This window comes from Oleidesulfovibrio vietnamensis, assembly GCF_055388115.1.
The window spans coordinates 979609-1094951 of the sequence record NZ_AP042419.1 but is presented as its reverse complement, the minus strand read 5'-3'; the positions used below and the strand labels follow the sequence as shown (position 1 = coordinate 1094951).

Annotated in this window: 96 protein-coding genes, 1 tRNA gene, 1 pseudogene and 1 riboswitch (2 of these 99 only partly in view); of the genes and pseudogenes, 61 read left to right on the top strand and 37 right to left on the bottom strand. The window is 58.9% G+C overall.

Going from position 1 to position 115343, the window contains the following annotated elements:
• The 7 genes from tsaB to ACZ5D1_RS04605 all read left to right on the top strand — a co-directional run.
• Positions 1–742: the 3' portion of a tRNA (adenosine(37)-N6)-threonylcarbamoyltransferase complex dimerization subunit type 1 TsaB gene (tsaB, locus tag ACZ5D1_RS04635; protein ID WP_051363960.1), read on the top strand. It extends 104 nt beyond the left edge of the window; 742 of the gene's 846 nt are visible here — the last part of the coding sequence; its start codon lies off the left edge, out of view; the stop codon is at positions 740–742.
• A 266-nt stretch (positions 743–1008) separates the two neighbouring features.
• Entirely contained in the window at positions 1009–2736 is a 1728-nt protein-coding gene (gene fliD / locus ACZ5D1_RS04630) for a flagellar filament capping protein FliD (protein WP_464556066.1), read from the top strand.
• 21 nt (positions 2737–2757) lie between these two features.
• Positions 2758–3618, top strand: a complete 861-nt coding sequence (gene fliS / locus ACZ5D1_RS04625) for a flagellar export chaperone FliS (RefSeq protein ID WP_464556065.1) — start codon at positions 2758–2760, stop codon at positions 3616–3618.
• A gap of 213 nt (positions 3619–3831) precedes the next feature.
• On the top strand, positions 3832–5010 hold the full coding sequence (locus ACZ5D1_RS04620) for a glycosyltransferase family 4 protein (protein ID WP_464556064.1): 1179 nt from the start codon (positions 3832–3834) through the stop codon (positions 5008–5010).
• A complete protein-coding gene (locus ACZ5D1_RS04615) occupies positions 5003–6283 on the top strand; it encodes a glycosyltransferase (protein WP_464556062.1) in 1281 nt (426 codons plus the stop codon). Before ACZ5D1_RS04620 ends, ACZ5D1_RS04615 begins: the two co-directional genes overlap by 8 nt.
• Before the next feature lie 76 nt (positions 6284–6359).
• A complete protein-coding gene (locus ACZ5D1_RS04610; RefSeq protein ID WP_464556061.1) occupies positions 6360–7775 on the top strand; it encodes a YIP1 family protein in 1416 nt (471 codons plus the stop codon).
• Between the two features lie 21 nt (positions 7776–7796).
• Entirely contained in the window at positions 7797–8132 is a 336-nt protein-coding gene (locus tag ACZ5D1_RS04605; RefSeq protein ID WP_011367143.1) for a hypothetical protein, read from the top strand.
• A 282-nt stretch (positions 8133–8414) separates the two neighbouring features.
• Here the strand turns inward: ACZ5D1_RS04605 and ACZ5D1_RS04600 are convergent, their stop codons facing one another.
• From ACZ5D1_RS04600 to aprB, 6 genes are all read right to left on the bottom strand, one after another.
• Positions 8415–9155, bottom strand: coding sequence for a hypothetical protein (locus ACZ5D1_RS04600; protein WP_464556059.1), 741 nt, complete (start codon positions 9153–9155; stop codon positions 8415–8417).
• 71 nt (positions 9156–9226) lie between these two features.
• Positions 9227–10381, bottom strand: coding sequence for a quinone-interacting membrane-bound oxidoreductase complex subunit QmoC (gene qmoC / locus ACZ5D1_RS04595; RefSeq protein ID WP_011367141.1), 1155 nt, complete (start codon positions 10379–10381; stop codon positions 9227–9229).
• Between the two features lie 13 nt (positions 10382–10394).
• Positions 10395–12665, bottom strand: coding sequence for a hydrogenase iron-sulfur subunit (locus ACZ5D1_RS04590; protein ID WP_011367140.1), 2271 nt, complete (start codon positions 12663–12665; stop codon positions 10395–10397).
• 6 nt (positions 12666–12671) lie between these two features.
• The gene (locus tag ACZ5D1_RS04585) at positions 12672–13910 is read right to left on the bottom strand and encodes a CoB--CoM heterodisulfide reductase iron-sulfur subunit A family protein (RefSeq protein WP_464556058.1); all 1239 of its coding nucleotides are present in this window, start codon (positions 13908–13910) and stop codon (positions 12672–12674) included.
• 158 nt (positions 13911–14068) lie between these two features.
• The gene (gene aprA / locus ACZ5D1_RS04580) at positions 14069–16063 is read right to left on the bottom strand and encodes an adenylyl-sulfate reductase subunit alpha (protein ID WP_273194195.1); all 1995 of its coding nucleotides are present in this window, start codon (positions 16061–16063) and stop codon (positions 14069–14071) included.
• A 45-nt stretch (positions 16064–16108) separates the two neighbouring features.
• Complete coding sequence (gene aprB / locus ACZ5D1_RS04575) at positions 16109–16597, bottom strand: adenylyl-sulfate reductase subunit beta (RefSeq protein WP_011367137.1); 489 nt, start codon at positions 16595–16597, stop codon at positions 16109–16111.
• Between the two features lie 621 nt (positions 16598–17218).
• Here aprB and ACZ5D1_RS04570 point away from each other — a divergent pair.
• From ACZ5D1_RS04570 to ACZ5D1_RS04560, 3 genes are all read left to right on the top strand, one after another.
• Entirely contained in the window at positions 17219–18874 is a 1656-nt protein-coding gene (locus ACZ5D1_RS04570) for a 3-phosphoshikimate 1-carboxyvinyltransferase (RefSeq protein ID WP_027181888.1), read from the top strand.
• On the top strand, positions 18834–19094 hold the full coding sequence (locus ACZ5D1_RS04565; protein ID WP_011367135.1) for a hypothetical protein: 261 nt from the start codon (positions 18834–18836) through the stop codon (positions 19092–19094). The genes ACZ5D1_RS04570 and ACZ5D1_RS04565 overlap by 41 nt, the downstream gene beginning before the upstream one ends.
• Positions 19095–19166: 72 nt before the next feature.
• Positions 19167–19637: a pyridoxamine 5'-phosphate oxidase family protein gene (locus tag ACZ5D1_RS04560; protein WP_011367134.1), complete on the top strand. Its 471-nt coding sequence runs from the start codon at positions 19167–19169 to the stop codon at positions 19635–19637.
• A 127-nt stretch (positions 19638–19764) separates the two neighbouring features.
• Here ACZ5D1_RS04560 and ACZ5D1_RS04555 read toward each other — a convergent pair whose 3' ends face one another.
• The gene (locus ACZ5D1_RS04555) at positions 19765–20955 is read right to left on the bottom strand and encodes a pyridoxal phosphate-dependent aminotransferase (RefSeq protein ID WP_464556055.1); all 1191 of its coding nucleotides are present in this window, start codon (positions 20953–20955) and stop codon (positions 19765–19767) included.
• Positions 20956–21187: 232 nt separating this feature from the next.
• On the opposite strand from ACZ5D1_RS04555, the gene ACZ5D1_RS04550 reads away from it, so the two are divergent.
• From ACZ5D1_RS04550 to ACZ5D1_RS04440, 23 genes and pseudogenes are all read left to right on the top strand, one after another.
• Positions 21188–22942: a SulP family inorganic anion transporter gene (locus ACZ5D1_RS04550; protein WP_011367132.1), complete on the top strand. Its 1755-nt coding sequence runs from the start codon at positions 21188–21190 to the stop codon at positions 22940–22942.
• A 273-nt stretch (positions 22943–23215) separates the two neighbouring features.
• Complete coding sequence (gene ffh, locus ACZ5D1_RS04545) at positions 23216–24763, top strand: signal recognition particle protein (protein WP_464556053.1); 1548 nt, start codon at positions 23216–23218, stop codon at positions 24761–24763.
• Between the two features lie 82 nt (positions 24764–24845).
• Complete coding sequence (gene rpsP, locus ACZ5D1_RS04540) at positions 24846–25085, top strand: 30S ribosomal protein S16 (protein WP_011367130.1); 240 nt, start codon at positions 24846–24848, stop codon at positions 25083–25085.
• 90 nt (positions 25086–25175) lie between these two features.
• The gene (locus ACZ5D1_RS04535) at positions 25176–25409 is read left to right on the top strand and encodes a KH domain-containing protein (protein WP_011367129.1); all 234 of its coding nucleotides are present in this window, start codon (positions 25176–25178) and stop codon (positions 25407–25409) included.
• 32 nt (positions 25410–25441) lie between these two features.
• Positions 25442–25972, top strand: a complete 531-nt coding sequence (gene rimM / locus ACZ5D1_RS04530) for a ribosome maturation factor RimM (protein ID WP_011367128.1) — start codon at positions 25442–25444, stop codon at positions 25970–25972.
• A gap of 61 nt (positions 25973–26033) precedes the next feature.
• The gene (gene trmD / locus ACZ5D1_RS04525) at positions 26034–27311 is read left to right on the top strand and encodes a tRNA (guanosine(37)-N1)-methyltransferase TrmD (protein WP_464556050.1); all 1278 of its coding nucleotides are present in this window, start codon (positions 26034–26036) and stop codon (positions 27309–27311) included.
• Between the two features lie 87 nt (positions 27312–27398).
• Positions 27399–27746, top strand: a complete 348-nt coding sequence (gene rplS, locus ACZ5D1_RS04520) for a 50S ribosomal protein L19 (RefSeq protein WP_011367126.1) — start codon at positions 27399–27401, stop codon at positions 27744–27746.
• Between the two features lie 69 nt (positions 27747–27815).
• Complete coding sequence (locus ACZ5D1_RS04515) at positions 27816–28607, top strand: ribonuclease HII (RefSeq protein WP_464556048.1); 792 nt, start codon at positions 27816–27818, stop codon at positions 28605–28607.
• Positions 28601–28933 (top strand): annotated as a pseudogene (locus tag ACZ5D1_RS04510) (YraN family protein); the annotation flags it as partial. The gene ACZ5D1_RS04515 and the pseudogene ACZ5D1_RS04510, both read left to right, overlap by 7 nt.
• Before the next feature lie 217 nt (positions 28934–29150).
• Positions 29151–29984, top strand: a complete 834-nt coding sequence (gene rsmI, locus ACZ5D1_RS04505; RefSeq protein ID WP_464556046.1) for a 16S rRNA (cytidine(1402)-2'-O)-methyltransferase — start codon at positions 29151–29153, stop codon at positions 29982–29984.
• A 2-nt stretch (positions 29985–29986) separates the two neighbouring features.
• Positions 29987–30766, top strand: coding sequence for a PTS system mannose/fructose/sorbose family transporter subunit IID (locus tag ACZ5D1_RS04500; RefSeq protein WP_011367122.1), 780 nt, complete (start codon positions 29987–29989; stop codon positions 30764–30766).
• Positions 30767–30834: 68 nt separating this feature from the next.
• The gene (locus ACZ5D1_RS04495; RefSeq protein ID WP_011367121.1) at positions 30835–31134 is read left to right on the top strand and encodes an HPr family phosphocarrier protein; all 300 of its coding nucleotides are present in this window, start codon (positions 30835–30837) and stop codon (positions 31132–31134) included.
• On the top strand, positions 31135–32913 hold the full coding sequence (gene ptsP / locus ACZ5D1_RS04490) for a phosphoenolpyruvate--protein phosphotransferase (RefSeq protein WP_464556043.1): 1779 nt from the start codon (positions 31135–31137) through the stop codon (positions 32911–32913).
• Positions 32914–32940: 27 nt separating this feature from the next.
• Entirely contained in the window at positions 32941–33408 is a 468-nt protein-coding gene (gene smpB, locus ACZ5D1_RS04485) for an SsrA-binding protein SmpB (protein ID WP_011367119.1), read from the top strand.
• 112 nt (positions 33409–33520) lie between these two features.
• Positions 33521–34936, top strand: a complete 1416-nt coding sequence (locus tag ACZ5D1_RS04480; RefSeq protein WP_464556041.1) for an FAD-binding oxidoreductase — start codon at positions 33521–33523, stop codon at positions 34934–34936.
• 42 nt (positions 34937–34978) lie between these two features.
• Positions 34979–35728 carry a lipid-binding SYLF domain-containing protein gene (locus ACZ5D1_RS04475; protein WP_464556039.1) on the top strand — a complete coding sequence of 250 codons (750 nt, stop codon included), beginning with the start codon at positions 34979–34981 and terminating at the stop codon, positions 35726–35728.
• Positions 35728–36954: a (Fe-S)-binding protein gene (locus ACZ5D1_RS04470; RefSeq protein ID WP_464556037.1), complete on the top strand. Its 1227-nt coding sequence runs from the start codon at positions 35728–35730 to the stop codon at positions 36952–36954. Before ACZ5D1_RS04475 ends, ACZ5D1_RS04470 begins: the two co-directional genes overlap by 1 nt.
• A 602-nt stretch (positions 36955–37556) precedes the next feature.
• Complete coding sequence (locus tag ACZ5D1_RS04465; RefSeq protein WP_464556035.1) at positions 37557–37973, top strand: hypothetical protein; 417 nt, start codon at positions 37557–37559, stop codon at positions 37971–37973.
• 435 nt (positions 37974–38408) lie between these two features.
• Positions 38409–41003 (top strand): preprotein translocase subunit SecA, encoded by a 2595-nt coding sequence (secA, locus tag ACZ5D1_RS04460; protein ID WP_464556033.1) that lies wholly within the window; start codon positions 38409–38411, stop codon positions 41001–41003.
• Between the two features lie 301 nt (positions 41004–41304).
• Positions 41305–42483: a bifunctional glutamate N-acetyltransferase/amino-acid acetyltransferase ArgJ gene (gene argJ / locus ACZ5D1_RS04455; RefSeq protein WP_464556527.1), complete on the top strand. Its 1179-nt coding sequence runs from the start codon at positions 41305–41307 to the stop codon at positions 42481–42483.
• Positions 42484–42638: 155 nt separating this feature from the next.
• Positions 42639–42732 (top strand) — tRNA-Ser (locus tag ACZ5D1_RS04450).
• 631 nt (positions 42733–43363) lie between these two features.
• The gene (locus ACZ5D1_RS04445; protein WP_455697092.1) at positions 43364–45142 is read left to right on the top strand and encodes a pentapeptide repeat-containing protein; all 1779 of its coding nucleotides are present in this window, start codon (positions 43364–43366) and stop codon (positions 45140–45142) included.
• Between the two features lie 358 nt (positions 45143–45500).
• On the top strand, positions 45501–46136 hold the full coding sequence (locus tag ACZ5D1_RS04440) for a nitrite/sulfite reductase domain-containing protein (RefSeq protein WP_011367112.1): 636 nt from the start codon (positions 45501–45503) through the stop codon (positions 46134–46136).
• A 163-nt stretch (positions 46137–46299) separates the two neighbouring features.
• Here ACZ5D1_RS04440 and ACZ5D1_RS04435 read toward each other — a convergent pair whose 3' ends face one another.
• Together ACZ5D1_RS04435 and ACZ5D1_RS04430 are read right to left on the bottom strand one after the other, a co-directional pair.
• The gene (locus tag ACZ5D1_RS04435) at positions 46300–46782 is read right to left on the bottom strand and encodes a chemotaxis protein CheW (RefSeq protein ID WP_464556031.1); all 483 of its coding nucleotides are present in this window, start codon (positions 46780–46782) and stop codon (positions 46300–46302) included.
• Positions 46783–46802: 20 nt separating this feature from the next.
• A complete protein-coding gene (locus ACZ5D1_RS04430) occupies positions 46803–48875 on the bottom strand; it encodes a HAMP domain-containing methyl-accepting chemotaxis protein (protein ID WP_464556030.1) in 2073 nt (690 codons plus the stop codon).
• Positions 48876–49200: 325 nt separating this feature from the next.
• Here ACZ5D1_RS04430 and ACZ5D1_RS04425 point away from each other — a divergent pair, with 325 nt between their 5' ends.
• From ACZ5D1_RS04425 to ACZ5D1_RS04415, 3 genes are all read left to right on the top strand, one after another.
• Positions 49201–51327 (top strand): molybdopterin-dependent oxidoreductase, encoded by a 2127-nt coding sequence (locus ACZ5D1_RS04425; protein ID WP_273194145.1) that lies wholly within the window; start codon positions 49201–49203, stop codon positions 51325–51327.
• Positions 51324–51770, top strand: a complete 447-nt coding sequence (locus ACZ5D1_RS04420) for a 4Fe-4S dicluster domain-containing protein (protein ID WP_011367108.1) — start codon at positions 51324–51326, stop codon at positions 51768–51770. Before ACZ5D1_RS04425 ends, ACZ5D1_RS04420 begins: the two co-directional genes overlap by 4 nt.
• A 343-nt stretch (positions 51771–52113) precedes the next feature.
• Positions 52114–53634 carry an L-lactate permease gene (locus ACZ5D1_RS04415; protein WP_011367107.1) on the top strand — a complete coding sequence of 507 codons (1521 nt, stop codon included), beginning with the start codon at positions 52114–52116 and terminating at the stop codon, positions 53632–53634.
• A 92-nt stretch (positions 53635–53726) separates the two neighbouring features.
• On the opposite strand, the gene ACZ5D1_RS04410 is transcribed toward ACZ5D1_RS04415, so the two are convergent.
• The 3 genes from ACZ5D1_RS04410 to ACZ5D1_RS04400 all read right to left on the bottom strand — a co-directional run bounded on the left by ACZ5D1_RS04410 (position 53727) and on the right by ACZ5D1_RS04400 (position 57939).
• Positions 53727–54830, bottom strand: coding sequence for an EAL domain-containing protein (locus ACZ5D1_RS04410; RefSeq protein WP_027182118.1), 1104 nt, complete (start codon positions 54828–54830; stop codon positions 53727–53729).
• 76 nt (positions 54831–54906) lie between these two features.
• A complete protein-coding gene (locus tag ACZ5D1_RS04405) occupies positions 54907–55419 on the bottom strand; it encodes a hypothetical protein (RefSeq protein WP_464556028.1) in 513 nt (170 codons plus the stop codon).
• A 150-nt stretch (positions 55420–55569) separates the two neighbouring features.
• Entirely contained in the window at positions 55570–57939 is a 2370-nt protein-coding gene (locus ACZ5D1_RS04400) for an ATP-binding protein (RefSeq protein ID WP_464556027.1), read from the bottom strand.
• Positions 57940–58230: 291 nt separating this feature from the next.
• Between ACZ5D1_RS04400 and fsa the strand changes: the two genes are divergently transcribed.
• The gene (gene fsa, locus ACZ5D1_RS04395) at positions 58231–58878 is read left to right on the top strand and encodes a fructose-6-phosphate aldolase (RefSeq protein WP_027182116.1); all 648 of its coding nucleotides are present in this window, start codon (positions 58231–58233) and stop codon (positions 58876–58878) included.
• A gap of 77 nt (positions 58879–58955) precedes the next feature.
• On the opposite strand, the gene ACZ5D1_RS04390 is transcribed toward fsa, so the two are convergent.
• From ACZ5D1_RS04390 to ACZ5D1_RS04375, 4 genes are all read right to left on the bottom strand, one after another.
• Positions 58956–60215: a GGDEF domain-containing protein gene (locus ACZ5D1_RS04390; protein ID WP_051364001.1), complete on the bottom strand. Its 1260-nt coding sequence runs from the start codon at positions 60213–60215 to the stop codon at positions 58956–58958.
• 749 nt (positions 60216–60964) lie between these two features.
• A complete protein-coding gene (locus ACZ5D1_RS04385) occupies positions 60965–61435 on the bottom strand; it encodes a DUF4376 domain-containing protein (RefSeq protein ID WP_011367100.1) in 471 nt (156 codons plus the stop codon).
• A 1-nt stretch (position 61436) separates the two neighbouring features.
• Positions 61437–63764, bottom strand: a complete 2328-nt coding sequence (locus ACZ5D1_RS04380; protein WP_464556024.1) for a discoidin domain-containing protein — start codon at positions 63762–63764, stop codon at positions 61437–61439.
• Positions 63765–64139: 375 nt separating this feature from the next.
• Positions 64140–64553: a hypothetical protein gene (locus ACZ5D1_RS04375; protein ID WP_011367098.1), complete on the bottom strand. Its 414-nt coding sequence runs from the start codon at positions 64551–64553 to the stop codon at positions 64140–64142.
• Positions 64554–64966: 413 nt separating this feature from the next.
• On the opposite strand from ACZ5D1_RS04375, the gene ACZ5D1_RS04370 reads away from it, so the two are divergent.
• The 10 genes from ACZ5D1_RS04370 to ACZ5D1_RS04325 all read left to right on the top strand — a co-directional run bounded on the left by ACZ5D1_RS04370 (position 64967) and on the right by ACZ5D1_RS04325 (position 75385).
• Entirely contained in the window at positions 64967–65776 is an 810-nt protein-coding gene (locus ACZ5D1_RS04370) for a phosphate ABC transporter substrate-binding protein (RefSeq protein ID WP_011367097.1), read from the top strand.
• 107 nt (positions 65777–65883) lie between these two features.
• On the top strand, positions 65884–66780 hold the full coding sequence (gene pstC, locus ACZ5D1_RS04365) for a phosphate ABC transporter permease subunit PstC (protein ID WP_011367096.1): 897 nt from the start codon (positions 65884–65886) through the stop codon (positions 66778–66780).
• A gap of 132 nt (positions 66781–66912) precedes the next feature.
• Complete coding sequence (gene pstA, locus ACZ5D1_RS04360; protein ID WP_464556525.1) at positions 66913–67734, top strand: phosphate ABC transporter permease PstA; 822 nt, start codon at positions 66913–66915, stop codon at positions 67732–67734.
• 97 nt (positions 67735–67831) lie between these two features.
• Positions 67832–69022: a PhoH family protein gene (locus ACZ5D1_RS04355; protein ID WP_027181498.1), complete on the top strand. Its 1191-nt coding sequence runs from the start codon at positions 67832–67834 to the stop codon at positions 69020–69022.
• Positions 69023–69227: 205 nt separating this feature from the next.
• Entirely contained in the window at positions 69228–69521 is a 294-nt protein-coding gene (locus tag ACZ5D1_RS04350) for a late competence development ComFB family protein (RefSeq protein WP_011367093.1), read from the top strand.
• Between the two features lie 64 nt (positions 69522–69585).
• Complete coding sequence (locus ACZ5D1_RS04345) at positions 69586–70410, top strand: histidinol-phosphatase (RefSeq protein WP_011367092.1); 825 nt, start codon at positions 69586–69588, stop codon at positions 70408–70410.
• A 249-nt stretch (positions 70411–70659) separates the two neighbouring features.
• On the top strand, positions 70660–72204 hold the full coding sequence (locus tag ACZ5D1_RS04340; protein ID WP_464556021.1) for an ABC transporter ATP-binding protein: 1545 nt from the start codon (positions 70660–70662) through the stop codon (positions 72202–72204).
• The gene (locus tag ACZ5D1_RS04335; protein WP_455697286.1) at positions 72201–73004 is read left to right on the top strand and encodes a phosphoribosylanthranilate isomerase; all 804 of its coding nucleotides are present in this window, start codon (positions 72201–72203) and stop codon (positions 73002–73004) included. The genes ACZ5D1_RS04340 and ACZ5D1_RS04335 overlap by 4 nt, the downstream gene beginning before the upstream one ends.
• Positions 73005–73348: 344 nt before the next feature.
• Positions 73349–74368 carry a 4Fe-4S binding protein gene (locus ACZ5D1_RS04330; protein ID WP_455697285.1) on the top strand — a complete coding sequence of 340 codons (1020 nt, stop codon included), beginning with the start codon at positions 73349–73351 and terminating at the stop codon, positions 74366–74368.
• Positions 74369–74533: 165 nt separating this feature from the next.
• On the top strand, positions 74534–75385 hold the full coding sequence (locus tag ACZ5D1_RS04325; protein WP_011367088.1) for a zinc metalloprotease HtpX: 852 nt from the start codon (positions 74534–74536) through the stop codon (positions 75383–75385).
• A gap of 147 nt (positions 75386–75532) precedes the next feature.
• On the opposite strand, the gene ribB is transcribed toward ACZ5D1_RS04325, so the two are convergent.
• Entirely contained in the window at positions 75533–76192 is a 660-nt protein-coding gene (ribB, locus tag ACZ5D1_RS04320; protein WP_011367087.1) for a 3,4-dihydroxy-2-butanone-4-phosphate synthase, read from the bottom strand.
• 130 nt (positions 76193–76322) lie between these two features.
• Positions 76323–76486, bottom strand: a riboswitch (FMN riboswitch).
• 76 nt (positions 76487–76562) lie between these two features.
• Here ribB and ACZ5D1_RS04315 point away from each other — a divergent pair.
• On the top strand, positions 76563–77066 hold the full coding sequence (locus ACZ5D1_RS04315) for a PaaI family thioesterase (protein WP_234703601.1): 504 nt from the start codon (positions 76563–76565) through the stop codon (positions 77064–77066).
• 175 nt (positions 77067–77241) lie between these two features.
• On the opposite strand, the gene ACZ5D1_RS04310 is transcribed toward ACZ5D1_RS04315, so the two are convergent.
• The 16 genes from ACZ5D1_RS04310 to ACZ5D1_RS04235 all read right to left on the bottom strand — a co-directional run bounded on the left by ACZ5D1_RS04310 (position 77242) and on the right by ACZ5D1_RS04235 (position 95860).
• Positions 77242–78479 (bottom strand): IS3-like element ISDde2 family transposase gene (locus ACZ5D1_RS04310; RefSeq protein ID WP_455697283.1). Its coding sequence is split into 2 segments (ribosomal slippage): positions 77242–78125 and positions 78125–78479, totalling 1239 coding nucleotides; the frame shifts between segments, so codons are not numbered across the junction.
• Positions 78480–78734: 255 nt separating this feature from the next.
• Positions 78735–80042 (bottom strand): cell division protein FtsZ, encoded by a 1308-nt coding sequence (ftsZ, locus tag ACZ5D1_RS04305; RefSeq protein ID WP_464556018.1) that lies wholly within the window; start codon positions 80040–80042, stop codon positions 78735–78737.
• Between the two features lie 37 nt (positions 80043–80079).
• Positions 80080–81306, bottom strand: a complete 1227-nt coding sequence (ftsA, locus tag ACZ5D1_RS04300; protein WP_011367084.1) for a cell division protein FtsA — start codon at positions 81304–81306, stop codon at positions 80080–80082.
• A 26-nt stretch (positions 81307–81332) separates the two neighbouring features.
• Positions 81333–82010, bottom strand: a complete 678-nt coding sequence (locus ACZ5D1_RS04295; protein WP_464556522.1) for a cell division protein FtsQ/DivIB — start codon at positions 82008–82010, stop codon at positions 81333–81335.
• A gap of 149 nt (positions 82011–82159) precedes the next feature.
• Positions 82160–83059, bottom strand: a complete 900-nt coding sequence (gene murB, locus ACZ5D1_RS04290; protein ID WP_011367082.1) for a UDP-N-acetylmuramate dehydrogenase — start codon at positions 83057–83059, stop codon at positions 82160–82162.
• A gap of 5 nt (positions 83060–83064) precedes the next feature.
• Entirely contained in the window at positions 83065–84402 is a 1338-nt protein-coding gene (murC, locus tag ACZ5D1_RS04285; protein ID WP_034618703.1) for a UDP-N-acetylmuramate--L-alanine ligase, read from the bottom strand.
• A 31-nt stretch (positions 84403–84433) separates the two neighbouring features.
• Positions 84434–85555, bottom strand: a complete 1122-nt coding sequence (gene murG, locus ACZ5D1_RS04280) for an undecaprenyldiphospho-muramoylpentapeptide beta-N-acetylglucosaminyltransferase (protein ID WP_455697060.1) — start codon at positions 85553–85555, stop codon at positions 84434–84436.
• Entirely contained in the window at positions 85552–86670 is a 1119-nt protein-coding gene (gene ftsW, locus ACZ5D1_RS04275; RefSeq protein ID WP_273194099.1) for a putative lipid II flippase FtsW, read from the bottom strand. Before ftsW ends, murG begins: the two co-directional genes overlap by 4 nt.
• Entirely contained in the window at positions 86670–88013 is a 1344-nt protein-coding gene (murD, locus tag ACZ5D1_RS04270) for a UDP-N-acetylmuramoyl-L-alanine--D-glutamate ligase (RefSeq protein ID WP_464556016.1), read from the bottom strand. Before murD ends, ftsW begins: the two co-directional genes overlap by 1 nt.
• 14 nt (positions 88014–88027) lie before the next feature.
• Complete coding sequence (gene mraY / locus ACZ5D1_RS04265) at positions 88028–89104, bottom strand: phospho-N-acetylmuramoyl-pentapeptide-transferase (RefSeq protein WP_011367077.1); 1077 nt, start codon at positions 89102–89104, stop codon at positions 88028–88030.
• 6 nt (positions 89105–89110) lie between these two features.
• Positions 89111–90520, bottom strand: a complete 1410-nt coding sequence (locus ACZ5D1_RS04260; protein ID WP_464556015.1) for a UDP-N-acetylmuramoyl-tripeptide--D-alanyl-D-alanine ligase — start codon at positions 90518–90520, stop codon at positions 89111–89113.
• Positions 90517–91971: a UDP-N-acetylmuramoyl-L-alanyl-D-glutamate--2,6-diaminopimelate ligase gene (locus tag ACZ5D1_RS04255; protein WP_273194089.1), complete on the bottom strand. Its 1455-nt coding sequence runs from the start codon at positions 91969–91971 to the stop codon at positions 90517–90519. The genes ACZ5D1_RS04260 and ACZ5D1_RS04255 overlap by 4 nt, the downstream gene beginning before the upstream one ends.
• A 2-nt stretch (positions 91972–91973) precedes the next feature.
• The gene (locus ACZ5D1_RS04250; protein WP_464556013.1) at positions 91974–94001 is read right to left on the bottom strand and encodes a penicillin-binding transpeptidase domain-containing protein; all 2028 of its coding nucleotides are present in this window, start codon (positions 93999–94001) and stop codon (positions 91974–91976) included.
• Positions 94002–94121: 120 nt separating this feature from the next.
• Positions 94122–94397: a hypothetical protein gene (locus ACZ5D1_RS04245; RefSeq protein WP_011367073.1), complete on the bottom strand. Its 276-nt coding sequence runs from the start codon at positions 94395–94397 to the stop codon at positions 94122–94124.
• A 9-nt stretch (positions 94398–94406) separates the two neighbouring features.
• The gene (rsmH, locus tag ACZ5D1_RS04240; RefSeq protein ID WP_011367072.1) at positions 94407–95384 is read right to left on the bottom strand and encodes a 16S rRNA (cytosine(1402)-N(4))-methyltransferase RsmH; all 978 of its coding nucleotides are present in this window, start codon (positions 95382–95384) and stop codon (positions 94407–94409) included.
• Positions 95385–95410: 26 nt separating this feature from the next.
• Positions 95411–95860 carry a division/cell wall cluster transcriptional repressor MraZ gene (locus tag ACZ5D1_RS04235; RefSeq protein ID WP_011367071.1) on the bottom strand — a complete coding sequence of 150 codons (450 nt, stop codon included), beginning with the start codon at positions 95858–95860 and terminating at the stop codon, positions 95411–95413.
• A gap of 154 nt (positions 95861–96014) precedes the next feature.
• On the opposite strand from ACZ5D1_RS04235, the gene pyk reads away from it, so the two are divergent.
• Positions 96015–97427 carry a pyruvate kinase gene (pyk, locus tag ACZ5D1_RS04230; RefSeq protein ID WP_464556012.1) on the top strand — a complete coding sequence of 471 codons (1413 nt, stop codon included), beginning with the start codon at positions 96015–96017 and terminating at the stop codon, positions 97425–97427.
• A gap of 3 nt (positions 97428–97430) precedes the next feature.
• Entirely contained in the window at positions 97431–98459 is a 1029-nt protein-coding gene (locus tag ACZ5D1_RS04225) for an HD-GYP domain-containing protein (protein ID WP_011367069.1), read from the top strand.
• A 166-nt stretch (positions 98460–98625) separates the two neighbouring features.
• On the opposite strand, the gene ACZ5D1_RS04220 is transcribed toward ACZ5D1_RS04225, so the two are convergent.
• The gene (locus tag ACZ5D1_RS04220) at positions 98626–100119 is read right to left on the bottom strand and encodes a cobyric acid synthase (RefSeq protein ID WP_464556520.1); all 1494 of its coding nucleotides are present in this window, start codon (positions 100117–100119) and stop codon (positions 98626–98628) included.
• Between the two features lie 190 nt (positions 100120–100309).
• On the opposite strand from ACZ5D1_RS04220, the gene ACZ5D1_RS04215 reads away from it, so the two are divergent.
• From ACZ5D1_RS04215 to mnmA, 11 genes are all read left to right on the top strand, one after another.
• A complete protein-coding gene (locus tag ACZ5D1_RS04215; protein ID WP_464556011.1) occupies positions 100310–101002 on the top strand; it encodes a PilZ domain-containing protein in 693 nt (230 codons plus the stop codon).
• Positions 101003–101105: 103 nt separating this feature from the next.
• Positions 101106–103283 (top strand): AsmA family protein, encoded by a 2178-nt coding sequence (locus tag ACZ5D1_RS04210; protein WP_464556009.1) that lies wholly within the window; start codon positions 101106–101108, stop codon positions 103281–103283.
• 54 nt (positions 103284–103337) lie between these two features.
• Positions 103338–103829, top strand: coding sequence for a peroxiredoxin (locus ACZ5D1_RS04205; protein ID WP_464556007.1), 492 nt, complete (start codon positions 103338–103340; stop codon positions 103827–103829).
• 140 nt (positions 103830–103969) lie between these two features.
• Positions 103970–105034, top strand: a complete 1065-nt coding sequence (gene hrcA / locus ACZ5D1_RS04200; RefSeq protein WP_011367064.1) for a heat-inducible transcriptional repressor HrcA — start codon at positions 103970–103972, stop codon at positions 105032–105034.
• A 109-nt stretch (positions 105035–105143) separates the two neighbouring features.
• Positions 105144–105728, top strand: coding sequence for a nucleotide exchange factor GrpE (grpE, locus tag ACZ5D1_RS04195; RefSeq protein ID WP_464556006.1), 585 nt, complete (start codon positions 105144–105146; stop codon positions 105726–105728).
• A 308-nt stretch (positions 105729–106036) separates the two neighbouring features.
• Complete coding sequence (locus tag ACZ5D1_RS04190; protein ID WP_011367062.1) at positions 106037–106423, top strand: nuclear transport factor 2 family protein; 387 nt, start codon at positions 106037–106039, stop codon at positions 106421–106423.
• Between the two features lie 269 nt (positions 106424–106692).
• Positions 106693–108606, top strand: coding sequence for a molecular chaperone DnaK (gene dnaK, locus ACZ5D1_RS04185; protein ID WP_011367061.1), 1914 nt, complete (start codon positions 106693–106695; stop codon positions 108604–108606).
• Positions 108607–108693: 87 nt separating this feature from the next.
• A complete protein-coding gene (locus ACZ5D1_RS04180) occupies positions 108694–110775 on the top strand; it encodes an ABC transporter substrate-binding protein (RefSeq protein WP_011367060.1) in 2082 nt (693 codons plus the stop codon).
• Positions 110776–110847: 72 nt separating this feature from the next.
• Positions 110848–111132 carry an Asp-tRNA(Asn)/Glu-tRNA(Gln) amidotransferase subunit GatC gene (gene gatC, locus ACZ5D1_RS04175; protein ID WP_011367059.1) on the top strand — a complete coding sequence of 95 codons (285 nt, stop codon included), beginning with the start codon at positions 110848–110850 and terminating at the stop codon, positions 111130–111132.
• Between the two features lie 48 nt (positions 111133–111180).
• Complete coding sequence (gatA, locus tag ACZ5D1_RS04170; RefSeq protein WP_011367058.1) at positions 111181–112644, top strand: Asp-tRNA(Asn)/Glu-tRNA(Gln) amidotransferase subunit GatA; 1464 nt, start codon at positions 111181–111183, stop codon at positions 112642–112644.
• A 133-nt stretch (positions 112645–112777) separates the two neighbouring features.
• Positions 112778–113848 (top strand): tRNA 2-thiouridine(34) synthase MnmA, encoded by a 1071-nt coding sequence (gene mnmA, locus ACZ5D1_RS04165; protein ID WP_027181514.1) that lies wholly within the window; start codon positions 112778–112780, stop codon positions 113846–113848.
• 329 nt (positions 113849–114177) lie between these two features.
• Here mnmA and ACZ5D1_RS04160 read toward each other — a convergent pair whose 3' ends face one another.
• The 3 genes from ACZ5D1_RS04160 to ACZ5D1_RS04150 form a co-directional block, all read right to left on the bottom strand.
• Complete coding sequence (locus ACZ5D1_RS04160) at positions 114178–114573, bottom strand: response regulator (protein WP_011367056.1); 396 nt, start codon at positions 114571–114573, stop codon at positions 114178–114180.
• Positions 114574–114677: 104 nt separating this feature from the next.
• Positions 114678–114929 (bottom strand): phage regulatory CII family protein, encoded by a 252-nt coding sequence (locus ACZ5D1_RS04155; protein ID WP_011367055.1) that lies wholly within the window; start codon positions 114927–114929, stop codon positions 114678–114680.
• Between the two features lie 181 nt (positions 114930–115110).
• Positions 115111–115343 carry the 3' portion of a sigma-54-dependent transcriptional regulator gene (locus ACZ5D1_RS04150; protein ID WP_011367054.1) on the bottom strand. It continues 1240 nt past the right edge of the window, so 233 of the gene's 1473 nt are visible here — the last part of the coding sequence; its start codon lies off the right edge, out of view; its stop codon occupies positions 115111–115113.

The window sequence follows — 115343 nt, the reverse complement described above, 5'->3', positions numbered from 1 at the left end:
CGGCACACAGCAGGCCGGACTGTTGTTTTCTTTTGAAATGACCGTACCGCGGCAGGGAACGGAAATCCTTGCTCCGGCCATACAGGACGCCATGAAACGCATGCGGGTGTCCATGCAGCAGATCGGCCGCATTGCCGTTGTAAACGGTCCGGGCGGTTTTACCGGTCTGCGGCTTGCCCTTTCCACGGCGCTGGGCATGGCACGGGCGCTCAATGTACCCTGCGCGGGAGTATCCTACACGGCGGCGCTGGCAGCGGATGCGGCTGCGGTGCTGCACGCCGCGGACTGCGGCTCCCCCCTGCTGTGGGCCGTGCTGCACGCCCGGCGTGATCAGGTGATGGTACAGGGGTTCAGACCCGACAACACCGGCACAGCCGTCCCCCTGCATCCGGTCACCACCTTCGGTGTAGCCGACGCGTGCTCGCATATGGCCGCGGTCACACAATCCTGCGGCTGCAAGGCCTGCCTTTTCGGCAGCGGCGTGCAGCGTAACGCCGAAGCCATATGCCGGCACCTGACCGCGGCGGGTATCAGCCACTCGCTGCTTCCGGCACGGTTCAGCCATGTGCGGCCCGAGGCGCTGCTTGCCGCCACGGCAGACGCGGTATGGAGCCATGAGCCGGTCGAGCCGGAATACGTGAGGGGCTGCGACGCGGAGGAAAACCTGCCGCGCATGGCCGCTGCCCGCGGCATGCAGCCCGAAAAAGCCGTTGAAGCCCTGCACAGGCTCACGACATCCTGATGAACCGGCGTTGAAATACGCAGGCAATACTGAACTTCAGGCCGTCACAGCGTGGCGGCCTTTTCATTGCAGCCGGCAGTCGGCGGCACACGGCAGGTAAAGTTCTGCCGTGTGCCGCCGATAAGTGATACAGGGTGGCACGGACATGCCCCTGCAGCGTCCCTTGCGGAGTTATTTTGGCGCCGGAGGCCGGCTGCATGGCATTTTCCTTGCATTTGACCCTGCGGGCAACCCCGTTCAGGAAAAAAATGCCCGAGGTGTGAAATATGGCTACAGAACTGCTCTCAGGCGGCATCCGGTTTGACGGTATTTCTTCCGGCACCGATTTCAGCTCCATGATCGATCAGCTGAAAAAGGTGGAAAGCATCCAGAAAAACCGCATGGAACTGTGGAAAGGCGACTGGGAAAAGCGCCTCGAAGCGTTTCAGGATATCCGTACAGAAATAGGCAAACTGAAGACCATTGTTGACGGCATGGACACCATCAGCGAGTTCATGACCAAGACAGCGGCCTCTTCTGACGCCAGCATAGCCACAGCCAAAGCCAATACTCAGGCGCTTGAAGGGTCGTACAAGCTGGAGGTCGGCCAGCTGGCAACCAATGCCATTCTGACCTACCAGAACGGATTCAGCGACAAAAAAGCCTCCATCAACACCTCGGGGAGCACGCAGGAATTCGTATATTCTTACAAGGGCAAGCAGCATACCATCTCTGTTGCCAACGGCACCACGCTGGAAGGGCTGGTCAACATGATCAACAAAGACTCCCAGAATCCGGGAGTCAGAGCCTCGCTTATCAAAACGGGCGATCAGTACATGTTCCAGCTCAAAGGGATGGATCTGGGGGCGGGCAACACGCTCAGCATCGATTCTTCCACCTCGCTGACAGCCTTTGACCTTGACCCTGCGTTCTGGCACCAGCAGGCACCGCAAAACGCCCAGTACCGCATCAACAACTGGCCGGGCGGTTCGTGGCTGGAATCATCCAGCAACACACTGACCGAAGCCATAGAAGGGCTGACCATCAACCTGCGTGATACCGGCGTGACACAGGTTTCCGTGGACACCGACATTGATAAGATCATTGAAAACGTCCATGCATTTGTGGACGGCATGAATGCCGTACGCACCAAAATTAAAGACCTGACCAAGGTCAGCGACGCAAAAAAACGGGAAGACGCCACCAAGGCCACCAGCCAGTTTGATGCGGAAAAAGGCTCTGTTCTTACAGGCAACTACGGTGTGCAGCTGGTTTCATCACGCCTGAAGCAGATCACATCGAACCGCTCGCCGGGATTCGATTACCAGTACGAGGAAGACGGAAAGACAAAGGGTGATATTTACAGCTCGCTCGCTCAGATAGGCATACTGACCAACTCGGATGAAAGCTCGGTCAACAACGGCCTGCTGGAAGTGGACGACGTGAAGCTGCGTGAAGCGCTGGAAAAAACACCGGACGAAGTTGCCGCTCTGTTTGCCGCCAGCGGTGAAGGGCTTTCAGACAGTGCCGACTTTTCGTACGAATCGCACGTCAACGGCATCACCAAGCCCGGCAAATATGAAGTTGCATACGAAATCGACGCTTCCGGCAACATTATAAACGCCTCCATAGGTGGCTTTGCCGCCAAGGTGGAACAGGGCAGCCACCAGATAATCGCCTTGGAAGGCCCCGCAAAAGGTCTGGCCGTACGCGTGGATAACATGACGCAAGGTTCTTACAGCGACGCTGTGCGCCTGCGTCAGGGCAAAATGGGTGAAATTTCCGATACGCTGAAGGAAATGACCTCGACCGACGGCACGCTGAAAATTCTGGAACGCAACTACAAAGACATCATCTACGAAATTGAAGAAAAAATAGACCGCGAAGAGACGCGCCTGATGAAATGGGAGCAGAACATGCGCCTTAAATTCTCGCGTCTCGAAGCGACGCTGACCACATACGACCAGCAGACTCAGGCTCTCAGTTCGGCCATACAGCAGATGAACAAGAGCTAGACAGACATACAGGAGACGACCATGCAGAAGGCAGCCCATGCCTATTTCCAGACACAGGTGTCCACCACCTCTCAGGGGCAGCTTCTTCTTATGCTGTATGACGGAGCCATCAAGTTCCTCAATCAGGCAAAAGACAAGATTGCCCAGCGGGATTATGCTGCCAAGGGCATACTTATCTCCAAGGCTCTGGACGTCATAAACGAACTGGACGGCAGTCTGAATCCCGAACAGGGCCCCGAGCTGGCTGAAAATCTGCACAAGCTGTACTTTTACTGCTCCACCCGTCTGCTCAATGCCAACCTGAAGATGGACGTGACGCTGATTGACGAAGTCATCCGCATTCTGTCCGGACTGCGCAGTGCCTATGCGCAGATTATGGACACACCCGAGGCCATAGAAGCACAGAAACAGCTGGCCGCAAAACAGCGGGCAGATGCCGCCACCAAACAGCACCGCAACATGATGCCTCAGGCAGCCCCGTCCGGCGGTCCCGCACTTGGCAGCGGCGCTGCGGCCAGACGCTACGGCGCTCAGAACACGCCTGCTTCCGCACCGCAGCCTGCAGCGCAGGAAGCCGCAGCACCGGCTTTTCCCCCGGCAGGACCGGGCAGAATGGCGGGCTTCGGTTCCGCTGCCCGGCAAGGCTATGCCGCTCCTGCGCAGGCTCCCGCTGCAACGCACACTGCGCAGCAGCCCGCAGCTGCCCCCGGGCCGTCCGCACCGCAGCAGCCCGCAGCAACCACGGAGCAGTCCGCCCCCGCGCCTGAACAGCAAGCCGGACAAGAACAGCAAGCGGCAGCAGAACAGCCGCGTCCCGCAGGGTTCGGATTCAACGCCCGCAAATTCGGTGCAAACATGTACCGCAAGACAGCAGGTTCATAACGGCGGAAAAAGCCTGCCGTCTTACCATATCCCCCCCATACCGGAGCGGCTGACGCCTGCCATATTCCCCCCCAAGATGGCTGCGGTCCGGCCGCTCCGGCTTTATACAGCACCGGCGCCGACCTGAAACGGGCAACGGGCACCGCCCCGCGGTCTCTGTGCTCCTCAGGGTTTTTCTTTTCAATACTGCTGCTCTGCGCTAAGTTACCGCCTATGGGTCACTCACGCATTCCGGTTCTTCATGCCGTCAAATCACTGGGGCTGGGCGGCACCGAAAAGGTCATGCAGATTCTGGTGCAGACCCTTGCCTCCGTGCCCCGCCCCCCCGATGATGTGCAGTTTGCCCCCGCCGTATGGAGCCCGCGCGACGGAGAACGCGGCGAACAGCTGCGCGAAAGCGGCATTCCCGTTTTCATCGGCGACGATATTGCCGCTGCCGTGCGCAATCACCGGCCGGCCGTTATCCATGTGCACAGAGCAGGCTGGCCCGAACCCGAGCTTATGCGCCCCGTGCAGGCTCTGCGCCGCCGCACAGGCAGACGCCCCTGTGCGCTGCTGCCTGTGGTGGTCGAAACAAACGTATTCGGCAGACTGGACGATTCGCCCTCGGGACGCGATGTGGACTCGACCATTTTTGTCTCACATTTCTGCGCGGCGCGTTTCGAACATCTGCACGGCATTCCGGTACAACCGCCCCGGCGTGTGGTGCTTTACAACCCCGTGGATACTGATTTTCTGGCCGTCCGCACGCGTCCGCCGCACCAACGGGACTACAGCAGACCGGTTATCGGCCGCCTTGCCCGTGCCGACAAAGGCAAATGGTCGCAGCTGGCCCTCTCGTTTCTGCCGCATCTCGTGCAGGACTTTCCCGACCTGCAATACCGGATTGTGGGCGCGCTGGACGAAGCTGCGGAATATGTCCGCCGCCACGGGCTGGAAAACAATGTCATGTTCTGCCCGCCCCTGCGGGACGAAAGCAGTCTGGCCGAATTTCTTGACGGACTTTCCGTGCTGGCCCACGCCAACGATGCGGGCGAAAGTTTCGGCCTTGCCATTGCAGAGGCCATGGCCTGCGGGCTGCCTGTGGTCACGCACCCGTGCGACGGCTGGCGCGACAACGCGCAGACAGAACTTGTGGAACACAATATCACCGGTCTGGTGGCGCAGACGCCTCAGGAGTATGCTCAGGCGCTGGCCTTTCTGCTGCGCAATCCCGACGAAGCCAGACGCATGGGCATCGCAGCACAGCAGAAGGCGGTACGCTGCTTTGACAGGCTGCACATAACCAGCCGTCTGGCCGCGCTTTATTGTCACCTGCTGGGTATCGAACGGTCTGAAAACATGCCGGAAGCGCTGCAGCACAACCGGTGCGGAGCACACTGCCGTGACTGATTTTTCCGCCCTGCTGCGACAATACACGCTTGCCGTCCTGCCGTGGCAGCTGGGGCAGATACAGGCAGACACCGCTCGCCCTGCGGCCACGCAAATATCCTGCAGAAACAACGCAGACGGACAAAAAGCGGACGGACAGCAGGCAGACCCCATGCGCACAACGGAATCCATGCTGCGTGCAGCACAGCGCGTACCGCACCCTCATGTGCTGCTCATGGGACTGGGCGACGGCAGCGCCGCTGCCGCACTGGCCCGGCGTCTTCCCGCCGGACGCACCCTGACCGTGGTGGAAGCCTCTCCGGAAAAGCTCCGTGCCGCTTTCCCCGACAGCACCGGCACACCGGCAGACGCCGGTGCCGTATGGTGGATGCAGGGCAGGCACACCGTGCTGTGCGATACATCCCCCAAAGCCCTGGTGTATCTGCTGCTTGCCACCGGACGCACCGCCGCCCGTTCCACCATGATGCTTAATACAGCACTGCCCCCTGCCGAAAAAACATTTTACAGACAGATTCAGCGCCTGCTGCTTTCTGCCGGTGCCGTCACGGCCCCAGCCTCTCCGCCTTGCCCTCCGGCAGAAGCTGTAAGCTTCTGCGCCATCCTGCATCCGCAGGAACCCCGGCTGGAAGAATTTTTCGCTCAGCTGCCGCACTGGCTGGCCGAAGCCGTCATCGTATGGGACGCCGACCGCGTGCCCGCCGGTGTGCCACAGGCAGCCTGTACTGTACGCCATCTGGCACGACCGCTGGCAAATGATTTTTCCCGCCAGCGCAACGAGGCACTGCGTCATGCTACAGGCTCATGGGTGCTTTTTCTTGACGGTGACGAACGCTTTGACAGCAAACAGTGGCAGGCTTTGCCCGCTGTTGTTCATGCTGCCGCAGAACATGGTGCCGGAGGAGTACTGTTTCCCCGGGTGACCTTCTGGCCGGACAAGGATACCATGCTGGCGGGATTCGGCATGTGGCCCGACATGCAGCTGCGCCTTATGCGCCGCAGCGCAGGGCTGCACTTCCGCGGACGCGTGCATGAGGTGGCGCAGGGAACAGAAGGTAATCTGGCGTTAGCACCTGCCATAACCATCAGACATCTTTCACGACTGCACAAAGACGAAGCGGCCCTTGCCGCCAAACTTGCTGTTTTCGACAATGCCGCAGGGCGCAACGCCCACCGTCTCAACAAAGCCTACCCCACGCTTCCCGCACAATTTTTTTCTGCCGTGGAAGCCTGTTACAACACTGTCACGCTTATCCTGCTGGGCCCCGCCGGATAAATCAGAGTGTCTCACTTCTTGATTTGCCGCTCCACTCAACATAAACTTGGCTGATTACTTCCCCGAGGGTTAATTCATGCAGATACGTTGTCCCGAATGCCAGTTCACACGTCATGTCGACGAATCCAAAATTCCCGCTTCAGCGGCTCTTGCCACCTGCCCCAAGTGCAGACACAAATTCCGTTTCCGTGATTTTTCGCAGCAGGATGAATTTGTGCTGGAGCCCGATACCGAGACTGCAGGCCGGCATCAGGACCGACCGCCGCTACACGATTCAGGGCAGGCCATACCGCGCCCTGTGCACACCGCAGCCCCCGCTGCCAGCGGTGACATATGGGACGATATAGCCTCATTGGGTGATAAAAAACCGCAGAGCGGACACACGGGCGGCAACGACGAAGCTGCCGGAGAAATTACCGGCGCGCCAGACGACGATGCAGCATCAGCCGCCGACGGACAGAACGCCCCGCCCACCGCCACCGGCAGCGCCACCGCACAGGCGGACAACGCCTTTGCCGCTGTACGGAACACGCCCGATGCATCCGGACACGGCACACAGGGGCATACAACAGAAGCCGATGCCGGCAGCCCTGCCGAAGCCGCTCCGCAGCGTAAACAGTTTGATGATGTTATCGAAAGACATGCAAATGCCAGACGTGACCCGCTGGGTACGGTAAAAGCGGAAGAACACGCAGGGGATGACGATGACACTTCCCGTGCGCAACCCGACGACTTCTGGCAGACCACCCCCGCTGCAGACAACCCGGACCAGACCCGCTACAGTGACGACCCCGTCACCCGTCGGGTGGAGGCGGAAGAAGAGACTTACGCCATTCCCGACGACCTGCACGACAGACTCAACAGGCCGGAACCGCAAGATATTCCTTGGGAATGGCCGGACAGATTCGGGTTTGTGGGCGCTTTTATGGAAACCGCCAAGCGGGTCATATTTTCACCTGCCCGTTTTTTCGGCACCATGCGTCCCGGTCTGACCATCACAGCGCCCATCACTTTTTATCTGCTGACGGGTATGTTTGAAGAACTGGCAACGCGGGGCTGGGTTCTCGCCACTGCGCGCATGTACCGCGAAGCCATTGCCGCCAGCCCACTTGCTGATTTTTTCAATCAGATGGTCCAGTCCACAGGCAGCATTTCCATACTTCTGATGTCCGTAGTCTTTCTGGTGCTCAAGCTGATCATGCTGTCCGGTCTGTATCAGGTTTTTCTGCGGCTTGTGGGGGGCGATAAAGGCGGTTTTGTCACCACATTCCGCGTTGTGGCCTATGCCAACGCCGTCGGGCTGCTGGCACTGTTCCCGTTTTTCGGTCAGATTGTGGGGCCGCTGTGGTACTTTGCGCTCACACTTGCAGGCATCAAGCACGGACACAGAATAAGCTGGGGCAAGGCTATTTTCGCGGCACTGCCCGTTTACCTTCTTCTGCTCATTTTCATTGTTATGGTTTTACGCAACATGTTGTCGGCTCTGGTTTAACCGCCATCAGCGGGAGTAAGCATGTTCAGACGCATCAAGCGCTTTTTTTCTGAAATGCAGCAACGGCGGCGATATGCCGACCGTATCGCGCCGAACACCATAGGCAGGCTGGCGGCTGAACTACGCGGTCTGACCGAACTTGCAGTACGCACCGGCCCGCGCCATGCGGTACCGTACGAACGCATACAGCGCATTCAGGCCGAAATGGACCAGCTGCTCGATCTTGTGGGCAGGCCGGAATTCAACAGGCTTTCGGTCCAAAGACGCCTTGAGCTGCATGACAGTCTGCTGCAGTCCCGTGAACTGCTGATAGAAAGCGTTCAGACCACTCCCGCCCCTACTGACAGACTTCAGTAGCCAGATACCCCCGGACCGAGACTCACCAGAACGTCCGGCAGCGCTGCTGCCGGACGTTTTTCTGCCCGCTGAAAGGTACTGTGCGTTCCGCGGCATACCCCGCGGCGGAGTACCCCGCTCCCCCCACTCCCCCACGGAACCGCCTCTGCACACTGCGCCGGAAAAAACACCGCACACCTGAACGTATCCGGTAAGAACACCATAAGAAAGGCCCGACTGCATAAGCAGCCGGGCCAACCGTAGGGTGTTACAATCCGGTAAACCGGATTCTATCCTCACATACTAAAAGCCGAAGCCGTCGCCGTCGGAACCGGAAGCACCGAAACCGAAGTCCTCGGGAACATCGGAACCGGCAGACTCATCAAAGCCTGCGGCGGCTTCTTCTGCCACTTCGGCAGCTGCAACACCGGCAGCCGCACCCACGGGCAGCGCTTTAAGCGCATCTTTCACAGCGCGCGAGACAATGTCCTTAACGCTGGATTCAATCTCATTTTCATTGATGGCCACTTTACCGCTGAATCCGGCAAGTTCCTTCTTGGTCTTGGCGGCATCGGTCTGGGCGGTATCCAGCTTGCCCTTCAGGCTTTCCACTTCTTTGCCCAGCTTTTCGGCTTCGGCCTTAAAGGGGGTCAGTTCGGCAACCTGTGCCTTCAGTGCGGCTATTTCTGCGGCCTGAGCGGCATTGGCGGCAGCATCGGCGGCCATTTTATCAAGCACGGCCGATATGCCGGCCATTTCTGCGGCGGGTATGGCCTCAATGGATACGTTGTCACCCAGACGGGCAGCCTGCTTGGCAGCCCATTCTTCAAAAACATCAGTTTCTGCAAACTCACATTTCATGAAGTCGGGGTGCATGCTGTACAGCCAGCCTCTGGCAATGGGAGCCACAGCGCCTTCTTCCACTTCGGAAAGGTCGCGCTGGGAAAGGAACCCGAGCAGGTCGGAGATGTCGGCACCGCGCTTACCGGCGATAAGGCCGAGGATAGTCTCCATTTTAAATACTCTGCGAGCTTCGTCAGACATTTCTGCCTCCTATTTCAAGGAAAAGTTTTATCGTTCTTTATCGGGGCGCCCAAAGGCACGCCGTTACGTGACTAGCGACGGCCCATCATCCGCACGTAGGTAAGTGCGGCTGTACGGTACACCAGGTGGCCCAGCTTGGACCAGGGCAGGTATGCGAACAGCATCCACACAGACACAAGGTGCAGGTAGTAGACGAAGTAGGCCACGGGAGCGATATCAGCCAGACGGAACAGCTGTGCTCCGATACCGGTCAGCGTGACAAACCAGATCACATTGAGCAGATACCAGTCGTAGTAGTTCGATCTGGTCTTCTCAGGATCCTGCTGACGGCGGCGGTGTGTGAGAATAGCCAGCCCCACAACCAGCATAATGGCGCCGATGTTGGCCAGAATTTTCACAGGGAACAGCAGCGGCATGGGGGTATGCAGCGCAATGGCCGGAATAACCTTTCCGCCCCAGTGTCCTGCGGCCACAATGGCGGTGACGATCATCAGAATGATGAAGCTGTAGAATACAGCCATGTGTCCCACCTTGCGGTCGGAACGGTCGTCACCGCAGTCCTTGAACTTGGAATGGGTCAGAATCTCTTCTCTGAGCACGTCCACCAGATGCAGAATCCAGTGCTTGGTTTTGCCCAGCACCAGCGTTTTGCCTTCCGGTTTAAACGAAGCAATCAGATTTCTTGTGCCTTTCCAGAATATGCCCACCATACTGAAGAACGTAACAATAAAGATGGGGTCTATGGTGAAATCGCCGGGGAACAGCTTGCCGAAAACGATGGTGCCTTCGGGAATCACAGTACCGTTCACGCTGGCCATGATCATCCAGACCACTGCCCACAGCACGGCCGGAATGCCGAACAGAATAGGCAGATACTTGGGCGAGCTCATCCATTTACCGACAATGGAAGGCTTTGTGAGGCGCTGATAGGCCATGTTGCGCAAAGCCGCCAGCAGGTCACCGGGCTTTGCACCGCGGGGGCACAGGTCGGAGCAGGTGCCGCAGTTGTGACAAAGCCAGATATCCACATTGTTGAGCAGCTTGTCGCGCATACCCCACGATGCCCACACCATCTCCTTGCGGGGGTAGGGATTGCTGGCGGGGGAGATGGGGCACGCCACACTGCAGGTGGCGCACTGATAGCACTTTTTCAGCGACTCTCCACCGACAGCTTGCAACTCCTTCACAAACTGCAGATCTGGTTCGATACGTACAGGCTGAGCCATCTTCCATCTCCTCCTAGTAACCCTTGAACGGGTTGGGGCCCTTTTCAAGGATCATGTTCATGAACTCGTCGATCATGCCGGGCAGCTTGTCGTATTCGTCGATGGCGACTTCGTACTGCTCCACGCGTTCAGGTTCCACACCAAGACGGTTGAGCGTCTCGGCAATGTTTTCCTTGCGGCGGTTGCAGATTTCAGAGCCTTTGACAAAATGGCACTGGTAATCGTCACCGTACTTGCAGCCCAGCAGCATCACACCGTCGATACCCTTTGACATGGCGTCGGCAACCCAGATTGCGTTGACCGATCCAAGGCAGCGCACAGGAATGATACGCACGTAGGGACTCCAGTGATGCCCGCGAAGTGCGGCCATATCCAGCGCAGGATAGGCGTCGTTTTCGCAGGCCAGAATGAGAACGCGGGGACCGCCGGCGTTCATGTCGTCCGGAACTTCGATCTCGCGGATCATGGAACCGATCTGATCGATGTTGTAGTTGGCGAACGAAATGACACGCTCGGGGCAGGCGCCCATGCAGGTACCGCAGCGGCGGCACCGGCTGAAGTTGGGCTTCGGCGTTCCCTTTTCATCGTCGTCCAGCGCGCCGAACGGACATTCCTCGGTGCAGCGTTTGCACTGGGTGCAACGCACGAAGTTGAATATGGGGTACGACAGGTCGCCCGAACGGGGATGTACAGCCATGCCGCGGTTTGCCGATTCGATGCACTGGATGGCCTTCATGGTGGCCCCGATGGCATCTTCTTCGGCCGCGTCCAGCATCATGGGCTGACGGACGCAGCCTGCGGCGTACAACCCGGTACGACGGGTTTCGTAGGGGAAGCAGATGTAGTTGGAATCGGCATAGCCGTCAAAGAGATCAAGGTCGGGCAGATTCGGCCCCTGACGGTAATCGAACCATACCACCGGGTCTTTGGCGGTGGAAGGAACCATACCGGTGGGCAGTACAACCATGTCCACCCTGATTTCGACATCTTCACCCATCAGGGTGTTGGCAGCGCGCACCAGCAGGCCACCGTCTTCGGCCTGTGCGACACCGGTAATGTCGGCCTTGGACATCATGACGCCCAGCTTGTCCTGAGCGGCTTTGTAGAAGCGCTCGTGTATGCCCTGCACCACCATGGAGTCGTACAGGATAAAAGCCTGTCCGTCTTCGCTGGCATCGCACACATAGCCTGCCTGCTTCAGAGCCACAACGCTGCTGATGGCGTTGGTGTACGGCAGGTGGCGCAAGGACTCAAGGTCCTTGTGCTCGTAGGAGGTCTGCTCGTCGTCTTCGGCCTCGGGCTTGGCTGCGGCGGCCTCTGCGGGTTCTTCATCGCAGACAGACGTGTAAATATCACCGCCGTCCACAAGGCCGGTATTCAGGATGAAAGCTACTCTTCTGGCTTTCAGGGTGCCTTCCTTGGCCATTTTTTCAAACTCTGCAGCGGTGACCACACCTTCGAGAGTTCCATAGCCGAAGGGAGCCATGACACCGGCATCCATGGGCTGCCAGCCGGTGGCCATCACAATGGCACCTACCGGAATTTCCTGATTGCCGTCCTTGGTTTTTACAACCGCGGTAAACTGGCCCGGCTGCCCCGAAACCTTGCGCACCTTGGCAGAGGTAAGCACAGTGATGCGCTCATTGCCTTCAACGGCAGCTATTTTCTGCTCAATGCCCGTATCGTGCACATCGGTGTAGGGATACTTCAGCGGCACGGTCTTCAAAAGCCCCTTGGCACGTCCGCCAAGTTCGGCTTCCTTTTCCACCAGCACCACATCGTAACCGGAATTGGCAGCATTGACAGCCGCGGTAAGACCGGTCCATCCGCCACCCAGCACCATGATGGTGCGCACGCTTTCCACTTCGCCGCCGCCGGCTTCTTCCATTTTGGTCAGCTTGACCACACCCATGCGGACATAGTCGGCAGCCAGTTTGAAAAGATCTTCGTCGGCTTCGGCATCCTCGCCTGCTTCCACTTTTGCACCGTAGCCAAGAACGCCCTGCTCGCGCAGGTTAACGCGTTCCACGGTCACGCCTTCAAAGCGGTACAGGTCCCAGTCCACACGGGGCGACGAACCGATAATGAGTACACCGTCAAGTTCATTTTCAGCTATGTCCTGACGGATTTCCTGACGGGCGGTTTCCGCACCGAGCACAGGAAATACTTTTACAACAGGACACGAGCCGCCGAACTTGCCGGTCACCACATCGGAAAGCGCGTCAAGATCAAGCCCGGCGCCGATGTTGGACTTATCGAAATATACGCCTATTTTCTTGGCCATTGCTCGCTACCTCCCCTTCACCGTTTGAATCGCTTGCAGCGCGGCACTGGTGCCGGACTGGGCGGATCTCATGACATCGAGAGGCATTTTGGCACAGCCGGCAGCAAATATGCCCTTGTCCTCTCCGCCCACGATGAAGCCGTCCTCGTCAACAGGCACGTCAACGGGCAGCTTTTCGTCGGCAAGAGTGGGACGCATGCCGGTAGCCAGCACAACCATGTCGTACCGCACCTTTTTCTTTTCACCCTTCACGGCGTCTTCAACTTCCACAATCACATCGCCGGAAGCTGCATCTTCCTCCACGCCGGCCACCTTGCCTTTGACAAGGCTGATCTTTTCATCGGCGCGGACCTTGCGCATGAACTTGTCATAGCGTCCGGGGGTGCGCAGGTCGATGTAATAGACGGTGACTTCAGCGTCGGGGTACTGTTCGCGCACATAGGTGGCCTGCTTGAGCGAAGCCATGCAGCAGATGTAGGAACAGTAGTTGAGGTGATTCTGATCACGCGAGCCCGCACACTGGACAAACGCCACCTTTTTGGGAGCCTTGCCGTCAGAAGGACGACGGATGGCACCGCCGGTGGGTCCGCCCGATGCGGCAAGACGCTCAAGCTGCATGTTGCTCACGCAGTTTGCTATCTGCCCGGCACCCAGATTGGTAAGACGGGTCACATCGTACGGCTTCCAGCCCGTTGCCAGCACGATGGAGCCGACTTCCAGCTCTATCTCACGCGCCGCTTCATTCATGTCCACGGCAACGGAACGGCCCACTTTCAGCTCATCCGCCTTGGTGAGAGCTTCTTTGTCGAGCACGTATCTGTTGGGGAAAGCGAAAGGAACGCTGAGGTACAGAGGTTTGCGCTTTGTCAGACCGAAATCGAACTCGCTGGTTGATTCTCCTTCCAGAGAGGAGGCCAGAAGGCCGAGGTCGGCGCTGTAAGGTGCGGTGTGGCGCGGCTTGATGGCAACCTTTACGGTGTAGTTGCCGGCTTCACCTTTGACCGCCTGCACGGTGGCCTGAGTGAAGAACTTGATTTTAGGGTTGTTGCGGATACGCTGGTACTGGATTTCCAGTCCGCAGGACGGCGGGCAGAGCTTGGGAAAATATTTACTGAGCTGCATGACCCGTCCGCCAAGAAATGGGGTTTTCTCGACGATGAACACTTCATAGCCGACTTCGGCAGCTTCGAGAGCGGCCGTAAGTCCGCTGAACCCGCCTCCGACGACAAGTATGGAGTTCGACATTGGAGCAATCCTCCCTACGGTTTTTAGGGCCTTTTTCATCAAAACGGCCTAAGCCCAGACAATAAGCGGCGCTTACTGCCCCGGCTCAGACCGTCTGGGGTGGGGGGTAAAAAAGGGGCGGTTGCGGCAGCAACCGCCCCTGTAGCTAGCGCGCCCGCTTATGCAGGAACGATCTGGTAGTAAGGCTTCTTGAACACCTTGGTGGTGCCGGCCTTAACGTCGTATCTGGAGTTAACGAAGCACTTCCACTTGGAGTCGTCCAGACCCATGAAGTCTGCACGGTAGTAGAAGCCGGGGTAACGGCTTTCTTCGCGGAAGGCGATGTGCTGCATGTGCAGACGAACGGTCCACAGGCGGTGGTAGTTTTCCCAGCAGCGGAGCAGCTCGTGCAGGTCACGGGCAGCCAGCTTGAGGGAGTCTTCTTCCAGCATGTCCAGCAGGTGGAAGCCGGTGTCCAGAGCAGCCTGGGAGGTGGTGTAGTAGGTGCCTACGCCGCCGCCGTATTCGTCGGTGCACTTCACAAGACGCATCATGAAGTTCTTGGGAGTGATGTACTCGGGGTTCACCACGGGGTCGGTGGAAGCGTCTTTGCCAGCCAGGTAGTTGTAGTAGGGGCGGTAGATCAGTTTGGCCAGATCTTCACCCTTTTCAGCGATGGCGGGCTTGTAATCCTTGTGGTCGATGCACCAGCGGACCATCTGCTTACCGCAGATACGGCCTTCGGCGTGCGAACCGGAGGAGAACTTGTGACCGGAAGCGCCTACGCCGTCAGCGCAGGTCCACAGGCCTTCAACGGTGGTCATACGGTTGTAGACCTTGCCGTTCTTGGCGCGGACTTTGTAGTCTTCGGGCACCCATTCTTCGTCGGGACCGGAAGTCCAGATACCGCAGCAGCCGGAGTGCGAACCAAGCAGGTAAGGCTCGGTGGGCATGATTTCAGAACCGACTTCTTCGGGCTGAATGTTCATGCAGGCCCAGAGGTTAGCCTGACCAACGCACATGTCGAGGAAGTCTTCCCAAGCTTCGGACTCGAGGTGCTTCTGCTGTGCGGGGGTCATGGTTTCAAAGGTGGTCTGCAGTGCAGTCTTGGTGTCCATGTAGATGGGACCGCGACCTTCACGCATTTCACGCAGCATCATGTGGTTACGCAGGCAGGTGGGGATAACGTGTCCCTTGGCGTAGCCGCGATCTTCGTAAGGCTTCAGCATGGCACGGTTGGTCACGCAGTAGTCTTCGCCACGGAAGTTGGTGGCTTTAGCCTTGAAGAGCAGGAACCATGCGCCAACCGGGCCGTAACCGTCTTTGAAACGGGCGGGAACGAAGCGGTTTTCCATCATGGTCATTTCAGCGCCGACCTGAGCACACATGGTGTAGGTGGAACCGGCGTTCCATACGGGGTACCATGCACGGCCCATGCCTTCACCGGTGGAGCGGGGCTTGTACACGTTAACAGCACCGCCGCAGGCAACCAGCATGGCGTTGGCGCGGAAGATGTGCACCACGTTTTCACGCAGGCTGAAGCCTACAGCACCGGCAATGCGGTTTTCTTCATTGGCGTCGAGCAGCAGCTTAACGATGAAGATACGCTCCATGATGCGGTCTTCGCCCAGAGCGTTTTTAGCAGCTTCAGCAACGATGTTCTTGTAGGATTCACCGTTGATCATCATCTGCCAGCGGCCGGAGCGGACAGGAGCGTCGCCGTTGCGCAGGGACTTGCCTGCTGCCTTGGCTGCTGCACCGTCAAGGTTGTGACCGTTTTCATCTTTGATCCAGCAGGGCAGGCCCCACTCTTCAAACAGATGAACGGAGTCGTCAACGTGACGGCCGAGGTCGAAAATAAGGTCTTCGCGGACCAGACCCATAAGGTCGGTACGGACCATGCGGACGTAGTCGTCTGCGCTGTTGTCACCAAGGTAGGTGTTGATAGCGGACAGACCCTGAGCAACTGCACCGGAACGTTCCAGAGCTGCTTTGTCAATAAGCAGGATTTTCAGTTCGGGAGCATATTTGTCAGCCCAGCGCACGGCTTCGAATGCGGTGCCGCAGGCACCCATACCGCCGCCGACGAGAAGGATGTCAACGTCGTGTTCTTTGATGGTGGGCTCGGCAATGGCCACGCCCTTAACCTGTTCCTTAACGGGAATCATCGGCATGATATTTTCTCCTTAATGGGAAAAAACGTGAGTTCCAATCCGGACCTAAACAGCGGAAGCCTTGAATTCGACAGCCTTGTCGGCTTCGGCAACATCGAACTTCTGACCGAGAGCGGTTTCGGGGGCACCCAGCTCGGTTTCGGTGAAGAGCAGTTCGTTTTCGAGATCGCCGGGTTCGGGCTTACCTTCGAAGGGCTTGATGGAGCCTTCGGGGGTGGTGCGGATCGGGAACTTGAAGCGCTTCACGTTGCCGTTACGGAACTTGACAGTCCACATAATGGAGTCAGCGGAACGCATGGGGATGCTGGTGCCGCCCATGGGGGCGAAGTCAGCATAAGGACGGGCGGTGATGGCACCCTGCGGGCAAATCTTCACGCAGGAGTAGCACTCCCAGCAAGCCTCGGGTTCCTGGTTGTAAGCCTTCATTTCTTCAGGGTCCAGGATCATGAGGTCGTTGGGGCAGATGTACATGCAAGCGGTCTTTTCACCACCCTTGCATCCATCACACTTGGACGGATCAACATAAGTCGGCATACCTATTCCTCCAACACAAACGGAATTAAGGGTTTAACCTGTTTGGCCTTTATCTCCGAAAACGGATCCATCTGGATTCGATGGAGGCGCGAAAAGCAGGAGTCCGTCCCGCCTTCCGGGCCAGCACCGTGCCTAACGGAGACTTTTACGAGTTCGTTGGCCCGTGCGCTTGTGAGATATTTAACAAAGCTCACCTTACACTGTCAACAGACTTGTTCTTTTTTTTCACAACCCCGTCTCATTCCGGCTTCCCGAGCGGAAAAATCCACTTTCTGGGCTGTTCCTGAGCGCCCTGCGGTCAGGTTTTGAAACCGGTCCACTGCCATTTACCTTTAATAGACAAAGGATTCAACCCTGCCCGGCACTTTGCCAGCCCTTTTTATGCATTTTTTCACGTAGTCACCGGCTAACTGTCGCTTTTTCTTCACCCCGCATCTGCAGGCCCGCCGGACCCCCTTTCCGCCGCACACTTTGTGAACAGTTGCACATAATGTCGCGGTACCGGCATCTCCGGCCACATTCTATATTCCTCATATGACCATTTCATGGCAGAATAAGCTTGCCCCCCGAAGCGATTCACGCTAGGGGGAACGCCACATATTACCTACCGGAAGGCTTACGATGCATAATGACTCTCCCCGCCCGAGACTGCGGCGCTCTCTTGTTGAAGAAATCGCCGATCTTGATCAGGAACTGCTCGACCTACTGGCCCGTCGCAGCAGGCTTGTGGCCAAGACCCGCCGCCCCAAAAAGGAAGGCTCGGGCACTGACGAAGTAAACAACGAAAAGAAAATACGTCTTGCATGGGAACGGACAACAACCCGTTTTTCCGGCGATCAGCGCATGCTGCGCCAGCTCTTTTCGCTGCTGCAGGAACTCGACCTGACCTACAAAAAGGAAGAGGAAACCCGCACCGATTTCAACCTCGCGCCGCAGCAGAAACCTGTGGCCGTTAATATCGCCGGTCCCGGCTGCAGCCGTCAGGCCCGCATATGGACAGCCCTGTGCGCAGCCGCAGGAGCCGCCGCCCGTATTTCCAATGTGGTGGTCAACGACCGGGTGATCGATCTGGTAAAGGCGCTCAACCAGTCCGGAGCACGACTTTCGTGGGAAGCGGACACTGTCATCAGCAAAGAAGGCCCCGGGCTTGACTTTGCCGACAAGGTCATTTTCGCCGGAGACGACACGTTCAACGCCTACCTGCTGGCTTTCATGGCTCTGCCGCATACGGGCATGGTCAAATTTACCGGCGGACACCAGCTCAAACTGGCCGATCTGACCCCCATGCGTCATTTCCTGCCCTCTCTGGGGGCACGTGTCGCGCACATGGTACCCAAATCAAACGGCCTGCCCCTGCGGCTGGAAAGCGCGGGCATGCTGCCCGACAGCATCACCGTACCGGCTGAACTGCCCGAAGAAGGGCTGACCGCGCTGCTGCTGGCCGCCCCCTCGTGGGGAATCAATGTGCGCATCAATCTGGGTGCTTCGCCGCATGCTCAGGCCGTGCTGCAGGAAGTGCTGCCCGCCCTGAAAGCCTGCGGAGCCGACATACAGCACACCGGTGACGAGCTTTCCGTGCTGCCCGGGCTGCCATCCGTGCCCGAAAATCTGCGGCTGGACATCGACCCTCTGCTGGCAGCATACATTCTGGCCCTGCCCGCTTTCGCGCAGGGACGTGTACAGCTGCAGGGCCGCTGGAACAGCGCCGTGCCCGGCACTGCCGATGCCACCGCTCTGCTGCGTGCCGCCGGACTTTCCGCACAGCAGCAGGATTCCGGCGTCAGCTGCGCCCCCGCAGGCCAATGCGACCTGCAGCAGATGGCAGCGCACAACGGTCTTGCGGGCGTTCCGCAGGCCCTCCGCCCGCTGGCCCTTGCAGTGGCAGCCCACTGCGCCGCCACCGGCGGTTCGTGCACGCTGCCCGGCCTCGGCAATGCCCTGCAGAACGACATTGTATTCCGCGAAGGTGCGGACGGCTTCATCACCCGTCTGGGGCTGGACGTGCAGGAAGACACCCTTGTCAGACCTGACGGCAAACCCCAGATGCCCGCACCGTGGACCTGTCCTGACGCATGGTGGGCCATGGCCTATGCGCTTGCCGCTTTCAAACGGCCTTATTCCGCCGGACTGCGCCTGACAAACCCCGGAGTGGTGACCGACCTGATGCCTTCTTTCTGGCTGCTGTACAACGGCCTGCCCGACCCTGACATGAAGCGCAAACTCAAGGAGCCGACCGATGGAGACAAACCCGCCCGCAGACGTATCATTACCGGATAACATTCCGGATGTTGAGGCCCTCGTGGCCCGTTATGACCGCGAGCTGCAATCGGCGGATGCCGAAATAGCCCGCCTGCGTTCCGCCGAAGACCTGAAAAAGGGTATATTCTTCGCGTCGGAGATACACGCAGCCGTGCAGATGAAAAACAGCCTGACGGTCCAGCGGCAGTTCGCCGTCAACAGACTCAACCGACTGCGGATGGAGACAGCTCCATTCTGAACCGCAACCGACCTGCAAGGCGGCATTCTCCGGAATGCCGCTTTTTTTCCAGACCACCAGCCGGAGACAGCCATGCACAGGCACAACCGTGAAACAACAAGCCCCGAAACCATCGAAGCCATCCTTTCGCGCGCCACATGGTGCACAGTATCCATGGTGACGCCGCAGGGCACGCCGTATGCCGTCCCGCTCAATTACGGCCATCAGGGCACCACGCTGTATGCGCACTGCGCACTGCGGGGAACCAAACTTGACATTCTGCGGCATAACCCGCGTGTATGGGTGACGGTGGTGAGCAACGCCGTTTTTTACGACGGCGGGCCGGATGCCGGCGCCTGCAAGGCCGGAACGTTTTTTTCCAGCCTTATGGCCTCCGGTACGGCGCAGATAATCACGGCAGAAGATGAACGGCTGCACGCCATGCAATGCCTGCTGCAACAGTTCGGCATAGCTGACCGCCCTCTGGGCGATGCCATGCGTGTAACCACGCTGATACGCATAGACCTAGGCGACATAACGACCAAGGAACGCCCCGCGCCCTGAAGTCTGCTTGCGCCGCACGGGTACCGGCCGCAAAAAAAGCGCCGCCTCCCGTGAGACGGCGCCGTTATTGCCTGTACCGGCATACAGCGCAGACCGGCGCGCACTGCGGGCACGCACCGGCGGACGGCTACGCGAAATGAGCCATGGCCCGCGCAAACCCGCTGGCACTGCGGCGGATGACTTCCTCATCCACGCAGAATGTCAGCCTGAAATAACCGGGGCCGCCGAACCCTGATCCGGGTACCGCGAGCACCTTTTCCTCCATCAGCACACGGCAGAACTCCACATCGTCGCCACCCGGCGCCTTGGGGAAAAAGTAAAACGCGCCCTTGGGCATGGAGAACTGGTATCCGGCGCCTGAAAGCACCTCGGCCATGGCATCGCGGCGCTGCGCGTACACGCCCACGTCAACCTGCGACCCCAGCGCATGCGCCATGACGTGCTGGCCGATAACCGGCGGATTCACAAAACCGAGAATGCGGTTTGTCAGCGTCAGCGCGGCCATCAGCTCCGCGCGGTTCTCCATGAGAGGCGAAAGGCAGATGTACCCCAAACGCTCGCCGGCCAGAGACAGGTTTTTGGAAAAACTGTTCACTACCACACTGAAAGGATACAGCGGCAGTACGCTGGGCACCTTTACACCGTCAAACGACAGAAAACGGTAAGGTTCGTCCGCGATGAGATAGACGGGACGGCCGTTTTCGCGGCTCTTGCGCTCAAGAAGTGCCGCAAGGGCTTCCAGTTCTTCACGGCTGTAGACAACCCCGGTGGGATTGTTGGGCGAATTGATGATCAGCGCCCGTGTTTTCGGAGTTATGCGGGCTTCCACGGCCTCAATGTCCAGCTCAAAGGTTTCCGGACGGCTCATGGCCGTTTTAAACACACCCTGATGGTTGGACACATAAAAACCGTACTCCACAAAATAAGGAGCCACCGCCAGCACTTCGTCGCCCGGTTCCAGCACAGCGCGGAAAAACGCATTGAGCGCCCCCGCGGCTCCGCAGGAAAGCAGCAGATCGCCTGCGTCAACGGGCATACCCTGTTCTGCGGATACCTGCCCGGCAAGAGCTTCACGGGCCCACTGAAAACCGCCGTTGGGCATATAGCCGAAAGCAAAAGGCTTTCCGGCATTTTCAGCCATGGTACGCAAAGCATCGCCCACCGCAGGCGGCGCGGGCAGGTCGGGGTTGCCCAGACTGAAATCACACACAGCCTGCTCGCCGTATTGTTTTTTAAGAGCGATTCCAGCCTCGAACATCTTGCGGATCCACGATGATTTTTCCAGATATCCTGCAATTTCTGCGGAAATAAGCGACATGTCCACCTCGTGCTGTCGTAATGCTTTGGCCGTTCGCCGACGGCTGTTATTTTCGGGTCGGTCCGTTTCCGATAGGCAATACCGCAGCCGTTGTCCAGCACGCGCAGCACCGCGCACGTCAGGCAGACTGATTTATGTACAATTCTTGAACAGACCGCCACTACACGCTATAGTGAAAAATGCGGCCGCGCGCACCGTGGCCGGACATCATACATCACGGAGTCATGTACACATGAAAACGGGCATCGCAGCCTTTTTCCCTTTTATGCACTGGCTGCCGGGAGTAACGGCCCGCACCCTGCGCGCAGACCTTCTGGCAGGTCTCACGGGAGCCATCATCGTTCTGCCGCAGGGAGTGGCGTTTGCCACGCTGGCGGGACTGCCGCCTGAATACGGCATATACACCGCCGTTGTCCCGGCCATCATAGCGGCGCTGTTCGGCTCTTCCATGCATCTTGTATCAGGCCCCACCACGGCCATCTCGCTGGTTATTTTTTCCAATGTCAGCACGCTGGCCCCTGCGGGCACACCGGACTACATATGCCTTGTGCTCAGTCTCACGCTGATGGCCGGCCTCATCCAGCTGGCGCTGGGGCTGGCGCGGCTGGGTTCCGTGGTCAACTTTGTCTCCCATTCCGTGCTGACGGGCTTCACCACCGGTGCGGCCATTCTCATCGCCTCAAGCCAGCTGGGCGGATTTGCCGGTCTGTCCGTGCCGCGCAGCGGTTTTCTGCCGCGCGACATGGCAACGTTCGTCTCCATGCTGCCGCAGGCCAGCTGGCATGCCGTGGCCATAGCCGCAGTCACGTTTGTCACGGCGCTTTTGGTCCGCCGCGTGGATAAACGCCTGCCCGCCATGCTTATAGCCATGGCGGCAGGAGGGCTGCTGTGTCTTGTCATTGACGGCGCAGCCAACGGAGTACGCATGGTGGGAGCCCTGCACGCCGGACTGCCGCCCTTCTCCGTGCCGGTATTCGATCCGGAACGGCTGGGCATACTTATGCCCGGAGCGCTGGCGGTGGCCATGCTGGGGCTTGCCGAGGCCGTATCCATTGCCAGATCCGTGGGGGCTCTTTCGCACCAGCGCATAGACAACAACCGCGAATTCATCGGTCAGGGGCTGTCGAACATGGTGGGTTGCTTCTTTTCGGCCTACGCGTCGTCCGGTTCGTTCACCCGCACGGGTGTCAATTACGCCACCGGCGCCCGCACGCCGCTTTCCGCCATTTTTGCGGCGGTTCTGCTGGTGGGCATGGTTTCCGTCATGGGCGGGCTGGCCGCGTATCTGCCGCTTCCGGCCATGGCCGGTGTCATCATGCTGGTGGCGTGGAACCTCATAGACATAGAGCACATCCGGCGCATCATGAGCGCGGGCAGCGGCGAGCCTCTGGTCTTTGCCGTCACGCTGCTTTCCACACTCACCGTAAAGCTGGAATTTGCTCTCATCGCCGGAGTAGCCCTTTCGCTGCTCATCTATCTGCACCGTACCATGCACCCGCACTTCATGCCCATGGCACCCGTGCTCATAGACGGCATGCGCCACATAATCAGACAGGAAAACCGCAACCTGCCCGAATGCCCGCAGCTTAAAATACTGCGGCTGGACGGCTCGCTGTTTTTCGGCGCAGCCGAACATGTGGCCGAAGAGCTGGAAAATATCGTGGCCGCCAATCCGGGCCAGAACCATATCCTGATCGTTGCCAGCGGCATCAACTTTATTGATTACTCCGGCTGCGAAACCATCTTTGAAGAACGCAAACTGCTGCAGGCCGCAGGCGTGCGCCTGTACATGTGCTCTGCCAACCCCGGCGTGCGCGCGGCCATGGAACGGCTGCAATGCGGTCCCATAATTCCCATATATGAAGACAAGGCGGAAGCCATTGCCACCATCACCCCCCAGCTGGACATGAACCGCTGCGCCGTATGCCGTCTGCGGGTGTTCCACGAATGCGCCGGACTGCCCGGCCCGGAAATGACCGCGGAGTAACCCTGTTGCCCGGACAGGGCCGGACACAGTTCGCGCCCCGTATAAGACGCAGAATGTCTGCCGGCAGCCGTACGGCACAGCCCGCACCGGCCGGTACCGCATTAAAAGACCGGCAGCCACGCAGGCAGACCGCCCTTGCGTTACAGGGGTAGTTTCCGCTACACACACGCATCTGCCGACACGGGGCGCGGCGGCCAGCGGCAACTCTGCCCTTGACTTCCTGCGCGAAGTCACTTAACGAATCGCCTCTTACGTTGTTAACTTGGGGTTACCATGTTCGATACGCTTTCCGACCGGTTGTCGTCGGTATTCAAGAAGTTCAGCGGCCAGAAACGGTTAACTGAAGAAAACGTGCAGGAAGGCCTGCGCGAAGTCCGACTTGCGCTGCTGGAGGCCGACGTCAATTTCAAGGTCGTCAAGCAGTTCATCGACCGTGTGCGCGATAAATGCCTTGGTCAGGACGTGCTCAAGGGCCTGAATCCCGCGCAGCAGGTTATCAAAATCGTCAATGACGAAATGATTGAACTGCTGGGCGGCGAAACCACGGGTCTCGACCTGCGCGGCCAGCAGCCTTATGTCATCATGATGGTGGGTCTGCAGGGGTCTGGTAAAACCACCTCCACCGGCAAACTGGCCAACCATCTGCGTAAAAGCAAAATGCGGCCGTACCTTGCACCGGCCGACGTCTACCGCCCGGCGGCCATCGACCAGCTGAAAACACTGGCGGCGCAGCTTGACCTGCCCGTGTATGATTCCACGGTGCAGATGAACCCCGTGGACATTGCCAGAAATGCGGTGGCCGCAGCCAGAGAACAGCAGTGCAACGTTGTCATTCTTGACACCGCCGGCCGGCTGCACATTGACGAAACGCTCATGCAGGAGCTTGTGGCCATTAAAGAGGCCGTGGCTCCGCAGGAAATTCTGTTCGTGGCCGACGCCATGACGGGTCAGGACGCCGTGACGGTGGCAGATGCGTTCAACAACGCGCTGGACATCACCGGCGTGGTGCTGACCAAAATGGACGGCGATGCCCGCGGCGGCGCGGCCCTGTCCATCAAGACTGTCACCGGAAAATCGGTGAAATTCGTCGGCATGGGCGAAAAGCTCTCCGACCTTGAAGTGTTCCACCCTGACAGAATTGCCAGCCGCATTCTGGGCATGGGTGACGTACTGACGCTGATAGAAAAGGCGCAGACCACCATCAAGGAAGAAGAAGCTGAAGAACTGGGCCGCAAAATGCAGCGGGCCGAGTTCGACTTTGAAGATTTCCGGACTCAGATGCGCCGCATGCGCAAACTGGGTTCACTCGAAAGTATCATGAAGCTGATTCCCGGCATGGGTGCCCTGCGCGAAAAGCTGGGCGACATGCAGGTTCCTGAAAAGGAAATGGTCCGCATAGAGGCCATCATCAACTCCATGACGCCGCAGGAAAGGCGCCAGCCCATCCTGATGAACACCAGCCGCAAGGAACGTATAGCCAGAGGTGCCGGCACCACCGTGAAAGAGGTGGATAAACTGCTGAGCAACTTTGAAGGCATGCGGCAGATGATGAAGCAGGTCATGGGCGGCGGAAAAAAGAAAAAAGGCAAAATGCCCCAGCTGCCCGGCATGGGCGGCAAAGGCATGCCCGATCCTTCGGCCATGAGCGGTATGGGCGGACTGCCCGGTATGGGCGGCTTTCCCGGTATGCCCGGTATGCCCGGCATGCCCGGCATGGACGGCATGCAGCCTTCCGGTCCCAGCAAATCGGACCAGAAGAAAAAACGCGACCAGCGTAAAAAAGACAAACAGAAAAAGAAACAGGGCAAGAAAAAAAGGTAAGATTGCGGCCAGCACAGGGGTGTCCCCTTGCGATTTCCCGCAAATACCATATTATGCCATAAAATAATGGGAGAGTGTCATTATGGCCGTTAAACTCAGACTGACCCGTATGGGCAACAAGAAACGCGCTTTCTACCGCATCATTGCTATCAACAGCGAGGCCCGTCGCGAAGGCCGTCCTCTGGATTACATCGGTTACTACAACCCCATGGTGGACCCCGCCGAAGTCAAGATCGACACCGAAAAGGTGCAGAAGTGGCTCGAACGCGGCGCCGAACCCACCGACACGGTACGCGCTCTGCTGAAAAAGAACGCACAGTAGTACTGATCCGGCGTGGCGCCGGATACCGGTCTATGCGGCAGCGCCTCTTTCACGCTGTAAATCCTGTGGAAGCACTAGTGGAGGTGAGCCATGTTGAAGGAACTCGTCGAGTACATCGCCAGATCGCTTGTGGACAAACCCGATGAAGTGGTTGTCACCGAAGTGGAAGGGGAACAGACATCTGTTCTTGAACTGAAGGTGGCAAAGGAAGACCTCGGCAAGGTTATTGGAAAGCAGGGGCGTACAGCCCGTGCCATCCGCACTATCCTTGGCGCAGCCTCCACAAAGGTCAGAAAGCGTTCTGTTCTGGAAATTCTGGAATAACGCCGGCTGAATGAAGGAAGCCTGAAGCGTAGATGGACAAATACGTTCAGATTGGCTTGATCACCAAGCCCCATGGACTTCGGGGGGAAGTCTGCGTCGTTTCTTACGCGGACTCCCCTTTTCTCATGCAGGAACGCATCTTTCTGCAGGCGGGCAAAGGCCCCTGCGTGCCTTACCGGGTCAGAAGCAGCCGCCGGCACTCCGGCACCGAACTTCTGCTGCTGGAAGGCATAGACGACAGAAATGCAGCGGAAAAACTGCGCCAGCACAAGGTGCTTATACCGCATGCAGAGCTGCCGGAACTGGAAGATGACGAAGTCTACATTGAGGACATTCTCGGCTTTACCGTGGTGCTGGATGAAGACGGCAGCACCCTGGGTACCCTGACGGCGTTTTCTGCCCCCACCCCCGAACAGGAAGTGTGGGAGATAACAACCCCCGACGGCAAGGAAGTGCTGTTTCCTGCCGCCGAGGAATTTGTGGCAGAAATAGACGTGGACTCCGAGACCATACGCATCACCCCGCCGCCCGGCCTGCTGGAGATTTATCTTTCCGGCAGCTGATGCCGTGCGGCGCTGTCTGCGGACAGCCGGGCCGACGCGGCATCACAAAGGCAAAAAAGGCATGCGTTTCAACATCGTCACTCTGTTTCCGGAGTATTTCGATTCCCCGCTGGCGTGCGGCCTTATGGGCAAGGCACGAGAATCCGGTCTGGTGGAAGTCGGCTTTGTAAACCCGCGCGACCACACCACCGACAGGCACCGCACAGTGGACGACCGTCCGTATGGCGGCGGCCCCGGCATGGTGATGATGCCCGGCCCGCTGGCCGCGGCACTGCGCAGCATTCCCCGCCCCGGCAGAATACTGCTTATGGCGCCCAAGGGTCGTCCTTTCACGCAGGAACTGGCCCGCGAACTGGCAACCGGTGACAATCTGACAATTATCTGCGGCCGGTATGAAGGCATAGACGCCCGTCTGGAATCGGTATTTCCCATCGAGCCGGTATCCATGGGCGATTTTGTGCTCAACGGGGGCGAAACTGCCGCCATGGCCGTTATGGAAGCCACCGGCAGACTGGTGCCCGGATACATGGGGCATGAAGAATCAGGCGAAGAAGAAAGCTTTTCCTCCGGCCTGCTGGAATATCCGCACTATACGCGGCCCGAAATTTTTGAAGGGCACGAAGTGCCGGAGATTCTGCGCTCCGGTGACCACGGGCGCATTGCCGCATGGCGGCGCGAGCAGGCCCTGAAAACAACTTTGCTCAACAGACCAGAAATTTTGCGCGATGCGCAAATAGATTATAACGATTTAAAAATACTACGAAAAACAGACAGAGAAAGACCGGGAAGAAATCTGTACTGCGCGCTGGTACATTATCCCGTCGTAAACAAAGAAAATAAATCTGTCGCCGTTTCTTTGACAAACCTCGATATTCACGATATAGGCCGCTGTTCGTGCACGTTTGGTCTGGGTGGTTACTACATCACCACTCCCATTGAAGACCAGCGTCGACTGCTTGACGGTCTGCTCCGGCACTGGACGGACGGACCCGGCGTAAGCGCCAACCCCGACAGGGGCACGGCACTGCGTCTTGTCCGGGGTGTTTCCACGATAGAGGAAGCCATCGGAGATATCGAGCAGCGCACAGGGCAACGGCCGACGGTCATCGCCACCAGCGCCCGCGGCGCAGGCGATACCGGATTCGAATCGGTCCGCCGCATGCTGCGTGAAAAACCAGTGCTGCTTCTGTTCGGCACAGCTCACGGGCTGGCTCCGGATGTGCTGGAACGCTGCGACGGCATACTGCGGCCGATACGGTCACTTGATGGGTACAACCATCTATCGGTGCGTACAGCAGCCGCGATTATTGTGGACAGGGTGCTGGGCGACGCCCTGTAGGGGCTGACCACGGCAGTGCCGAAATGTTTCAAACCAGGACGCAAACTCCCTATTGCGGATAAATCAGGTTCCAAGGGGGACACGAATATGAATATCATTAAAAAGATCGAACTCGAACAGATGCGCTTGGACATCCCCAAGTTCAAATCCGGCGACAGCGTGAAAGTACACATGCGTATTGTCGAAGGTGAAAAGGAGCGTATCCAGGTGTTTCATGGCAACGTGATCCGCATCAGCCGCGGCACCACCAATGCCACTTTCACCGTTCGCAAGATTTCCAACGGCGTGGGCGTGGAACGTGTGTTCCCCATGCATTCCCCGTTCATCGACCGTATCGAAGTTGTGCAGCAGGGCCGCGTTCGCCGCAGCCGCCTGTACTACCTGCGCAACCTCAAGGGCAAAGCCGCCCGTATCAAGCCGCTCAAGACCTGGTAGTCATACGAAGCCGGAAAGGGGGCTGCTCTCGCACGCCCCCTTTTTTTTCGTGATCATCCGGGCACAGCCATGGCCGCACGCACAAAAAACGGTCTCACGGCCTCTGCTTCCGGCATGCAGTCTCTGCTGCCGCATACTCTGCCTCACGCTGACCCCGCCGGTCCGCGCGATTGTCTGTACCCTGCCTTTTTTACCGGCATAGACGAAGCCGGTCGCGGCTGTCTGGCCGGACCGGTGGTTGCTGCCGCTGTAATTCTGCCGCCCGCCGGTGCCCCTGCAGCGACGCACATTGCCGCTGCCCTTTCCGGCCTTACCGACTCTAAAAAGCTTTCGGAAAAACGCCGCCTGACACTGGAACCGGCCATAAAGTCGTGCGCGGTGCGCTGGGGCGTGGGCGTTGTGTGGCCTCAGGTCATAGACCGCATCAACATTCTTCAGGCCACTTACCGCGCCATGAGTCTGGCGGTACGTCACCTGCGCGGCGGCGGCGCGGCAGCCAGCATGCCTGCCGGTCTTCCGCCTGTTTTTCTTGCCGTCGACGGCGACAAAACCATTCCCGGACAGGTGCTGCAGACCGTCACCGGCCTCAGTGTGCCGCAGGAAGCCATAGTGGGCGGAGACGGCTGTGTCATGGCCATATCCGCCGCTTCGGTGCTGGCAAAAACATTTCGCGACAGACTGATGACGGCGCTGGACAAACGTTACTCCGGATATGGTTTCGCCACGCACAAAGGATACGGTACAGCGGCTCACATCGAGGCTATCCGCAGGCTAGGCCCCTGCCGCATGCACCGCCTGTCTTTTGCCAAAGTGAAACCGGCGGCCGCCCCGCATGCCGCCGACCAGAACACGCTATGGTAGCCCGCCGCGCCGCCGGCAGCTGTCCCGCGCACATTGCCGCTGGCCGTCTGGGTGAAGAAGCGGCCTGCGCCTATCTTGCCGCATCGGGCATGCGCATTTTGGCCCGCAACTGGCGCGCCGGACATCTGGAACTGGATATCATCGCACAGGACAACGGCACCATTGTGTTCGCCGAAGTGAAAACCCGTGCCGCTCGGGGGCTGGAGTCGCCTTACGAAGCCCTTACTCCGGCCAAACGCAGCAGGCTTGTCAGGGCTGCCGGTATGTGGCTGTCCAGCAACGATATGTGGGACCGCCCTTGCCGCTTTGACCTTGTTTGTGTAACCACAGAAGCACGCGCACCTGAGCCGGAGCAGATGTCGCTGCAGGCGGCCCGTGCCGCAGGAACCGCTCAGGCCCGCCGCGCCGCAGGTTCCGGACTGCCGGGCATACTGGGCAAAGCTGCATCGCGCCTGTTCGGCGCCGGTTCGCCGCAGCGTTCCCACCGTGCGGGCGGTGCACCGGATTCTCCGGAACAACTTTTACGCGTGGAGCATATTCCCCATGCCTTTGACCTCTCCGAGTCTCTGGGTGGTGGCGACGCCGCTTGGCAACCTTGGTGACTTTTCGCCCCGCGCACGCGAAGTGCTGGCAGCTGCCGACATGGTGCTGGCCGAAGACACCCGCAGAACGGCAGGACTGCTGCGCAACGCCGGTATAGAAGCCCGCCTTGTCAGCTGCCATGATCATAACGAGGAACAGCGCATTCCGGAAATGCTTGAAGCCATGCGCGCCGGCAGCACGCTGGCGCTGGTATCCGACGCAGGCACCCCGCTGTTCTCCGACCCCGGTTACAGGCTGGTAAGAGCAGCCCGCAAGGCAGGATTAACCGTCTCTGCCGTGCCCGGTCCCAGCGCTCCGCTCTGTGCGCTGGCTGCCAGCGGCATTGCGCCGCAGCCGTTCACCTTTCTGGGTTTTGCTCCGCGCAAACAGTCCGAGCAGCTCGCGTTCTTTGAACAGTTTGCCCGCACCCCGTCGACGCTCATTTTCTTTGAACGCAAAAACAGACTGCGGACCACGCTGGAAACGGCTTACAACGCACTGGGTCCGAGGGAACTTTGCGTGGCAAGAGAATTGACCAAGGCCCATGAGGAGTTTATTCTCTGTCGTCTTGAAGAATTTCAGACCGTTCCGGACGATCTGCTGGGCGAAATAACAGTAATTGTCGGACCGCCCGAAAAAGAGCAGGCTCTCGACACGCAGGCTCTGCGTGCGCTTATCGAAGATGAGATGCGTCTGGGAGGCAAACCGCGTGAAGTCGCCCGCAGAACAGCGGACCGGGCTCCGGGCTGGAGCGTGAAAGAAATTTACGAAATCATGAAGGATTTACGGACCTGACCATGGCACTGGACGCACGAACCCTGCTACGCTGTTTTCTGCGCACCTACACAGTGGGGGCCGCATTCAACACGCGCGGCATGCAGAATATCGGGTTGGTGCATGCCATGGAACCGGGCCTTGCGGCCATATACCCCGATCCGGTAAAACGGCGCGAGGCCCGCAAAAAATATATCCGGCACTACAATACCCATCCTTTCTGGACACCGCTGCTGGTGGGTACGTTTCTTTCACTGGAAGCGGGCATAGCCGCGCAGACCTTCCCGCCGCAGATTCTGCGCAACCTGAAGGATACCACGGCCTATACCCTGTCAGCCATCGGCGACTCCGTTTTCGGCGGCACCATGCTGGTATCGTGGTCGCTGGCCACATGCAGTCTGCTGGTGGCGGGTTACCAGTCGGCGGCGTTTGCTCTGGGGCTTTTTCTGTTCACGGCGCTGCAGGCGTTCAAGCTGTTCACCTTCATCGCCGGACTGCGCGAAGGGCTTAAAGTGCTCAACCGGCTGCGCAACTGGAACCTGATAAACTGGGGTGAAAGGCTGAAGTCGGGTAATGCTGTGCTGGCGGCGGTGCTGCTGTGGCAGCTGTTTCCCGCGCATGACCGCCCCGCCCTGTGGGCTGCGGCATGCGCCGCGCTGGGACTGTTCGCCGCGCTGGTGGGCCGTCTGCACATGTCGCGCATGCTGCTGCTGTTTATTTTTACGGCTGTTATACTGGCACTGCCGTTCGCCACGGCGTATGTTCCCGTGGAGTGGCATCTTTTCTGGCAGCCCGCTGACTGACGCATACAACAAACGTTCCGGCACGGCCGGAAAACATATACGCATACAATGCTGGAGGAACCTCTCCCGTGCAGGAAGAGATTCGTGAAATAGAAGACGGACTGTGCCTCACTGTCCGCGTCGCCAATGATCAGGGGCTGCATGCACGCCCCGCCGCCAGACTGGTAAAGGAAGCTTCCCGCTTTACATCGCGCATAGTACTGGCATCAGGCGACGCGGAGGTGGACGCCAAATCCATTCTTGATATCCTGTCGCTGGCTGCGGCCAAAGGGACTGCGCTGGAGCTGCGAGCCAGCGGACCCGATGCGCGCGAAGCTCTGCGGCATCTTGCCGCAACATTTGCCAACCGCTTCCGCGAGGACACGTAATTGGCCCGTCTCATTCTTCACGGTATTCCGGTTTCCGCCGGCATATCCATAGGCAAAGCCTTTTTTGCATGGCGCGACAACATCAGCACGTTGCCGCGCGGCATTGTGACGCCCGGTGCGGCACAAAGCGAAGTGGAAAGGCTTGAATCCGCCGTGGAAGCCGTGCAGAACGAGCTCACACAGGCACGCAACAGGGTGCCCGCCGAACTCAAAGACCATGCGGCCATCATTGATTCGCACCTGCTCATTGCCGCCGACCCCAAGCTTATAAAAGACGCCGCCAGACGCATTCAGGAGCAGAACATCACTGCCGAATGGGCTCTGGAACAGGCCGTCGAAGCCATCGCTCTGGCGTTCAGCAGCATCGAGGATGACTATATCCGCGAGCGGGTGCAGGACGTGCGTGTGGTGGCCGACCGCATCAGCAAACGGCTCATGGGTGCTTCCGGCTGTCTCAAGCGCCCGCTGCAGGAGCGCATGGTGCTTATGGCGCACGATCTTGCCCCCGCGGATACCATGGAACTGCCGCTGGACAAAATCATGTCGTTTGCCACAAGCGAAGGCGGCAAAACGAGCCACACGGGCATTCTGGCCCGCAGCATGCTCATTCCCGCCGTGGTCGGCGTCAGTAATCTGGAAGAACACGTCAATGACGGAGATCTGGTCATCGTTGATGCACTGCGCGGCTTCATCATCGTCGATCCCAATGAAGACGAGCTGGCAGACTATACCGAACTCAAGTTCCAGTTTGAAGCCTACCAGAAAGCCCTGCACAAGGAATGCCGCCTGCCTGCGGAAACCGTGGACGGCTACCGCGTGGAAGTGGTCGCCAACATTGAGATGACCGAGGAAGTGGCACAGGTGCTGGACAGCGGCGGCGAAGGCGTGGGCCTGTACCGCACCGAATACGCATACCTCAGCCGCCCCGCGCTGCCCACGGAAGACCAGCTGTACGAAGAATACTCCGAGCTGGCGTCCATAATGGCACCGGGCAAGGTTATTTTCCGCACGCTGGATGTGGGCGCGGACAAAATGCTCACCGAGCAGACCCTCATGCGTGAACCCGATCCGGCACTGGGGCTGAGGGCCATTCGCTACTGCCTGCGCAATATCGATGTTTTCAAAACACAGCTGAGGGCCATTCTGCGGGCCAGTGTGCACGGCAACGTGGCGCTGATGTTTCCCATGATTTCGGGCCTGCAGGAGCTGCGGCAGGCCAAGGTGCTGCTCAACGAAGTGCGCATGGAACTGGACCGCGCGCGCCAGCCGTATAATCCCAACATGCCCGTGGGCATTATGATAGAGCTGCCCTCGGCCGTTCTCATAGCCGATTCACTGGCGCAGGAAGTGGATTTTTTCAGCATCGGCACCAACGACCTTATTCAGTACTCGCTGGGCATAGACAGGGGCAACAAGCATGTCTCGTACCTGTACCAGCCGCTGCATCCGGCCATTGTACGGTCCATCAAGTTTGTGGTAGACGCGGCTCACAGAGAAGGCATCGAGGTTTCCGTATGCGGCGAAGTGGCGGCAGACCCCTACTGCATACCCATTCTGCTGGGCATGCAGATTGACGCCATTTCCATCGCCCCGCAGTCTATCCCCGGCATCAAGCGCATTATCCGCCGCACCAACATGGAAGAGTGCAAGACATTGCTCAACGAAGTGCTGCGCACCGCCACTGTGGCCCGCATCAACCGCGTGGTCAAAGACACAATATTCAAACAGTTTCCGGAAGAGCTCACCTTCTATTCGTCACTTATCGATCATGACGACTAACGGAAATTGCAGATACCGGAACACACTATGACGAAAAAAAAATCATCGGGCGGCGCTCTCATTGCCCAGAATAAAAAAGCGCGCCATCTTTACGAGCTGCTCGAATTTTTCGAGGCAGGCATTGCGCTGGCAGGCACGGAAGTTAAAAGCCTTCGTGCCGGACAGGTTTCGTTCACTGACAGTTATGTCACCATTCACAACAACGAGGCGTGGATAGTGGGCATGCACATAGCGCCCTACGCCAATGCGGGCTATGTGCAGCATGACCCCGACCGTGACCGCAAACTGCTGCTGCACGCGCGCGAAATAGACACGCTGCGCGCCCGTGTGGAACAAAAAGGCCTGACAGTGGTACCCGTGAAGCTGTATTTTAAAAATTCACGCGTAAAGCTGGAAATTGCCGTGGGACGCGGCAAAAAGCTGCACGACAAACGTCAGGACATCAAACAGCGTGACGTGGAACGCGAAACCCGCAGAGAAATCATGCGTCATTGATACCGCAGGAAACACCGCGCGTCAGGTGCGGTGTTTCCTTTTTTCCGCGCCGGTGCAGCCACCGGCGTAACCTCTTGCCGCCCCATGCCAGCCTGCGCGCCGGACCATCCAGATGACACGCACCACGCACCAGCACCAACGTTTTCTCAGCGACCTTTTTCCCCAAGGCGACTGCCTGTTCCGCCCCGAGGAACTGCTTGTTTTCGGCATGGACGCCAGCAGGCTGGATGCCCGCCCCATGGCGGTTGTCAGACCGCGTGAAGCGCGACAGATAGCCGAACTGCTGCAATATGCACAGACAGAACGCATTCCCGTGTATCCGAGAGCACGCGCCACAAACGTGGTGGGCGCCTGTGTTCCCGCCGACCCGCGCCGCACCGGTACGCAGGAACCACAGGGCATTGTGGTGTCCACCCTGCTTATGGACAGCATCATCGATATCTCGCCTGACGACTTTGTAGCCGTGGTGCAGCCCGGCGTCATCACCCGCGACCTTCAGCAGAATGTGGAACGGCAGGGGCTGTTTTATCCGCCGGATCCCGCCAGTCTGAACATTTCCACCATCGGGGGCAACGTCGCCACCTGTGCGGGCGGCATGCGCGCCCTCAAGTACGGCGTAACCCGCGAATATGTACTGGGCATGGAAGCAGCCCTGCCGGGCGGACGCATGCTGCGCACAGGCGGGCGGTGTCATAAAAACGTAGTGGGCCTCGACCTGGTGCGCCTGATGACCGGCAGCGAAGGGACGCTGGGTATCATGACCGAAATAACCCTGAAGCTGCTGCCCCTGCCCGAGGCCACTGCGTCGCTGCTGGCCGGTTTTTCCGGCATGGAACAGGCGGTACAGGCTATACGCAATGTGTTCCGCGCCGGCATGCTGCCCGCCGCGCTGGAATTCATGGGGCCGGAAACGCTGGACTGTCTGGCTTTGCGGCGCACGCCCCCATGGCCCGGCAATGTCCGTGCCGCCCTGCTTTTCCGGCTGGACGGCACCAGCGGAGCTTTGAAAGCGGAACGCCGCAGACTGGAATCAATCCTGCAGTCCGACGCGGATTGCACACCCGTCTGGCAGGCCGCAGGCAGCGGCCCGCAGGAAGAAGAACCCCTGTGGGAAATACGCCGCGGCATCAATCCCGCATCGTACCTTGCGGCGCCGGACAAAATCAGCGACGATGTGACCGTGCCCCGGGGCATGCTGCTGCCCGCCCTCACAGACATTGCGGCCACAGGCAGAAAGCACGGCCTGACCATACTTACATTCGGTCATGTGGGTGACGGCAACATCCATGTGAACATCATGCACGACAAATCCCTGCCCGGCGTGCGGGAAAAAGCAGTGGCAGCCAAAAAAGAAATTATGAATACCGTGCTTTCCATGGGCGGCACCCTGTCCGGCGAACACGGCGTGGGGCTTACAAAGGCCCCGTACATCGACAACCAGCTGTCCCCTGTGGAACGGCAACTGATGGCGGGCATAAAGGCATCCTTTGATCCCGAAGGCATCATGAATCCCGGCAAAGCCTACTGACCCCCGCGGGCAGACAGGCACCGGCACCACTCTGGAGCAGCCATGACAGCCGTATGGAGCATTTTGCGCCGCAGCATTATACCGCTTGCCTTCACCGCAGCCCTGTGCGCGGTGCTGACGGGCTGCATTACGTCTTCCGGCACGCTGCCGCTAAAGGCAGACGGCACCTACGAGCAGGAAATCGTGGACGACGCCGTCAGCACGCTGCACCTTTTTCTGGGGCCGGATGCGCCCGGTTCGGTCCAGCTGTATCTGGAAAAAGCCAGAGGGCTGCTCATTATTCCCTCGCTGGTCAACGGCGGGTTTATACTGGGTGTACGCGGCGGCACCGGCCTGCTTTTTGCCAAGGGCCCTGCAGGAGACTGGAGCCCGCCTGTATTCATGAATATCACCGGCGCCAGCTGGGGGTTTCAGGCAGGTGCGCAACAGGCGGCCATCATCATGGCATTTATGACCGACAAAGCCCTGCAGGGAGCGCTGCACGACAACGGTTCCGCGGGTCTGCAGGTTGCCGTGGCCGCAGGCCCCACCGGTACGGGTGACGAATACTCCACCCTCACACGCTTTCAACGCGATGAAGTTTTTTATGCCGCCATGAACAAGGGGTTCTATTTCGGCGGCACCGTGCAGGTTGCCTCGCTGGCACCCCGCGGCCCCATGAACAGTGCCTATTACGGACCACGCGCCACGCCGGAAGACATTCTCTTTGCCCGCTCGGCGGACAATCCCGGCGTCCGGCGGCTGGTCACCGAACTGAACAACGCCACATACGGTCTGGATACCCCACAGTAATGTCACACCCCCATCCCGCCCGGGACTGCATCCTCTGCGGACGCTGTCTTGATGTCTGTCCCGTTTTTCTTGCTTCCGGCAAGGAAGAGCTTTCGCCCAAAGCCAAACATCAGCTTATGGCCGCGCTGCGCAGCAACCCGCAACTGCTCGAAGCCCTGCCGGCGCGTCTGCTGGCAGACAAATGCGTTTCGTGCGGCCGCTGCGAAAAAGCCTGTCCTCAGGGCCTTTCCGTGCCCGCGGCACTGGGCGCCCTGCGTGCCGAACATGCAGGATGGCCACAGTGGCTGTGGCAACGCTGGATAAACGGCGGTAACATTCTGTGGCCGGCCATGGCCACGCTGGGACGCATGGCCCCCCGACTGCCGGCCCCGGCGGCCGCACGCCCGTTGATGGAAAAACTGGCGGCCATGCACGACACCCCGCCGCAACCCTGGTTCCGCATGACGGCTCCCGCGGCCGGAACACAGCCACCCCTGCGGCCGGTCATGCTGTTTTCCGGCTGTACCGCGCGGCGTATACGTCCGCGCTGGAGCAGCAAAGCAACCGCCCTGCTGGAACTGGCCGGTATACGTCCGCAGCCGGAGACCGCTTTCACCTGCTGCGGTGCCACACTGGAACACGCCGGCCTGCCCGATGCCGCGCGGCAGGCCCGTCATGCCAATATAACGGCTTGGCACAACGCGGGCAGGCCGCTGCTTGTCACATTTTGCGCCACCTGTGCCCACGGTCTGCACGGGTATGCCCGGCATGAAGAGCTGTGGCACGAAACACCGCCGGATTCAGCCGCCCTATGGACACAGTCCGTGGTGCCGCTGTCCGTTTTTCTGCAAAAATTTCCGGTGCAGGTGCTGGATACCGCTCCGGAATGGTTCCGTTATCACCAGCCATGCCACGCCCCCGCACAGCACGACCCCGATGCGGCCCTGCTGTACGCCATGGCCGCGCAAACGCCTGCCGCAGCAGCGCACGGCAGACGCATACGTCCGGCGGGCATGACCACACGCCAGTGCTGCGGTATGGGCGGAGTAATGCAGCTTGCCGCCCCTTCGCTGTGCGGCATGGTCAATGCAGCCTGCTGGCAGGCGCTGGACAGCCTGTGCCCCGCGCAGGACAACGCCTGCCCTCCGCCGGTGGTAACGGGATGCTCCGGCTGTACCCTGCAGCTGAGCGGTACCGCGCCGGAACATGTCGCCGTACATCACTGGCTTGATGTCCTGACGGTCTGAAAGCCTGCGGTCCGCTTGCCGCAGCACCGCACCGGCAGACCCTGAAAACGTGACGGCGAAGTCCGGAGATAGTTCCGCAACCGCCTGCCCGCCCGCTGCCGCACGTCAGCGGCATCCGGTCAGGCGGTGTGACTCTGCCTGTGTACGCGCACCGTGGCGGCCGGCTGCCCGAATTGTTTTGCAGAAGAGGGCACAGATACATTGACCGGACCATCCTGAAACGCTTCAGATAACTGCCCCGCCCGGAGATTTTTCTGTTTTCCGTTCCGGCCTGTTTTCCGGTGTTCAAACCATACGGGGGACCTTCCGGCGCTGCATGTCCCCCTCCCGTACGCTGTTGTGCACTTTTTTTTCATGTATCCCGCATGTACCCGTCCGTTCAGCAATTACAGCCCCATGGCGTTGCAGTCGTTTTTCAAGATTACATCTTGTTGTGTAAATACAGGATATCAGACGTAACGCAAAAGACATACTGCGTTGCTTGACACACTACAGCAAAAGACTACTGTGTAATAAGATGGCACTTCAGCCCCCAGAAGGCCTTCGACCATATCCGGAACAAGGAGCACACCGACATCAGGTACAACCGGAAGGAGCCCCCCATGAAAAAACAACCTGTTCCCCCCGTTTCGCCCCCCGCTGTATCCGGCGACGATGCTGCTGTCGTCGTCAGTCTGCTGCACCCCGAAAACACCGCACCGCAGCCCGCCAGCCCCTGCACAGGGCAGTTGCCGGTCATTACGCCTGTCATCACGCCTGCCGAAGCCGCCGGCGCAGGCGTTGCAGCACGCCGCCGCGACCGGTTTACCCTCATCCACCCCGCGCGCAGTTCGCGCCAGCAGGCCGTCGTAAACAGCGTCTACGGCGAAGGTCCGGACGTTCCGGATTACGACGATGACACCCGTGCCGAGCTTGCAACGGTTTTCGCACCGCACAATGCGACACACAAACAGAGAAAATCAGCTCCGTTCCGCCTGTCGCGCAACCGCGGCACAGCACCCCGCCAGTCCGACAGTTAAGCCGCTGCAACGCACTTTACAGCCCGCCGCGCGCCCGCAGGCTGCGGCTGCCTGCTGCAGACACAAAGGCAGCCCGCAGCACGTCCGGCGCAGCCTTCTGCCTTCACTGGGCCATAACGGTGCATGTCACGCACAAATGCGCGGCATACGGCCCCGCCGCAATATGTCAGCAAGAGCAGTACCGGAGCTTGACGCGGAACGTTGCGTTCTTATCCTGTTTCAATTACCAATTTCTGGTTCGGCAAAAGTCCGCCCGCTGTCCCCTGTCACATTCCTGCCAGATGCGCCCATGCCGGGTGCCCCAAGCAGGTACCGGCGGAACGCGGCTTTGCCATTGTCCGGCAGCCGGCTGCCGCTGTGCTGTGTGCCCGTCACACAGACGTAACCAAAAGCGTGCACCATGCGCCGAATACATACATCCGCCCGGGAGACAGAATGCTCGGTTCCATTGTCAAAAAAGTCTTCGGTTCCAAAAACGACCGTTATCTCAAATCGCTGAACCACTACCTGAAAGAAATCAACGCGCTGGAAGAAAACATCGCCACCATGCCGGACGAGGCCATATCCGCCCGTATGGCCGAGCTGCGCGCCGAAGTGCAGCAGGGCACGTCACTTGACAGCATTCTGCCCGAGGTGTTTGCCATGGTGCGCGAAGCAGGCAAACGCGTGCTGGGAATGCGCCATTACGACGTGCAGATGGTCGGCGGCATAGCCCTGCATTCCGGCAAAATAGCCGAAATGCGTACCGGTGAAGGTAAAACCCTTGTGGCCACGCTGCCCGCGGCTCTCAATGCGCTGACCGGCAAAGGTGTGCACCTGATCACCGTAAACGACTATCTGGCCCGCCGTGACGCCGAGTGGATGGGTAAAATCTACAATTTTCTCGGGCTCAGCGTGGGAGTCATAGTTCACGGGCTTAACGATGAAGAACGCCGGGCGGCTTATGCCTCGGACATCACCTACGGCACAAACAACGAGTTTGGCTTCGATTACCTGCGCGACAACATGAAGTTCTACAAAGAACAGCTTGTCCAGCGCCCCCATCATTTCGCCATTGTCGACGAAGTTGACTCCATTCTTATTGACGAAGCCCGTACGCCGCTGATCATTTCCGGCCCGTCCGATGAATCCACGGGGCTGTACCGCCGCGTCAACGACATCATTCCGCGCCTGAAACGCGATACACACTACACCGTGGACGAAAAGGCCCGCGCCGCGGCCCTGACCGACGAAGGCGTGCAGGAAGCCGAAAAACTGCTCGGGCTGGACAACCTGTACGACCCGCAGAACATTTCCTTCCAGCACCACATTCTGCAGGCGCTCAAGGCACACAGCATATTCACGCGCGATGTGGACTACATCGTAAAAGACGATCAGGTCGTCATTGTTGACGAATTCACCGGTCGACTGATGCCCGGACGCCGCTTTTCAGACGGACTGCATCAGGCGCTGGAGGCCAAGGAAGGCGTAAAGGTGGAAGCCGAAAACCAGACGCTGGCATCCATCACCTTCCAGAACTACTTCCGCATGTATGAAAAACTGTCGGGCATGACAGGCACGGCAGACACCGAAGCTGTGGAATTCCAGCAGATATATGATCTGGAAGTGGTCAATATTCCCACCAACAAACCCATGATACGTAAAGACCAGCCCGATTCCATATACAGAACGCGGCCTGAAAAATTCAACGCCATCGTGGAAGAAATAGCCAGACTGCACCACAAGGGACAACCTGTGCTGGTGGGCACCATATCCATTGAAACATCCGAGCTTATCGCCGGCATGCTGAAGAAAAAAGGCGTGCCGCACAATGTGCTGAACGCCAAACAACACGAAAAAGAAGCAGAAATCGTGGCAGAAGCAGGTCAGGCGGGCAAAGTGACCATTGCCACCAACATGGCGGGCCGCGGTACCGACATAGTGCTGGGTGAAGGTGTGCCCCAGCTGGGCGGTCTGTACATTCTGGGTACGGAACGTCACGAATCACGGCGCATAGACAACCAGCTGCGCGGCCGTTCCGGCCGTCAGGGCGACCCCGGCGAAACACGCTTTTTCCTTTCGCTGGAAGATGACCTGCTGCGTCTTTTCGGCTCTGACCGCATAGCCGGGCTTATGGAAAGACTGGGCATGCAGGAAGGCGAACCCATCGAAAACAAAATGGTTTCGCGCGCCATAGAAAACGCCCAGAAACGTGTCGAAGGACACAACTTTGAAATACGCAAGACCCTGCTCGATTATGACAACGTCATGAACCAGCAGCGCGAGGTCATATACAGCCTGCGCCGCGATACCATGATGGAAGACGATCTTGAACCTTCGGTCCATGAGTTTCTCGACGATATCATCGAGGACATCTACGCACCGCTGGAGCAGACCAAAGGCAAAGCCCTCGACGAAGAGACCCATGCGGCCATCGCCGCCCGGCTTGAAGAAACCTTTTTCCTTTCACGCGTGTACCCCGAATTCGCACTCAAGGGTTCGGAACAGCAGGAAAAGCTTCCGGAATTGCCTTCCGCGGCAGATGTGAAGAAAGCGGTGGAAAGCATGCTGGAAAAACTCAAACGCGATGCAGGGCCGGTCTACGGCGACATCCTGCGCTATTTCCTGCTTGAAGAGCTGGACCGCAACTGGAAAGAACACCTGCTGAACATGGACCACCTGCGCGACGGCATCGGCCTGCGCGGGTACGGTCAGCGCGACCCCAAGCAGGAGTATAAGCGCGAAGGCTTTTCACTTTTCCAGAACATGCTCTGGAGCATCAAGGAAAGCGTTTTCCGTGCGCTCACCCGCCTGCGGCTGCAGCGGGTGGAAGAAGCCGCCGATCCGGCAGAACAGCCCGAAGCCGCGGGTCTGCAGGAAGCAAAAGCCACAGAACTGCGCCACAAAGAACAACCCGCCGAGCTGTCATATTCCGGCGGTGATGAGGACGACGCAAAAACCCCTTCGCGGCGCAACGCCCCGAAAGTCGGCCGTAATGATCCGTGCCCGTGCGGCAGCGGCAAAAAATATAAAAAATGCTGCGGGGCCTGATCGCCCGACAAACACGGCGGCAGACACACTGCCGACACATTCTGCCGGTATGCAGACACAACCGGCGCTCAGCGGTGCCGGCGGCCGGTACAGCCAGCCGCGGTACATGCCTGACAAACGGACCACACAGGGCGGGAGAAATTCTCCCGCCTTTTTTTACGGCGCGGTGCACTGCACAGCCTGCGGCCGCTTGCGCAGCACCGGCTTATGGGGCAATGTACCGGTCTATTATATCATCTCCAGTGCCACGGCAGACGGCGGTGCAGCCACCTGTGCCTGCGGCACATCAGCAAAGGCCGGAATAATGACCGATATCAAAGGATTTTCATTTGCCGCGGTTCCTGCGGGTTTCAAAGCCCCCGACAGGCTCGACCTGGCCCTTATTGTCAGCGACCGCCCCGCATGTGCGGCCGGGGTTTTCACAACCAACCTCTTCAAGGCAGCTCCGGTGATTGTGGCTATGGAAGCGGCTGCCGGCGGGCAGGCCCGCGCCATTGTCATCAACTCCGGGCAGGCAAACGCATGCACCGGTGCAGAAGGTCTTGCCAACTGCCGCAGGACGCTGGAAATGATTTCCGCCGCAACCGGCATTAAGGCGTCTGAAATCCTGCCCGCCTCCACGGGAGTGATCGGACAGCAGCTGAAAATGGACCTGTGGCAGCAGGCTGTGCCGCAACTGGCGGCCGGACTCGGTTCCTGCGGGCTGGATGATTTTGCGCGCGCCATAATGACCACGGACAGCTTTCCCAAAACAGCCACAGCCAGTCTTTCTCTGCAGGGCGGGCAGGTGCATCTGGCCGGCGTATGCAAGGGTGCGGGCATGATATGCCCCAACATGGCCACCATGCTTGCCGTCCTGCTGTGCGATGCGCAGGTACCTGTCCATGTCTGGCAGCAGATGTTCCGCGATGCTGTGGCACAGTCATTCAACCGTGTTACCGTGGACGGCGACACATCCACCAACGATACGGTGTTCGGGCTGGCCAACGGGGCTTCCGGCGTGGAAGTACTGCCCGAAGAACTGCCCCTGCTGCAGCAGGCTGTCACTGCGCTCATGGGTGATCTGGCGTATATGCTGGTGCAGGACGGCGAAGGTGCCACCAAAGTACTGCGTATTGCCGTTACCGGCGCTGCAGATGACACAGATGCCGAAAAAGCGGCGCGCACGGTGGGACATTCGCAGCTGGTAAAAACCGCCTTCTACGGCAAAGACGCCAACTGGGGCCGCATCGTGGCAGCGCTGGGCCGCTCCGGAGCGGCATTCGATCCCGCACAGGTAAGCGTAAGCATATGCGGCGTGACCATATTCGCAGACGGTGCCCCCACCCCTGTGGACGCAGACGCTCTGCTGAAAGAACCGCTGGAACGTACCGACATAAGCGTGGACATCGTCCTCGGTCAGGGCAAAGGGACCTATACCCTGCTGGCTTCTGACCTTTCTCACGAATATGTCAGCATCAATGCCGACTATCGTTCGTGACAGTGCGGCGCCCCGTTGCGCGATGGACCGGCTGCTTCAGGATTTTTTCTAAAAAAAGTACCCGTTCGCTTGACATGCCAGCCGCCATTGGGTAGACACAGGCCCTCGCGCATTCAGGTTATTCCAGAACGCGCCTACGAAGTATCGAAAGCTCCGGTGAGGTGTCCGAGTTGGCCGAAGGAGCTCGCCTGCTAAGCGAGTATACGGTGTAGAGCCGTATCGAGAGTTCAAATCTCTCCCTCACCGCCATATTCAAGGGTTCAGAAGAAATTCTGAACCCTTCTTTTTTGCGCTCCAGAATGTTTGTTGAATGATTTTGGGAGTGATTTTTTTGAAAACATCCTCCAGATCACTCCAGTAACAACCTGTGCAAAAGGCCATGTTCTGCCTGAATCCGCCATTGCCCCGTCTAAAGCCCGCCTGATTAGAAATGATACGTTTCTGAAGTACGTTTTTTTATGCTCAACTACTGGCTGCGCAGTAAAAAAAACGGAATGTTCCCCGCACTACGCCTAGTTCGCCACCACGTTCCTAAGCGGTAAGGCTCGTTGCATTCTTTGCAATATTTTGCAAAAGCTTGCACAGAGTGCAAAAGCCCTTACTCTGCTTTAACCCGCACCATGCCTTATCTCCGGCTCTGTTTGCATGCCCTTCTCTATTGCACAAAAATAATCCAAAAAGCGGCAAGGCGGGGGAAGGAGAATTCACTTTTTTCCGGCAGCGTTTTTTTCGGGTGGGTGTGCCGGTGGCGTGGCAGGCTTTACGTGCCCTGCATGACCGTGTGGAGCAAAACGACCTGAAAATGTAAGGAACAAGGCAAGTTGCCCCATGCTGAGCCATTCTATATAGTCCTGCAAAAGATGCTTCGCCGGAGGTGGGTATGGGCTGCTGCAAGTGTGAAATGTATAAGTGGGATGATCCGCAGGATGCTATTGTTTGCGATATGGAACGCAGGGAATATTGCCTGTTCCACGCCCCTGCGGAGTTGAAAAAGCGGCGACATGAAGAACTTATGAACGCGGCATGGGAGCGGATTAACTGCGTTACGGAATACAATGTAGGCTTACCTGAGGCGGAGCATAAGGTTTGCGAGCTTTCAGGCTCCATTTTTGCTGACGATGCTTATTTTACAGGATTATACTTCAGAGGAGCGACTTATTTCAGGCATGCCATCTTCGAGGGGGAGGCCTATTTCAGGCATACCATCTTCGAGGGGGTAGCTGATTTCGCGTATGCCACCTTCGGGGAGGAGGCTAATTTCAGTGATGTCCCCTTCAAAGGGAAGACTGATTTCAGTTCAGCAACTTTCAAGAGGGAGGCTAATTTCAGTTCTACTTCCTTCGGGGGGGTGGTTTCTTTTAAGTATGCCACCTTCGAGGCGCGGGCTGATTTCGCGGAAGCCATCCTCACGGGGGACGCTTATCTCACTAAGGCCATCTTTGAGGGGGACGCTTATTTCAGTTTTGCCACCTTCAGGGCGGTGACTTCTTTCAGGTATGCCACCTTCGGAGAGACGGTCGATTTCAGCAATGTAACCTTCGGGGGGATGACTAATTTCTGGTATACCATCTTCAGGGAGGAGGCTTATTTCTCCGAAGCCCGCTTCGGCGGCGCGGACAAAAAAGCTACAACTATTTTTTCCCATGCGATCTTAGGTGCTAGCGGTCGACTGCACTTTACCCCCCGCGCTATAACCGGTCCTTTTATTGCCGACAAAACAGACTTTAACGGCAGAGTCCGTTTTGATGATACCCACTTCAAGGATAAAGTCTCATTTGGTGAATCAAACTTGGGTCAAGTGTCCTTTAATTTATGCAAATTTGACCAACAACCTATATTCGACCGAACGGATCTTCGTAAGGCAGAGCTCATAGGCGCGCCTGTTGAAGACTTTCGGTTTATGGCATGCAAGTGGCCAGAGTCTAAAGGGCGGAAAATTACATATGATGCGCGTAAGATTAATGGTAACGGGTTTATAACCATCGATAATGTCGAAAAAATTGCCCCCTTCCCGACACAAGGGGGATCAAAGAAGCCTAATATCCCACCTCTGAAGCACCTTGAAGACCTTTATCGCCGCCTTAAGAAAGTAGCCCGTGCAGAGATGGATGAGCCGCTGGCTTCTGATTTTCATTATGCGGAAAAAGAGATGATGCGGCTGCATGGGTTTGAAGCCTTTCTCGGCAGGAATGGTTCAGGCCATGGCCTATCTCTTACCGCTCGCTTTCAGGGACTTGGCAGGTATATTACCCTTTCGCTTTACAGGCTGATTAGCGGATATGGTGAAGCACCGTTACGGGCGTTATGGACACTGTGTATGTTGCTTTTTACTCCGTACATGCTGCTGGAACCGACGAACAACATGGTTGCCCTGTGGTTTGTAGGGATTGCATTTTTATTTTCGCAAGCGTGGTATATCGCCCCACTTCTGCTTGCTCTTGTGCTTCAGCATATGAGTCAAGGTGTGCTGGGCCTACACGAGCTGCCAGTTGAAATTGGGCGAACGGCGCTTGATAAATGGATTAACTTTTTGCCACTAACAAAGCTTGATTCTTCAATTCCAGCAGTGCCGCGCATACTCATGCTTGCATGGCAGGTTGCCATCACCCTGCAGGCTGCTTTGTTTGGCTTTGCCCTGCGGAACAGGTTCAGGCGGTAGCATACCGGCTCACATGTTGTTTTAAAAAACGCAGAGGAAATTCCGACTTCATAGATTCATGATTCCGGGCAGGCTGCTACCCGCTACATGAAGGACACGCGTCAATTGTACACGTTGCCCCGGAGTCACGCCCCGCAGCCGTTGCCTGAAGACAGCTACATGCTGTCCCTGTCCGCACCGGTACAGACGGCACCGGCACAGCCGCCGGTTTGCTGCGCAGCATTACCGCCGCAGCGCGCTGTTCCGCTGCAAAAAACATCCGGCCTCTTGTTACCGCGACGGGTTTAGGGCACATTGCGCGGGCGGCATGCAGATGCCGCTATTTTTGTTACCTCATCACATGCCAAGGAGACTCAGCATGTCCGATATGCCTAAAGGCACCATTCTGCAGCGCGACAAGGAAACCTACGCCATACGTGTTACCCCGCCTTCGGGTGTGGTTACGCCGCAGGAACTGGAAGCCGTGGCCGCCGTGGCCCGCAAATATGACGTACCCATGCTTAAAATAACCTCCGGCCAGCGTTTTGCGCTCATCGGCCTGAAGGAAAAAGACCTGCACGCTGCCTGCAGCGAATTGCCCTTCCGCGTGGCTGGGCATTACGTTCAGGCCTGCCCCGGCAACCAGTGGTGCCAGCTCGCACGGCAGAACGCTCTGGAAATGGCAGGTGTCATTGAAGAAAAATTCCGCACCTTCGACGGCCCTGCCAAAATCAAAATGGGCGTTTCCGGCTGCGGTACCTGCTGTGCCGAAAGCTATGTGCGCGACATCGGACTTGTGGGCACATCCAAAGGCTGGAATATTCTGGTGGGCGGTAACTCCGGCGGCAGGGCGCGTATAGCCGACGTGCTTGCCAAAGACCTTCCGGACGATGAAGCCGTCGGCCTGCTGGAACGCTTTCTGGAATATTACAAAACCAACGGTAAAACAAAGCAGCGGGTGGCCCGCTTTGTCGAGGCGCGCGGCATAGAATCGATCCGCGAAGCGCTGCTGTAGCCGATACCCGCTGTGCACAGCGCACAGGCAGCGGCCATGCACCCGTGCCGTCAGTGCCGCAAGTAATAAAACGCGGCTGCACTACCCATGCAGCCGCGTTTTTGTTCTTCGCACGGCAGAATGCGTTACCGCCGGTTTCCGCCTGTTCTCTCCGCCGTCCGGATCATTCCGGTGCGGCTTCCTTCATACCGCCCGCCGCGCTCAGCTCTTCAAGCGTAAACAGCGAGTTCACATCCAGTACGGTAACGTACACATCTTCCACACGCGCCATACCGGCAATATACCGGCTGTCCACGGCAGTGCCGATGGACGGAGGCGGCGTCATGGCCTGCTGGTCAAGTTCAAGCACTTCCTGCACGGAATCAGCCAGCACCCCGAGCGAAAGCACCTCATTTGCGGCTCTTACCTCCGCAATGATGACGCAGGTATTGGTATCCAGCACTGTACGGCTCATGCCCAGCTTCAGGCGCAGATCCACCACCGGCACAGCCATGCCCCGCACGTTGATCACCCCGCGCAGAAATTCGGGCACACGGGGGACAGGTGTTATCCGTTTGTCGTCCAGTATCTCGCGCACAGTATCCACACCCAGCGCATAGGCATCGCTGCCCAGCCGGAACGACAGATATTGATTGGTCTCATTCATGGCCGGCTCCGGTCAGGCAGTTAGAAACGCTCAAAATCCTCGTCCGAAGGATCGTTTTCAATATTCAGCTGAATTCCGCCGGAATTTTTCTTTTCCGGTGCCTTGTCACGCATGCCCCGGTCGTCGGAAGGCAACGCGCGCGAAGCAGGCAGAGCGGCTCCGCGATGGCTTTTGCCCGCACGCACTGTGGCCATGCGGGGAGAAGACCCGTGACCGCTTGTATCAACGCGGAAGAAGCCCATGGTGCTCATCAGCTGCTCGGCCTGACTGGACAGTTCTTCAGACGTGGAAGCCATTTCTTCGGCTGCCGCGGCGTTCTGCTGCACAACCTGGTCAAGCTGCTGCACGCCCTTGTTGATCTGCTCCGCACCTGCGTTCTGTTCGCTGGTGGCGGCGGCTATTTCCTGTACAAGGCTGGCAGTGTTCTGAATGTCGGGCACAATCTGACGCAGCATTTCACCCGCGCGTTCAGCTATTTCCACACTGCTGGACGACAGCTCGCTGATTTCTCCTGCCGCGGCGCCGCTTCGTTCGGCCAGTTTGCGCACTTCTGCCGCCACTACGGCAAAGCCCTTGCCGTGCTCTCCGGCACGGGCCGCCTCGATGGCTGCGTTAAGCGCCAGCAGATTGGTCTGCCTGGCTATTTCTTCAATGATGGATATTTTTTCGGCTATCTGTTTCATGGCGGTCACGGTCTGTTCCACCGCCTGTCCGCCGCTCTGTGCATCCTTTGCCGCCCGCAGGGCAATTTCCTCTGTCTGCTTGGCATTACTGGCGCTCTGCCTGATGTTGGAGGCCATTTCTTCCACGCTGGCCGAAATTTCCTCGACACTGGCGGCCTGCTCCGTGGCACCCTGTGATGTGGCCTGAGCAGAGGCGGAAAGTTCCTCACTGCCGGAAGCCACATTTTCAGACGCACTCTGCACCTCGGCCACAATGCCCCGCAGCTTGGTGACCATGTCGTTAAGCGCGGCGGCCAGCTGGCCGATTTCATCACGCTGGTCTATATCCAGCAGTTTTGTAAAATCGCCCTGTGCCATGGAATTGGCAAAGCCGACTCCCTTGACAATGGGGCCGGTGATGGCACGGGTAAGAAAGACCGAAACCAGAATGCCCAGCAGCAGGGCAATGCCCAGACCGGACACCATCACGGTGGAAGCCGTATTCATATTGGACATGGCCACATCGGCGATATTCTGCGTTTGCTCCATACCGGCCCGTGCTATTTCGTTGCACAAAACCAGAAACTCGTCCGACAGACGCCCCCTGTCCGCGGTGGCTTCCCGCAGTTTCTGCCAGTTTGCCAGCAGATTCTGTATGGACGCGGCGTACTGCTGTCCCGCTGTTTCAATGGCCGCCAGCTGACGGAGATTTTCCTGACTGCGGCTTGTCCGCTTCAGGTCGCGCAGCGGCTCGTCTATTCTGCCGACGGACTTGGCTGCATCTTCAAGAAGACTGAGCTCCCGCAGAGCCTGAGCCCTGAAATTGAGAATACGGGCATTATTTCCCATATCGACAACATCATTGGCCCATTTAAGTTTGAGACTGCGCTCCACAAGGCTTGCTGCCGGCAGTCCCTGACGTATTTCCTGCTCTATTTTCTGCTGCTGCGAATCAATATACGCGGTGCAATTGGTGATGAAAAGCGCGGCTGCCTGATCCATAACCGCCCTGCTCGATGCAATTTCACCGATAAGGTTTTCCGTATCCTGTGCCCGCCGGTCGTACTGGTTCAGCACGCCTTCCGCTTTTTCAACACTTTGCGCCAGCATTACAAGATCAGGATACTTCTGCGCATGCTCCTTGGCCTGATTCAAAAACTTTCTGGCTTCTGCCAGTTCCTTCAGCGCCTCCTGACGGTAGCTCTGCTGTTCACTCAGCGAGTACCCCAGCATCATACGCATGGCTGTGGCTGCGCTGTTCTGCAGACTGTTCGCCATGCGCACTTCCGGCACGTATTCATATGCCAGCCGCTCTGAATCTGCCGCGGTTCTGGTCATATTAAAAACGGCAAGACCGCCGAGCGTACAGGCTATCAGAATCAACAACCCGAAACCGATACCTATTTTCATGGCCAGCTTTAAATTTTTCATGCGAACCCCTCATGTTCTCCTGCAAATGTTACCGGACACACCGGCACACGCCGCCGCGCATGGCCCGTGACGCACTCTTTGTGCTACTCAGTATGCGTTAAGAAAACAGCATGCCCAATTATATAGACAGAAAACCGCATGCGCGGCCCTTATAATAATGCGGACACAGACAGGCAGACACCGGCGGCTGTTTTTTCCGGCGGCGCCCGATATTGTGCTTTTTTGCACAATCAGGCTGCGGCTTTTCAATTTTGCCCGTATGGCGTATTTTACCTGATTGACCGGCATCAGGTACGGCAGGTTCTCAACCGTTGCGGAGGGACGAATGGCAGAAGACAAGACCGTTTTCAGCGTCTGCGGCATGTGCAGTGTGCGCTGCCCCATCATGGTGGAGACTCGCGGCGGCAACGCCGCATGGATACAGGGCAACCCTTATTCAGCACTCAAAGGGGCGCTCTGTGCCCGCGGGGCTGCTGGCATGGCGCTGGAATACGATTCCGAGCGTCCGGTCACGCCCCTTATCAGAACAGGAGAACGGGGCGAAGGAAAGTGGCGTGAAGCCACTTGGGACGAGGCACTGGACTATGTGGCCGCCAGACTGAAAAACATCATGGCGGAACACGGCGGCAGAAGCGTTCTGTGGAGCGACCGCGGCGGTCCCTTTGCCGACCTGCATCAGGCGTTTGTGCGCGGACTCGGCTCGCCCAATTACTGTAACCACGACGCCTCGTGCGCCCGCAACGTGCAGCACGCCGCCCAGTCCGTCATGGGCATGGGGCGCAAGCAGGTTGCCTACGACCTGCGTAACGCACGCCACATTGTGCTGCAGACCCGCAATATTCTCGAAGCCATCAACGTGGCCGAATGCAACGGTGTCATGGACGCGCTGGACAACGGCTGCAAGCTGAGCGTCATCGATATACGCGCCTCTGTCAGCGCCAGCAAAGCCGACAACTTTTTCATGGTGCGTCCGGGCACCGACTACGCCTTCAATCTGGCTGTGATCAATCAGCTGATCACCCGCGGGCTGTACGACAAGGAGTACGTGGCCCGCCATTTTCATGACTTTGACGAACTGGCGGCGTTCACCGCGCCCTGTACGGCAGCATGGGCGCAGGAACAGACAGGTGTACCCGCGGAACGCATCGAGGCGCTGGCCGCGCAGCTGGCAGAAGCAGCCCCTTCGGTCATCTGGCACCCCGGCTGGATGGTGGCCCGCTACGATGATTCATTCTATGTATGCCGCACGGCCTACATCATCAACGCGCTGCTCGGCTCCATAGGTGCCAGGGGCGGTCTGCCGCTGGTCAACACGCCCAAAGACGTGGGCCGCAAAGGACTGAACAAGCTGGCGGCACTGATGCCGAAACCCGAAGAAAAACGCGCCGACGGCGTTGGCTGGCGGCACCCGCAGTTCGATGCGGGCCCGGGGCTGGTCAATCTGGCGTACGACGCCATCGCCACAGCCGACCCCTATGCGGTCAAAGCCTACATATGCTACCGCCACGACCCGCTTATGGCCATGCCCGACCCCGAAGCGCTCAAGCGCAAATGGGAAGGGCTTGACCTGCTTGTCAGTGTCACCTTCAGCTGGTCGGACACGGCATGGCACTCCGATGTGGTACTGCCCCTTTCGCCCTACCTTTCACGCGAAAGCATCATAGCGGGCAAGGCCGGACTCAAGCCGCAGTTTTTTGTGCGCAAACGGGCCATGCAGCCCACTGCAGACACCCGTGCAGACTGGGAAATTCTGTGCGGGCTGGCATCGCGCCTTACCGACGTGTGCCCCGCCATGAAGCATCTGGCATTCACCCGTATAGAAGACATCTGGGACTATCAGCTGCGCGACACGGGGGTAAGCATAGGCGATTTTGACGCCAAAGGATTTGTCGAACTGGCCGATACCCCCCTGTACCGCACACCCGAATCCTTTCCCACCGCCAGCGGCAAACTGGAGATGGTAAGCGCCAAATGGGCGAAAGCCGACATTCACACCCTGAAACCCTACACAGCTCCGGCTGCGCCTCCGCAGGGGGCCTTCCGCATAGCCTTCGGCAGAGTGGGAGTGCACACGCAGGGGCACACCGTAAACAACCCGCTGCTGCATGAGCAGATGCCCGAAAATGTGGCATGGATACACACGTCACGTGCGGAACAACTGGGCATATGCACCGGAGACATGATAGAAGTGGCGCCTGCCGGCGCTCCCCGCAATCCCGCCGGACGCATGAAGGCCTTTGTGACAGACTGCGTGCACCCCGAAGCACTGTTCATGGTGCACGGCTTCGGCCACAGGCTGCCTGTGGAATCGCGCGCCCGGGGATGCGGCGTGGCCGACCACGAACTGATGCCCGGCGGACTGGAGCGCTATGATACATCCGGCGGCGGTCTTTCACTTCAGGAGCACTTCGTGGTTATCAGCAAGGCAGAGCAGGACGGGGGAGCAGCATGAGCAGATACAGACTGAAACTGAACAAAAAACGTTGCATCCACTGCAAGGCATGTGAAGTGCATTGCAAAGCGAAAAACAACACTCCGGCAGGCATCAAGCTGGGCGTGCACACATCTTCCGAACCGGTGATGGTGGACGGCGTACCCCGCATGAAAGCTGCCTATCAGTGCTGCTACCACTGCGAAACGCCCGAATGCGTGGACGTATGCCCCACCGGCGCCATGATACGGCGCGAATCTGACGGTATAGTATATGTTGATCAGGAAACTTGCATCGGATGCGAAGCCTGCATCGATGCCTGCCCATGGCATATTCCCGTCTTCAACGCCGCCACAGCCACTGTGCTCAAATGTGACTTCTGCATGGACCGCGTTGACGAGGGCAAGCTGCCCGCCTGTGTCACCGCCTGCACCACGCACGCACTGAGTTTCACCCGCAAATAGCCGGCAAGGGGTACTGCGCGGGCGCCCTGCCCGCGCAGTACCCCTTGCCATGCCAGCCATCTGCCCTTTGCCCGCCTTCTCTTTTCCGCGCTGTTACTGGCGGTACAGGACAAAATCCTGTCCTTTTTCCGCAGACATTCTTTCCGCACCACATCGCTGCAACGCACGCATGCAGCGCCGCACAATACTGTAGCAAAGCCTTAAAATACAACGTGCTCTTGACGCAAACCGATACAGGGAGTAATCCCCTTGAGATTGTTTGACTAACCAAACAAAACACCACGCAAGGAGAGCGGGTAACCCGCCGTTATTGATTCACTTCAACTTTCCGGAAAGGAAGACCATGGAAGCAGTACAACTTTTCGCGGCATTCGCGCCGATTCTCTGGCTCATCTTTTCTCTCGTCATTTTAAAGCTGCCTGCTTACAAGACCTGCAGCGCCACGCTGGTGCTCACTCTGGCGCTGGCAATTTTCGGATGGTGGGAGATGCCGGTCACCGACGCGCTGGCTGCGGCTCTGGAGGGGGCTGCGCTGGCACTGTGGCCCATCATGATTGTCATCATTGCAGCAGTGTTCACGTACAATCTTGCCCGTAAAACAGGCAGCATGGATATCATCACCCGCATGCTGTCCGGCATAACCACCGACAAACGTCTGCTGGTGCTTATTGTGGCATGGGGATTCGGGGGATTTCTGGAAGGTGTGGCAGGATACGGCACGGCGGTTGCCATTCCGGCCAGCATTCTGGCAGCCATGGGCTTTCAGCCCATGTTCGCGGCCATTATCTGTCTGGTGGCCAACACCGTGCCCACGGCGTTCGGCGCCATCGGCATTCCCATCATCACCATGGCCGGTGTCACGGGGCTGCCTGTCGAAACCATCAGCTACTACACCGCACTGCAGCTGTCCGTCTTCATCATTCTCATTACATTTCTGCTGGTCATCCTCACCGCCGGTTTCAAGGGACTGCGCGGGGTAGTAGGCGCCACGTTTGTATCGGGTGTGGCTTTTGCCCTGCCCCAGCTGTATACGGCCAAATACATGGGTGCCGAGCTGCCCTGCCTCATCGGCAGCATATGCAGCATGCTGGCCACCATAATCTGGGCCCGTATTTTCCACCGCGACACCGCAGCACCCGAAACAGAACCACTGCCTGCCAGCGTGAAAATAAAGGCATGGCTGCCCTACATGCTGGTATTCGGCTTCATCATTCTGTGCAGCAACCTGTTCCCGCTTATCAAAGACACGCTGGGACTGGTAAAGACCACCGTCACCATTTACGGCGACAATGAATTCACCTTTAAATGGCTGGCCACACCCGGCACGCTCATCATTCTGGCCACATACATCGGCGGCCGCATTCAGGGTGAAAGTCTGCGCTCCATCACAGGCGTGCTCGCTTCCACGGCAGGCAAACTCACTTACTCCGCCGTCACCGTGGTCAGCATCGTGGCGCTGGCAAAGGTCATGGCCTACAGCGGCATGATCAACACCATAGCCGTGGCCGTGGCAGACACCACCGCATCATACTTCCCGCTCATTTCGCCCCTGCTGGGCGCGCTGGGCACCTTTGTGACCGGCAGCGACACTTCGTCCAACGTGCTTTTCGGCCAGCTGCAGATGGAAGTGGCAGGCCGCATCAGCATTGATCAGGCATGGATAGTCGCCGCATCGGCAGCCGGTGCCACCGCGGGCAAGATGATCTCGCCCCAGTCCATTGCCGTGGCCACCGCTGCCACCGGCCTTGTAGGCTCGGAAGGACGCATAATGAACCGCACTCTGGCCGTATGCGCGGCCTATGTCCTGATTCTGGGCACACTGGTGTACGCCACCATTCCGTACATCAAGTACTTTGCCGTGTAGCACAGGCAGACAAACCGCCCCGCGGGGCTGCATATAAAAAAAGCGGGAAGGCTGACAGCCTTCCCGCTTTACTATTGTCCGCAGTGCCGCAGTTACGGGCAGCAGGGAACCTTGACCGCATCCGGCGGGGCAGCAGGGCGGGCAAAAAGAAAGCCCTGCACATAATCGGCACCGTGGGCCGCCAGCCAGCGCCACTCGCCTTCGGTCTCCACACCCTCTGCAATGGTCTTTATGCCCAGCCCGCGGGCCATGGCAAGCAGGTTGCCGGTTATGACGGCTTTATACTCTTCACGGTGCACATCATGCACAAGCCCCATGTCCAGCTTTACATAGTCAGGCTTCAGCCGCGCCAGCAGGTTAAGCGACGAAAAACCTGCCCCCAGATCGTCAAGGGCCACTTTAAATCCATGGTCGCGGTAATAGCGCAGAATATTAAGCAGGTGATTGACGTCCTGCACTTCATCGCTTTCCACAACCTCAAAAACCACCATGTCCGGCTGCAGTCCCGCCTTGCTGATGGCATTCATGGTTGTCTGCAGGCAGTAGACAGGGTTGTATATGGTTGCGGGATTGAAGTTGATGAAAAGCGGTCTGTCCAGCCCGTATCTGCCCATGCCGTCTATGGCTGCCAGCCGGCACGCTCTGTCCAGATTAAAAAGCAGATCCGCGGACTTGGCCACCCCGAACATTCTGGCAGGACCTATAATCGCGCCGTCTTCATCTATGCCGCGCGCCAGACACTCGTAAGCATGCACATCTGCAGGAGATGCGGCGTTCACAATGGGCTGGAAATGCGTCTCCAGACGGCCGTTGTCGAGCATATCTATGAGCCATTCACCCTGCAGCCGCGCCACTATCGTTTCGAGCGGACGCATGCGCGCCACATGCCGTACGGTCAGTTCTTCACCGTGCGCCAGCAGCAGGCTGCGGGTGTCCTTCTGCTCAAGAGACCCGATATGTTCCAGATACTCTTCGCAAAAAACCTCCAACGACATTCTGTCAAACGGAATGGCGAAAATGTCCTGATACACCTCTGTGTAGGGCATTGCCTTCTGCTGCAGATAGCGGCGCAGCGCTTCGCACGACGGAATAATGGGCGGGCAGATATACAGTACGCCGGAGTCGGGTATGCGTTCCGGAGTTCCTTCACAGCGGGGACACCGGCCATGAACCGGTGCAGAAAACAGCTGATTCATCCTGCAGGCAACCTCGCTTGATCAAAAGACATGCACACCTTTCAGACACCGGACAACCCGCAGGCATACAGGCGCGTCAGACGCGCCGTGCCGCACTTTGCAGGCTGCCGCGGGCCACAAAAAGAAGCGCCAGCAAAAAAGCATTCACAAGAGGGGCGGAACGGGTGATGAAGGCGAGCGCAAATGCCCCCAGCGAATAGAGCAGCATGTATCTGTCCCACGGTTCCCACGTTCCGCGTTCCAGATGCAGCAATGCCGCAGGTCGGGTAAGATAGGTGACACCGGCGGTAAGCAGAATCATGATAAAAAAACCGGCGCCGCGCAGGTCGCCCAAAAGGCCGGGCAGACCGGGGGTGCCGCAGTAAAGGCCCAGTCCGGCAAGGGCAATGGCCAGATTGACCCCCAGCAGTATTCTGTCCAGCAGCACGCGCCGCCACAGCAGCACACCGGTGCACAGCAGGGCCGCAACAGCTCCGGCGGCATACGGAATCATCCAGCCGTCAGGCCCGCTGCTGCCCTCCCACCGCCATGCCAGCGCAAAAACCTGTACAGGCAGCAGTTCCAGCAAAATTCTGAGCCATTTGTCCATCCGACTTTTCTCCTGTATCCCCGCACAAAAATCATCAGGCCGCACAGCCTGCGCACCGCGCAGATCACGGAGCGCAGCGGTCCGCCGCGACGGGCCAAGTAAACAGTATTGTCGCCCTTTCCGTCAAGAAAAGGCTGACAGAATAACCGTCTAGCCCGCACCGAGCAACGCCCTGCGGCTCAGTTCATCCATAAGAGGAAAATCAGGAGCGTCATCCGCCCCGGCGGGCTGCCCCGAAACAGGCAAGGCCACCAGAAAGACGGAGCCTTCGTAAGGTGTCGAGTGCACCTCTATCCTGCCGCCGTGGTTACGCGTGATGATGAAATACGACACCGAAAGCCCCAGACCGGTACCTCTGCCTGCGGGCTTGGTGGTGAAAAAAGGCTCGAACACTCTTCTGCGCACCTCGCCGGACATGCCCGGCCCGTTGTCCCGTATGGCGACCAGCAGCCAGCGGCCGGAACGGCGCGCGCAGATGACAAGGGTGGGCACCCTGCCTGCCACGGGGTGTTCGCTCATGGCTTCGGCACCATTACGGATGATATTGAAAAAAACCTGCTCAATCTCTGTGCGCACACATGGTACGGCGGGCAGGTCCGCTTCAATATCCTTTACTATGCGTATATTCCTGAAGTCATATTTTTTGCTCAGGTCGTAATCGCTGGACCCCAGCATCAGCACCTTTTCCAGCAGCACGGCAATGTCGCAGGTGCTGCGTCCGGCATCGTTGCGTCTGGTGAAATCCAGCATGTTGCGTACTATCTCGGCCGCACGCAGTCCTGCCTCGCGGATATGCTCGAGCGAGCGCATAATGCTGCGCCGCTCCATGTACGTCTGCACATTTTCCAGATTCACCCCGCAGGCTGCTGCTTCGCGTGCGTTGGCTTCCAGTGACGGGTCAAGGCGACGCTGCATGTTCTGCACACTCTGCAGCACAATACCCAGAGGGTTGTTTATCTCGTGCGCCATACCTGCTGCCAGTCCGCCCACAGACATCATTTTTTCCGTTTCAACCAGCAGTTCCTGTGTACGCACCCGCTCCGATATGTCCTGCACATTCACCACTCTGTAAGTAACGCCGCCCGAACTGCCGCGTACGACGGAAATATCAACCCACGCCGGAAAACTGCTGCCGTCCTTACGCAGGTGCACGCTTTCCTGTTCTGCGCGGCCGTCTGCCAGCGCACGCGCACGCTGGCTTTTCAGTGCGGCCCATTCCCGCTGCGACAGCTCCAGCACCGACATGCCCTGCATCTCTTCCACGGTATACCCGTGCATCTCGGCATATCTGGGGTTCACAAGAGTCAGCCTGTCATCATCGCCCACCCCCAGCGCTATGCCCCACCCCGCATGGCGGAACACCACACCCCACAGGCGCAGTTCCTCTTCACTGTCGCGCAGACGGCGCCTGCTCGTATGCAGCATGAGTATGACCAGTGCCTGCAGCAGCACCACCAGCACAGCGATGATAATGCCCCAGCGGTTACGCTCCCATACCGTACTGCTGCGATACCGTATTTCACTGCCTTCAGGCAGGCGCGACAGCCGCACGCCGAATTTTTCCAGCTGTCTGAAATCAAAAATATATCTGTTAGCCGCATCACCGCGCACCACCGGCACCACGGCAGCGGATTCGCCCCGCATCACCCGCAGCCCCAGCATGCCGGCTAACCGTCCCTGTTCGTGATGGCTGACCACACGTCCCCCCAGCACGCCCTCTCCTATGCCGTGCTCCCACAGATGCAGCAGCGGAACACGCAGGTGGGCAGCTATAAAATCCAGCGACGACTCAAATGTTCTGCGTTCGCCTGCGGCATCGACATACGCCGAAAGCAGCAGTGCAGCGCTGGTCGGCGGCACCTTTTCCAGTGCCGCGCCAAAGGCATCCCAGCTCATATCCTGCAGAGAAATCACCGAAAAGCTGAGTTCCGGAAAGTCCCGTTCCGCAGCCAGAACGGTTTTCAGGTCACCCTGTCCGCTGGGAGTGCCGTCCACCAGCACAGCAACGCCGGTCATCTGAGGAAGAAGCTGCCGCACCAGTGCAAGGGTCTGCGTCACGGATACAGATTCCACCACGCCGGTAAACAGTTCATCCTGCCGCAGCGAGACAGCCAGCCCCACATTGTTGATGCCCATAAAAATGCACGGAGTAAGGGGGAAAAGCTCTCTGCCGTGCTCAAGCATGAACTGCAGCGCGTTATCATCGGCACAGAACACGATATCATACGGCGGCAGTACCGCCAGCTTGCGCTTCAGCATGTCTTTGAACTGGGGCGAAACCTTTTCGGGAGCAAACCGCTTGGAATCCATAAATTCCACATCCAGCAGCACTCCGGCGGCATCAAGCTGAGAACGCAGGCCCGCTATCTGGTCAAAAAAAGTCGGGAATCCCGGGTGATAAGATGAAACAAGCAGCGCCCGTGCCGGAGCGCCCCCCACGGCAGCGGCCGCAACGGCAGGAGCAGCCACGGCACCGGCCGCGTACAGAGCAATCAGCCAGACGGCGCACACGGCCCGCACGCAAACGGTCCGGAGCCTGCATGCATGGCCCGGCATGCCGCACGAAAAGCACTTCCGGCGGCTGCGGACGGGGTATCTGTCGGCGCTGTACATCGGAACCTCCGGTACGTTATGGCCAGTATATCCGTCCGGCAGGCCGGCTGTTATTATTATCCGCACCGGCACGCAAAGTCACATACCACCTCTGACCATGCAGACATACGGGGCGCGGCGTGCTACGCTGGCAGTAACATAAGACACAACAGCTGCCCCTTTCACCATGCGGTGCGCAGCGTATCCAAGGAGACGTATATGGAATTTTTTCTCGATACCGCCGATCTGGACGAAATACGTCTGGCCGGAAAGCAGGGACTTATTGACGGAGTAACCACCAACCCCACTCTGCTTTCACGGCAGGGCGGCGACTGGAAAAAACGCATGCAGCAGATCTGCGACGAGGTCGACGGCCCTGTCAGTCTGGAGGTAATCAGTCCGGATGCTGAAGGCATGCTGCGCGAAGCGGAAGAACTGGTGCGTTACGGCGATAATGTGGTCATCAAGGTGCCCATGACCGCAGAAGGCCTTATCGCCACCCGCACTCTGACCGGCAAAGGCATAAAAACCAATGTGACGCTGGTTTTTTCGGCCATGCAGGCACTTCTGGCCGCCAAAGCCGGAGCAACCTATGTCAGCCCTTTTCTGGGCAGGCTGGACGGCATAGGGCATGAAGGTATGGAGATTGTCAGCCAGATACGCACCATTTTTGACAACTACGGCTACGAAACAAAAATACTGGCCGCCAGCATACGCCACGCCCAGCACGTGCTGGACAGCGCACTGGTGGGGGCGGATGTGGTCACAGTGCCCTACACGGTGCTCAGACAGCTTATGCATCACCCGCTCACAGATTCCGGCCTTGATGCATTTCTTGCCGACTGGAACAAGCTTACGCAGTCGTAGTCTGACAGTGCGGCATTAAAAAAGCCCCCGCACGGCAGCATACGCCGTGCGGGGGAGACATACGGCACTTGCGGACATCAGGCCCCGAGCACCACAACGTTGTTTTTTCCATGCCGTTTGGCCTGCCGCAGGGCATTGTCCGCCACTTCTGCATAGCCCATGGCCATATCGGAAGGCGCGGTAAAATGCGCCACACCTATGCTGACGGTGCACCGGATGGTGCGTCCCTGAAATGTGAACGGCATCTCGCCCACCTGTGCGCACAGCCTCTCCGCCACAGAACGGGCGGCATCCGCACTGGCATCGGGCAGAAACAGCATAAGCTCCTCGCCGCCGTACCGGCCCGCAGTATCCTGTTTGCGGGCGGTCTGACGCAAGATATGGCTGACTCCCAGCAGCACCTCATCACCGAAAAGATGCCCGTGCCTGCTGTTGATCTCCTTGAAGTCATCAATATCTATCATCAGCAGCGCCCCCTGCGCGCCGACCTGACGCATCATAAGAATGCGCTGATCCACCACACGGAAAAAAGACACTCTGTTAAGCAGTCCTGTCAGGCTGTCATGCTCCGCCAGACGCTTCAGTTTCATATTTCTGCTCAGAATTCCCAACGAATACCGGGCATAGATTGCCACAGCCTGCCGCCCGGCAAGCAGAAAAGGCACTCCCAGCAGCATGAAGCCGAGCGACGCCAGCAAAGCGAACTGCTGCCGCTGGCGGATTTCCTCGTGCACCTCTTGCAGCTGGATATCGGCACAGGCAAGGTACCGCCGTCCCGAAGGAGATGTCATAGGCACCGCAACAGAGCGGAAGCGGCCCCATTCGTCGGCATACGAAACATACTGCGCCGTGTTGGTCTGCAGGGCTTTCATAAACGCCGGAGGCGGATTTTCGTACGGGTAGAAAAACCACGAACGGCGTTCCTGCGCTTCTTCCACTGTCACAGTGGGCGACGAAAAACAGAACCCGTCGCGGAACTGGACAAGCGTGTAGACGTATATCATCCCTGCTTCCGCGGCATACCTGTTAAAGCGCTCGCGGTTCTTCAGCTCTTCATCAATCCCCACAGAACCTGGGGCTATGGCCCGGTCATGAAAATCTGAGGCAAGCATGCCCGGCAACGCCACGGCCGCCACCCGCAGACGGGCATCAAGGTCGGCAAGAGCTTCTTTTTCCGCTTCGGCACCGGCCCAATAAACAAAAAGAAGCACAAATCCGGCATACAATATTACGGGCAGCCAGAAGATGCGTATGAACGACGGCGGAGGCGGCTGCTCAACAGGCAGCCCTGCCAGCCCTTCGTGCTCTTGTACAAGGTCTTGATTATTGTCAGTCACAGTTTACATTCCCCAAGGGTAACCGCGGTATCTGACCGGCAGCATGTCAGACAATACATCAGCAGCATGCCGGGCGCACACAAAGCCGCATCAGGGTGCCGCGGTACCGAACCGGCCATACGGGCCCTGAAACACATGGATAACCCGCGGTGCGCAAAGGCGGCGCATATATGCACCACCGCATCGCAGGCAAAAAACCGTACTGCAGATTTTACACAACGCAAGGCCGAAATGCCATCATAAAAGCTGTCTATGCTTGTATAAAAAACGGCGCCCCCATCATGCGACCCCGCACCTGCACTTGCATGCGGCAGCACTCTGAGGCATAGCGGAACCGGTGGCAACGCTGCGCCGCGCCCTGCACAGCCACACAGTAAAGACAGCACACCGGCAGAAAAACAACGGAGCAACAGCCATGAAAGCCGCACAACACACTCTTTTTTTATTATCCCTGATACTGACAGCCGTGCTGGCTGCCGGCTGCGCGCATAATCCTGACAGAGCAGATCAGCAAACGGTAAAAGTCAGCGGACAGGTGGACGTAAGCACGGAATACAGAGACAACTGAACCGCAGGGCGTAATGCCCCGCGGTTCAGGATCAGCTTTTCCGGCTGCTGCCGCCTGCCATAACCGGCCGGGCAGGCGTATGCCGCAATGCCTGTGCACGGGCTCCCCGTATCACCGCCGGTGTCTTCGCCGGTATCTTCTGCCGGCAAAAAAGCCCGTCACAGCCACGCACGCAGGCAGGTCAGCAGTCTGCCGCAGTCTGCCCTTCATCCGGTACAGATGCCAGCGCGGCCTCCTGCTGCCGCTGCCATTCGTAGGCTGCGGCTATATGCGCCTGCGCCGCCGCGTGCACCCTGTCAAACAACGTATTATCCAGCATCACCCAGTTGCCCGCGCTGGCCTTCCAGTGCACGGTGCAGTCCGGTGCCGCCGCAAAGCGTGCGGCCATTTCCGCATAGGCCAGCCGTGCGGCGTAGTCGCTGTCCCACAGCACGCCGTCCAGCATAAAGCCGCTGTCTCTGCGGCGGTTCTTTTCGGCGCTTACAGCCTGCAGCAGGGCGTCCCGGGACAGTACCCACCTGCCGGAATCCGCAGCCACATACCCGTCGGCAGGACGCGGCCCCTCCATAAGAACAAGTTCCGGATGCTTTGCCGCCTGCAGCGGATTCATAATGTGCTGCAGGCTTTCGCCCGCCTTGGCATATACCGGCATATCAATACCCCCTGTGTACAATTGCGCGGATTCGCGCGGGTCCGGGCACACCCGCGCTGAAATCACCGCCGATGGAAGCAGGCTGCGAGGCAAGGCCCGCACCGCCCGTAAACACCCGCACCCCGTCATCGCGCACCGATGCCGAAACACCGATACCGGCAGAGGTGAAAATCCATCCGGCCTTTCCCCAGAAGCCTTCGGCATGCAGCTGCGGCTCCGCCGTCATGCCGCACGCATACGGGAACGGCAGGTTTTCAATAACTGCGGAGTTTTTCGCCACAGGTTCCCCCGCATTCACAGGTATGACGGTTACGGTTCCGGCCCCGTAACTGTGCACCGTGCGCACAGTACCGCCGTTTTTTTCAACCCGCCCCAGATAGACGCGCCGTACAGGGGCGCCGGTGCAGTCGTGCATCACACCGGCCGCCGTATCAAAAAAATCTCCGGCAAAAAGCGGTACAAACATGGCCAGTCCCACCAGCCCCGCCGGATCGGCGGATGCGGTCACTTCAATCTCAATCGACGCCGCTGTTACCGGCGCATCCAGCATGAACACCGATTTTCCGGCAATCCCCTGCCCCGGAAACACAAACCCGCTCACGGCCTGTGCTGTCGTGTCGGGCGTATCAGCCCCGCCGTATTTCACCTTCCATGCTTTCGGCATCCAGCTGTTTGTTCCGCCGGAACGTGGAACCAGCATGTAGCCCACAACGGTACGCGGCGCGGTAAATACCATCCGCAGCCAGCCTGTGCCGTCATTCCGGCCGCTTCCCCAGAAATCATTCGAGTCAGCAACCGTTCTGTTAAACGCCTTCCACGCCGCGTACAGCGGGTCACTTTCACTGTCGGCGCTCACGGTGCCCCACCCTGCCAGCGTATACCCGCTGAACGCCGGAATAACATCCGCTCCGCCGCGTGATGTGCCTGTTTCCGGCGGAATGTCCGTATGGCCGAACCCCGCAAACGTACCGTCCGCCGCCATATCGGCATAAATATGGCACACCCCGTCCGCCGCGGAGGTCAGATCAACAACCTCATACGCCGGAAGCACTACGGAAGAGCGCACACACCCGCCGTCCGCATACGCAACCTGAAGCCCCGCAGGAACGGCCACCGCCCCTTCCGGCACATCTTCATAATGAATGCGCAGCTCGCTCAGGTGAATGTTTGCCCCCGTCAGATCAGACATGGCCACCCTGAGAGCAGTCAGATGCACCGGCGCATCAAAATCAAACCGCTTCAGCTGTCCTTTGGTCCATACCCCCGTGGTAAAGCTTTTCACTTCCGCGCCGTCGGCATACGCCGTAAGGGTGTGCGGGGCATCCCGCTCGTCCGTGGCATCACTGTGATTGCGCGAACGGATGGAAAAACCGCGTACTTTTCTGACCAGCGGATGCCGGTATTCAACCCATGCGGTATTACCTGCAGACGCGTAGATGCCCGTACTGCCGTCGGTTGAAGGGCTGCCGTTCACCAGATTGCCCGCGGAATATGCGCTGCTGTACTCGGAAGAGGCCGAAACAACTCCGGCGGGCGACCAGCGTCCGCCATGGGTGCAGATGCACCCCGGCAGCAGCGCAAGCACCGGCGCGTCACAGTCCGCGGCTGTCCAGCCTTCCGGACGCAGCCCGCGCAGCGCCTGTATGATGGATTGCGGGGCGTGCGCCTGCGACACGGCAGGCAGCATGCTGTTGACGGGTATGTCGTTGTCACCGCAGCCCACGCGTCTGCCCAGAATCCAGCGGCCGTCCTCCGTCACCGTCAGCAGCTTTCCGCCACTTCCGGCGGCAGGATCCGGCAGGCTGATACGCCGCGCAGCCTCGTGCGCCTGCGCCTGCGCCGCCACAGCCTCATCGCGGGCCTGTTCCGCAGCATTGCGTCCCGCCGCGCACACCGCAGCGGCTTCGTCTATGGCGGCCAGCAGCGCCTCAGGGTTGGCGGACTCGCCCATGCCCACCTGCACACAGCGCCCCAGTGTTTCGCGCACCTGCTGATTCAGCAGGGTCAGCTTGTCAAAGGCCCGTTCCAGCAGCTCGGCATCCAGCACCCCCGTATTGCGCAGATCCATGTCCTGTGTCGGCGCTATGTCCAGAAACACCGTGAGCTTCTGCCCCTGCTTCACAGAGCACCGGCAGGTGCCTCCGTCCGCCCCGCGCACGGCTTCCACACTGTATTCGCGCCCGTACTCCAGCCGCCGCTTTCGGCCTGTCTCATCCGCAAGCATGGCCCCCACCTCGTCCGGTGCAAAAAACACGAACGGAACAGGCCAGCAGTCCTGTACCCCGTCGCCTGCATATGTGCAGACAATAGGCCCTGTCGAAACAGTCATACGTCCTCCCTTGAGCTGTTAGCTGTTTCCCGAGGGAGCTGTAATATCACACTGACCCGAACAGACGTTGCGCCCGCCGGACCGTATACGCCAAGCTGCGCACGCCAGATTGCGCACGGCAAAAGAGCATACCGTGCAGGCAGGCACCTGCATGCGGGCGGGCAGCCGCCGCAATGGTAACGAATCGGCGTGAATATTCAGCAGGACGGAACGTTCAGTGTCCGTGGTTCGGCAGCCGGACACCGGCGCAGAAAAAAATCAGAAGAAATAAGGCAAAAGGCTGCGGGCACGCGCTGCAGACACCGCACGCAGCGGGTTGTGCCCGCCATCTGCGCGCGGCATGACGCCGCCTGCACCGGAGCAGCAGACAGGCCGTCACGCTCTGACATTTATCATGGAAGAATGAGCCTGAGGAAAACCCGAAACCCGCCGGTATGTGCGCACTCCCACATTGCGTGTGTAATTGGGAGCGGCAAAGGCCGATTCCAGCGCGGGCTGTTCCGCCGCACGGGACGGCGGCGCAGTGCGCAGCGCTTCGTACAGTTCCGCGTCCTGCGCCTGCAGCGATTCGGCAAAGTTGAATCCCCGCAGTCTGTTCAGACGGTCTCCCGCCTCACGCGCCACAGATGCATGGTCAAGCGTCTCTTCCGTCTCCAGCCGTATGCCCAGCTTGCCCAGCCGCAGACCCACGGCTTTTCTGCTGTGCACCACATCACTGCCCGCGCGGGAAATCTCGCCGGAGCGGGCAGCCTGTGCATAGGCTGAAAAAGCGGAAGAGGTGATTTTCATAGCAGTTCCTGAACAGTCTGCATTACCGGACACAGCGTGCATACATGCACTGCAGAGCATACGTTGCGCGGCCGCCGTTGACAACATGCAAGCGGCCCGCAGACCGCCTGCAGCACAAAATTATCATCCCGCACCGACGCCAAGGCACTATACTGACCCCGTGCGCAGCAACTGCCCCCTGTAACCGTGCTGTGACCTGCCGGAGCCTTCCGGAACAAAAATACAAAAACATAACATATTGAAATATCGGAGACAAACCACAGAATCCCGGACGAATACCGCCCGTAACAAACATGCTGCCCGCATGACACAGCACCGTAACAAAGGACACCTAGGTTACCCACACGCCGGACGGATACAGGTACGGCGCATACAACAACAAACAAGTCATCAACCACATCGGAGGAAAACCCATGCGTATGAAACATCTTGCCATCGTCGCCGCCCTGGTGCTCGGCCTCACTTCTTCCGCTTTTGCCGGACAGAAGATCAAAATCGCCGGTTCCACAACCATTCTGCCCATCATGCAGCGTGTGGTTGAAGCATACATGAAAGCCAACCCCGATGTGGAAATCGCAGTTTCCGGCGGCGGTTCTTCCAACGGCATCAAAGCGCTGCTGGACGGCACCACCGACATCGCCATGGCATCGCGCACCATGAAAGACAAAGAAATCAAAATGGCCGCCGAAAAAGGCATGAACCCCAAGCAGGTTGTCATCGCCCTTGATGCCGTGATTCCCATTGTCAACAAAAGCAACCCCGTCAACGACCTGACCATTGACCAGCTGCAGGCCATCTATGCCGGCAAGGTCACCAACTGGAAAGAAGTCGGCGGCAAAGACGAAGGCATTGTGGTGGTTTCGCGCGACACGTCTTCCGGCACCTACGAGACCTGGAGCCACTTTGTAATGGGTAAAACCCGCGTGTTCCCCGGTGCGCTTCTGCAGGCATCTTCCGGCGCAGTGCTGCAGGCCGTGGCCAAAAACCCCCGCGCCATCAGCTACGACGGCATCGGCTACGTTGACAACTCGGTCAAGCCGCTGACCGTGAACGGTGTGGAAGGCAACGCAACCACCGCCAAGGACAAAAGCTTCCCCGTCGCCCGCACCCTGCAGGTATATGTAGACGGCAGCGTTTCCGGTGCGGCCAAGGGCCTTATCGACTTCATCCTGTCGCCCGAAGGCCAGAACATTGTGGAAGAAGCCGGCTTCATCAAGCTGTAACATTCTTCCTCTACACTCCGTCCCTGAAGAACAACGCGGCCAGGCCCCTGCCGGATACGGCACGGGGCCTGCCGTGCAACCAAGCCCAAGGCGGACAGACAACCGACATGATCACACTCTCTCGCCGTAAAAAAGACACCATCATTGCCGGAGCGTTTCAGACCAGCGCCGGTCTGTGCATCATTGTACTTTTTCTGATTATGATTTTTCTCTTTGTGGAAGGACTGCCCCTGCTCAACGTGGTACCCCCGCTTGATTTTCTTTTCGGTACGGCATGGTACCCCACAGACGACCCCGCCGACTTCGGCATTCTGCCCATGATTGCCGGCTCGCTGGCCGTTACGGGGCTGTCATCCGTCATTGCCATACCGCTGGGGCTCATGACGGCCGTATATCTTTCTGAAATCGCATCGCCCCGCATGCGCAGCGTGGTCAAGCCGCTGGTGGAAATGCTTCAGGCTCTGCCCTCCGTGGTCATCGGCTTTTTCGGCATGGTTGTGGTGGCGCCTTTTCTGCAGCAGACATTCGGGCTGGCCACGGGACTCAACCTGACAAACGCGGCCATCATGCTGGCATTCATGGCTGTTCCCACCATTACCAGCATTTCCGAAGACGCCATTTATTCCGTACCCAACGAACTGCGCGAAGCTTCGCTGGCGCTGGGCGCCACACGCTGGCAGACCATCTCGCGCGTGGTGCTGCCTGCTTCGCTGCCGGGCATAAGCACGGCTGTCATTCTGGGTATGTCGCGCTCCATCGGCGAAACCATGGTGGTGTTGATGGTGGCCGGCGGTGCGGCTATGATTCCGGGCAGTCTGTTTGACCCCGTGCGGCCCATGCCTGCTTCCATCGCGGCAGAAATGGCCGAAGCACCCTTTAAAAGCGATCATTACCACGCCCTTTTCGCCACGGGCATGGTGCTTTTCATCTTTACGCTCATGTTCAACATACTGGCCGCATGGATCGCCGAAAAAAAGAAACAGGTCGGCGTTTCGACCCTGTAGAGCAATGCAATGACCCACGCACCGACTCATCCAAACGCCAACGTCTTCAGGGGGAACACAGTGCAGCACGCCGCAAGCACACTGGTTCAGGACCAGAAATTTCTGCAGCGCCGCAAGCCTTTTCAGACTTTCATGTTCATGCTGTTCAGGGCCTCAGTGGTGCTCAACGCCCTTGCGCTGGCCGTCATATGCGGCTTTGTGCTCTTTTACGGTCTGCCCGCGGTCAACTGGGAATTTCTGACAGCCCACCCGCGCGACGCAATGACAGCCGGCGGCATATTTCCCTGCATACTCGGCACCATTGCCCTGAGCTACGGTTCCATGCTCATTGCTTTGCCGTGGGGGGTGTGCACCGCCATATACCTGCATGAATACGCCAGACCAGGCCCCTTTGTGCATGCCATGCGTCTGGCCATCAACAATCTGGCCGGTGTGCCCTCTGTGGTTTTCGGCCTGTTCGGGCTGGCGTTCTTTGTGACGCTCATGCAGATGGGTGTCAGCCTGCTTGCCGGTATGTTCACGCTGGCAGCGCTTATCCTGCCGCTTATCATCGGCGCATCCGAAGAAGCCCTGCGCTCTGTTTCACAGACATACCGCGAAGCCTCGCTGGCGCTGGGAGCCACCAAATGGCAGACTCTGGCCAAGGTGGTGCTGCCCGCGGCCACGCCGGGCATTCTGACCGGCGCCATTCTGGGCATAGGCAGAGCCGCCGGAGAAACAGCGGCCATCATGTTCACCGCAGCCATGTTTTTCAGCCCCAAGCTGCCCGGCTCTGTCTTTGACAGCGTAATGGCGCTGCCCTACCACATATATGTACTGGTCACCGCAGGCATAGACATAGAAAAAACCCGTCCGCTGCAGTACGGCACTGCGCTGGTGCTCATAGTGCTGGTGCTGGGCATGAATCTGCTTGCCATCATCATACGTGCCAGATTGCAGCGAAAGCTGCGCTAGACAGCACGCACACCGCTTTATCAGGGCGGCGGCACCCGCCGCCGCCCTTTTTCATCAACAGGAACCGGCCGCAACAGCCGACCCGCAAGGGGGAATGATGGGCAGCAAAAACTTTGTGCTGGATACCAACGTTCTTATTGAAAGTCCGGAAAGCATTCTGAGCCTGCGCAACGGAGAAGAAAACAACATATTCATCCCCTACCATGTACTGCTGGAACTCAACTCGCTGAAAACAAACCCCAGACTGCGGCACATAGTGGCCCGCGTGGTGGACGTGCTGCTGGAACACCGCGACATAATCAAATTCATCCGCAATGACTCAAGCGTGTCTCCCTTTACCGAAGAGGTGGTGGACAATTTTATTCTGCGTGAAGTGCACGATGCAGACATTGAAGACCCCATTCTGGTCACCAACGACAGAATACTGCAGCTTCAGGCAGGCATGGGTGGCATACGCTGTGAAGAATACCGAGATTCCCGCCCGTTCCAGTCTGAATCACAGCAGTTCACCGGTTTTACCGCCGAAGGGGAACCGCCGGTGCCCAACGCCTTCCGCTGGGAAGAAGGCCGACCGGTCTTCAACGGGCCGGACGGCGACGAGGTGATAAGCTACATGCAGGACGTATGGCAGGTGCGTCCCCGCAGCGTATACCAGAATTTGGCGCTGATGCTTATGCTGCACGACAGAATAGACCTTGTTTCCGTGCAGTCCGAGGCAGGATACGGCAAAACATATCTGGCGCTGGCATCGGCGCTGCATCTGGTATTGCAGCATCACCGCTACAACAAGATATATGTGGTCAAACCCACCATAGAGCTGGGCGCCAAAATGGGCTTTCTGCCCGGTGACATCCGTGAAAAAATGGAGCCGTACATCAGATACATCGGCGACCTGCTGCTCAAGCTGCACGGCGTACGCCCCGCCAACAGGCTGTTTCTCAATGCGGGCGAAGCCCCCCTGCGCTTTGACCCCAAGCGGTTTGAGATACTGCCGCTGGCCTATATCCGCGGTATGAACATAGAAAACGCAGTGGTCATCATAGATGAAACCCAGAATCTTTCGCGGTCTGAAGTACGCGCCCTGCTGACCCGTATGGGCGAAAACGTCAAATGCCTGTGCCTCGGGGACACGAGACAGGTGGACAACCCGTACCTGAACGAATCAAACAACGGGCTCAACTGGATTGTGCGTAAATTCAAGGGATACTCCAACTACGCTCACATGGTGCTGAAAGGAGAGCGCTCGCGCGGGCCCATCACCGACATGGTCATAAAATCCAAGCTGTAACACCTGCCCGTGCTGCGGCGCAGCTGACCTTCCGGCCCCGCATGGTGCGCACACCGTGCGGGGTATAATTTTCTCCTTCGGGCGCACTTTGCCCTGTCCGCGGCTTGCCCCTTTGAATATGTGACTGCTATACTGACCTTTCCGGCGTTTTGTGATATTGCGCCGGAAAAGCAATGCACTGCGCCAAACCTGCACAGGAGACGCCATGAGCAAGCAGTTACACGAAAAGTATCGTCTGGGGGACGCGGATTTTTACCATATCCGTAACCGCAACGAAGCCCGCGTGCTGCGCATGATGGAAAAAGTGCTCACCGAACCGCCGGGCATGACCCCCAGCGCCGCCGACCTGCACGACATCTACGCACTGGCCCTCAATTCTTTGCCTGCACGGTATGCCCAGCAGGGCAGCATCGTGCTGCGCGACCCGGTACGGGATGAAGATGTTCTGGAAGCCGTACGCAAAGCCATTGCCACTGTAGTACACAACCCCAAACAATAGCCGCGCCCGCGCAGTCCGCGCCTGTGCCCTCTGCGTCCGACGCGGCCCAAAACCGGATGCCGCCATGATCAAAACCGATACTCACCTGCACACGCTGCACTCGCACGGCAAGGCGGGCGTGACAGAAATGTTTCATGCCGCCCGTAAAAAGGGCATAGACATCATCGGATTTTCCGAACATTCGCCCCGGCCGGAAACACACAGCTACCCCAGCGATTACCAGCCGAAGCTCATAGAAGGTTTTCCCACCTATGTGGCGGACGTAAAACGGCTGCGCGAAGAATTTAAAAATGAAGCCACGGTGCTTTTCGGTCTTGAAATGGACTGGATGGAAGGCAGCGAGACATTCATAGCAGACACCCTGAAAGCCCATGACTTTGACTATGTCATAGGCGGCATTCATTTTCTGGATACATGGGGCTTTGATTACCGCAAAGAAGACTGGCAGGTGCTGAGCGAGGCGCAGCAGGTGTCGCTGTACAACCGTTTTTTTGCCACCATGCAGGCCATGGCGCAGACGGGCCTTTTCAACATAGTGGCCCACCCCGACATCATCAAAATTTTCAGCATTGACCTGTTCCGCGAATGGGCGGCAGGAGACGAAGCCCGACAGATGTTCCGGCAGGCGCTTACCGCTGTCCACGAGGCCGGCATGGCCATCGAAGTATCTTCTGCCGGTCTGCGCAAACCCTGCGCCGAAATTTATCCATGCCCGCAGTTTATGGAACTGGCAGCCGAAATGGGCATCCCCGTTGCCTTCGGGTCCGACGCACACAGCGAAGCCTCGGTGGGGTACGCCTTTGACCGGCTGGAACAGTACGCGCGGGACTTCGGCTATAACGACAGCGTCTACTTTGTAAAACGGCGCATGCACTCGCGGCCGTTCTGACCCTGACGCGCGGCTGCCGTCTGCGCTGCATATGGCCGCCATACTCGGGGCAGGGTGCGTTTCCGTGCGCCCCTGCCCTGCTCCATGCGGCACGGGCACATGCCCCTGCGCAGTCGCGGCCGGACCCGCAGACAAAAGACAGGGCTGAGCGGTACCCCGGCCCTGCAAAAGCATATCACGGCCTCGCACTGCGGCAGTCTGCTTCCTCCCTGCTCCGGCAGCCTTTTTTCAACGTTTTCTCCATACACCATGACCCAGAACACACCGCTTTTTTCAATGGAATCCGTCAGTGTCCGGCACAACAGCGTTCCGGCACTGGATGCAGTCAGCTGGACGCTGCACCGCGGTGCGCACTGCGCCGTGCTGGGCGGCAACGGCGCCGGCAAATCGACTCTGTTACGGCTTGCCGCCGGAGCAATACGCCCCGACCAGCACGACGGCGGCACCATATTATGGTTTCCCCGCGGCTCGGCAGAAGATTCGCCCATTGCCGTACGCACACACTGCGGTCTTGTTTCGGCAGAGCAGCAGGAGCACTACCTGCGCCGCTCATGGCGCATAACAGGCGAAGAAATCGTGCTTTCCGGCTATTTCGGCACGGACATGCTGTACCGTCCAGCCGGTACGGCACAGCGCCATGCGGCCGCCCGACTGGCAAAAGCGCTGGACGCGGAGCATCTGATGCCGGTTATGCTCGAAGCCATGTCGCAGGGACAGTTGCGCAAAATCCTTCTGGCGCGTGCCATGGTCCATTCGCCGCAGCTGCTTCTGCTGGATGAAGTATGCGAAGGTCTGGATGCAGCTGCCCGCCGCGAAATGCTGGCAGCCATCGACCGTGCGGCTGCTCTGGGTACCACCGTGCTTATGAGCGGGCACAGAGCCGGGCAGTTTCCGGACTGTATCCGGCAGGCCGTGCTGCTCCGTCAGGGCAGGCTGGTATTTACCGGCGGACTGCATCAGGCGCTGCACCTGATGCGCACCACGCACCAGCCCTTGCCGGCCGGTGCATCAGACACCGCGGCCGGACAGTGCAGCTGCTGCACGCCGCCCCCCGCATGTGCGGGGGCAGCGCCGGTGGTGGAAATAGAACACGCCGATGTGTATCTGGGACGCTCGCCGGTGCTGCATGACATAACATGGAGCATATTACCGGGGCAGAACTGGGTGGTCCGCGGCCCGAACGGAGCAGGAAAATCAACCCTGCTCCGGCTGCTGTACGGCGATCAGAGACAGGCCTGGGGCGGCATAGTGCGCTGGTTCGGCATGGCCGGACCGGTGCCGCTTGAAGAAGTGCGCCGCAACGTGGCGCTGGTCTCCGACAGAGTGCAGGCGCTTTACGGTCATGACGGCTACCACTCCACCCGGCTTGAGCTGAACGGCGAGGAACTGGTGCACACCGGTTTTTACGATTCCACGGGACTGTGGGGAAAGACACCCGACGCGCAACAGCACGCCGCAGCCCTGCGCTGGATGGACCGGCTGGGCATTGCGGCGCTGGCCGGAACTGACATCCGCCGCATGTCCTACGGCACGTTACGGCGTTTTATGCTGGCCCGCGCTCTCGTACGCGATCCGCAGCTGCTCATCCTTGACGAACCGCTTTCCGGCCTTGATGAATCCGCCCGCCGCATCATGCTGACCACGCTGTCCGCACTTATGCGGTCGGGCAGGCAGCTGGTGCTGGTGACCCACCATCAGGAAGACATCCCGCCGGAAACAACCCATGAACTGCACCTGAATGCCGGACGCATAACATACTGCGGACCGGTTTGCCCCGCAGGAGACACCCTGTGACCACCGTAATCCTGCCGCGCAGGGGGCGCCCTTTTTGCGGCCTTGTTCAGGCCGCCGGAGTACATGATGCCCGAGAAGCTCTAGTCATTGCGCAAAGCGGCATACGCTGCATCGGACTGCCGCTGCGTCTGCCCGTGCATACCGAAGACATCACCGAGCATGACGCCGCCGCGCTGTGCCGCATGCTGCAGACACTGCCCCCGTCCGCCGCAGGACCGGTCTGCCCTGTATGCATAACATATCTGGACACGGCACAGGATATCCGCGAGCTGTGCCGCATGCTGGGCACCGCCCACGTCCAGCTGCACGGCGGCATACCCGTGCACCAGCTGGCCGCGCTGCGCGCCATGATGCCCGGACTGTACATCATCAAAAGTCTGGTTGTCAGACAGACAGAGACCGGAAAGGACAATCTGGAAGAACTGACCGGTATCATCGACGCGACAGCGCAGCTGGTCGACGCCTACATAACCGACACCCATGATCCGGCAAGCGGCGCGGACGGCGCCACCGGCAAAACGCATGACTGGCGGACAAGCCGTGCGCTGGTGCGGCGTTCTCCGCTGCCTGTCATTCTGGCGGGCGGTCTGACACCGCAAAACGTCCGGCAGGCGGTGCTGACAGTACGTCCCGCCGGTGTCGATGCCCATACCGGACTTGAAAACCCCGCAGGGCGCAAAGATCCCGCGCTGTGCCATGAATTTGCACGTCAGGCTGCCGCCGCGTTCAGACAGATATGCAACGGGGACACCGCGGGCAGCGGACGCTCAAGGCTTGAGAATCCGTCAGCTTTCCGGTAAGGATGGGCAGGCACATAGTGAAATGAATCACAACAGGCGTTAACGAGGGTATCAGAATGGATTTTCTTTTTTTCTTTCTTGGTCTGGGCGCGGTTCTCAGCGCGATTTACTACATTAAAAAAACCAGCTGACCGCAGCCTTCCGGCCTGTGCCGGACGTTTTTCCGCCCCGCCTGTCACCGGACAGGCGGGTTTTATTTTTGGCGGCCGCTGAAGCACGCCTGTACAGCGCACCGTCCTGCCGCTCCGCTTGCAACTGTGCCGCCGGTGCGCTAGTGCGGACAGCACGGCACACATCCATCTCTGCATACCGCCGCAACGCGGCGCACAAGGGGTGACACACTCATGCTTTCACGCTCCCGCGTACGGCGCGGCAGGATTTCGCCTGCACGCGTGCGACGCACTGTACAGCTTGCCTTTGGCCTGTTCTGCATTTTCTGCGGCTGGCGTTTCTTTCTTTATTATCAATGGGCCACCGGCGCATCGGCCGTCTATGTACCCAAACCGCCCATGGTCGAAGGGTTTCTGCCCATCAGCGCGCTGCTGGGGGCCGTGCATTTTTTCAATACCGGCATGTGGGACCCCGTGCATCCCGCAGGGCTGACCATCTTTTTCGCGGCACTGGCTATCTGCCTGCTGCTGCGCAAGGGGTTCTGCGGGTACATATGCCCCGCAGGCTGGGCCAGCAATCTGCTGGAACGCACCGGCAAACGCCTGGGGCTGAACCGCAGCCGTCCGGCACCTGCACGCACCGCGGTGCATAAAGCTATCCGGACAGTGCTGCACGCTCCCAAGTATATCCTGATGGCCGGTTTTCTGTGGACAATGAGCACCGGCATGGACGCACGGGCAGTGGAATCCTTTCTGACCGGCCCTTACAACATGGTGGCCGACAGCAAAATGCTGCTCTTTTTTCTGCACCCTTCGGCCACGGCGCTGACAGTGCTGGCGGTACTGGCCCTGCTGAGCCTTTTTGTTTCCAACCCGTGGTGCCGTTTTCTGTGTCCTTATGGCGCGCTGCTGGGCATAGCCGCCCTGTTCAGCCCCTGCGCCGTACGGCGCAATGCTGCAGCATGCACCGGCTGCGGCCGGTGTTCCGCGGCCTGCCCTGCCGGTATAGCCGTGCATGCGCAGCAGCGGGTCAACAGGGCGGAATGCATGGGCTGCACCGAATGCATAAGCAGCTGCCCGCAGAAAGACTGCCTGCAGGTGACCTGCCTGAACAAACCACAGTATGACTGGGCCATCGCCTACGGCACTGTGGCACTGCTGTGGACGGCGTATCTGGCGGCGGTCTGGTGGGGAAAATGGGATGTTTCAATTGACGCCGCTCTGATACAGAAACTGCACAGCACCATGATGTAACACGTTTCAGGCTGTTGCGCCTCTTGCCTTCGCGCCGGACGGGATTATCATTGTCGTCAGGGGGGTATTGTTCCTCCCTTCTGACGTGTTTTCCCGCGATACCTGCGGGATAAACATCTGCAAGCTACACAGAACACACAGTTTACGGATAAAAGGAGACCTTCGATGACCAGTCAACTGAAGACCGTCCTTCTGCTTGCGCTGCTCTCCGGCCTTATCATTGTGATGGGCGGGGTAATGGGCGGCCGGACTGGACTTTTCTTCGCTTTTGCCTTCGCCCTGCTGATGAACGTGGGCAGCTACTGGTATTCCGACAAAATAGTCCTGAAAATGTACAACGCCCGCGAGGTCAGTCCTTCCGAGGCCCCCATGCTGCACGCCATGGTTGACGAGGTGGTCATGCGCGCCGGCATTCCCAAGCCCCGCGTGTGTATCATTCCCGAACAGACACCCAACGCATTTGCCACAGGCCGCAACCCCGAACACGGGGTGGTGGCGGTGACAGAAGGCATCATGCACCTGCTGACCCCCGAAGAGCTAAAAGGGGTTATCGCCCATGAAGTTGGGCACATAGCAAACAGAGACATTCTGGTGCAGAGCGTTGCCGGTGTCATGGCTTCGGTCATTGTCATGCTGGGCAACATACTGCAGTTCACCGCCATTTTCGGCGGCGGAAACAATGACGAGGAAGGCGGCGGAAATCCCATTGCAGCGCTGGCCATGGCGTTTCTGGCTCCCGTTGCCGCATCGCTCATCCAGTTCGCCATTTCACGCTCGCGCGAATTCATGGCGGATGAAGCCGGAGCCCGGTATTCCGGCAATCCCATGTATCTTGCCAGCGCCCTGCAGAAACTGGGGGCCTACAGCGGCAGAATACCCATGCAAAGCGGCAATCAGGCCACAGCGCACATGTTCATTGTCAACCCGTTCAGCGGCGTGCGTATGGCCGAACTGTTCAGCACGCACCCGCCCATGGAAGAGCGCATCCGCCGTCTGCAGCAGATGGCCGGCAGATAGCACCGCGCTTACATGCCCGACTAAAATCAAAGGCCGCCTCTGAAAGAGGCGGCCTTTTTCCGTTTGCAGGAAGCACCATGCCGACTTATCGGTGCTCCGTCTGAAAATCTCCGGCTGTTCCGGCACGGACCGGCCGGCGGGGCGGGCTTACGCCGCGGCCGATTTGTTTTCCTTCATCTCACGGTACCGTACCAGATCATCCACGGTAAGCACCACCATATCATGTTTTCTGCCGAAATCCACAATCTGCGGCAGACGGGCCATGGTACCGTCGGGGTTGGTCACTTCGCACAGCACGCCGCAGGGTTTCAGCCCTGCAAGGCGCATCAGGTCCACGGTGGCCTCGGTGTGCCCTCTGCGCTCCAGCACTCCGCCGGGACGGGCCCGCAACGGAAACACGTGGCCCGGACGGCACAGGTCCGACGGGCAGGCATCATCGGCTATGGCAGCCTGAATGGTGCACACCCTGTCCGCTGCCGAAACTCCGGTGGACACGCCGCAGGAGGCTTCGATGGAAACAGTGAACGCCGTCTGATACTGGCTGGAGTTGTTTTCCACCATCATGGGCAGTCCCAGCGCGCGCACTTTTTCATCTGTCAGACACAGGCACACTATGCCGCTGCATTCCCTGATGAGCATGGCCATCTGGCTGTCTGACAGCGTTTCGGCCGCAAAAATCAGATCACCTTCATTTTCGCGGTCTTCATCATCGGTCACCAGCACGCCGTGGCCCCTGCGCAGGGCATCCAGAGCAGCTTCGACACGTTCTTCAAATGTTCCGGTAAGCAAAGATTCTTTTGCAGACATTATACCACTCCCTTCTGGTGAAAAAAGACGGAACAAGGGCGTGGGAACAGGCAGTGAGCCAGCACCGCAACACGCGGCACAGGCGAAAGGACTGTCACAGGCGGCGCACCGCCCTGCGTACAGGTTGCTGCCTTATCCTCTTTCATCCGGACTATGACCGTCGGCTCCGGAATTGCACCGGATCTGCTGACCCTGCCGCCACGGCAGGCGCTCGCGGGCTGTGCCGGCGCGGAGCTGATCACCGCGGGCCGGCTGACCGCCGGTGGGGAATTGCACCCCGCCCTGAGAATAAGTTCACAAGCTATACAACCCCCCTTATGTGCCTGTCAACACACCTTGGAGCAGTTCCTCATACTGCTGTGCGCACACAGTGCCTATTATTCTTGCGCAGTTTACGGCGCCGTCGTATTTTGCCTCCATGCAGGAAATACACAAAGATCTTCTCACGTTTGTGGAACAGTCCATCCCGTTTCACAAACTTCTCGGAATACGTGTGGAACATGCCGTACCCGGCTTTGCCAGAGTACGGCTGCCGTATCAGGACGCCTTTTGCGGCAACATGGCACGCGGCGCGCTGCACGGCGGCGTGACGGCGGTACTGGTGGATATATGCGGTGCCGTGGCGCTGTGGACGCATTTCGGCCCGCTGGATAAAACAGCCACCATTGACATGCGTGTGGATTATCAGCGACCGGCACCTTTTGACGACCTGCTGGCCGAAGGTGAAGTGCGCGTGATGGGCAACCGCATAGCCAGCGTGCATGTACGCGTTACAGCAGCCGCTGCCCCTGATCAGCTTATTGCCGAGGGAAGATGCGTCTACTACGTCAAACGGGTACCACAGCAGCCGGAGACCGCCGGAACACAGGAATGATGGCATCCGGTGCCGGCAGAGCGGCGCGGGCGGCCTCACCGGTCATGTGCCGTCACTTCTGCGTCGTACCCTGATTTTTCTTACGGCATCAGCCTGCGGAAAAATGCTCTGCAAAGACGGCCGCCTGTGCCGGAGAGTGACCCGTCCTAAAATGAGTTGACGTTTTTTAGATTGTTCAAGTTTGGGCTGTGAGGGCAACCTCACAGCCCATTTTATGTACATACTCCGGCGTCTTCATATTCAGGCTAAGATGAGGACGCTCCGTATTATAGATTCCGATCGACTCGTCCACAACTGCCTTCAACTCATCGTAACTTTTGCATGGCACAAATAGAAACTCTTGCTTCAGGATGCCATTCACCCGTTCAGCCAAAGCGTTCTGATAGCAATCGTATCCATCAGTCATGGAACAAAGCATCCCTGCCTTACTCAACTTGTCTTGGTAGATGGTCGATGCGTACTGAAGCCCCCTGTCAGAGTGGTGGATTGCCTCTTTGGTAGTCAAACGGTTCCTGGCAGCTTTTTCCAGTGCCTTGGACACCCCTTCAGCTCCAAGATCCCGATTGAGGCTATGTCCCATGATCTTTCTACTATAAGCATCCGTCACCAAGGTGAGGTAGTAGGTCTGCTCTCTTGTCGAAAGATATGTGATGTCACTAACAAAAACCTGCTCCGGACTTGATGGTCGGATATCTTTAAACAAGTTCGGGTGCTTCTTGAGCCAATGCTTTGAATTTGTTGTTTTTGTGTAGTTTCGTTTGCGCCTTATGAGCATGTGCTCCTTTCGTAACAACGCGAACAAAGCATCGCGACCAAGCTTGATTCCCTTTGCGCTGATAGCATCGCACAGCAGCGAATACAGCTTTCTGGTTCCAAGCCGAGGCATTCTGGCTCTGACGGCAAGCACCAGCTCTTTCACAACTTGAAGCTGGATAGCTCGGAATTCAAAACGCTTTTCGGCCTGATAAACAGATTGGCGGCTCACCCCGAGCTGCCTGCAACAAGCCGCCAAGCTTACTTTGGCTTTTTGTTGAAGATTTCGTGCAGCTCGGGGGTAAACTTTTTTCTTATGGCAGTCCCGTATTCGCGGTCTGAAATGTCAATCATTTCGTTGAGAAGCATGTTCTTCAGCCTCTCGTCCCTCAGCTCCCGTTCCAATCTTCTGATTTGCTGCGCGGGAGTCTCTTTAGCTTTTGGCGATTTACTCGAATGTACCACAGGCTTGCTCCAATCAAGAGTTCCGTGCTTTCTAAGCCAGATAAGCACAGTGCTGCGCCCTTGAATACCATACATCTTCTGAGCCTGCTTGTATGTCATTTCGCCTTGTTCCACTTGAGTCACGACGGATATTTTAAAGGCCATCGTGTAGTCTCGTTGGGTGCGCTTTACATGCTGATTCTTTTCACTTTCCATGAAATAGGCTCCTTACTTGTCAACCTATTTCAGGACGGGACAGAGATAAAAACTGAAAAGGCCGCTCTGTACAGAGCGGCCTTTTAATGATCCGGATACGGGAAAGGAGAGGCTATCGTTTCCCGCAAGCCGGGGTCTACCTGATGAATCTGACTGCGCCACGGTCCGCGGACCATGACGGGCACAACCGCAGCAGGTGCGGGCAAAAAGCCGCGTCATCTGCCACGCCTGTATCAAACAGACACAACCGGAACGTTACTGAGGCTTTCTGCGGATGAACGAGGGAATTTCAAATTCATCCTCGTCAAAGGTGAAATCCTCATCGGCGTTAACCGCTGCCTGACGGGGCGCGGGTGCCGCGGGCTGTGCAGCCTGCTGCTTGCGCAGGTAGGCGGGAATACTTCTGTCGCCTTCGGTGAACGTGGCAACACCGCGCGGTACGCTGCTGTCCAGCGTTCTACGGGGAGCCGTTTCTGCCGCCTGCGGAACTGTCGCCGCGGCAGCATGGGGCGTTGCGGACACAGTGCCGCCACCGCCGCCGGAACCGCTGCCCGCACGTCCGCGTATCTGTGTAATTTTGCCGCTGGAATGCATTTCATCCAGACTCGACGTATCAATGCCGGTGGCAATGACGGTGATGCGCATTTCATCGCCCATGTTTTCGTCAAACACGGTACCGAAGAAAATACGGGCATCTTCGTGCGCTGCTTCCTGAATGACTCCTGCGGCTTCGCTCACTTCCTGAATGGTCAGATCGTAGCTGCTGGTGATGTTCATCAGCACGCCGCGTGCACCGTCAATGGAAACGTCTTCAAGCAGCGGGCTGGTAATGGCCCGCTGGGCTGCCTCGTGCGCACGGGATTCTCCGGACGAAGTACCCGCGCCCATCATGGCCAGACCCGATTCGCCCATGACCGCCTTGACGTCGGCAAAGTCGAGGTTGATCAGACCGGGCACCATGATGAGGTCTGAAATACCTTTCACGGCGAAGTACAGAATTTCGTCTGCGCGCTTGAGCATCTCAATGAAAGTCGCTTTCTTGGAAGCCAGCGAAAGCAGCCTGTCGTTGGGAATGGTGATAAGGCTGTCCACCTGCTGGCGGAACTGCTCGATACCTTTTTCCGCCGCTTCAAGGCGCTTTCTGCCCTCAAAGAAAAACGGCTTGGTCACAACGCCCACTGTCAGCGCCCCCATTTCCTTGGCCACCTGCGCGATAACGGGCGCCGCACCGGTTCCGGTGCCGCCGCCCATGCCGGCGGTGACAAATACCATGTCAGCTTCACCCAGCGCTTCGCGGATGGCTTCAATGCTTTCAAGGGCTGCCTGTCTGCCCACTTCGGGGTCAGCACCGGCGCCAAGACCTTTGGTAAGCGCCTCGCCAAGCTGAATTTTAAATTCCGCCTGCGAACGGTGCAATGCCTGCACATCGGTGTTGGCGGTGATAAAAGTCACCCCCTTGAGCGTCGATGTGATCATGTTGTTCACGGCGTTACCGCCGCCACCGCCGACGCCGACGACCTTGATCTTGGCCGAGCTGTCGATATCGATATCGTGAAAATCCATATGCCTCTCCTTTAGCCGATACGGTGGAAACCCAAAGTTACGATATATCAGAGAACCACTTCCGCATACGCGACAGCACACGGTTGAACATGTTGCCGTCGCGGATCCGGAATTTCAGTTCCAGCCCTTCCTTTTCCGCGCCGTAGCACAAAAGCCCCACGGCGGTGGCAAATTTCGGGCTGTTGACCACATCCTTCAATCCCCCGACGTTGCGGGGATACCCTATGCGGGTGGGCAGGTTGAAAATCTGTTCCCCCAGTTCCTGGCAGCCTTCTATAAGGGCCGTACCACCGGTCAGAACAACACCTGCGCCTATCATGTTCTTGAACCCGTAACGGACAAGCTCCTGATCGACCAGCGACAGGATTTCTTCCATGCGGGGTTCGCATATTTCGGCAAGCACCTGCCGCGACAGGCGGCGGGGTTCGCGGTCGCCCACGCTGGCAACCTCTATTCCCTCGTCGTCGCGGACCATCTCGGCCATGGCGCAGCCATATTTGATTTTAATTTTTTCAGCCGAAGCCATGGGGGTACGCAGCCCGAAAGCTATATCGTTGGTCAGGTTCTGCCCGCCCAGCGCCAGCACCCCCGTGTGCTTTATGGAATCGTTGGCAAACACCGCTATATCCGTGGTGCCGCCGCCCAGATCAACCAGTGCCACGCCGATCTCGCGTTCTTCTTCGGTCAGCACGGCTTTGGATGACGCCAGTGCCTCAAGCACAATGTCGGAAACATCCAGCCCGCTGCGATGGCAGGAACGCACAATGTTCTGGGCGCTGGCCACAGCGCCGGTGACAATGTGCACCTTCACCTCAAGCCGCACGCCCGCCATGCCCAGCGGATCGGCAATGCCGCGCTGCTCATCCACTATATATTCCTGAGGTAGGATATGAATGACCTCGCGGTCCATGGGAATATTCAGCGCTTTGGCAGCGTCGAGCACGCGCTCGACATCGCGCGGGGCCACCTCTCCGCCTTTCACGGCGATGACTCCGTCGCTGTTGGCGCCTTTTATATGGCTGCCCGCGATGCCCGCGTAGACCGAGCGGATTTCGCAGCCTGCCATAAGCTCGGCTTCTTCCAGCGCTTTTTTGATGGACTGGACGGTTTGTTCGATATTGACAACCACCCCTTTACGCAGCCCTGTGGAAGGACTGGTGCCTATGCCCACAATGTCGATGCCCTCTTCCGTGGGTTCGCCGACAACGCAGCATATTTTGGTGGTGCCGATATCAAGACCGACTATCAGATCCGACTTGGCCATTCCTCCTCCTCCGGCGGAACCTTGTTCTAGCGGGCTGCCGCATGCCGGCGTACCCACACGTTGGGGCCTTCCGCCCGCATGTCGCGCATACCTTCCAGCTCGCCACGTCTGCCCAGATCGGCAAATACAAGGCTAAGGCGCCTCAGGTCCGCATCCATATCGTCCAGCCCGAAAACCAGACGAAGATTTTTATCTTCCATGTACAGTTCCACGCTTCTGCCTGCTGTCAGGTGTATGCGCGAGGCATCGTCCACCTGCAGGGGCAGCGCCGAAGCGCCAACCGCGCGTATGACCTGCGGCATATATCCCACAAGCTCGGCGGCTTCGGAGTCTATCTGCAACAAGGGCAGCGATACAAATTTTTCCGAACCGACAGGAGCTATTATGCGTCCTTCACTGTCGGCATAGCACAAAACACCGCCCTTTTGCACCCAGAACCGAGGTACACGCTCCTCTATTCTTATATGAATTCTATCAGGAAGCAACCTTTTTACAGAAACATTTTTTACCCAGTTATTTTCAAGTAACCTTTGTTCAACTTTTTCGATATTGGCACTCAGCAGGTTTGTACCGGGACCTATTTCAGAGATACCGACAACAGTATCATCACTGAGCATGTGTATGCCTTGAATTTCAATCTGCTTTGCAGCAAAGTATCCGGTACTTGTCAAAAGTCTGTACGCATATAGACAACTGAAGCTCATTGCAGAAAGCAGTACTGCACTTAGCACTACAGCGCTTGTAACAAAAAACCATCCTGACGGAAGTTCAGGAGATTTGAAAACCTTTTTTTTGCGCCTGTAACTATTATTACTCCTGCGAGGTGCAGACTCGCGTTTATTCGTTGAACGCTTTACTGCCATGGCCAGATTTTCACTTCCAGCTCAAGATAATGCCCTGTGGCTCTCTCAACAGCATGCCGGGCGTCATTTATCAGATCCATTGCATCGTCTGACGTACCCTGTGCTTTGTTGACAAGAAAATTTGCATGCAGTGACGAAAAAGCCATACCGCCCTTTCCGCGCCCTCTGAATCCGCACTGGTCCAGCAGTCTGCCGGCACTTATCCCATCAGCGGGATTTTTAAAAACGCATCCGGCGCTGTGTTCCGTCACGGGCTGTGTCTTCTTTTTCAGCAGCGCATTGCTGCGCATTGCATCACGTACTGCAGTGGCAGTGCTCCTGCGCAGTTGCAACGTCACGGCAGCCACCACAAACCATCCTCCGGCAGCAGGAACCGAAAAATGCCTGTATTCACAGCGGCACTGCGACCGCGGCACGCAGATCATGCCGGTACCGGCAGAAAAAATTTCGACGGAAGACAGCACCGAGCCCATGTCGTTGCCGTACGATCCGGCGTTCATGGCTACGGCTCCGCCCACGGTTCCGGGCACCCCCGCCAGACCTTCCAGTCCCGAAAGCCCCTGTGCCGCCAGTCTGCCCAGCAACACCGGCAACCGGACTCCCGCCGCTACACGCACCAGCACACGGTCTTCTGCCTGCGGGTCTGCCCATGCTTCCGGCTCTGCTTTCAGCGCGGGGTTGATTATCACCAGCGGCAATTCTCCGTCGCGGGCCAGTATGTTACTGCCGCGCCCCAGCACAGCCGGAGTGCCTCCCAGACGTTCCAGCACCCGCGGCAGCCCGTCAAAGGCATGCATGTCGTCCAGACGCACTTCGGCAAGGGCCTGTCCGCCCAGCCGGAGTGTGGTGCGCTCTTTCAGCACCGGACCAGAAAGTATCACGGGCTTCACAGCTGTTATTCCCCGTCCAGATAAAACTGTCCCACCGTCCAGATGCTGCCGGCGCCAAGAGTAAGAAACAGATCACCCGGCCGGAGCGTTTCCGGCAGTGCGGCACGCATGGCATCAAAATCCTGAAAGTAATCCACATCGGTATTGCTTACCTGCCGGATTCCCTGCGCCAGACTCTGACCGCTGACCCCCGGTATGGGAGCCTCACTCGCAGGATAAATTTCCGTCAGCAGCAACTTGTCCACGTTGTCAAAAGCTTTGCAGAAGTCGCCGAACAGCGCCTTGGTCCGGCTGAACCGGTGCGGCTGAAAAGCCACCACAAGCCTGCGCCCGGGGTAGCACGTGCGCGCCGTGGCAAGAGTCGCCGCAATCTCCGCCGGATGGTGCCCGTAGTCGTCCACGACCAGCACTCCGCCGCGCTCGCCTTTGCGCTCAAACCTGCGCCCCACTCCGCGGAAGTTGGCAAGCCCGCGCAGACATACATCCGCCGCGATGCCTGTTTCCAGCCCCACACCTATGGCTGCCAGCGCGTTAAGCACATTGTGTCTGCCGGGCTGCACAAGATTCACTTCGCCCAGATCTTCGCCATGCAGCAGCACCCTGAACCGGCTGGTCTCGCCGCAGGTTACAGTCTCGGCCCGCAACTGATTGTCGGGACCGAAACCGTAGGTAAGCACAGGTCGTTTGATCTGAGGAAGCAGGCGCCGCACACCGGCGTCATCACCGCACACCACGTTCATGCCGTAAAAAGGCACCTTGTTCATGAAGTTGATGAACGCTGTGTCGATGGCCTGCTGATCATGATAAAAGTCCACATGGTCCAGATCCACATTGGTCACAACATTGACCACCGGCGACAGACACAGGAACGATCCATCGGACTCGTCAGCTTCGGCCAGCAGAAATTCGCCTTCTCCCAGCCGTGCATTGGAGCCGTATGCATTCAGTCTGCCCCCGATGATGACGGTAGGGTCGGTACCGGCTTCGTCAAAAATGGCTGCCGTAAGCGATGTGGTGGTGGTTTTGCCATGGGTGCCTGCTATGGCTATGCCCTTGCGCAGCCGCATCAGTTCGGCCAGCATTTCGGCACGCGGAATAATGGGAATGCCCTTTTCCTGCGCGGCCTGCACTTCCGGATTATCCATGCTCACGGCTGTCGATTTCACCAGCACCTGTGCGTCCGTCACGTTTTCGGCACCGTGGCCGATGAAAATATCTGCCCCCAGACGGCGCAGACGGCGCACGGAAGGACTGTCATTCATGTCGGAGCCGCGCACTTCGAAACCGAGATTGAGAAGCACCTCGGCTATGCCGCACATTCCCGTGCCGCCTATGCCGACCATATGAATTCTGAAAACTTTTCCGATCACGCCGTTATTCTCCTTCCCGCTCAGGCACCAGCGACCTTAAGGGCTTTTTCCTTATCAAATCTTTTGCGCCGCTCACTATGGCGGCTGCAGCCTCGGGTCTTGCCATCCTGCGCATCGCCGCAGACATGGCCTGCAGCCGTCCGTGGTCTTTCAGCAGGTCAATGATCTGTCCTGCCAGCACGGCGGGCGGCATGGACTCAAGATCGCGCTGCGCTATGCTTTGTGCCGCTCCGCGGTCCGCCAGAAAAGCAGCGTTGGCGGTCTGATGGTCGTGCGTGGCAAAAGGAAACGGCACAAACACGGCGGGCACTCCGGCGGCGGCCAGTTCAAATACCGTTGTGGCTCCGGCCCGGCACAGTGCAAGGTCTGTCCAGGCATACGCAGCAGCCATATCTTCCACAAAATCAACCACCGTGGCCTGCACGCCGGCCTTGTCGTATGCCGACCGTACGGCTTCCAGATCGGCAGCGCCTGTCTGGTGCAGTATTTCCACACCGGCGTCCCGCAGTTGCGGCAGCATGTTTACGACGGCAAGGTTAAGGGCGTGCGCCCCCTGACTGCCTCCCATCACAAGCAGCCTGCGCGCCGGCACATGCCCTGCGCGGTGCGCTCCGGCCGCGGCAATGGCCGCACGCACGGGATTTCCCGTAAGCACCGTCTTGCGCTGCAGAAAATACTCCTGCGGATCGGGAAACGAGATAAAAACCCTGTCCGCTATCTTTGCCAGCAGCCTGTTGGCCATGCCGGGCACACTGTTCTGTTCGTGCACGGCACAGGGCTTTTCGCGCAGCTTTGCAGCCACCATGGCGGCAAAGGCGGCATATCCGCCAAACCCGATAACCACATCCGGGTTAAAGCGGCCCACCAGCCGCATCCCTCTGGCCACCCCGGCTGTCATGGCAGCAAGAGCCAGCGGTGCCTTTAAGCCGCGCCCCATGACTCCGCGTACGGGCAGTCCTTCAAAGCGTATCCCGTGCGCGGGCACGATGCGTGCTTCAGGCCCGTAACTTCCGCCCACAAAAAGAATATCTGCGGCAGGATACTGCCTGCGTATTTCTTCGGCCACGGCCAGTGCGGGAAAGATATGCCCGCCTGTACCACCGGTTGTCAGCAGCACGCGCTTCATTGTGTACTCCCTGCGCTGCGCGAGAAATTAAGCAGCAGGCCGACACAGATAAGCGTGCCCAGCAGACTGCTGCCCCCGTAGCTCAGAAACGGCATGGGTACCCCCTTGGGCGGGGCAACCCCGAGAACAACGGCCATGTTAAGGGTGGCGCCCAGAACCAGAATCATGGTCACGCCGAAGGCTGTCAGCCTGTCGCGCAGGTCCTGCTGACGCACCGCCACGGTGAACGCTCTGTAAAAAAAGACAGCCATCATCACAAAAACCAGCGTCACGCCCAGAAATCCAAGCTCTTCGCCAACCACGGCCATTATGAAATCGTTATGCGCTTCGGGCAGAAAAAACAGCTTCTGATGTCCTGCTCCCAGTCCCACTCCGGCCACTCCGCCCGTACCCAGCGCATACAGCGACTGCACCAGCTGGTAGCCGGTGTCCAGCGCATCGGCAAACGGGTCGAGAAACGCCAGAAGACGCCGCGACCGGTAGGTGGACTGCACGATAAGCAGCCAGGCCCCCCCGCAGGCAAGCAGGGCGGAAGCCGCCAGATACACCCACCGCGTGCCGCCCGTAAGGCACATGAAAAACAGAATCATGGCCAGCACCGCAGCACCGCCGAAGTCCGGCTGCAACAACAGCAGAAAACACAGAACGCCGGTAACAAAAAACGGCGGTATGACCCCGCGGCTGAAGGTTTTCACAAGCTCCTGCTTGGCGCTGAGAAAATAGCCGAGATACAGCACCAGAGCGATTTTGGTAAATTCCAGCGGCTGAATGGAAAACGGCCCCGCAGAAATCCAGCGCCGTGCTCCGTTCACCTCTACCCCCAGCGGAGTAAGCGCCAGCACCAGCAGCAGAAAAGCCCCGAAAAGAGCCGGATACTGCATACGGTACAGTACGCCGCGCGGCAGCATGCTCAAAGCGCACATCACGGCGAGTCCGGCTCCGGCATACACAAGTTGCTTCTGAAAAAAGAAGTACTTGCTGCCGTAAAACCGTTCGGCCATGACCGCGCTGGAAGACAGCACCATCATAAGCCCGAAGCCCAGCAGTGCCAGTGCCGCCACAAGCAGCCACCAGTCGGCCGTGCGGATGCCTTCTGCCGTCTGCGCCCTTGCCATCAGTCGTCACGCTCCGCTTTCCACGCGGCCACATTCCGCTTGAAATCTTCGCCGCGTTCCTTGTAGTTGCTGTACAGGTCATAACTGGACGTGGCAGGCGACATAAGCACCACATCGCCCGGCTGTGCCATGGCCGTCATACGTCTGAACGCCGTCTGCAGGTCATGATCCCAGCTCATGGGCACCACATCCGCCCACGCGTGTTCAAAAATTTCTCTGCTGGCGCCGAACAGCCCCACGGCTTTTGCATGACGGCGGACGACGGGAATCAGCGATACAAGATCCCCTCCCTTCCATTTGCCGCCGCACAGCAGCAATACGGGCCTGTCAAAACTTTCCAGCGCCGCCTTCATGGAATCCACCGTGGTGGATTTTGAATCATTGACAAAAAGCACGCCGGCCACCTCGTCCACCTTTTCCAGCCGGTGCTCCAGCGGGGCAAACTCTTCCACCGCCTGCGCCGCCTGCAACTGCGTCACGCCGAAAGCCCGGCAGGCAAGCCAGGCTGCCTCTATGTTGGCCATGTTATGACTGCCCAGCAGCGCCGTGCGCGGAAAACGCCGCACAGCATCGAAAAACTCGCGTCGGGCCGCCAGCGCATAGCGGTCGGCAAGTTCCTCCATGCCGCTTTGCAGCACGGCCAGATCATCCGGCCCCTGCAGGGCAAACAGCCGGAACTTGGCATCAAGGTACTCCTGCATGTCAACATGGTAATCGAGGTGGTTGGCAGAAATATTTATGAGCACCGCCACTTCGGGCCGCAGTGTGGTGCATGTCTGCAGCTGAAAACTGCTGACTTCCAGCACCAGCACATCGGCGGGAGCCTCACCAGCAGCCACATCCAGCACATATTCCGACAGGGGCGTGCCTATGTTGCCCCCCAGAAAAACACGCTTGCCCGCTGCACGCAGCATAGCCGCGCACAGGCTGACGGTTGTGGTTTTGCCGCTTGTGCCGGTAACAGCCAGCACCGGACTGGTCACGCAGCGCGCAGCCAGATCAATTTCGGCCATAATTTCCGGCGGGCGGGAGGCATCAAGATACGGCAGCAGTGATGCCACCGGCACGCCGGGGCTGGGTACCAGAATATCGGCACCTGCAAACTGTTCTGCGCTGTGGCTGCCGTAGCGGCAGTCAAATCCCAGTCTAGCCGCCAGCGAGGCGAATTCGGCGGAAACACGGCTTTCGTCTTTTTCGACTATGCGGACTGACGCCCCGAGATGGTGCAGCAGACGTGCGGCAGCCGTGCCGGAACGGCCGGTGCCCACCACCACGGCCACAGCGCCGGAACGTACCGGTGCGGCGGCAGGCGCGTCGTGTGTATGCGGTATAACGGTATGCATATCTGTCTTCCCCTTCAGCGCAGCTTGAGCACTGAAAGCGCCATCAGTCCGAACACGATGGACATTATCCAGAAGCGGATAATGATTTTTGACTCGGGAATGCCTTTCAGTTCGAAATGGTGATGCAGCGGAGCCATGCGGAAAATGCGCTTGCCTCCGGTCATGCGGAAATACCCCACCTGCAGAATGACCGAGAGCGATTCGAGAACAAAAAGCCCGCCGGCCACCAGCATGATGAGTTCCTGTTTGCACAGCACAGCCAGAAAACCCAGCGCGCCGCCCAGACTCAGCGAACCCACGTCGCCCATGAACACCTGCGCGGGGTAGGCGTTGAACCACAGAAAACCCAGACCGGCACCGATAAGTGCGCCGCAGAAAACGGTCACCTCACCCATGCCGGGCACATAGGGGACCTGCAGGTATCCGGCTATCTGGCTGTGTCCTGCAATGTAGATGAAAATGGAAAAAACGATTCCCGCAACCACGGTGGGCCCTATGGCCAGCCCGTCCATGCCGTCTGTCAGGTTGACCCCGTTGGACGAACCGACCAGCACAATCATGGCAAACGGAATGTAGAACCAGCCGAGGTCCGGCTGCAGATTTTTGAAAAACGGAAACGAAAGCACGGTGGAGTACGCCGGTTCCTTGACCAGAAAATACATGGCCACAGCCGCTATGACCATCTGCCACAAAAATTTGGAACGGGCGGTAAGCCCCTGATTGGTCTTGCGCCGCAGCTTGGTATAATCATCCAGAAAGCCCACCAGACCGAAGCCGGTAAACACCAGCATGACCAGCCACAGGTACACGTTGGTCAGGTCGCCCCACAACAGCACGCTGATGATAAGGCTGAAGCCGATGAGCAGCCCGCCCATGGTGGGGGTACCCGCTTTCTGCACATGGCAGGAGACCTCTTCCTGAATGTACTGCCCGCATTTGACGCGCTTGAGCCAGCGGATAAACCGCGGGCCGATGAAAATGGTGATGAGCAGCGCCGTCAGCAGCGCCCACACCGAACGGAATGTGATGTACCGGAACACGTTGAGCAGCGGCAGTTCCGCGCTGAGCGGATACAGGAAATGATACAGCATATGCGGTTATCTCCCTTCCTGACCGTTCTGGACTGCACTGCAGAAGGCTTCCGCAAACGTCTCCAGCCTGTTGCTGCGCGATCCTTTAAACAAGACCGTGCCGGAAGCGATGCCCAGCGCACCGAAAGCACGCAGAAACGCTCCTGCATCGGCCACGGGCACAAACGGGCCGTTCCAGCCCTCGGCGTGCAGTCCTTCCTGCACATGCCCGCCGTGGTCGCCTTTCCAGAAAACGGCCGCGGGGCACGCCCTTCCCAGTGCTCTGCCGAGTTCCGTATGAGCCTGCGCGGCGGCTTCGCCCAGTTCCAGCATTTCGCCCATCACAAAGACCACAGGCTCTCCGCAGGCGTTTTCCGCCGTTGATTCCACCATGCGTCCGGCCGAAAGCGGGTTGGCGTTATAGGTGTCGTCAATGACCAGCCACCGGCCGTAACGACGGCAGTTGAACCGCTGCTGCGGCAATTCGGCAGTGCGCAGCCCTTCGGCTATTTCGGCACTGGTCAGGCCCAGTATATGGGCTGCGGCAGCAACGGCGATGACGTTTTCGGCACCGTAGGCTCCGCGGAAGGGAGCTTCGGTCTCAAATTCGCGGCTTTCCAGCCGTACACGGTACAGCCCGCGGCCTTCACCCGCCGGACCGGCATATTCGCAGAAATACGGCACTGCAGGATCCACAGCCGAAAACAGCCGCAGTTCTCCGCAGTTTTTACGGGCTTCCGCCAGCAGGTCGGGATAATCGGCACTCACCAGTCCCACACCGCCGCGCGCGATATGCTTCAGCAGACGGGCCTTGTAGTGGGCCACGCCTTTGTCGCCCAGACCGCTCAGGTGCCCCTGTCCCACATTAAGCACCACCGCCAGATCAGGGCGCAGCACGCTGCCCAGTTCATCCATGTCCGCAGCCTGACTGATGCCCGCCTCCATCACCCAGAAGCGCTCGTCGCCGGTAGCTGCCAGCATGGAAAGAGGCAACCCTATCTGATTGTTTCTGTTCAGATGATTTCTGGCTGTTGCGCCCCGCACGGAAAGCACATGGGCCAGCAGTTCCTTCACCGTGGTTTTGCCCGCGGTGCCGGTGATGCCGGTGACCACGGCAGAAGCCCCCATACGGTGGTGCAGCGCCAGCCTGCCCAGCGCCGCCACGGTGTCCGGCACGATAAGCACCGGACGGTCCTGCCTGTCCTGCATTTCATCCATGGAAAAAGGAGGTCTTTCGGCAACCACGGCGCAGGCACCTTTTTCCAGCACTTCCGCCGCAAAGGTATGCCCGTCAAACCGTTCGCCGGATATGCAGAAGAACAATTCGCCGTCGCGCACGCACCGGCTGTCGGTCTGCACACCGGAAGGCACGGTCATGTCCGCTCCGCCCAGCGTTCCCACGGCGCCCAGAGCGTCGCGTATCTGTTCCAGATTCATGCGCACGCCAAAAGCTCCCGCAGGGTTTCCTGATCACTGAAATGTATCTTTGTGGTGCCGATCACCTGATAATCCTCGTGCCCCTTTCCGGCCACCAGCACGGCATCGCCGGGGCGGGCCATTTCCACCGCCGCGGCAAGAGCCTTGCGTCTGTCGGGCTCTTCCACCACATGGTCGCACTGTGCCAGACCGGGTTTGACATCGGCCATGATGGCCACCGGGTCTTCGGTGCGCGGGTTGTCAGAAGTCAGTACCGCCACGTCTGCATGACGGCACACGGCCTGCCCCATAAGCGGACGCTTGGTACGGTCACGGTCGCCGCCGCAGCCGAACACGGCTATGACCCGCGCAAAACCTGCGGCCCGCAGCGCCCTGAGTACATTTTCCAGTGCATCCGGCGTGTGGGCATAATCGACAAACACATTGAGACCCTTGTCATTTTCTATGCGCTCCATGCGGCCGGGCACACCGGAAAAGCTTGCCAGCCCCTGCATGGCTTCAACGGGCAGCCCCATGGCCAGCCCCGCAGCCTGCACCCCTGCAAGATTGCTTGCGTTGAACGCGCCCACCAGCGGCGAACGCAGCTCCCATGTCTTCCCTTCAAAATCCATGGACAGATGCAGCCCATCGGGCCCGCTTGAAAGTATGGTGGCCTGCAGCACCTGACAGTCCGGCACAACAGTACCCTGTACCGAATAGCCCACACCGCGGCCCAGTTGCGGCAGCAGCCTGCGCCCGTACGGGTCATCGGCATTCACCGCGCAGACTTTGTCCTCGTCTGGCAGTTCAAGAAACAGTCTGGATTTTGCGCTGAAATAGGCTTCCATATCGTGGTGATAATCCAGATGGTCCTGCGTTAAATTGGTCAGCAGCGCCGCGGCAAAACGAGCGCCGGAAACCCGCTGCTGGTCGAGTGCATGTGATGAAACTTCCATGAAGGCGGCTTCGACGCCCGCATCGCGCATGTCCGACAACATGGAATGCAGTTCAACGCAGTCGGGCGTGGTCATGGGCGCGGCTTCGTCGTGCCCCGGCCAGCGGAAATTCACGGTGCCCAGCAGACCGGTGACGTGCCCGGCAGTGCGGAAAAGATGGTCCAGCAGATAAGTACATGTTGTCTTGCCGTTGGTTCCCGTGATGCCCACAAGCGGAAACCCCGTATCGGCAGTATCATAGCGTGCGGCAGCCAGCAGCCCCAGAGCCGTGCGCGGGTCTTCGGCCACAACCACGGCCGCGCCGCCGGTCTGCACCGGCACGCTGCAGGGTCTGCAGACCACATATGACGCTCCGCGCTCAAGCGCATCGGCAATAAACGCCCCGCCGTCCACGGAAGACCCCGGCAGGGCCACAAAGACATCGCCCTGCCGTACTTTCCGTGAATCAATACGGATGTTCAGCAGTCCGGCGCGCACCGCTGCGGCAAGCGCGTCGAATGAGAGTGTGCTTTTCATGGTCAGGACTGCTCCATAACCCACAGTACGTACTGTGATTCTGTTATATTATCCGGCCACGGCGACCCTGCCGCGGGCTGCTGCCGCACAACGGTGCCCCCGTGCCCTTTAATTTCCGGTATAAGCCCCTTACGGGCAAAAACTTCCACGGCGCTGCGCAGGCTGCGCCCCACCACATCCGGTACCACGGTCAGATCATCCGCGGCGGCCACAACGGCCGAAGGCCGCCCGAAGGAACCGGCAACAGGCATGACACGTCCGGAAACCTCGGGAGCGTCTGCCGAAGCCAGACCGCCGGCATCCGCCGGAGATTCGGGCAGCAGTCCGAGGTAGGCCCACGTTCTGCTGACAACAGATTTGAAAACCGGTGCCGCCACCACACTGCCGTAGTGGCTCTTGCGCGGGTTATCCACTGTGACCACCACAATGTGGCGGGGATTGAGCGCCGGAACCAGCCCCACAAACGAAGCCACATATTCGTCGCCGTAGCCGCTGCCGCTTCTGCTGGCTTTCTGGGCTGTGCCGGTTTTGCCGCCCACGTCCAGACCGGCTATATCGGCATGCCGCCCTGTTCCGTCGCCTTCCACCACCTCGCGCAGCATGGCCAGCACCGCGGCTGACGTCTGCTCCGAAAAAATTCTCTCTCCACGGGGCTGGTTCTGCCCGCCGTCGTCCACCAGCCGCAGCGGTCTGGTTACGCCGCCGTTGGCCAGAGCCAGATACGCTTTGGCCAGCTGAGCTCCTGTGACGGCAAACCCCTGACCGAACGACGCGGCAGCCAGATCTACTTCGCGCCATTCACCCGGCGACCGGATTATACCGCGCCCCTCGCCGGGCAGCGGCACGTCGGGACGCCTGCCGAACCCCAGTCTGTCAAGGTAGTCGTAGTATCTGGCGGCGCCCATCTCCAACCCTATCTTGGCCATGCCGATGTTGCTGGAGTAACGCAGCACTTTATCCACGGTAAGCCACTGATGCCGCTTGGTATCGCGGATGGTCACATCGTGCAGCTTCCAGCGGCCGTTTTCGCAGAAGAAAAGACTGTCCGGCTGCACCAGCCCGTCTTCCATGGCCGCGGCAATCAGAAAAGGCTTTACGGTGGAACCGGGTTCCAGCGCATCCATGGCCAGCCGGTTACGCCACATGGAGGGCGCATAGCCTTTGTAGGCGTTGGGGTTGAACGGCGGGTACTCCGCCCAGGCCAGAATGTCGCCCGTGGGCACGTCCACCACCAGACAACCGCCCCAGGCCCCCTCATAACGGCGCACCGCGGCAGCCAGTGCATCTTCTGCAAAAAACTGTATCTGGGCATCCAGCGTCAGCCGCAGGGTTTTGCCTTTCAGCCCTTCGGCAAAGCCCGCACCGTCCATATACAGACGCCGTCCCGCCGCATCACGCTGCACCACCTGTCTGGTGCTCTGACCGGTCAGATACTCGTCAAAAGCCAGCTCCAGCCCTTCCAGCCCCTTGTCATCGGTACCCACAAACCCCAGCAGCCTGCCGGCAAGCTGACGGTAAGGATACAGGCGGCTGTATTCCGTGGTCAGATAAACGCCCGGCACACCGGCACGGCGGATGCGCGCCGCGGCCTTGTCATCCACTTCGCGGGCCACCCACACAAAAGAACTGCGGCGCGAGACCTTGGTCAGCATTTCCGCATAGGTTCTGCCCAGCGCATTAGCCAGCACGCGGGCGGCTTCTCTGCGGTCGGCCACTTCCACGGGGCGTACAAAAACAGATTTGAAATCGGCACTGCGTGCAAGCACAAGTCCGTTTCTGTCCAGAATATCGCCGCGCTGGCCCGTGACCAGTTCTGTGGCATGATGCTGTCTGCTGGCCATAGCCGCCAGCCGGGGACCGTCAATGAGCTGGACATACCATGCGCGGGCCCACAGCCCCGCCCACAGCAGTGCAAAAACCGCCGCAACGGACACAAGCCGTATACCGCTTCTGTCCTTTGGAGGACTGGCGGGTACGGCTTTCGGCTGGCGCTTCAGCTTTTTGTTCGCGGCAGTTCTGCTTTTCAACACCGCCTGTTTCTCCTGCTCATGCTCCGGCTGTGCCTGCGCACCGCCGGTACGGCCTCCCCCCGTTCAGAAAATTTCAGCTCCGTGCGCGGCACCCCTCTCCCCGGATACCTGCCGCCCGCGCTACTCTTCCAGCCTGCGTATCTGGCCCGGTCTTGCGGGCCCCAGCCCCAGACCTTCCGCCAGTTCGCGCAGCCGGTAGGGCGAAAGCAGGTTGTCCCGCTCCGCCTCCAGCTTGGATGCATGACTCTGCTTGCTGTCCAGTTCCACCTGCAGCTTTTTGAGTCCGTAGGCCATGTCCACCCGCTCCACATTCAGCCACACCAGTGTCAACCCCAGCACCAGTCCGCTGATGAGCGAAAGCACCATGCCCAGTATCCAGCTTCCGTATTTCTGCATAACAACGCCTTAAATCCGCTCCGCGGCACGCAGCTTGGCGCTGGAGGCCCTGCTGTTGGCCTGCAGCTCCGCCTGCCCCGCGGTCACCGGTTTGCGGGTCAGCACATTGACCCGCGGCTTTTTGCCGCACACGCACACGGGAATATGCCTGGGGCACAGACAGCCCTTGGCTTCATCTCTGAATGCGTTTTTGACCAGCCGGTCTTCCAGTGAATGAAAGGTGATCACCACAATGCGTCCGCCGGGATTCATCCTGTCGACGATGGCGGCAAGAAAGGTCTCCAGTTCCTCCAGCTCTCCGTTCACGGCCATGCGCAGCGCCTGAAACGTGCGCGTTGCCGGATGGTTGCGGGATTTTGCCCGCCATTTTGCCGGATAGGCGCTTTCCACCACCTCGGCCAGACGGGCCGTGGTTTCTATGGGATTGCGGGCACGCGCGTCCACGATGGCCCGGGCTATCCTGCCCGCCATGGGATCTTCGCCGTACGTGCTTATGATTTCCTTAAGACGCTCCACGCTGCCTGTGTTCACCAGCACACCGGCAGACGGCATATCACCGGAAGGGTCCATGCGCATGTCCAGCGGGCCGTCAGCGTAAAAGCTGAATCCGCGGGAAGGAGTGTCTATCTGCATAGAGGAAACACCGATGTCTATCAGCGCCCCGTCCAGCCCGGTCCAGCCAATTTCGTCCATGATGGCGGCAAACTGACTGTAACAGGCATAGCGGGTGGTCACGCGGTCGCCGAAAGGAGCAAGCCTTCCGGATGCGGCGGCAAGCGCCTCGCGGTCACGGTCCAGCCCCAGCAGCCAGGCATCTCCGCCGCAGCGGTTCATTATCGCTTCGCTGTGTCCGCCAAGACCGAGCGTACCGTCCAGATACCGCCCGCCCCTGACCGGCGAAAGATAATGCAGCACCTCGTCCAGCAGCACAGGAACATGAGCTGTGTACTGATGCCGGTTGTTGTCATGCCCGTTGTCTGCCGTCACAAGTCGCCTCGCATTGTACTGTTGCCTCAGATGGGAAAATCCACACCGCTTTCCGCCAGTTCGTCCGTCACGTCCCCGAAGTCCTGACCTATCACCGCTTCGAGTTCTTCTTCGCTCCAGATTTCAAACCGGCTGCCCTGCCCCACGATCACCACTTTTTTCGTGATGCCCGCGTATTCCATATGCGCTCTTGAAAGTTTGACCCGGCCTTGTTTGTCCACGCAGAGTTCTTCCACTCCGCCTATGACCAGCCGCCTGAAGTCACGCATTTTGCGCGAAGGATTTTTTATGCGGGCAAAACCCGCCTCAAACTTTTCCCAGTCTTCGGGGGTATAGGCCACAAGACAGCCGTCAAACGTGGTAAGGGACACCCTGCCTTCGGGGCTAACCGCGAGTAATGCATCGCGAACCTCCGGAGGGAGCATCAGCCGGCCCTTAGGGTCCAGACTGCGATATGAACGTCCCTTGAAACTCATACTGCGTCCTCTACCACGTTTTACCACACTTTACCACCCCATCTATTATATGTTGGCGTGTGTCAATGAGTGCGCGTGATTTTTACAGAAAAGAGAACGGCAGAATGAATCAAGACGCTTGACAAGCGCTGGCAATTGAAAAAGAATCGGCCTTATGAGAACGAAAATAATCGCAACAGTGGGCCCTGCCTCTTCGGGCCGGGAAACCCTCTCACGGCTGATTCAGGCCGGAGTACGCATATTCCGGCTCAATTTTTCACATGGTGACGCCTCGCAGTTTGTTGATTTGATTGCTCTCATGCGACAGCTGGAGGCGGAATACCAGACACCCATAACCCTGCTGCAGGATCTTTCCGGCCCTAAAATCCGTATAGGTGAACTGCCGGACGGCGCCCTGACGCTGGCAAAGGACGACCGTATCCTGCTGGGCATTCCCGGCAAGGCGGCGGCAGACGGATTACCCTTCGTTCCGTTCACGCACAAGACAATTCTTGACGGCATGGAACCGGGCGACAGGGTGGTGCTGAGCGACGGCGGACTGCAGTTCCATGTGGAAAGCAAGGTCGGCCCCGATCTGTTCTGTCTGGTGGCAAACAACAGCGGTATCATAACCTCGCGCAAGGGCCTTGCCCTGCCGGGCAAGCCTATCCACCTGGCCGCCCTGACCGAAAAAGACAAAAAAGATCTGCAGGACGGGCTGCGCATGGGCGTGGATGCCGTGGCGCTTTCGTTTGTGCAGACGCCCGAAGATGTGGCCGAAGCCAAGGCACTCATCAAGGCGGCAGGCCGCAACGTGCCTGTAATTGCCAAACTGGAACGGCGCAACGCCGTGGACAGGCTGGAAGAAATTCTGGAAGTGACAGACATTGTCATGGTGGCCCGCGGCGATCTGGGTGTGGAATGCCCCCTGCCCGAGCTGCCCGCCATGCAGAAGCGCATCATCCGCGCCTGCAACCGCAAGGCAAAACCGGTTATCGTTGCCACGCAGATGCTGCTTTCCATGGTCAACAGCCCCAGCCCCACCCGCGCCGAAACCACTGACGTGGCCAACGCGGTGCTGGACGGTGCCGACTGCGTGATGCTGTCGGAAGAAACGGCCATGGGCAACTTCCCTGTGGAGACGGTTCAGTTCATGCGGCAGATAGTCCGCGCGGCCGAAGAGCTGCATCTGGAGCAGTCTTCTGTGCTGCCCCCGCTTGATGAGCAGAAGACACCTGATTTTCTGGCCTATTCCGCATGTCTGCTGGCCGACAAGACCTGCGCGGGTGCCATAGTGGCACACAGCATGTCCGGCAGCGCGGCACGGGTGCTATCCGCCCGCAGACCCCGTCAGACCATCCATGCGCTTACTCCCGATGACGAAGCGCTGCGCTTCCTCAACTTTTCATGGGGCGTATGGCCCCACAAGGTTGATGAAACACTGCCGGGTCATCTTGAGCGTGCCGAACTCTTTGTGGACAACGCGCCGCAGTTTGAAGACGGGGCCGAAGTGGTGATAACAGCAGGACAGCCCAAGCCCGGTGAAAACCCCCGCGGCACCAACCTGGTAAAAATATACAGAAAATAGAACATGAGCGCGGTAAAATCGACCATACCTGACAATATTTCGGAAGAATATTATCAGATCAGTATCGAGATTCTGAACAGCTTCCCGAAGTACAGGCCGCCGCTCGACCTGTTCCGCTTTCGAGAAGACATCGCACAGCTCCAGCCGCTCTTCCGCAAGGGAGAGCGGCTTTCCAACGAGAATATAGAACAGCTGCGCGAACTGTGCATCGGCGGCGATGTCTTTGTGGCGCGGTCAGACAGGGCCATCTACTCCAAGCACATCATCAAGCAGCTTGATCTGGTACTGGTGGATGACAACCTGAAACCAGCAGAAGTGGCCGAAATCTGCATAATGGCACTGGGCCAGCGGCTGAGCGATTTTCTGGAGCAGCCGGTTAAACCGGTCTTTGATCTCTTTTACCGCGATGTCATGGTATTTACGGAATACATATGGCAGGACAGACACCGCCTGCGGTCTTTCATGCGCCGCGTCAGCCGCACCCACACGCTGGTCAGCCACTCGCTGAACACGCTTTTTGTGGGGCTGTGGCTGCTGCTCGAAACTGACGCCACCCTCAAGCGCCGCCTGCTGGACAGGGCCGCGCTGGCGCTGCTGCTGCACGATCTCGGTATGGCAAAGGTGCCGGCGTTCATCCTTTCCAAAACCACTCCTCTCAAGCTGGAAGAACGCGACAAAATAACGCCGCACCCGCTTATCGGCGCAAAGATAATGCATAAGCTGGGGCTGGCCTTTGACGAAATGCGGCAGGCGCAGATGGAACACCACGAACGGCTGGACGGTTCGGGCTATCCGCAAAAGCTCGGAGCCGACCGCGTCAGCCGCATGGGCCGCATTGCCGCCGTGGCTGATTCCTTTTCCGCCATGATCTGTCAGCGCCCTTACGCCAAAGCCATGGATCCCATGACCGCGGCCGCGCATCTGGCCAAAGACAGACAGAAATACGACCCCAAATACACTGCCAAACTGCAGACCGCCGTGGCCCAGAACCTTTTTGAGCCTCCCGCGCAAACCAGTCCCCCCGCAGCCTGACAGACAAGCGCCGTCCGCGGCGCTTGTTTTTTTACTGCCCGCGTAAAGGGTACGCCCCAAAACGCACCCGCCCGGTACCGCCGGACCGGAGCCGGCACCCGCAGCAAACCGGCTGCCCCAGACAGACTGCCCCAGACAGGCTGCGGCCTCCGGCACCAACGCCCCGCTACAATCCCAGCACACGGTACAGGGCAGTCATATCCATGCTGCTCCTGACCACGGCCGCCAGTCTGTCCAGCGCGCCGTCAATGCTGTATGGGGCCACCACCCGTCCCACCGGTTCCAGTCCGGCGCGGCGGCGCAGCGCATCCAGAAACGCGCGGCGAAAATCGTCTTCATCAAAAATACCATGCAGATAGGTTCCCCAAACCGCACCGTCAGTGTCGCCCAGTCCCAGCGGAGCACCGCTGTCATCGCGCAGCACTGTCCGCACAGGCCCGTTTGCGGTGGTGCTTCCGTGATGAATCTCGTACCCGCTCACACGGCATCCCGTATCGCAGTGAAGCCCCGCAGTGCGGGCCAGCGTTTTATGCCGGCCCATCACGGTTTCCACAGGCAGCAGCCCCAGTCCTTCGCGGCTGCGGGCGCCGGACTCCACACCGTGCGGGTCGGTTACTGATGTTCCCAGCATCTGAAAGCCCCCGCAGATGCCTACCACGGGACATCCTGCCCCGGCGAGAGCACGGATGCGGGCCCCCATGCCGCTATTTTCCAGCGCTGCCAGATCGGCCAGCGTGTTCTTACTGCCGGGAACAATAAGCAGATGCGGCATTCCGCAGGCGTCCAGCGCCTCCGCAGTACCTGCCACCCGCAAGCGCACGTCGGGTTCCGCGCGCAAAGCGTCCACATCGGTAAAGTTGGAGATGTGCGGCAGGTCGACAAGTACCGCTTCCAGCATTCCGTGCGGCCAAACACTTTCCGGCATGCCGCCACAGGAACCGCGCAGAGCCTCTTTGAAGGAAACGGAATCCTCTTCGGGCAGTCCCAGACCGGAAACATACGGCACCACACCGTAAAACGGGCAGCCGGTGCGTTCCGTCACATACGTCAGAGCGGATTCGAGCAGCGAGGCGTCACCGCGGAACATGTTCAGCACAAAACCGGCCACAAGATCGCGTTCCCAAGGGTCCAGCAGTTCCCATGTGCCCACCAGCGCGGCAAAGACTCCGCCGCGGTCGATGTCACCGGCAATCAGCACCCGGGCCTGTGCATGGCGTGCCATGGCCATGTTCACTATGTCGTGCTGCTTCAGGTTGATTTCGGCGGGGCTGCCGGCCCCTTCCAGCACCATCACGTCATGTTCGTCCGCCAGCGAATCATATGCAGCGCAGGCCCGGGCAAAAGCCTGCGGTTTATAGGCCATATATTCGCGCACCCGCATGTTGCCCACCGGCCTGCCCATGACAATGACCTGAGACCCCGTATCGGAACTGGGTTTGAGCAGCACCGGATTCATGCGCACGTCAGGTTCCAGCCGGCACGCCGCCGCCTGAACGGCCTGAGCGCGCCCGATCTCAAGACCGTCGGGGGTCACAAATGAATTGAGTGCCATGTTCTGCGACTTGAAAGGCGCCACAGACAGACCGTCCTGCAGCAGAATACGGCACAGGGCCGCAGTGAGGATACTTTTACCTGCATTGGAGCAGGTGCCCTGAATCATCAGCGCCGGAGTGCGGCTGCGTGAGACAGAAACGGAAAACGTTTTTTGCGCCAAGGTGCTCATCCGAAGGCAGATACAGCATTTCCACGAGGCTTGCCAGCGTTTCCGGCTGCCGGTGCATGCGGCGGCTGCAGCTTATTATTGACAATGGCGCATTTCCGTGCAGCATAAAAGATAACAGGATACTACCATGCGCATTCTTATTCTGGCCAAAGATACCGAGGAAGCAGCCCCCTACAGGGCCGTACTGCAAACGCTCCGCGTGGAAGCGCACGAGGTGCACGATACGCAGGCGGCGCTGGAAGCGCTGCGTGAAAAACCGTTCAACGGCGTACTGATCGACATGCCCACACTGCTGCGCATGGCGGGCAAAGGCCGCAACGAACTGCAGAATATTCTGAGCCTGTACCCCTGTCTGCACGCCCGTCCGGACAAGCAGACAGGCATCATCATTCTGGGACAGGAAGGTGACCCGCATGAAAACGTGCGCCGGTTTATAGAAACGCGTTGCAAAAACTTTTCCCCGCGCACCATCCGGCGCGATGCACGCCTCGACGTCCATTTCAACATCCTCATGTCCACGTCTGCCCTGTTTACTCCGCAGACCACGGTAAAAACATGCACCATGAACATTTCTGTTCTGGGCTGCTTTGTTTTTTCCGTGGCGGTATGGCAACCGGATACGCAGGTGTGGATACAGTTTGTCGATCTGGAGGACAAAACACCGGTGGTGGCAAAGGTGTGTCAGGTACAGCGCTGGGGTAAGGGGTGCAAAATCCCCGGCGTGGGGCTTGAATTTCTGTCACTTACCGACAACCAGATTGCCGGCCTGCAGAACAGCTTTGCCCAGCAGGCAGAAGACCCGGCCCCCCGCGGTCAGTAGCACCGGCTCCGCAACGCCTTGCCGCCCTGCTTTCCATCACGTATACTGCGGCCGTTTCTTCTGTTTATGATAATATTTCAAGCTGCATATACGAGGCCGCGTCATGAAAAGCCCCCTGCGCACGGTGTCTGTCATCATACTGGTTCTATTTGCCCTGCTGGCGGGTGCCGCCGGTATATTTGTGGCCACATTCGACCCCAATGATTACAAAAGCCTCATCACACGCGAAGTGCAGAAAGCCACGGGCCGCACTCTGGTGCTCACCGGCACGCTGGAACTGTCGCTCTTTCCGTGGATAGGCATCAGCACCGGCCCGCTGCTGCTGGGCAACCCCGCCGGCTTCGGCGAAGACGCCTTTCTCAGGGCCGAAGACCTGCAGTTGCATGCCCGGCTGCGCCCTCTGCTGCACGAAGAACTGCACATAGACAGAGTGGTGCTGTCGGGTGTTTCGGTCCACCTCATGCGCAATGTCAAGGGTGCGCCTAACTGGCTGTTTTCACCGGCCGGCAATGCTCTGCCCCCCGCCGGAACAGACACCGCACCATCCGGCGCGTCTCAGGCCGCTGCGGGAGCCGGTCTGGCCGCGTTCAGCGTGCAGTCGGTACAGGTGCGCGATGCCTCGGTACAATACACTGACATGCAGACCGGTCTTGCGGCGGCCGCCACCGGCATATCACTTACCACCACTGCCATCGCCCCCGGCAGGACATCGGACATCAGCCTTGAAGGAAACTGGCTGCTGACCAGCCCTGACATGCAGGGCACGGCCTCGCTGACCACCCGTCTGGAGCTGGGCGAAACGCTGGAAACCGTAACCGCAGCCGGCACCAGCCTGCGCATCACGGCTTCGGGGCCGTCGGTCCCTTCCGGCAGGGCCACTCTGGAAGCCGCGGGCGATCTGCGCTTCAACATGCCGGACATGACTGTCACGGCAAACGGTCTGCGCATCAGCACCATGGACTCGACGCTCACAGGCACGATTTCGGCCGACCTGATGCGCAATGCGGTGCAGGTATCGATCCATGCGGAATCGCCCCTGCGCCGCACGCTGGAACAGCTGGGCATGCCGCTGCAACTGCCGGATGATACAGCCCTTGCACTGCAGGCAGATATCAATCTGACCGCAGCAGCCGACAGGCTGACCGTGCACAGGCTGACGGGGCGTCTCGACAAGACCGCCTTTTCCGGCAATGCCACGCTGGTGCCGGGAGTGTCCCCTGATATCCGGTTTGCGCTGGCCGCAGACAAGGTGAATCTGGACATGTACCTGCCGCAGGAACAGAGCATGAAAAACGCCGAGCCGCAGCAGACCGGCAAGTCGGCGTCCGGCAAGCCCGCGTCCGGCAAAGCTGACCGGCGGCAGAGCACCATGCCCGGCACTGCACCCGCTGCACAGTCTGTTGCGCCGCAAGCCGGCGGAACAGACACCACCGGCGCTGACGCCGCATCTCGCGAACGGCTGCGCAGGCTCCGGCTGGACGGCAACGTGAGCATAGGCACACTGCAGGCCCGCGGGCTGGAAGTGACCGGCCTGACTGCCCGTGCCCTCGCCGCTGACGGCGTACTGCGCATCGACCCGCTGGACATGGCAGCTTACGGCGGACGCGTGACCCTGAGCGCCGGTGCAGACACCACCGCCGCCCTGCCGGTTGTGCGCGGCGCACTGCACGTTTCCGGTCTGCAGGTGGAACAACCCGTGACCGTGCTGGCGGGCAGAAAGCTGCTTTCAGGCATACTGCAGACCAGAATGAACGTTCAGGGAAAAGGCCTGCAGTGGGCTGCCCTTGCGCCGTCGCTGTCCGGCAACGGATCGGTGTCACTCACCGAAGGGGTTGTACACGGCGTACAGATAGTTCCCGCGGAAGCCTCGTCCCACCTGCGGCAGGAAAGTCAGGTCAAACGTCTGGACAAGGCCGCCAGACAGCAGCGTTTCGACAGCCTGACCGGCACATTTGACATTGTTTCCGGCAGGGTGACAAACAATGACATGAAACTCACCTCCTACGACCTGAGCGGCACGGGGGCGGGCTGGGCCGATCTGCCGTCGGGCACCGTGAACTATCAGGCCCGACTGCATGTAACAGGGCTGCCCGTTATTCCCGTCAGCATCACAGGGCCGCTTGCAGCGCCGTCATACGGGCTGGATGTGGCCGGATTTACAGGAAACATTTTAAAAGGTGTCGGCAACCTGCTGAAAAAACCGGCCGATACCGGAATTGAAACGCTGGAAGATGTGGGCGGTCTGCTACGGCAGATGTTCGGCAGACCCGCTTCAAGGTAGCAGACACCGCCGCGCAGTCTTTTACATCGCGGCGGACAAACAAGGAGAACACCCATGTCCGTCACACCGGCCGGCATGCCGGCAGAAGGTTCGCCCGCCCCCGATTTCGCACTGGCAGACAAGGACGGAACCACGCATACCCTGCAGTCTTTCAACGGCAGGTGGCTTGTGCTGTATTTTTACCCGCGGGCAAACACCCCCGGCTGCACGCCCGAAGGCAAAGACTTCACTGATCTGCTGCCGCGGTTTGAGGCGCTGGGCTGCACCGTGGTTGGTGTCAGCCCTGATTCGTTGAAATCGCTGTGTAATTTTGCGCAGAAACAGGAACTTGCCGTTACGCTGCTGTCCGACAAGGAAAAAGATGCGGCCTCTGCATACGGTGTTTACCGCATGAAAAAGAGCTACGGCAAAGAATCGCCGGGCATTGTGCGGTCCACATTTCTCATCGACCCGGCAGGCATACTGCGCCGCGTATGGTCGCCCGTAACCGTGGACGGTCATGCCGCCGCAGTACTGGACGCACTGGAACTCCTTGCGGATTCATAGGTTGCGGTTATCCGCCTTGACAGGTGGCTCCCCCGTTGTTACCGCTTCAGGCAGTCATAAGACAACCTTCCGGGCTGTCTGCATGATGCGGACGGCGCTGCCGGCCTGTCATCCATGGCCCTGCTCCACGGGAGAAACGCATGAATCTGGCACACAGAGAGGCCGAAATTCTGGCCACCATCATAGAGCGCTACATCGCCACGGCCGCCCCAGTGGGGTCTGTTTCCGTGGCCAGACGCTCCGGCCTGCGGCTTTCCGCCGCCAGCATGCGCAATACCATGGCCGAACTGACTGACAAGGGGTATCTTTCGCAGCCGCATGCCTCGGCGGGACGCATTCCCACAGCGCGCGGGTTCCGGCTGTATCTTGACGCACTGCTCAAAACGCGGCCCCTTTCCCGCGACGAGCGTTCAGCCATTCTCAACGAACTGACAACCCACGGACTGGAAATATCCGACATGCTGCGCGAGGCTTCGCGCATGCTTTCGGCACACTCACGTCAGGTGGCCGTTGTGCTGGCCCCCAGCAGAGACGAAGTGCGCTGGCATACCATTGATTTTGTTAAAATCAGTGACACGCTGGTGCTCACCGTACTGGTACTGGAAGGCGGGCTGGTGCGCAATCATGTGCTGAGCGTGGAAACACCGGTAACGCAGGACGAACTGGTACGCTACGGCAACTACCTGAATGAATACTGTAAAGGGCTTACGCTGTCTCAGGCACGGGTGCGTGTGGCGCGCGAACTGCAGGCGGCGGAAGCGCATCTTGAAGCGCTGTATTTCCGCGCTCTCGGACTGGCCCGACTGGCTTTCGAGCATATGGACGACGACCGCGAGGTCTTTGTCAACGGTACGCTGAACATGCTTGATCAGGCGGAATTTACAGACCATACCCGCATACGCGACATGCTGGCGCTGCTTGAAGAACGCAACAGCATTCTGGAACTGCTGGACAAAGCCATACTGAGCGATTCGGTGACGGTCAGCTTCGGACAGGAAGACGAAAACGAAGGCACCGCGCCTCTGGGGTGCAGCGTGGTTTCCGCCCCGTACGGGGGACTGCAGCAGGCCTCTCCCGCAGGGGTTGTCAGCGTGCTGGGCCCGCTGCGCATGAACTACCGGCAGGTACTGCCGGTAGTTGACTGTATCTCAAAGACCCTTACTACATTGTTGCAGGACAGGTTCGGCACCGAACATTCGGACTGAGCCGCAGCCGCCCTGCTGTTCTGAAACGTGCCCGCTCCGGCGGGGGCGTTCTGTACGCGCATCATGACGGCTATGCCGATGTTTTGAATATAAAGGAGATTCTTCAAAAATGGCGAACGACGAAACCCGTGACATACCTGCAGAAAACGAAGAACTGGCTGCCGAAGCCGCCCGCGGTGCGGAGCAGGAGGCGGCACAGGGCGCCGCTGACGCGCTGACCGGCGAAGAAGTGGCAGCCCTGTGCAGGGAACGAGTCTGTCCGGCATGTGACGAACACCAGAAGGCCGAAGACATCCGCCTGCGTGCACTGGCCGAGCTGGAAAACGTGAAAAAACGGCTGGAACGCGAACGTGAAGAACATCTGAAATATGCCGCGGAAAAAGTGCTTTCCGACCTGCTGCCCACTCTTGACCACCTTGACCTTGCCCTGCAGTACGGTTCATCCGACCCCGCCTGCAAAAACATGGCAGTGGGTGTGGAAATGACCCGCAAGCTCTTTCTGGACGCGCTGGCAGGTCACGGCCTGCAGCCCGTGGGCGAAAAAGGCCAGCCCTTTGACCCCGCTCTGCACGAGGCCGTAAGCAAGGAAGAGGCTCCCGGCACGGAATCAGGCACCATCATCGCCGTCATGCAGCGTGGATACCGCCTCAAGGAGCGCCTGCTGCGCCCCGCCAAAGTCACTGTCAGCGCCTGATCCGCGCTGTTCCGTCCGGTCACTTCCCGCAAAGACTCATACAGTTTCAACACCGCGGCCTGCGGTGCGCACTGACGCACCGCAGGCCGCGCTTTATTCCGGCTGCCGGTTTTCAGCTTCCGCGGCACTGGGCCGCGCCATATCCGCTGCGCTGCCGCCATACGTCCCCCGCCCCGCACCACAGCTCTTTCCGCCATACACCGCAGCGGACAGGTTCCGGCAGACTTCCGGCCCGCAGCCTGCGTCGGGCTGGCATAATTCGCACAAACAGCGTATGGCTGATAAAAAGCTCTCATCCGGAGGTCGCCATGAACGCAGCTACCGCACCGCTGGACCGCATACACAGCTTTATCGCCGCGTACACCGCACGGCACGTGGAAGACGTGGTCGCGTGCTATGCCCCTTCTCAGGCCATTGCCGCCATCGGCACCGACAGAGAACAGAACTACGTGGGCCCCGATGCCATGCGCCAAGGGCTGGCCACCGACTTTCTGTCATTCGACAGGGCGGAAATAGACATAGTATGGCACCATGCCGGAACAGAAGGCGACACCGGCTGGGTGGTGGCCGCCTGCCGTGCGCTGTTCGCCCTCGGACAGGAAGAGGTGCATGTGGCCCTGCGCCTGTCCGCAGTACTCAAGTGCTATGACGGCAACTGGCTGCTGCTGCAGACGCACTTTTCCTTTCCTTCTTAGCGGGCAGCCGCGGCATACCGTGCAGGCCCTGCAATACCGGCATGTTAGGGCAGGCCCTGTTTGCGAAACAAAAAGCGGCATTTCCTCAACATGCCGTATACACGGCATATATTCCGCCAAAAACACGTCAACATCCCGCTTTTGTGCAAAAAAAAAGCATCCCGCCCCTTGCCCGTCTGAAAAACAGTCTTAATTTTCCCTCGAAACGAAAAATTCACCGCCGCAGAGCCGGCAGATTCAATATCGATCTCTTGAGGAGGATTAGTATAATGGGCAAGATTATTGGTATCGACCTTGGGACCACCAACTCCTGTGTCTACATCATGGAAGGCAAGGACCCCAAGTGCATCACCAACCCCGAAGGCGGACGCACCACACCTTCCGTGGTGGGCTTTACCGACAAGGAACGCCTTGTGGGTGACATTGCAAAACGTCAGGCCGTGACCAACCCCGAACGCACGGTTTTTGCCATCAAGCGTCTGATGGGCCGCAAGGCCGACGCCCCCGAAGTGGCCCGCTGGAAGGAACATTCCCCCTACCAGATCGTGGCAGGTCCCAACGGCGACGCCTATGTGGAAATCGAAGGCCGCAAGTACAGCCCCGCCGAAGTTTCCGCCATGGTGCTGGCAAAGCTGAAAGCCGACGCGGAAGCCTATCTGGGCGAAACCGTGACCGAAGCCGTCATCACCGTGCCCGCTTACTTCAACGACTCGCAGCGCCAGTCCACCAAGGACGCAGGCCGCATAGCCGGTCTTGATGTCAAACGTATCATCAACGAACCCACGGCTGCTTCGCTGGCATATGGTTTTGACAAAAAAGCCAACGAAAAAATCGCCGTATTCGACCTCGGCGGCGGCACTTTCGACATTTCCATTCTGGAAGTGGGCGACAACGTGGTTGAAGTGCGCGCCACCAACGGCGACACCTTTCTCGGCGGCGAAGACTTCGACCAGCGTGTCATCAACTACCTTGTGGAAGAATTCCGCCGCGAAAACGGCATAGATCTTTCCCGCGACCGCATGGCTCTGCAGCGTCTGAAGGAAGCAGCAGAAAAAGCCAAAAAAGACCTTTCCACCTCCATGGAAACGGAAATCAACCTGCCGTTCATCACTGCCGACCAGACCGGTCCCAAGCACCTGATGATCAAGCTTTCGCGCGCAAAGCTGGAAAAGCTGGTGGAAGATCTGGTGGAACGCACCATCGAACCCTGCCGCAAAGCACTGTCCGATGCCGGTCTTTCCGCTTCTGAAGTGGACGAAGTGGTTCTGGTGGGCGGTATGACCCGTATGCCGCTGGTGCAGAAAAAAGTTGCTGACTTCTTCGGCAAGGAACCCAACCGTTCCATGAACCCCGATGAAGTTGTCTCCATGGGTGCAGCCATTCAGGGCGGCATTCTGGCAGGTGACGTCAAGGACGTGCTGCTGCTCGACGTGACCCCGCTTTCGCTGGGTATCGAAACTCTGGGCGGAGTGTTCACGCGCCTTATCGAGCGCAACACCACCATTCCGACCAAGAAGAGCCAGACATTCACCACCGCCGCGGACAACCAGCCTTCGGTGTCCATCCATGTGATGCAGGGTGAACGTCCCATGGCGTCCGACAACATGACTCTGGGCCGCTTTGAACTGACCGGCATTCCCGCCGCACCGCGCGGTATGCCTCAGATTGAAGTCAGCTTCGACATTGACGCCAACGGTATTGTAAACGTTTCCGCTAAAGACCTCGGCACCGGCAAAGAGCAGTCCATCCGTATCACTGCTTCTTCCGGTCTTTCCGAAGACGAAATCCAGAATCTGGTCAAAGAAGCGGAAGCGCATGCCGATGAAGACAAAAAGAAGAAAGAACTCATCGAAGCCCGCAATCAGGCCGACTCGCTTATCTACACCACCGAAAAGTCGCTGAGCGACCTTGGTGACAAGCTGGAAGCCGACCTGAAAAAGGAAATCGAAGACAAAACCGCAGCGCTGAAGACCGCCATGGAAGGCAGCGATGTGGACGCCATTAAAAAGGCTACCGACGAGCTTTCGCAGGCATCGCACAAGCTGGCTGAAAAGCTGTATGCACAGCAGCAGGCCGGTGCTCAGGGTGCCGCAGGCGCAGAAGCCGGAGCCGGTGACGCCGGAGCAAAGGCATCTCAGGACGAAGATGTGGTGGATGCCGACTACACCGAAGTAAAGAACTAGCGCGGGGTGACGCGCTCCGGCCTTGCATTCCGGCCGGAACATGATTAGCTTGGCCTGATCCGCATTTCCGCGGGTCAGGCCTTTTTCATGACCGATATCATCCAGGCCTCTTTTTATTCTGAAAGCCGGACTCCGCTGCCGGCAGAAACCTTACGGACAGCTACTCCGATGCGCCATACCCCATTCTTCCGCCGGTCCGCCTTTGTCGCCGCCATGCTGATGGCGGCCATGATCGCCTTTTCATCCGGCTGTGTTTCAAAAAAGGTTCTTACCCCGCCCGAACAGACAACAGTTCCGGTGGCTGATGATCTGCTTTCCGACGCTGCACAGGCTTACAGCGGCGGCGACTACGCACGCAGCGAGCGCCTGACCAAAAGTCTGCTGGACAGCGACACCCTGACACTTAAAGAACGCCTGCGCGTGCTTGAACTCTTTGCGCTGAGCGCAGCTGCCAACAATCATGCCCATCTGGCGCTGGATGCGCTGGAACAATGGCGTGCCGCGGCACGGCTGCAGGGAGAAGACGCCCGGACCATGCAGCCCTGGCGGCAGGCATGGCGCGCGGCCGTGCACCACATGAAAGACAGCGCACAGGCTCAGGAAACCGCGGCAGCCGTTGCCGGAGACGCTGCCGCTCCGTGGACGCTGCGCATCGACGCCGCCCTGACTCTGGCCCGGCTGCTCATCCGCGATGAAGCCGCACAGGACGCCGCAGTGCAGCTGGAAGGTATCTGGCTGCAAGCGCCCGACAATGCAGTGCGCGCGGAACTGGAAAAGCGTCTTTTCGCCGACCTCGGCCGCGCCGATGCGGCTGCGCTGAAGCAGCTTTCCGACACACTGACGGCAGACAACACCCCGCGCTTCCCCTATGCGGTCATAGCACTGGAGCAGGCCCGCAGACTGGCAGCCGACACGGCCACATGGCCGCAGGCCTGGCAGTCGCTGGCTTATCTGCGCGCACATGCAAAGCTTGCTTCCGAAGGACTGGCAGACAGCATACTGGCGCCGCTGGAACAGCAATACGGCAGGCCGGAACAGGGCATAGCCCTGTGTCTGCCGCTGACAGGTCCTTACAGCGGCATCGGCTGGAAGGTGGCCCGCGGTGCCGGCACCGCACAATGGCAGATGGCACAGGACGGCATGAACCTGAGCCTGCGCATCATCAATACCGACGCCACCGGCTGGGAAAAGGAACTGAAGCAGCTGCCCGCAGGATACACACTGGTCGGCGGCCCGCTGCGGTCCGATATATTCCAGACAGCGCAGCGGCAGGGACTGACCGGCAACCACGTGTTCTTCACATTTCTGGCCTCTCTGGATCAGGGAGTCGAAGGCACACAGGCATGGCGCTTTTTTCCTGCCGCCACAGACCAGACAGACGCGCTGCTGCAGTTCGCCGTAAGCGGACTGGGCATCGACTCCATGGGAGTCATGGTGCCGGAAGAAGCCTTCGGCAGGAGAATGCGTGATCTTTTCTCGCAGCAGGCTGCAACGCAGGGTGTAGGTCTGCATCATGCATCATACAACCCGGCGGATGTCACCTCATGGGGCGAATCTGTCCGCAGATTCCTTGGTGCGGCCGGCGCAAAGGACGCTCTGCCGCCCGACACCCCCTTTCAGGCCGTGTTTCTGCCCGACGGCTGGAAAGCAACCGAAGTGCTGATTCCCTACTTTTTCTTTTATCAGGAAGACCGGCTGGTGCTGCTGGGGTCAAGCCTGTGGGGACGCACTCTGGCGGCCAAAAACAACGTCGATGTGCGCAATCTCGGGCTTGCCGTCTTTCCCGATGCGTGGAACCCCCATCTGGAAAGCCCCGCCGCGCGCCAGCTTGCCGAAGGCATGCAGGAGGCAGGCACAGGTACTCCTGATTTCTGGTCGGGACTCGGGTATGATTTTGTCCGCTTCGGGGCGCGCCTCGGCCTGAAAGATACGGCAGACGCCGCCACGGTCAACGCCCGCATCGCCGAAGCGCAGATGATGGATTTCAGCATGGCCCCCATCCGGTGGGATGCCGGCGGGCACGCTTCGCAGAAACTGTTTCTGTTTCAGCCTTCCGCTGACGGCGCCGTGCCGCTGGACAAAGACGCTTTTGCCAGCAGGCTCAAGCGGGTCCGCGAACGGCACAATCAGCGGCTTGAAATACTGCGCCAGCAAAAAGCCGGCAACTAACGTTATGACAGACACGCACCGGCAAAGACGGGCGGCCCTGCCGTCCGCCCGCACCGGCAGGAGATACGACGCATGAGCATTTCAAAGGAACAGGTGGCGGCCATTGCCGGTCTTGCCCGCCTGCAGCTGGACGAAGACAAGAAAGAACTGTTCGCCGGACAGTTCGCCCAGATTCTGGAATATATGGACACCCTGAACGAAGTGGACACAGACGGGGTAGCCCCGCTGTACAGCCCTGTGCAGCATGCCACGGTATACAGGGAAGACGAGGTGCAGCGGCACTGTTCACGCGAACAGGTGCTGGCCAATGCCCCCGAAGAAGACGGCACCTTCTTCATCGTGCCGCGCATTGTTTAATTCCTTCAGCAGACCGTAATCCAGAATCATACCCAAGGATGACCATTCATGGCCCAGATATACGCACAGACACTTACTGAAACCGCCGCCGCGCTGGCACAGGGCACACTGACAGCCGAAGAGGCCGTCAGAGCATGCATAGACCGCATCGAAGCTACCGAACCGGCAGTGCACGCGCTGCTGGCCACCCGCTGCGAAGAAGCGCTGGCCGAAGCCCGGGCCATGGACGCCGCGGGTTATGACCCCGCCAAACCCCTGTGGGGCGTGCCCGTCACCGTCAAGGATGTACTGAGCACCAGCGGTGTTGCCACCACCTGCGGCTCGCGCATACTGGAAAATTACGTGCCTTTTTTTGATGCCGCCGCCGTGTCGCGCCTTAAAGATGCAGGTGCCGTCATTCTGGCAAAGACCAACATGGATGAATTCGCCATGGGGTCTTCCACCGAAAAGTCGGCATTTAAAACCACCCACAACCCGTGGGACCTGCAAAGAGTACCCGGCGGTTCGTCCGGCGGATCTGCCGCTTCCGTGGCCGCCGGTCAGTGTTTTGCATCGCTGGGTACCGATACCGGAGGCTCCGTGCGCCAGCCTGCCTCCTTCTGCGGATGCGTGGGGCTGAAGCCCACATACGGCCGCGTTTCACGCTACGGGCTGGTGGCCTATGGTTCTTCGCTGGACCAGATAGGTCCTGTCACCCGCAGCGTGGAAGACGCCGCCAGAGTGCTTGCCGTCATTGCCGGACACGATGCCCGCGACACCACATGTTCCGACAGACCGGTGGATGATTATCTGGCCGCTCTCGGCTCCCGCAGCGACCTTGCCGGACTCCGTATAGGCGTACCGGCGGAATACTGGGGTGAAGGACTTTCCGGCGAGGTGGATTCCTGCTGCCGTGAAGCCCTGAAAAAAGCCGAAGAACTGGGTGCCACTCTGGTCGACATATCCCTGCCGAACAGCCGGCACGCCATTGCGGTGTACTACATCGTGGCCATGGCCGAAGCCAGCTCCAATCTGGCCCGCTTCGACGGGGTGCGTTTCGGGCACCGCTCGGACAACGCGGCTTCACTGCCCGAGCTGTACATAAACTCCCGTTCCGAAGGATTCGGCGACGAAGTGCAGCGCCGCATCATGCTGGGCACCTATGTGCTTTCTTCCGGCTACTACGATGCGTACTACCGCAAGGCCGCGCAGGTCCGCAGGCTTATTCTGCAGGATTTTGAAAAAGCCTTTGAGCAGTGCGATGTCATCTGCGGCCCTGCTTCGCCCGTTACAGCATGGAAACACGGAGCCATGTCCGGCGACCCCCTGACCATGTATCTGCTGGATATTTTCACCATATCTCTCAACCTTGCGGGGCTGCCCGGTCTTTCTCTGCCTGTGGGTACGGGAACGGAATCAGGCATGCCTGTGGGGCTGCAGATTCTGGGCAAGGCCTTTGACGAAGCTACATTGCTCTCTGTGGCCCATGTGCTTGAACAACGCATAGGCCGCACCCCCGTGGCACAGATATAACGCCGCATTTGCGGCAGGCGTCCGCACACGGGGCACCCGTTGCGGCCGCAGACAACCGGCAGGTATTCCGCACACGGCACGGCAAGCGTGCCGTGTGCGGCTTTTATCTGCACACTCCGGCACGGAGCACATCATGCATATTGCAGTAGCCGTCAGCGGCGGAACCGACTCGCTTTTCGCCCTGCTTCAGGTGCTGGAGGCCGGTCATCAGGTCACGGCGCTGCACGCGCACTTTCTTTCTCCGCACGATACCCCCGAAACCACCGCGCACAATACCCGGGCCATAGAAAAGGCCTGCCGCGCGCTCGGGGCAGATTTTCATGTTGAAGACCTTTCCGCGGCATTCAGAAAGCACGTCATCGAGCCGTTTATCGATGCTTATAGACAGGGCAGAACTCCCAACCCCTGCGCACGGTGCAACGCCTCCATGAAATTCGGACTGCTGGCCGACACGGCCCGCAAACTGGGGGCACAGGCCATCGCCACAGGTCACTACGCCCGCCTGCAGCCCGATCTGCCGCGCCCCGGCAATACGGTCTCGCTGTGGCGCGGAGACGACCCCGCCAAAGATCAGAGCTATTTTCTGTCGCTTGTGCCGCAACACCGTCTGGCCTGTGCCGTATTTCCGCTGGGCGGCTGGCGCAAGCAGGATGTCAGAGCGCATCTGAAGCAGCGCGGCATAGTTCCACCGCTGCCGTCGGAAAGTCAGGAAATATGCTTCATCCCCGGCGATGATTACCGCGCATACCTGACGGCCCATGCAGCCGGACTGCCCGGAGCAGGGCCCATGGTTCTGCGTGACGGCCATGTGGTGGGACACCATAACGGTCTGTGGCAGTATACCGAAGGGCAGCGGCGCGGCCTTGGCATTGCATGGAGCGAGCCGCTGTATGTGCTGGAAAAAGACGTTTCACGCAATGCGCTGGTGGTGGGCACCAGAAAGCAACTCACTGCCCGCGGCTGCCGGTGTGTCGGGGTGAACACACTGGTGCCGCCCGACCAGTGGCCTGATGCCGTCTATGTAAAGACACGCTACAGGCAGACCATGATTGCCGCGCAGGTAACTCCCGATGCAGACGGGGCAGACACCATGCGGGTGATTTTCGCCGCAAGCCATACTCCTCCGGCTGCGGGGCAGGTGGCCGCAGTCTACGATGCCGCAGGCAGGGTTCTGGCGGGCGGCATCATCGCATCGGTCTTTTAGCCTGCATCCGGCACCGCAGGCCCGCCTGTCTGCCGCCTGTCCGGTACCCCGTCCGGCAGCAACGCAGACACAGCGGCCATACCCGACAATCCGGCATACCTGACGTTCTGCCGCGCCTGACGTTCTGCCGCACCCCGCCATACATTCTTCCGGCAATGCCGGAACAGCCATGCAGCATTGGCGCCGGACAACGGCCGTGCCGCAGCCTGCAACACAAAACGCCCCCTTCCGTGAGGAAGAGGGCGTTTCAGCAGTCCGCCGCATGTCAGCACTGTCAGATATCACCTTGTGTCACCGCGGGCGGCACCCTGCAGGCGCACTCCGACGGGTCAGATCCCGCTGAAGGAAGTTCCTTTTTCAGCAGAGCTGACAGCATTAACCACCCGCAGCACCTGTTCGGCCTGCAGCGGCTTGGCCAGCACCGCATCGGCGCCCATCAGCTGGGCCGCTCTCAGTGCGTCCACCTTGCCCAGAGCCGAAGCTCCTCCGGATATGGCCACCACACGCAGCTGCGGAAATTCCTCACGCAGACGCGCAATGGTTACCAGTCCGTCCTGTTCCGGCATGAATATATCCGTTATCACCAGATCAAGACTGTTGCCCTGCAGACAGCCCAGTACATCACGGCCGTCAAAAGCGGTCACAACTTCGTGACCTTCTTCCTGCAGCAGAGCCTCAAGCATGCTCACGGTTACGGTATCATCGTCAACCACCAGTATTCTCACGGAGTTCCTCCTGATTCAGCAGTGACTATACCGTGTATACCATGATTTGACCAGAGACCGGCACCATAAACGGGCAAGAAAAAAGCGGGCATTGCCCGCTTTTTTTATTTCTCACTTTCCGGTTTTTCCAGAGAGTACCCCAGCTGCTCGGCCATATACCGCAGCGGCTCGATGTTGTTTGTCTGCCGCATTATTTCCAGCAGCGTGTCCGCCCCCAGCTTGGCCCCGCCGTCATACGGATTGATCTCACGCAGCAGTGTGGAGTAGGGCTTGCCCACCTCCTGTGCCAGTGCTTTTGCAGGCTTGGGGCTCCCCAGAACCACTCCATGGACAATTTTGGTCAGATCGGAAATCATGGCGTCCTCCCTAGAGACATGATTCATGTATGATCTGAACTACAAAAGGCGTACCAAAAACGTGGTTCTCTGTAACAGGCGTGCATTATTTACTTAATCAGAAGTGCTGCTATTATTTTCAGCACAATGTGTAAACAAATAGTTTACACATTCTCCTAATAAGAGATTTATCCTTACAATACTATACATCGGAATCCTGTGTCTCTTCTGCCGGACTGTTGCCGGCCGGCCACGAGCGGCTGATGCCGTTACGCTTGAGCAGAGCATACAGCCGCTGCCGCGAAAGCCCCGACAGCCGGCCCGCCTGTGTGATGCTGCCGCCGGATTCGGTCAGCAGGCGCAGCAGATACTGCCGCTCCATCTCGGCCATCACCCGTTCGCGGTATGCTTTCCATGTGGGTAATGCCGCTTCGC

Excerpts from the sequence above, each read along its gene's own strand:
- fliD (WP_464556066.1), top strand. The coding sequence starts at position 1,009 with ATGGCTACAGAACTGCTCTCAGGCGGCATCCGGTTTGACGGTATTTCT.
- fliS (WP_464556065.1), top strand. The coding sequence starts at position 2,758 with ATGCAGAAGGCAGCCCATGCCTATTTCCAGACACAGGTGTCCACCACC.
- ACZ5D1_RS04620 (WP_464556064.1), top strand. The coding sequence starts at position 3,832 with ATGGGTCACTCACGCATTCCGGTTCTTCATGCCGTCAAATCACTGGGG.
- ACZ5D1_RS04610 (WP_464556061.1), top strand. The coding sequence starts at position 6,360 with ATGCAGATACGTTGTCCCGAATGCCAGTTCACACGTCATGTCGACGAA.
- ACZ5D1_RS04605 (WP_011367143.1), top strand. The coding sequence starts at position 7,797 with ATGTTCAGACGCATCAAGCGCTTTTTTTCTGAAATGCAGCAACGGCGG.
- ACZ5D1_RS04600 (WP_464556059.1), bottom strand. The coding sequence starts at position 9,155 with ATGTCTGACGAAGCTCGCAGAGTATTTAAAATGGAGACTATCCTCGGC.
- qmoC (WP_011367141.1), bottom strand. The coding sequence starts at position 10,381 with ATGGCTCAGCCTGTACGTATCGAACCAGATCTGCAGTTTGTGAAGGAG.
- ACZ5D1_RS04590 (WP_011367140.1), bottom strand. The coding sequence starts at position 12,665 with ATGGCCAAGAAAATAGGCGTATATTTCGATAAGTCCAACATCGGCGCC.
- ACZ5D1_RS04585 (WP_464556058.1), bottom strand. The coding sequence starts at position 13,910 with ATGTCGAACTCCATACTTGTCGTCGGAGGCGGGTTCAGCGGACTTACG.
- aprA (WP_273194195.1), bottom strand. The coding sequence starts at position 16,063 with ATGCCGATGATTCCCGTTAAGGAACAGGTTAAGGGCGTGGCCATTGCC.
- aprB (WP_011367137.1), bottom strand. The coding sequence starts at position 16,597 with ATGCCGACTTATGTTGATCCGTCCAAGTGTGATGGATGCAAGGGTGGT.
- ACZ5D1_RS04570 (WP_027181888.1), top strand. The coding sequence starts at position 17,219 with ATGCATAATGACTCTCCCCGCCCGAGACTGCGGCGCTCTCTTGTTGAA.
- ACZ5D1_RS04565 (WP_011367135.1), top strand. The coding sequence starts at position 18,834 with ATGGAGACAAACCCGCCCGCAGACGTATCATTACCGGATAACATTCCG.
- ACZ5D1_RS04560 (WP_011367134.1), top strand. The coding sequence starts at position 19,167 with ATGCACAGGCACAACCGTGAAACAACAAGCCCCGAAACCATCGAAGCC.
- ACZ5D1_RS04555 (WP_464556055.1), bottom strand. The coding sequence starts at position 20,955 with ATGTCGCTTATTTCCGCAGAAATTGCAGGATATCTGGAAAAATCATCG.
- ACZ5D1_RS04550 (WP_011367132.1), top strand. The coding sequence starts at position 21,188 with ATGAAAACGGGCATCGCAGCCTTTTTCCCTTTTATGCACTGGCTGCCG.
- ffh (WP_464556053.1), top strand. The coding sequence starts at position 23,216 with ATGTTCGATACGCTTTCCGACCGGTTGTCGTCGGTATTCAAGAAGTTC.
- rpsP (WP_011367130.1), top strand. The coding sequence starts at position 24,846 with ATGGCCGTTAAACTCAGACTGACCCGTATGGGCAACAAGAAACGCGCT.
- ACZ5D1_RS04535 (WP_011367129.1), top strand. The coding sequence starts at position 25,176 with ATGTTGAAGGAACTCGTCGAGTACATCGCCAGATCGCTTGTGGACAAA.
- rimM (WP_011367128.1), top strand. The coding sequence starts at position 25,442 with ATGGACAAATACGTTCAGATTGGCTTGATCACCAAGCCCCATGGACTT.
- trmD (WP_464556050.1), top strand. The coding sequence starts at position 26,034 with ATGCGTTTCAACATCGTCACTCTGTTTCCGGAGTATTTCGATTCCCCG.
- rplS (WP_011367126.1), top strand. The coding sequence starts at position 27,399 with ATGAATATCATTAAAAAGATCGAACTCGAACAGATGCGCTTGGACATC.
- ACZ5D1_RS04515 (WP_464556048.1), top strand. The coding sequence starts at position 27,816 with ATGGCCGCACGCACAAAAAACGGTCTCACGGCCTCTGCTTCCGGCATG.
- rsmI (WP_464556046.1), top strand. The coding sequence starts at position 29,151 with ATGCCTTTGACCTCTCCGAGTCTCTGGGTGGTGGCGACGCCGCTTGGC.
- ACZ5D1_RS04500 (WP_011367122.1), top strand. The coding sequence starts at position 29,987 with ATGGCACTGGACGCACGAACCCTGCTACGCTGTTTTCTGCGCACCTAC.
- smpB (WP_011367119.1), top strand. The coding sequence starts at position 32,941 with ATGACGAAAAAAAAATCATCGGGCGGCGCTCTCATTGCCCAGAATAAA.
- ACZ5D1_RS04480 (WP_464556041.1), top strand. The coding sequence starts at position 33,521 with ATGACACGCACCACGCACCAGCACCAACGTTTTCTCAGCGACCTTTTT.
- ACZ5D1_RS04475 (WP_464556039.1), top strand. The coding sequence starts at position 34,979 with ATGACAGCCGTATGGAGCATTTTGCGCCGCAGCATTATACCGCTTGCC.
- ACZ5D1_RS04470 (WP_464556037.1), top strand. The coding sequence starts at position 35,728 with ATGTCACACCCCCATCCCGCCCGGGACTGCATCCTCTGCGGACGCTGT.
- ACZ5D1_RS04465 (WP_464556035.1), top strand. The coding sequence starts at position 37,557 with ATGAAAAAACAACCTGTTCCCCCCGTTTCGCCCCCCGCTGTATCCGGC.
- secA (WP_464556033.1), top strand. The coding sequence starts at position 38,409 with ATGCTCGGTTCCATTGTCAAAAAAGTCTTCGGTTCCAAAAACGACCGT.
- ACZ5D1_RS04445 (WP_455697092.1), top strand. The coding sequence starts at position 43,364 with ATGGGCTGCTGCAAGTGTGAAATGTATAAGTGGGATGATCCGCAGGAT.
- ACZ5D1_RS04440 (WP_011367112.1), top strand. The coding sequence starts at position 45,501 with ATGTCCGATATGCCTAAAGGCACCATTCTGCAGCGCGACAAGGAAACC.
- ACZ5D1_RS04435 (WP_464556031.1), bottom strand. The coding sequence starts at position 46,782 with ATGAATGAGACCAATCAATATCTGTCGTTCCGGCTGGGCAGCGATGCC.
- ACZ5D1_RS04430 (WP_464556030.1), bottom strand. The coding sequence starts at position 48,875 with ATGAAAAATTTAAAGCTGGCCATGAAAATAGGTATCGGTTTCGGGTTG.
- ACZ5D1_RS04425 (WP_273194145.1), top strand. The coding sequence starts at position 49,201 with ATGGCAGAAGACAAGACCGTTTTCAGCGTCTGCGGCATGTGCAGTGTG.
- ACZ5D1_RS04420 (WP_011367108.1), top strand. The coding sequence starts at position 51,324 with ATGAGCAGATACAGACTGAAACTGAACAAAAAACGTTGCATCCACTGC.
- ACZ5D1_RS04415 (WP_011367107.1), top strand. The coding sequence starts at position 52,114 with ATGGAAGCAGTACAACTTTTCGCGGCATTCGCGCCGATTCTCTGGCTC.
- ACZ5D1_RS04410 (WP_027182118.1), bottom strand. The coding sequence starts at position 54,830 with ATGAATCAGCTGTTTTCTGCACCGGTTCATGGCCGGTGTCCCCGCTGT.
- ACZ5D1_RS04405 (WP_464556028.1), bottom strand. The coding sequence starts at position 55,419 with ATGGACAAATGGCTCAGAATTTTGCTGGAACTGCTGCCTGTACAGGTT.
- fsa (WP_027182116.1), top strand. The coding sequence starts at position 58,231 with ATGGAATTTTTTCTCGATACCGCCGATCTGGACGAAATACGTCTGGCC.
- ACZ5D1_RS04385 (WP_011367100.1), bottom strand. The coding sequence starts at position 61,435 with ATGCCGGTATATGCCAAGGCGGGCGAAAGCCTGCAGCACATTATGAAT.
- ACZ5D1_RS04380 (WP_464556024.1), bottom strand. The coding sequence starts at position 63,764 with ATGACTGTTTCGACAGGGCCTATTGTCTGCACATATGCAGGCGACGGG.
- ACZ5D1_RS04375 (WP_011367098.1), bottom strand. The coding sequence starts at position 64,553 with ATGAAAATCACCTCTTCCGCTTTTTCAGCCTATGCACAGGCTGCCCGC.
- ACZ5D1_RS04370 (WP_011367097.1), top strand. The coding sequence starts at position 64,967 with ATGCGTATGAAACATCTTGCCATCGTCGCCGCCCTGGTGCTCGGCCTC.
- pstC (WP_011367096.1), top strand. The coding sequence starts at position 65,884 with ATGATCACACTCTCTCGCCGTAAAAAAGACACCATCATTGCCGGAGCG.
- pstA (WP_464556525.1), top strand. The coding sequence starts at position 66,913 with ATGTTCATGCTGTTCAGGGCCTCAGTGGTGCTCAACGCCCTTGCGCTG.
- ACZ5D1_RS04355 (WP_027181498.1), top strand. The coding sequence starts at position 67,832 with ATGGGCAGCAAAAACTTTGTGCTGGATACCAACGTTCTTATTGAAAGT.
- ACZ5D1_RS04350 (WP_011367093.1), top strand. The coding sequence starts at position 69,228 with ATGAGCAAGCAGTTACACGAAAAGTATCGTCTGGGGGACGCGGATTTT.
- ACZ5D1_RS04345 (WP_011367092.1), top strand. The coding sequence starts at position 69,586 with ATGATCAAAACCGATACTCACCTGCACACGCTGCACTCGCACGGCAAG.
- ACZ5D1_RS04340 (WP_464556021.1), top strand. The coding sequence starts at position 70,660 with ATGACCCAGAACACACCGCTTTTTTCAATGGAATCCGTCAGTGTCCGG.
- ACZ5D1_RS04330 (WP_455697285.1), top strand. The coding sequence starts at position 73,349 with ATGCTTTCACGCTCCCGCGTACGGCGCGGCAGGATTTCGCCTGCACGC.
- ACZ5D1_RS04325 (WP_011367088.1), top strand. The coding sequence starts at position 74,534 with ATGACCAGTCAACTGAAGACCGTCCTTCTGCTTGCGCTGCTCTCCGGC.
- ribB (WP_011367087.1), bottom strand. The coding sequence starts at position 76,192 with ATGTCTGCAAAAGAATCTTTGCTTACCGGAACATTTGAAGAACGTGTC.
- ftsZ (WP_464556018.1), bottom strand. The coding sequence starts at position 80,042 with ATGGATTTTCACGATATCGATATCGACAGCTCGGCCAAGATCAAGGTC.
- ftsA (WP_011367084.1), bottom strand. The coding sequence starts at position 81,306 with ATGGCCAAGTCGGATCTGATAGTCGGTCTTGATATCGGCACCACCAAA.
- ACZ5D1_RS04295 (WP_464556522.1), bottom strand. The coding sequence starts at position 82,010 with ATGAGCTTCAGTTGTCTATATGCGTACAGACTTTTGACAAGTACCGGA.
- murC (WP_034618703.1), bottom strand. The coding sequence starts at position 84,402 with ATGGTCGGCATAGGCGGCACGGGAATGTGCGGCATAGCCGAGGTGCTT.
- murG (WP_455697060.1), bottom strand. The coding sequence starts at position 85,555 with ATGAAGCGCGTGCTGCTGACAACCGGTGGTACAGGCGGGCATATCTTT.
- ftsW (WP_273194099.1), bottom strand. The coding sequence starts at position 86,670 with ATGGCAAGGGCGCAGACGGCAGAAGGCATCCGCACGGCCGACTGGTGG.
- murD (WP_464556016.1), bottom strand. The coding sequence starts at position 88,013 with ATGCATACCGTTATACCGCATACACACGACGCGCCTGCCGCCGCACCG.
- mraY (WP_011367077.1), bottom strand. The coding sequence starts at position 89,104 with ATGCTGTATCATTTCCTGTATCCGCTCAGCGCGGAACTGCCGCTGCTC.
- ACZ5D1_RS04260 (WP_464556015.1), bottom strand. The coding sequence starts at position 90,520 with ATGAATCTGGAACAGATACGCGACGCTCTGGGCGCCGTGGGAACGCTG.
- ACZ5D1_RS04255 (WP_273194089.1), bottom strand. The coding sequence starts at position 91,971 with ATGAAAAGCACACTCTCATTCGACGCGCTTGCCGCAGCGGTGCGCGCC.
- ACZ5D1_RS04245 (WP_011367073.1), bottom strand. The coding sequence starts at position 94,397 with ATGCAGAAATACGGAAGCTGGATACTGGGCATGGTGCTTTCGCTCATC.
- ACZ5D1_RS04235 (WP_011367071.1), bottom strand. The coding sequence starts at position 95,860 with ATGAGTTTCAAGGGACGTTCATATCGCAGTCTGGACCCTAAGGGCCGG.
- pyk (WP_464556012.1), top strand. The coding sequence starts at position 96,015 with ATGAGAACGAAAATAATCGCAACAGTGGGCCCTGCCTCTTCGGGCCGG.
- ACZ5D1_RS04225 (WP_011367069.1), top strand. The coding sequence starts at position 97,431 with ATGAGCGCGGTAAAATCGACCATACCTGACAATATTTCGGAAGAATAT.
- ACZ5D1_RS04220 (WP_464556520.1), bottom strand. The coding sequence starts at position 100,119 with ATGATTCAGGGCACCTGCTCCAATGCAGGTAAAAGTATCCTCACTGCG.
- ACZ5D1_RS04215 (WP_464556011.1), top strand. The coding sequence starts at position 100,310 with ATGCGCATTCTTATTCTGGCCAAAGATACCGAGGAAGCAGCCCCCTAC.
- ACZ5D1_RS04210 (WP_464556009.1), top strand. The coding sequence starts at position 101,106 with ATGAAAAGCCCCCTGCGCACGGTGTCTGTCATCATACTGGTTCTATTT.
- ACZ5D1_RS04205 (WP_464556007.1), top strand. The coding sequence starts at position 103,338 with ATGTCCGTCACACCGGCCGGCATGCCGGCAGAAGGTTCGCCCGCCCCC.
- hrcA (WP_011367064.1), top strand. The coding sequence starts at position 103,970 with ATGAATCTGGCACACAGAGAGGCCGAAATTCTGGCCACCATCATAGAG.
- grpE (WP_464556006.1), top strand. The coding sequence starts at position 105,144 with ATGGCGAACGACGAAACCCGTGACATACCTGCAGAAAACGAAGAACTG.
- ACZ5D1_RS04190 (WP_011367062.1), top strand. The coding sequence starts at position 106,037 with ATGAACGCAGCTACCGCACCGCTGGACCGCATACACAGCTTTATCGCC.
- dnaK (WP_011367061.1), top strand. The coding sequence starts at position 106,693 with ATGGGCAAGATTATTGGTATCGACCTTGGGACCACCAACTCCTGTGTC.
- ACZ5D1_RS04180 (WP_011367060.1), top strand. The coding sequence starts at position 108,694 with ATGACCGATATCATCCAGGCCTCTTTTTATTCTGAAAGCCGGACTCCG.
- gatC (WP_011367059.1), top strand. The coding sequence starts at position 110,848 with ATGAGCATTTCAAAGGAACAGGTGGCGGCCATTGCCGGTCTTGCCCGC.
- gatA (WP_011367058.1), top strand. The coding sequence starts at position 111,181 with ATGGCCCAGATATACGCACAGACACTTACTGAAACCGCCGCCGCGCTG.
- mnmA (WP_027181514.1), top strand. The coding sequence starts at position 112,778 with ATGCATATTGCAGTAGCCGTCAGCGGCGGAACCGACTCGCTTTTCGCC.
- ACZ5D1_RS04155 (WP_011367055.1), bottom strand. The coding sequence starts at position 114,929 with ATGATTTCCGATCTGACCAAAATTGTCCATGGAGTGGTTCTGGGGAGC.